General features: G+C 65.0%; 114 protein-coding genes (2 of these 114 running past the window's edge). 48 read left to right on the top strand and 66 right to left on the bottom strand.

Annotation, left to right across the window (positions count from 1 at the left end; genetic code table 11):
* A protein-coding gene (locus ABID97_RS13965) for an Lrp/AsnC family transcriptional regulator (protein WP_354399063.1) crosses the window boundary here: on the top strand, window positions 1-336 show its 3' portion. Its footprint begins 162 nt before the window's first position; only the last 336 of its 498 coding nucleotides appear in the window; the start codon falls outside the window, past its left edge; it ends in the stop codon at window positions 334-336.
* On the opposite strand, the gene ABID97_RS13960 is transcribed toward ABID97_RS13965, so the two are convergent.
* Genes ABID97_RS13960 through scpA form a run of 7 tightly spaced genes read right to left on the bottom strand, consistent with a single transcriptional unit; the run spans window position 326 to window position 9,178 of the window.
* The gene (locus tag ABID97_RS13960) at window positions 326-814 is read right to left on the bottom strand and encodes a VOC family protein (RefSeq protein WP_354399062.1); all 489 of its coding nucleotides are present in this window, start codon (window positions 812-814) and stop codon (window positions 326-328) included. The two genes, ABID97_RS13965 and ABID97_RS13960, sit on opposite strands and share 11 nt — an antisense overlap.
* Window positions 811-1,836, bottom strand: coding sequence for a biotin synthase BioB (gene bioB, locus ABID97_RS13955; protein WP_354399061.1), 1,026 nt, complete (start codon window positions 1,834-1,836; stop codon window positions 811-813). Before bioB ends, ABID97_RS13960 begins: the two co-directional genes overlap by 4 nt.
* Window positions 1,836-3,884 carry an acetyl-CoA carboxylase biotin carboxylase subunit gene (gene accC, locus ABID97_RS13950; protein ID WP_354399060.1) on the bottom strand — a complete coding sequence of 683 codons (2,049 nt, stop codon included), beginning with the start codon at window positions 3,882-3,884 and terminating at the stop codon, window positions 1,836-1,838. Before accC ends, bioB begins: the two co-directional genes overlap by 1 nt.
* A gap of 21 nt (window positions 3,885-3,905) precedes the next feature.
* Window positions 3,906-5,450, bottom strand: a complete 1,545-nt coding sequence (locus ABID97_RS13945; protein ID WP_354399059.1) for an acyl-CoA carboxylase subunit beta — start codon at window positions 5,448-5,450, stop codon at window positions 3,906-3,908.
* Window positions 5,451-5,490: 40 nt separating this feature from the next.
* Window positions 5,491-6,540 carry a methylmalonyl Co-A mutase-associated GTPase MeaB gene (meaB, locus tag ABID97_RS13940; RefSeq protein ID WP_354401764.1) on the bottom strand — a complete coding sequence of 350 codons (1,050 nt, stop codon included), beginning with the start codon at window positions 6,538-6,540 and terminating at the stop codon, window positions 5,491-5,493.
* Complete coding sequence (locus ABID97_RS13935) at window positions 6,534-7,007, bottom strand: GNAT family N-acetyltransferase (RefSeq protein WP_354399058.1); 474 nt, start codon at window positions 7,005-7,007, stop codon at window positions 6,534-6,536. The genes meaB and ABID97_RS13935 overlap by 7 nt, the downstream gene beginning before the upstream one ends.
* A gap of 8 nt (window positions 7,008-7,015) precedes the next feature.
* Window positions 7,016-9,178, bottom strand: coding sequence for a methylmalonyl-CoA mutase (gene scpA, locus ABID97_RS13930; RefSeq protein WP_354399057.1), 2,163 nt, complete (start codon window positions 9,176-9,178; stop codon window positions 7,016-7,018).
* Window positions 9,179-9,304: 126 nt separating this feature from the next.
* On the opposite strand from scpA, the gene ABID97_RS13925 reads away from it, so the two are divergent.
* Window positions 9,305-9,952 (top strand): GntR family transcriptional regulator, encoded by a 648-nt coding sequence (locus tag ABID97_RS13925; protein ID WP_354399056.1) that lies wholly within the window; start codon window positions 9,305-9,307, stop codon window positions 9,950-9,952.
* 5 nt (window positions 9,953-9,957) lie between these two features.
* Here ABID97_RS13925 and ABID97_RS13920 read toward each other — a convergent pair whose 3' ends face one another.
* Window positions 9,958-10,743 (bottom strand): IclR family transcriptional regulator, encoded by a 786-nt coding sequence (locus ABID97_RS13920; protein ID WP_354399055.1) that lies wholly within the window; start codon window positions 10,741-10,743, stop codon window positions 9,958-9,960.
* A 145-nt stretch (window positions 10,744-10,888) separates the two neighbouring features.
* Window positions 10,889-11,929, bottom strand: coding sequence for a tRNA dihydrouridine(20/20a) synthase DusA (dusA, locus tag ABID97_RS13915; RefSeq protein WP_354399054.1), 1,041 nt, complete (start codon window positions 11,927-11,929; stop codon window positions 10,889-10,891).
* 83 nt (window positions 11,930-12,012) lie between these two features.
* Here dusA and ABID97_RS13910 point away from each other — a divergent pair, with 83 nt between their 5' ends.
* The 3 genes from ABID97_RS13910 (at window position 12,013) to ABID97_RS13900 (ending at window position 16,932) form a co-directional block, all read left to right on the top strand.
* A complete protein-coding gene (locus ABID97_RS13910) occupies window positions 12,013-13,113 on the top strand; it encodes a tyrosine-type recombinase/integrase (RefSeq protein ID WP_354399053.1) in 1,101 nt (366 codons plus the stop codon).
* Window positions 13,114-13,582: 469 nt separating this feature from the next.
* Window positions 13,583-15,784 carry a DNA cytosine methyltransferase gene (locus tag ABID97_RS13905; protein WP_354399052.1) on the top strand — a complete coding sequence of 734 codons (2,202 nt, stop codon included), beginning with the start codon at window positions 13,583-13,585 and terminating at the stop codon, window positions 15,782-15,784.
* Entirely contained in the window at window positions 15,781-16,932 is a 1,152-nt protein-coding gene (locus tag ABID97_RS13900) for a hypothetical protein (RefSeq protein WP_354399051.1), read from the top strand. The genes ABID97_RS13905 and ABID97_RS13900 overlap by 4 nt, the downstream gene beginning before the upstream one ends.
* Window positions 16,933-16,981: 49 nt before the next feature.
* Here the strand turns inward: ABID97_RS13900 and ABID97_RS13895 are convergent, their stop codons facing one another.
* From ABID97_RS13895 to ABID97_RS13805, 19 genes are all read right to left on the bottom strand, one after another.
* The gene (locus tag ABID97_RS13895; RefSeq protein ID WP_354399050.1) at window positions 16,982-17,260 is read right to left on the bottom strand and encodes a hypothetical protein; all 279 of its coding nucleotides are present in this window, start codon (window positions 17,258-17,260) and stop codon (window positions 16,982-16,984) included.
* On the bottom strand, window positions 17,257-17,610 hold the full coding sequence (locus ABID97_RS13890) for a hypothetical protein (RefSeq protein ID WP_354399049.1): 354 nt from the start codon (window positions 17,608-17,610) through the stop codon (window positions 17,257-17,259). Before ABID97_RS13890 ends, ABID97_RS13895 begins: the two co-directional genes overlap by 4 nt.
* The gene (locus ABID97_RS13885) at window positions 17,607-18,191 is read right to left on the bottom strand and encodes a glycoside hydrolase family 19 protein (RefSeq protein WP_354399048.1); all 585 of its coding nucleotides are present in this window, start codon (window positions 18,189-18,191) and stop codon (window positions 17,607-17,609) included. Before ABID97_RS13885 ends, ABID97_RS13890 begins: the two co-directional genes overlap by 4 nt.
* Entirely contained in the window at window positions 18,188-18,580 is a 393-nt protein-coding gene (locus tag ABID97_RS13880; protein ID WP_354399047.1) for a hypothetical protein, read from the bottom strand. The genes ABID97_RS13885 and ABID97_RS13880 overlap by 4 nt, the downstream gene beginning before the upstream one ends.
* Window positions 18,570-18,938 carry a hypothetical protein gene (locus ABID97_RS13875; protein WP_354399046.1) on the bottom strand — a complete coding sequence of 123 codons (369 nt, stop codon included), beginning with the start codon at window positions 18,936-18,938 and terminating at the stop codon, window positions 18,570-18,572. The genes ABID97_RS13880 and ABID97_RS13875 overlap by 11 nt, the downstream gene beginning before the upstream one ends.
* A 22-nt stretch (window positions 18,939-18,960) precedes the next feature.
* Window positions 18,961-19,194 (bottom strand): hypothetical protein, encoded by a 234-nt coding sequence (locus tag ABID97_RS13870; RefSeq protein WP_354399045.1) that lies wholly within the window; start codon window positions 19,192-19,194, stop codon window positions 18,961-18,963.
* Window positions 19,195-19,196: 2 nt separating this feature from the next.
* A complete protein-coding gene (locus tag ABID97_RS13865; protein ID WP_354399044.1) occupies window positions 19,197-21,086 on the bottom strand; it encodes a hypothetical protein in 1,890 nt (629 codons plus the stop codon).
* On the bottom strand, window positions 21,079-21,489 hold the full coding sequence (locus tag ABID97_RS13860; protein ID WP_354399043.1) for a hypothetical protein: 411 nt from the start codon (window positions 21,487-21,489) through the stop codon (window positions 21,079-21,081). Before ABID97_RS13860 ends, ABID97_RS13865 begins: the two co-directional genes overlap by 8 nt.
* A complete protein-coding gene (locus ABID97_RS13855) occupies window positions 21,486-22,901 on the bottom strand; it encodes a hypothetical protein (protein ID WP_354399042.1) in 1,416 nt (471 codons plus the stop codon). Before ABID97_RS13855 ends, ABID97_RS13860 begins: the two co-directional genes overlap by 4 nt.
* Before the next feature lie 3 nt (window positions 22,902-22,904).
* The gene (locus ABID97_RS13850; RefSeq protein ID WP_354399041.1) at window positions 22,905-24,089 is read right to left on the bottom strand and encodes a hypothetical protein; all 1,185 of its coding nucleotides are present in this window, start codon (window positions 24,087-24,089) and stop codon (window positions 22,905-22,907) included.
* Window positions 24,090-24,110: 21 nt separating this feature from the next.
* Window positions 24,111-27,692: a hypothetical protein gene (locus tag ABID97_RS13845; protein ID WP_354399040.1), complete on the bottom strand. Its 3,582-nt coding sequence runs from the start codon at window positions 27,690-27,692 to the stop codon at window positions 24,111-24,113.
* Window positions 27,693-27,694: 2 nt separating this feature from the next.
* Window positions 27,695-28,090 (bottom strand): hypothetical protein, encoded by a 396-nt coding sequence (locus ABID97_RS13840; protein WP_354399039.1) that lies wholly within the window; start codon window positions 28,088-28,090, stop codon window positions 27,695-27,697.
* A gap of 2 nt (window positions 28,091-28,092) precedes the next feature.
* Entirely contained in the window at window positions 28,093-30,813 is a 2,721-nt protein-coding gene (locus ABID97_RS13835) for a phage tail tape measure protein (protein WP_354399038.1), read from the bottom strand.
* 107 nt (window positions 30,814-30,920) lie between these two features.
* Window positions 30,921-31,706, bottom strand: a complete 786-nt coding sequence (locus ABID97_RS13830) for a phage tail tube protein (RefSeq protein ID WP_354399037.1) — start codon at window positions 31,704-31,706, stop codon at window positions 30,921-30,923.
* A gap of 10 nt (window positions 31,707-31,716) precedes the next feature.
* Window positions 31,717-32,130: a hypothetical protein gene (locus ABID97_RS13825; RefSeq protein ID WP_354399036.1), complete on the bottom strand. Its 414-nt coding sequence runs from the start codon at window positions 32,128-32,130 to the stop codon at window positions 31,717-31,719.
* Window positions 32,130-32,414 carry a head-tail joining protein gene (locus ABID97_RS13820; protein ID WP_354399035.1) on the bottom strand — a complete coding sequence of 95 codons (285 nt, stop codon included), beginning with the start codon at window positions 32,412-32,414 and terminating at the stop codon, window positions 32,130-32,132. Before ABID97_RS13820 ends, ABID97_RS13825 begins: the two co-directional genes overlap by 1 nt.
* 4 nt (window positions 32,415-32,418) lie before the next feature.
* Window positions 32,419-34,284: a phage major capsid protein gene (locus ABID97_RS13815; protein ID WP_354399034.1), complete on the bottom strand. Its 1,866-nt coding sequence runs from the start codon at window positions 34,282-34,284 to the stop codon at window positions 32,419-32,421.
* Between the two features lie 50 nt (window positions 34,285-34,334).
* The gene (locus ABID97_RS13810; protein ID WP_354399033.1) at window positions 34,335-35,882 is read right to left on the bottom strand and encodes a phage portal protein; all 1,548 of its coding nucleotides are present in this window, start codon (window positions 35,880-35,882) and stop codon (window positions 34,335-34,337) included.
* Window positions 35,879-36,424, bottom strand: coding sequence for a hypothetical protein (locus ABID97_RS13805; protein WP_354399032.1), 546 nt, complete (start codon window positions 36,422-36,424; stop codon window positions 35,879-35,881). The genes ABID97_RS13810 and ABID97_RS13805 overlap by 4 nt, the downstream gene beginning before the upstream one ends.
* Before the next feature lie 174 nt (window positions 36,425-36,598).
* Here ABID97_RS13805 and ABID97_RS13800 point away from each other — a divergent pair, with 174 nt between their 5' ends.
* Window positions 36,599-37,372, top strand: coding sequence for a hypothetical protein (locus tag ABID97_RS13800; protein WP_354399031.1), 774 nt, complete (start codon window positions 36,599-36,601; stop codon window positions 37,370-37,372).
* 52 nt (window positions 37,373-37,424) lie between these two features.
* Here ABID97_RS13800 and ABID97_RS13795 read toward each other — a convergent pair whose 3' ends face one another.
* The 7 genes from ABID97_RS13795 to ABID97_RS13765 form a co-directional block, all read right to left on the bottom strand.
* Window positions 37,425-37,808, bottom strand: coding sequence for a hypothetical protein (locus ABID97_RS13795; protein WP_354399030.1), 384 nt, complete (start codon window positions 37,806-37,808; stop codon window positions 37,425-37,427).
* 163 nt (window positions 37,809-37,971) lie between these two features.
* Window positions 37,972-38,274, bottom strand: coding sequence for a Mor transcription activator family protein (locus ABID97_RS13790; protein WP_354399029.1), 303 nt, complete (start codon window positions 38,272-38,274; stop codon window positions 37,972-37,974).
* The gene (locus ABID97_RS13785) at window positions 38,268-40,388 is read right to left on the bottom strand and encodes a phage terminase large subunit family protein (protein WP_354399028.1); all 2,121 of its coding nucleotides are present in this window, start codon (window positions 40,386-40,388) and stop codon (window positions 38,268-38,270) included. The genes ABID97_RS13790 and ABID97_RS13785 overlap by 7 nt, the downstream gene beginning before the upstream one ends.
* Complete coding sequence (locus ABID97_RS13780; RefSeq protein WP_354399027.1) at window positions 40,385-40,897, bottom strand: hypothetical protein; 513 nt, start codon at window positions 40,895-40,897, stop codon at window positions 40,385-40,387. Before ABID97_RS13780 ends, ABID97_RS13785 begins: the two co-directional genes overlap by 4 nt.
* A 112-nt stretch (window positions 40,898-41,009) precedes the next feature.
* Window positions 41,010-41,795 carry a hypothetical protein gene (locus ABID97_RS13775; protein ID WP_354399026.1) on the bottom strand — a complete coding sequence of 262 codons (786 nt, stop codon included), beginning with the start codon at window positions 41,793-41,795 and terminating at the stop codon, window positions 41,010-41,012.
* Entirely contained in the window at window positions 41,786-42,709 is a 924-nt protein-coding gene (locus tag ABID97_RS13770) for a MarR family transcriptional regulator (RefSeq protein WP_354399025.1), read from the bottom strand. Before ABID97_RS13770 ends, ABID97_RS13775 begins: the two co-directional genes overlap by 10 nt.
* Before the next feature lie 55 nt (window positions 42,710-42,764).
* A complete protein-coding gene (locus tag ABID97_RS13765; protein ID WP_354399024.1) occupies window positions 42,765-43,295 on the bottom strand; it encodes a phage regulatory CII family protein in 531 nt (176 codons plus the stop codon).
* On the opposite strand from ABID97_RS13765, the gene ABID97_RS13760 reads away from it, so the two are divergent.
* The 11 genes from ABID97_RS13760 to ABID97_RS13710 all read left to right on the top strand — a co-directional run bounded on the left by ABID97_RS13760 (window position 43,294) and on the right by ABID97_RS13710 (window position 48,117).
* Window positions 43,294-43,587: a hypothetical protein gene (locus ABID97_RS13760; protein ID WP_354399023.1), complete on the top strand. Its 294-nt coding sequence runs from the start codon at window positions 43,294-43,296 to the stop codon at window positions 43,585-43,587. The genes ABID97_RS13765 and ABID97_RS13760 overlap by 2 nt on opposite strands.
* Before the next feature lie 326 nt (window positions 43,588-43,913).
* Window positions 43,914-44,582, top strand: coding sequence for a S24 family peptidase (locus ABID97_RS13755; RefSeq protein WP_354399022.1), 669 nt, complete (start codon window positions 43,914-43,916; stop codon window positions 44,580-44,582).
* 146 nt (window positions 44,583-44,728) lie between these two features.
* Window positions 44,729-44,938 carry a hypothetical protein gene (locus ABID97_RS13750; protein ID WP_354399021.1) on the top strand — a complete coding sequence of 70 codons (210 nt, stop codon included), beginning with the start codon at window positions 44,729-44,731 and terminating at the stop codon, window positions 44,936-44,938.
* Between the two features lie 4 nt (window positions 44,939-44,942).
* Window positions 44,943-45,350 (top strand): hypothetical protein, encoded by a 408-nt coding sequence (locus ABID97_RS13745; protein ID WP_354399020.1) that lies wholly within the window; start codon window positions 44,943-44,945, stop codon window positions 45,348-45,350.
* On the top strand, window positions 45,347-45,619 hold the full coding sequence (locus tag ABID97_RS13740; protein WP_354399019.1) for a hypothetical protein: 273 nt from the start codon (window positions 45,347-45,349) through the stop codon (window positions 45,617-45,619). Before ABID97_RS13745 ends, ABID97_RS13740 begins: the two co-directional genes overlap by 4 nt.
* Before the next feature lie 48 nt (window positions 45,620-45,667).
* Window positions 45,668-45,790, top strand: coding sequence for a hypothetical protein (locus ABID97_RS13735; protein WP_354399018.1), 123 nt, complete (start codon window positions 45,668-45,670; stop codon window positions 45,788-45,790).
* Window positions 45,787-45,954, top strand: coding sequence for a hypothetical protein (locus ABID97_RS13730; RefSeq protein ID WP_354399017.1), 168 nt, complete (start codon window positions 45,787-45,789; stop codon window positions 45,952-45,954). The genes ABID97_RS13735 and ABID97_RS13730 overlap by 4 nt, the downstream gene beginning before the upstream one ends.
* Entirely contained in the window at window positions 45,951-46,292 is a 342-nt protein-coding gene (locus ABID97_RS13725; RefSeq protein ID WP_354399016.1) for a hypothetical protein, read from the top strand. The genes ABID97_RS13730 and ABID97_RS13725 overlap by 4 nt, the downstream gene beginning before the upstream one ends.
* 22 nt (window positions 46,293-46,314) lie before the next feature.
* Window positions 46,315-47,070: a deoxynucleotide monophosphate kinase family protein gene (locus tag ABID97_RS13720; protein ID WP_354399015.1), complete on the top strand. Its 756-nt coding sequence runs from the start codon at window positions 46,315-46,317 to the stop codon at window positions 47,068-47,070.
* Window positions 47,051-47,809, top strand: coding sequence for a DNA cytosine methyltransferase (locus ABID97_RS13715; RefSeq protein ID WP_354399014.1), 759 nt, complete (start codon window positions 47,051-47,053; stop codon window positions 47,807-47,809). The genes ABID97_RS13720 and ABID97_RS13715 overlap by 20 nt, the downstream gene beginning before the upstream one ends.
* Before the next feature lie 32 nt (window positions 47,810-47,841).
* Entirely contained in the window at window positions 47,842-48,117 is a 276-nt protein-coding gene (locus ABID97_RS13710) for a pyocin activator PrtN family protein (RefSeq protein WP_354399013.1), read from the top strand.
* 84 nt (window positions 48,118-48,201) lie between these two features.
* Here ABID97_RS13710 and ABID97_RS13705 read toward each other — a convergent pair whose 3' ends face one another.
* From ABID97_RS13705 to ABID97_RS13690, 4 genes are all read right to left on the bottom strand, one after another.
* The gene (locus ABID97_RS13705) at window positions 48,202-49,812 is read right to left on the bottom strand and encodes an ORC-CDC6 family AAA ATPase (RefSeq protein ID WP_354399012.1); all 1,611 of its coding nucleotides are present in this window, start codon (window positions 49,810-49,812) and stop codon (window positions 48,202-48,204) included.
* A complete protein-coding gene (locus ABID97_RS13700) occupies window positions 49,813-50,535 on the bottom strand; it encodes a hypothetical protein (RefSeq protein ID WP_354399011.1) in 723 nt (240 codons plus the stop codon).
* Window positions 50,536-51,397: 862 nt separating this feature from the next.
* On the bottom strand, window positions 51,398-51,715 hold the full coding sequence (locus tag ABID97_RS13695) for a hypothetical protein (RefSeq protein WP_354399010.1): 318 nt from the start codon (window positions 51,713-51,715) through the stop codon (window positions 51,398-51,400).
* 18 nt (window positions 51,716-51,733) lie between these two features.
* Window positions 51,734-51,952: a hypothetical protein gene (locus tag ABID97_RS13690; protein WP_354399009.1), complete on the bottom strand. Its 219-nt coding sequence runs from the start codon at window positions 51,950-51,952 to the stop codon at window positions 51,734-51,736.
* 322 nt (window positions 51,953-52,274) lie between these two features.
* Here ABID97_RS13690 and ABID97_RS13685 point away from each other — a divergent pair, with 322 nt between their 5' ends.
* The 23 genes from ABID97_RS13685 to ABID97_RS13575 are packed head-to-tail and all read left to right on the top strand — an operon-like array spanning window position 52,275 to window position 73,259.
* Complete coding sequence (locus ABID97_RS13685; RefSeq protein WP_354399008.1) at window positions 52,275-53,366, top strand: hydrogenase small subunit; 1,092 nt, start codon at window positions 52,275-52,277, stop codon at window positions 53,364-53,366.
* Window positions 53,367-53,398: 32 nt separating this feature from the next.
* Window positions 53,399-55,255, top strand: a complete 1,857-nt coding sequence (locus ABID97_RS13680; RefSeq protein ID WP_354399007.1) for a nickel-dependent hydrogenase large subunit — start codon at window positions 53,399-53,401, stop codon at window positions 55,253-55,255.
* 28 nt (window positions 55,256-55,283) lie between these two features.
* Window positions 55,284-55,901 (top strand): HupE/UreJ family protein, encoded by a 618-nt coding sequence (locus tag ABID97_RS13675; RefSeq protein WP_354399006.1) that lies wholly within the window; start codon window positions 55,284-55,286, stop codon window positions 55,899-55,901.
* A gap of 30 nt (window positions 55,902-55,931) precedes the next feature.
* The gene (cybH, locus tag ABID97_RS13670; protein WP_354399005.1) at window positions 55,932-56,660 is read left to right on the top strand and encodes a Ni/Fe-hydrogenase, b-type cytochrome subunit; all 729 of its coding nucleotides are present in this window, start codon (window positions 55,932-55,934) and stop codon (window positions 56,658-56,660) included.
* 4 nt (window positions 56,661-56,664) lie between these two features.
* A complete protein-coding gene (locus ABID97_RS13665) occupies window positions 56,665-57,300 on the top strand; it encodes a HyaD/HybD family hydrogenase maturation endopeptidase (protein ID WP_354399004.1) in 636 nt (211 codons plus the stop codon).
* A 7-nt stretch (window positions 57,301-57,307) separates the two neighbouring features.
* Window positions 57,308-57,652 carry a HypC/HybG/HupF family hydrogenase formation chaperone gene (locus ABID97_RS13660; RefSeq protein WP_354399003.1) on the top strand — a complete coding sequence of 115 codons (345 nt, stop codon included), beginning with the start codon at window positions 57,308-57,310 and terminating at the stop codon, window positions 57,650-57,652.
* Window positions 57,649-58,152 (top strand): thioredoxin domain-containing protein, encoded by a 504-nt coding sequence (locus tag ABID97_RS13655; protein WP_354399002.1) that lies wholly within the window; start codon window positions 57,649-57,651, stop codon window positions 58,150-58,152. Before ABID97_RS13660 ends, ABID97_RS13655 begins: the two co-directional genes overlap by 4 nt.
* Before the next feature lie 10 nt (window positions 58,153-58,162).
* Window positions 58,163-59,029, top strand: a complete 867-nt coding sequence (locus tag ABID97_RS13650; RefSeq protein WP_354401763.1) for a hydrogenase expression/formation protein — start codon at window positions 58,163-58,165, stop codon at window positions 59,027-59,029.
* Window positions 59,026-59,268, top strand: coding sequence for a rubredoxin (locus tag ABID97_RS13645; protein ID WP_354399001.1), 243 nt, complete (start codon window positions 59,026-59,028; stop codon window positions 59,266-59,268). Before ABID97_RS13650 ends, ABID97_RS13645 begins: the two co-directional genes overlap by 4 nt.
* The gene (hybE, locus tag ABID97_RS13640) at window positions 59,265-59,810 is read left to right on the top strand and encodes a [NiFe]-hydrogenase assembly chaperone HybE (protein WP_354399000.1); all 546 of its coding nucleotides are present in this window, start codon (window positions 59,265-59,267) and stop codon (window positions 59,808-59,810) included. Before ABID97_RS13645 ends, hybE begins: the two co-directional genes overlap by 4 nt.
* Complete coding sequence (locus ABID97_RS13635) at window positions 59,807-60,946, top strand: hypothetical protein (RefSeq protein ID WP_354398999.1); 1,140 nt, start codon at window positions 59,807-59,809, stop codon at window positions 60,944-60,946. The genes hybE and ABID97_RS13635 overlap by 4 nt, the downstream gene beginning before the upstream one ends.
* Window positions 60,939-61,286 carry a hydrogenase maturation nickel metallochaperone HypA gene (hypA, locus tag ABID97_RS13630; protein WP_354398998.1) on the top strand — a complete coding sequence of 116 codons (348 nt, stop codon included), beginning with the start codon at window positions 60,939-60,941 and terminating at the stop codon, window positions 61,284-61,286. Before ABID97_RS13635 ends, hypA begins: the two co-directional genes overlap by 8 nt.
* A gap of 12 nt (window positions 61,287-61,298) precedes the next feature.
* Window positions 61,299-62,144 carry a hydrogenase nickel incorporation protein HypB gene (gene hypB, locus ABID97_RS13625; RefSeq protein ID WP_354398997.1) on the top strand — a complete coding sequence of 282 codons (846 nt, stop codon included), beginning with the start codon at window positions 61,299-61,301 and terminating at the stop codon, window positions 62,142-62,144.
* Window positions 62,145-62,149: 5 nt separating this feature from the next.
* Window positions 62,150-63,298 (top strand): Kae1-like domain-containing protein, encoded by a 1,149-nt coding sequence (locus ABID97_RS13620; protein WP_354398996.1) that lies wholly within the window; start codon window positions 62,150-62,152, stop codon window positions 63,296-63,298.
* On the top strand, window positions 63,289-63,534 hold the full coding sequence (locus ABID97_RS13615) for a HypC/HybG/HupF family hydrogenase formation chaperone (RefSeq protein ID WP_354398995.1): 246 nt from the start codon (window positions 63,289-63,291) through the stop codon (window positions 63,532-63,534). The genes ABID97_RS13620 and ABID97_RS13615 overlap by 10 nt, the downstream gene beginning before the upstream one ends.
* Window positions 63,531-64,679, top strand: a complete 1,149-nt coding sequence (gene hypD, locus ABID97_RS13610) for a hydrogenase formation protein HypD (RefSeq protein ID WP_354398994.1) — start codon at window positions 63,531-63,533, stop codon at window positions 64,677-64,679. Before ABID97_RS13615 ends, hypD begins: the two co-directional genes overlap by 4 nt.
* A complete protein-coding gene (hypE, locus tag ABID97_RS13605; RefSeq protein ID WP_354398993.1) occupies window positions 64,676-65,719 on the top strand; it encodes a hydrogenase expression/formation protein HypE in 1,044 nt (347 codons plus the stop codon). The genes hypD and hypE overlap by 4 nt, the downstream gene beginning before the upstream one ends.
* Window positions 65,720-65,744: 25 nt before the next feature.
* Window positions 65,745-66,224 carry a hypothetical protein gene (locus ABID97_RS13600; protein WP_354398992.1) on the top strand — a complete coding sequence of 160 codons (480 nt, stop codon included), beginning with the start codon at window positions 65,745-65,747 and terminating at the stop codon, window positions 66,222-66,224.
* A gap of 1 nt (window position 66,225) precedes the next feature.
* Entirely contained in the window at window positions 66,226-67,986 is a 1,761-nt protein-coding gene (locus tag ABID97_RS13595) for a hydrogenase maturation protein (RefSeq protein WP_354398991.1), read from the top strand.
* A complete protein-coding gene (locus tag ABID97_RS13590; RefSeq protein ID WP_354398990.1) occupies window positions 67,983-69,431 on the top strand; it encodes a sigma-54-dependent transcriptional regulator in 1,449 nt (482 codons plus the stop codon). The genes ABID97_RS13595 and ABID97_RS13590 overlap by 4 nt, the downstream gene beginning before the upstream one ends.
* A gap of 4 nt (window positions 69,432-69,435) precedes the next feature.
* Window positions 69,436-70,452 carry an NADH-quinone oxidoreductase subunit B family protein gene (locus tag ABID97_RS13585; RefSeq protein WP_354398989.1) on the top strand — a complete coding sequence of 339 codons (1,017 nt, stop codon included), beginning with the start codon at window positions 69,436-69,438 and terminating at the stop codon, window positions 70,450-70,452.
* A gap of 9 nt (window positions 70,453-70,461) precedes the next feature.
* Window positions 70,462-71,919: a nickel-dependent hydrogenase large subunit gene (locus ABID97_RS13580; RefSeq protein WP_354398988.1), complete on the top strand. Its 1,458-nt coding sequence runs from the start codon at window positions 70,462-70,464 to the stop codon at window positions 71,917-71,919.
* A complete protein-coding gene (locus ABID97_RS13575; RefSeq protein ID WP_354398987.1) occupies window positions 71,919-73,259 on the top strand; it encodes a PAS domain-containing sensor histidine kinase in 1,341 nt (446 codons plus the stop codon). The genes ABID97_RS13580 and ABID97_RS13575 overlap by 1 nt, the downstream gene beginning before the upstream one ends.
* Window positions 73,260-73,374: 115 nt before the next feature.
* On the opposite strand, the gene ABID97_RS13570 is transcribed toward ABID97_RS13575, so the two are convergent.
* The 10 genes from ABID97_RS13570 to ABID97_RS13525 form a co-directional block, all read right to left on the bottom strand.
* Window positions 73,375-74,088 (bottom strand): IclR family transcriptional regulator, encoded by a 714-nt coding sequence (locus tag ABID97_RS13570; RefSeq protein WP_354398986.1) that lies wholly within the window; start codon window positions 74,086-74,088, stop codon window positions 73,375-73,377.
* A 73-nt stretch (window positions 74,089-74,161) separates the two neighbouring features.
* Window positions 74,162-74,878: an ABC transporter ATP-binding protein gene (locus tag ABID97_RS13565; protein WP_354398985.1), complete on the bottom strand. Its 717-nt coding sequence runs from the start codon at window positions 74,876-74,878 to the stop codon at window positions 74,162-74,164.
* The gene (locus ABID97_RS13560; RefSeq protein ID WP_354398984.1) at window positions 74,875-75,636 is read right to left on the bottom strand and encodes an ABC transporter ATP-binding protein; all 762 of its coding nucleotides are present in this window, start codon (window positions 75,634-75,636) and stop codon (window positions 74,875-74,877) included. Before ABID97_RS13560 ends, ABID97_RS13565 begins: the two co-directional genes overlap by 4 nt.
* Window positions 75,633-76,595 carry a branched-chain amino acid ABC transporter permease gene (locus tag ABID97_RS13555; protein WP_354398983.1) on the bottom strand — a complete coding sequence of 321 codons (963 nt, stop codon included), beginning with the start codon at window positions 76,593-76,595 and terminating at the stop codon, window positions 75,633-75,635. Before ABID97_RS13555 ends, ABID97_RS13560 begins: the two co-directional genes overlap by 4 nt.
* The gene (locus tag ABID97_RS13550; protein ID WP_354398982.1) at window positions 76,588-77,445 is read right to left on the bottom strand and encodes a branched-chain amino acid ABC transporter permease; all 858 of its coding nucleotides are present in this window, start codon (window positions 77,443-77,445) and stop codon (window positions 76,588-76,590) included. Before ABID97_RS13550 ends, ABID97_RS13555 begins: the two co-directional genes overlap by 8 nt.
* 7 nt (window positions 77,446-77,452) lie before the next feature.
* On the bottom strand, window positions 77,453-78,652 hold the full coding sequence (locus ABID97_RS13545; protein ID WP_354398981.1) for an ABC transporter substrate-binding protein: 1,200 nt from the start codon (window positions 78,650-78,652) through the stop codon (window positions 77,453-77,455).
* Between the two features lie 52 nt (window positions 78,653-78,704).
* The gene (locus ABID97_RS13540; RefSeq protein ID WP_354398980.1) at window positions 78,705-80,168 is read right to left on the bottom strand and encodes an FAD-dependent oxidoreductase; all 1,464 of its coding nucleotides are present in this window, start codon (window positions 80,166-80,168) and stop codon (window positions 78,705-78,707) included.
* A 38-nt stretch (window positions 80,169-80,206) separates the two neighbouring features.
* Window positions 80,207-81,685, bottom strand: a complete 1,479-nt coding sequence (locus tag ABID97_RS13535) for an aldehyde dehydrogenase (protein WP_354398979.1) — start codon at window positions 81,683-81,685, stop codon at window positions 80,207-80,209.
* A gap of 804 nt (window positions 81,686-82,489) precedes the next feature.
* A complete protein-coding gene (locus ABID97_RS13530) occupies window positions 82,490-83,860 on the bottom strand; it encodes a DUF1329 domain-containing protein (protein WP_354398978.1) in 1,371 nt (456 codons plus the stop codon).
* A gap of 22 nt (window positions 83,861-83,882) precedes the next feature.
* Window positions 83,883-85,565 carry a DUF1302 domain-containing protein gene (locus ABID97_RS13525; RefSeq protein ID WP_354398977.1) on the bottom strand — a complete coding sequence of 561 codons (1,683 nt, stop codon included), beginning with the start codon at window positions 85,563-85,565 and terminating at the stop codon, window positions 83,883-83,885.
* Window positions 85,566-85,981: 416 nt separating this feature from the next.
* Between ABID97_RS13525 and ABID97_RS13520 the strand changes: the two genes are divergently transcribed.
* Both ABID97_RS13520 and ABID97_RS13515 read left to right on the top strand, forming a co-directional pair.
* The gene (locus ABID97_RS13520) at window positions 85,982-87,025 is read left to right on the top strand and encodes a WD40/YVTN/BNR-like repeat-containing protein (RefSeq protein WP_354398976.1); all 1,044 of its coding nucleotides are present in this window, start codon (window positions 85,982-85,984) and stop codon (window positions 87,023-87,025) included.
* 6 nt (window positions 87,026-87,031) lie between these two features.
* Complete coding sequence (locus tag ABID97_RS13515; protein WP_354398975.1) at window positions 87,032-89,440, top strand: efflux RND transporter permease subunit; 2,409 nt, start codon at window positions 87,032-87,034, stop codon at window positions 89,438-89,440.
* On the opposite strand, the gene ABID97_RS13510 is transcribed toward ABID97_RS13515, so the two are convergent.
* The 9 genes from ABID97_RS13510 to ABID97_RS13465 all read right to left on the bottom strand — a co-directional run bounded on the left by ABID97_RS13510 (window position 89,437) and on the right by ABID97_RS13465 (window position 98,705).
* Window positions 89,437-90,912 (bottom strand): NAD-dependent succinate-semialdehyde dehydrogenase, encoded by a 1,476-nt coding sequence (locus ABID97_RS13510; RefSeq protein ID WP_354398974.1) that lies wholly within the window; start codon window positions 90,910-90,912, stop codon window positions 89,437-89,439. The genes ABID97_RS13515 and ABID97_RS13510 overlap by 4 nt on opposite strands.
* Window positions 90,913-90,923: 11 nt before the next feature.
* Window positions 90,924-91,967, bottom strand: a complete 1,044-nt coding sequence (locus ABID97_RS13505; protein ID WP_354398973.1) for an ornithine cyclodeaminase family protein — start codon at window positions 91,965-91,967, stop codon at window positions 90,924-90,926.
* 48 nt (window positions 91,968-92,015) lie between these two features.
* The gene (locus ABID97_RS13495; RefSeq protein WP_503012771.1) at window positions 92,016-92,915 is read right to left on the bottom strand and encodes a Bug family tripartite tricarboxylate transporter substrate binding protein; all 900 of its coding nucleotides are present in this window, start codon (window positions 92,913-92,915) and stop codon (window positions 92,016-92,018) included.
* 44 nt (window positions 92,916-92,959) lie between these two features.
* Window positions 92,960-93,979, bottom strand: coding sequence for a dihydrodipicolinate synthase family protein (locus ABID97_RS13490; RefSeq protein ID WP_354398972.1), 1,020 nt, complete (start codon window positions 93,977-93,979; stop codon window positions 92,960-92,962).
* Between the two features lie 135 nt (window positions 93,980-94,114).
* Complete coding sequence (locus tag ABID97_RS13485) at window positions 94,115-95,032, bottom strand: LysR family transcriptional regulator (RefSeq protein ID WP_354398971.1); 918 nt, start codon at window positions 95,030-95,032, stop codon at window positions 94,115-94,117.
* A gap of 32 nt (window positions 95,033-95,064) precedes the next feature.
* Window positions 95,065-96,285 (bottom strand): FAD-dependent monooxygenase, encoded by a 1,221-nt coding sequence (locus ABID97_RS13480; protein ID WP_354398970.1) that lies wholly within the window; start codon window positions 96,283-96,285, stop codon window positions 95,065-95,067.
* Complete coding sequence (locus ABID97_RS13475) at window positions 96,197-97,375, bottom strand: MFS transporter (protein ID WP_354398969.1); 1,179 nt, start codon at window positions 97,373-97,375, stop codon at window positions 96,197-96,199. The genes ABID97_RS13480 and ABID97_RS13475 overlap by 89 nt, the downstream gene beginning before the upstream one ends.
* Before the next feature lie 22 nt (window positions 97,376-97,397).
* Window positions 97,398-97,745: a Rieske (2Fe-2S) protein gene (locus ABID97_RS13470; protein ID WP_354398968.1), complete on the bottom strand. Its 348-nt coding sequence runs from the start codon at window positions 97,743-97,745 to the stop codon at window positions 97,398-97,400.
* Window positions 97,746-97,754: 9 nt separating this feature from the next.
* Complete coding sequence (locus tag ABID97_RS13465; RefSeq protein WP_354398967.1) at window positions 97,755-98,705, bottom strand: VOC family protein; 951 nt, start codon at window positions 98,703-98,705, stop codon at window positions 97,755-97,757.
* A 277-nt stretch (window positions 98,706-98,982) separates the two neighbouring features.
* Between ABID97_RS13465 and ABID97_RS13460 the strand changes: the two genes are divergently transcribed.
* A complete protein-coding gene (locus ABID97_RS13460; RefSeq protein ID WP_354398966.1) occupies window positions 98,983-99,963 on the top strand; it encodes a Bug family tripartite tricarboxylate transporter substrate binding protein in 981 nt (326 codons plus the stop codon).
* A gap of 19 nt (window positions 99,964-99,982) precedes the next feature.
* Window positions 99,983-100,834, top strand: coding sequence for an ABC transporter substrate-binding protein (locus ABID97_RS13455; protein ID WP_354398965.1), 852 nt, complete (start codon window positions 99,983-99,985; stop codon window positions 100,832-100,834).
* Between the two features lie 18 nt (window positions 100,835-100,852).
* Here ABID97_RS13455 and ABID97_RS13450 read toward each other — a convergent pair whose 3' ends face one another.
* The 4 genes from ABID97_RS13450 to ABID97_RS13435 form a co-directional block, all read right to left on the bottom strand.
* The gene (locus ABID97_RS13450) at window positions 100,853-101,434 is read right to left on the bottom strand and encodes a TetR/AcrR family transcriptional regulator (protein WP_354398964.1); all 582 of its coding nucleotides are present in this window, start codon (window positions 101,432-101,434) and stop codon (window positions 100,853-100,855) included.
* A 284-nt stretch (window positions 101,435-101,718) separates the two neighbouring features.
* Window positions 101,719-102,312, bottom strand: coding sequence for a cupin domain-containing protein (locus ABID97_RS13445; RefSeq protein WP_354398963.1), 594 nt, complete (start codon window positions 102,310-102,312; stop codon window positions 101,719-101,721).
* A gap of 40 nt (window positions 102,313-102,352) precedes the next feature.
* A complete protein-coding gene (locus ABID97_RS13440) occupies window positions 102,353-103,363 on the bottom strand; it encodes a fumarylacetoacetate hydrolase family protein (protein ID WP_354398962.1) in 1,011 nt (336 codons plus the stop codon).
* A gap of 7 nt (window positions 103,364-103,370) precedes the next feature.
* On the bottom strand, window positions 103,371-104,369 hold the full coding sequence (locus tag ABID97_RS13435; RefSeq protein ID WP_354398961.1) for a fumarylacetoacetate hydrolase family protein: 999 nt from the start codon (window positions 104,367-104,369) through the stop codon (window positions 103,371-103,373).
* A gap of 229 nt (window positions 104,370-104,598) precedes the next feature.
* On the opposite strand from ABID97_RS13435, the gene ABID97_RS13430 reads away from it, so the two are divergent.
* From ABID97_RS13430 to ABID97_RS13415, 4 genes are all read left to right on the top strand, one after another.
* Window positions 104,599-105,483, top strand: coding sequence for a beta-keto acid cleavage family enzyme (locus ABID97_RS13430; protein WP_354398960.1), 885 nt, complete (start codon window positions 104,599-104,601; stop codon window positions 105,481-105,483).
* Window positions 105,484-105,500: 17 nt separating this feature from the next.
* Window positions 105,501-105,968 carry a PaaI family thioesterase gene (locus ABID97_RS13425; RefSeq protein WP_354398959.1) on the top strand — a complete coding sequence of 156 codons (468 nt, stop codon included), beginning with the start codon at window positions 105,501-105,503 and terminating at the stop codon, window positions 105,966-105,968.
* 80 nt (window positions 105,969-106,048) lie between these two features.
* Complete coding sequence (locus ABID97_RS13420) at window positions 106,049-107,131, top strand: aromatic ring-hydroxylating dioxygenase subunit alpha (protein ID WP_354398958.1); 1,083 nt, start codon at window positions 106,049-106,051, stop codon at window positions 107,129-107,131.
* The gene (locus ABID97_RS13415; protein WP_354398957.1) at window positions 107,128-108,078 is read left to right on the top strand and encodes a PDR/VanB family oxidoreductase; all 951 of its coding nucleotides are present in this window, start codon (window positions 107,128-107,130) and stop codon (window positions 108,076-108,078) included. The genes ABID97_RS13420 and ABID97_RS13415 overlap by 4 nt, the downstream gene beginning before the upstream one ends.
* Before the next feature lie 68 nt (window positions 108,079-108,146).
* On the opposite strand, the gene ABID97_RS13410 is transcribed toward ABID97_RS13415, so the two are convergent.
* The 4 genes in view from ABID97_RS13410 to ABID97_RS13395 are tightly spaced (at most 8 nt apart) and all read right to left on the bottom strand, a layout consistent with a single transcriptional unit that may run on beyond the window.
* Window positions 108,147-109,100, bottom strand: coding sequence for an NAD-dependent epimerase/dehydratase family protein (locus tag ABID97_RS13410; protein ID WP_354398956.1), 954 nt, complete (start codon window positions 109,098-109,100; stop codon window positions 108,147-108,149).
* A complete protein-coding gene (locus ABID97_RS13405) occupies window positions 109,097-110,086 on the bottom strand; it encodes a fumarylacetoacetate hydrolase family protein (RefSeq protein ID WP_354398955.1) in 990 nt (329 codons plus the stop codon). The genes ABID97_RS13410 and ABID97_RS13405 overlap by 4 nt, the downstream gene beginning before the upstream one ends.
* Before the next feature lie 4 nt (window positions 110,087-110,090).
* Window positions 110,091-110,672, bottom strand: coding sequence for a cupin domain-containing protein (locus ABID97_RS13400; protein ID WP_354398954.1), 582 nt, complete (start codon window positions 110,670-110,672; stop codon window positions 110,091-110,093).
* Window positions 110,673-110,680: 8 nt separating this feature from the next.
* On the bottom strand, window positions 110,681-111,089 hold the end of the coding sequence (locus ABID97_RS13395) for a Bug family tripartite tricarboxylate transporter substrate binding protein (RefSeq protein ID WP_354398953.1). The gene runs 560 nt beyond the window's last position; 409 of the gene's 969 nt are visible here — the last part of the coding sequence; its start codon lies off the right edge, out of view; the stop codon is at window positions 110,681-110,683.

Below are 111,089 nucleotides of genomic sequence, written 5' to 3'. Positions count from 1 at the left end.
ATCAGCGGCTACCGCGCCACGGTCAACCTCGGCAAGCTTGGCTACGGCATTCGCGCCATCATCCGCGTCGGCCGTGCCGACTACGCGCGTGTGGTCGAACTGGTTCAGCAAACGCCCGAGTGCGTCAATGCCTACAACGTGACCGGCGACGACAGCTGGATCCTGGAGATCGCGGTCATCGACGTGAGCCACCTCGATGCGGTGGTCACCAAGTTCTGCATCCTCACCGAAACGGCCACATCGATCATCCTGAATCCGGCGCGCGAGCACCAGCCGATGCTGCCGCCCCGGCGCTCCGATGTGAAGCCGCCGATCAGGAAGGTGCTCAACGCGTAGCGGCCAGCGCGCCGAAGGCCGCCACCACCTCGGGCGGCGCCTGCACCATCTCGATGAGCACGCCCTCGCCCGCGATCGGAAATTCGTCGTTCGCCTTCGGATGCAGGAAGCAGATGTCGAAGCCGGCCGCGCCCTTGCGGATGCCGCCGGGCGCAAAGCGCACGCCCTGCGCGGTGAGCCATTCGACGGCCTTTGGCAGGTCGTCGATCCACAGGCCCACGTGGTTGAGGGGCGTCGTGTGCACCGCCGGTTTCTTGTCCGGGTCCAGCGGCTGCATCAGGTCGACCTCGACCTTGAACGGGCCGCTGCCCATCGAACAGATGTCCTCGTCGACGTTCTCGCGTTCGCTCTTGAAGGTGCCCGTGACCTCGAGCCCCAGCATGTCGACCCAGAGCTTCTGCAGCCGCAGCTTGTCCGGCCCGCCGATGGCGATCTGCTGGATGCCCAGCACCTTGAAGGGGCGTGCCGTTGCCGTCATGCGCAGGGCTCCGCCTGTTCGGCTGTGCGGCGCGCCTCAAGCCCCAGCTTGCGCAGCAGCTGCACGTCGGCCTCGACATCGGGGTTGCCGGTGACCAGCAGCTTGTCGCCGTAGAAGATCGAGTTGGCGCCGGCCATGAAGCACAGGGCCTGCACCGCATCGCCCATCTGCTGGCGGCCCGCCGACAGGCGCACGCGCGCCGTCGGCATCGTGATGCGCGCGACCGCGATCATGCGCACGAAGTCGAAAGGATCGACCGGTTCCGAATCGGCCAGCGGCGTGCCGGGTACACGCACCAGGCTGTTGATCGGCACCGACTCCGGATACGGATTCAGATTGGCCAGTTGCGCGATGAGCCCTGCGCGGTGCACCGGCTGCTCGCCCATGCCGACGATGCCGCCGCAGCACACGCTGATGCCGGCACTGCGCACATGGGCCAGCGTATCGAGCCGGTCCTGGTAGGTGCGCGTGTCGACGACGTCGGTGTAGTACTCGGGGGCGGTGTCCAGGTTGTGGTTGTAGTAGTCCAGGCCCGCGGCCTTGAGCTGGTGCGCATGGTGCGGCTCCAGCATGCCGAGCGTGGCGCAGGTCTGCATCCCGAGGCCCTTCACCGCCTCGACCAGTACCGCCACCTTCTCGACGTCGCGGTCCTTCGGTGCGCGCCATGCGGCGCCCATGCAGAAGCGCGTGGCGCCGGCGTCCTTGGCGGCCTGCGCGGCACGCAGCACCTCGTCGACCTCCATGAGCTTCTGCGCCTTCACGCCGGTGTCGAACTCGGCCGATTGCGGGCAGTAGCCGCAGTTCTCGGGGCAGCCGCCGGTCTTGACCGAGAGCAGCGTCGCCAGCTCGATGTCGCCGTCGGGGAAGTGCGCGCGATGCACCGTCTGCGCTTCGAACAACAGCGCCATCAGCGGCTTGTCGAGCAGGGCCTGGATCGCCTCGATCGACCAGGGCCCTTGCGGCGCCGGCACCTTGGAAGGCTTGTGCAGCGTGATCGGCTGTTGCAGGTCGTTGGCACCCATCAGTTGAACTCCAGAATGATTTGATCGACGGCGAGCGACTCGCCCTTGCTGGCCGACACCTTGCCGACCACGCCGTCCTGCGTGGCAAACAGCACGTTTTCCATTTTCATGGCCTCGATGACGGCCAGCTTCTCGCCCGCACGCACCTGCTGGCCCGGCTGCACCGACACCTCGACCAGGAGGCCCGGCATCGGCGACATCAGGAACTTGCTCAGGTCCGGCGGCGCCTTATAGGGCATCAGTTCGAGCAGCCGCGCGCCGAGCGGCGACAGCACCATCGCGTCGATCTGCTTGCCGTCGTGCGACACGCGCAGCGCCAGCGGATTCCTGCCCGCGCCGCGCTCCACCTGCGCGGTGAAGGGCCGGTCATTGACCATGCCCTGCACGCGAACGGCCCCGAGCGCAAAGCCGCTGTCGATCTTGTAGCTCGTGTCGCCCACGGCCACGGCGCTGGCGCCGGTCTTGCCATGGAAGTCGGTGACCGAGACCGGATGGTGCACGTGCCTGCCCTCCGGCCCCAGCTCCACCACCACGAACTGCTCGCCCACCTTCACGCCATGGCCTTCGAGTTGGCCGCTGATGCCCGATGCGCGCGCGCGGTAGCGCCGGTGCACGTAGGCCGCGAGCGCGATGAGGAAAGCCGGGTCGGCGTGCGGCACGTCTTCCGCATGGAAGCCCTTGCCGTAGTGCTCGGCGATGAAACCGGTGTTGAAGTCGCCCGCCACGAACCTGGGATGCGCGAGCAGCGCCGCCTGGAACGGGATGTTGCTGCTGATGCCCCGGATCACGAAGCCGTTGAGCGCCTCGCGCATGCGTGCGATCGCATGCTGCCGGTCCTTGCCGTGCACGATGAGCTTGGCGATCATCGAGTCGTAGTACATCGGGATCTCGCCGCCGTCGTACACGCCGGTGTCCACGCGGACGCCGTTCAGGTGCTCGGTGTCGGCCGCGAACATGGTCTCGGCCGGCGGCTGGAACTTGACCAGGCGGCCCGTGGAGGGCAGGAAGTTGCGGAACGGATCCTCGGCATTGATGCGGCACTCGATGGCCCAGCCGTTGCGCTTCACCTCGGCCTGCGTGAGCGGCAAGGCTTCGCCCGCCGCCACGCGGATCATCAGCTCGACCAGGTCGAGGCCGGTGATGCACTCGGTCACCGGATGCTCCACCTGCAGCCGCGTGTTCATTTCCAGGAAGTAGAAGCTCTGGTCCTTGCCGACCACGAACTCCACGGTGCCCGCGCTCTGGTATTGCACCGCCTTGGCCAGTTGCACCGCCTGTTCGCCCATCGCCCTGCGCGTGGCGTCGCTGATGAACGGCGACGGCGCCTCCTCGATCACCTTCTGGTGCCGGCGCTGGATCGAGCATTCGCGCTCGTTCAGGTAGATGACGTTGCCGTGCGAATCGCCCAGTACCTGGATCTCGATGTGGCGCGGCTCCTCGACGAATTTCTCGATGAACACGCGGTCATCGCCGAAGCTGTTGCGCGCTTCGTTGCGGCACGAGGTGAAGCCCTCGAAGGCTTCCTTGTCGTCGTAGGCCACGCGCAGGCCCTTGCCGCCGCCGCCCGCCGAAGCCTTGATCATCACCGGGTAGCCGATGTCCTTGGCGATCTCGACCGCGCGCTCGGCCGTCTCGATGGCGTCGTTCCAGCCCGGAATGGTGTTGACCTTGGCTTCGTTCGCGAGCTTCTTCGAGGCGATCTTGTCGCCCATGGCCGCGATCGAATAGTGCTTGGGCCCGATGAAGGCAATGCCCTCTTCCTCGACCTTGCGCGCAAACGCTTCGTTCTCCGACAGGAAGCCGTAGCCCGGATGCACGGCTTCCGCGCCGGTCTGCTTGCAGGCCGCGATGATGCGGTCGGCCTGCAGGTAGCTCTCGCGGCTGGGCGCAGCGCCGATGTGCACCGCTTCGTCGGCCAGCTCGACATGGCGCGCTTCCTTGTCGGCGTCGGAGTAGACAGCGACCGTGAGGATCCCCATCTTCCTTGCGGTCTGGATGACGCGGCAGGCGATCTCTCCGCGGTTGGCGATCAGGATTTTCTTGAACATGTTCTTCTTCTCCGTAGCCGCTCAGAGCGGAATGTTCCCGTGCTTGCGCCACGGGTTCTCGAGCTTCTTCTCGCGCAGCATCACGAGCGAGCGGCAGATGCGCTTGCGCGTCTCGTGTGGCAGGATCACGTCGTCGATGTAGCCGCGCGCGCTCGCCACGTAGGGGTTGGCAAAGCGCGCCTTGTATTCGGCCTCGCGCGCAGCGAGCTTCTCGGGGTTGTTCTTGTCTTCACGGAAGATGATCTCCACCGCGCCCTTGGCACCCATCACCGCGATCTCTGCGCGCGGCCAGGCCAGGTTGACGTCGCCGCGCAGGTGCTTGGACGCCATCACGTCGTACGCGCCGCCGTAGGCCTTGCGCGTGATGACGGTGATCTTCGGCACCGTGCACTCCGCATAGGCGTACAGCAGCTTTGCGCCGTGCTTGATGATGCCGCCGTACTCCTGCCCGGTGCCGGGCATGAAGCCGGGCACGTCGACGAAGGTGACCACCGGGATGTTGAAGGCGTCGCAAAAACGCACGAAGCGCGCGGCCTTGATGCTGCTCTTGATGTCCAGGCAACCCGCGAGCACGAGCGGCTGGTTGGCCACGATGCCGACGGTCTGGCCTTCCATGCGCGCGAAGCCGATCACGATGTTCTTCGCGTAGTCGGGCTGCAGCTCGAAGAAGTCGCCGTCGTCCACCACCTTGAGGATCAGCTCCTTGATGTCGTAGGGCTTGTTCGGGTTGTCGGGCACCAAGGTGTCGAGCGAATAGTCGGGCCGGTCGGCCGGGTCGCCCTGGCCGTTGTTGCCCAGGCGCACCGGCGGCTTCTCGCGGTTGTTGAGCGGCAGGTAGTTGTACAGCCGGCGCAGCATCATCAGCGCCTCGACGTCGTTCTCGAACGCCATGTCGGCCACCCCGCTGCGCGTGGTGTGGGTGATGGCGCCGCCCAGCTCCTCGGCCGTGACGCTCTCGTGCGTCACGGTCTTCACCACCTCGGGGCCGGTGACGAACATGTAGCTCGAATCCTTCACCATGAAGATGAAGTCGGTCATGGCGGGCGAATACACCGCGCCGCCCGCGCAAGGGCCCATGATCATGCTGATCTGCGGCACCACGCCGCTGGCCATCACGTTGCGCTGGAACACATCGGCATAGCCGCCGAGCGAAGCCACGCCTTCCTGGATGCGCGCGCCGCCGGAGTCGTTGAGGCCGATGACCGGGGCGCCGACCTTCATGGCCTGGTCCATCACCTTGCAGATCTTCTCTGCGTGGGCTTCGCTGAGCGCGCCGCCGAAGACGGTGAAGTCCTGGCTGTAGACGAACACGAGGCGGCCGTTGATCATGCCGTAGCCGGTGACCACGCCGTCGCCCGGGATCTTCTGCTCGGCCATGCCGAAATCGACCGAGCGGTGCTCGACGAACATGTCCCACTCTTCGAAGGTGTTGTCGTCCAGCAGCAGCTCGATGCGCTCGCGCGCCGTGAGCTTGCCCTTGGCGTGCTGCGCATCGATGCGCTTCTGCCCGCCGCCAAGGCGCGCCTGGGCGCGGCGCGATTCGAGTTGTTCGATCAGTTCTTGCATGGTGTGCTTCCGAAGCTGTGGTCCTGGATTGTGTGGGCCGTCATGGCCGGGCGGTGATGGCCGCCGCCGCAAGCAGCTGGCGTGCCGCCGTCGATGCGGGCAGCGCACCTTGCGCCACCTGCCGTGTGAGTTGAGGCAGCAGTTCGCGCACCTGCGCATGCTGCCTGAAGGCCTGCTTGAGTCCGGCGTCGATGCGTTCCCACATCCACGCGGTGGCCTGTTTTTCGCGCCGCGTGGCGAGCTTGCCGTTGGCGGTCTGCAGTTGCCTGAACTGCGTCACGGCATCCCAGAAGGCATCGACGCCGGTGCCGGCCAGCGCGCTGAGCTGCAGCACCTTGGGCAGCCAGAAGCGCACCTGCATGCCGCTGTGCGCATCGTGCACGGCATGCGCGTGGTCCGGGTTGCCCTGGTGGCCGAACAGGCGCAGCGCCGAGGTGATCTGTGCCTGCGCGCGCGTGGCGGCATCCTTGTCGATGTCGGCCTTGTTGATGACGACGAGGTCGGCCAGCTCCATCACGCCCTTCTTGATGGCCTGCAGGTCGTCGCCCGCATTGGGCAGCTGCATCAGCACGAACATGTCGGTCATGCCGGCCACTGCGGTTTCGCTCTGGCCCACGCCGACGGTTTCGACGATCACGATGTCGTAGCCCGCGGCCTCGCACACGAGCATGGCTTCGCGCGTTTTCTCCGCCACGCCGCCGAGCGTGCCGCTCGACGGGCTCGGGCGGATGTAGGCGCGCTCGTGCACCGAGAGCCGCTCCATGCGCGTCTTGTCACCGAGGATCGAGCCGCCCGAGACGGTGGACGAGGGGTCGATGGTGAGCACCGCCACGCGGTGGCCCTTGCCGATGAGGAGCAGGCCCAGCGTTTCGATGAAGGTCGATTTGCCGACACCCGGCACGCCCGAGATGCCGAGGCGAAATGAGTTGCCGGTTCGCGGCAGCAGCGCGGTGAGCAATGCATCGGCCTGCGTGCGGTGGTCGGCGCGGGTCGATTCGAGCAGCGTGATGGCCTTGGCGATGGCGCGGCGCTGGACCATGCCTTCCGGCTCGGCAATCGCGCGCTCCAGTGCGTCGGCCGACTTCAGCACGCGCCCTCCGACGTCGCGCGCCACCGGTAGTGCAGGTCGACACCCTCCTCGCCTTTGAGCACGAAGCCGTGCCGCAGGTAGAAGCGGTTGGCATCGCTCTGCACGAGCGCGGTGAGCTTGATGTCCACTTGCTGTTCGCGCGCCTGCGCCTTGGCCCACTCCAGCACCCACTCGCCGATGCCCAGGCCCTGGAAGCCGGTGCGCAGGTAGAGATGGTCGAGCCGCAGCGCATCGGCGCCCTCCGGCTTGAGCGTGACGAAGCCGACGCGCTGGTCGCCGTCGAGCACGATGTGGTGCATGAACGGCACGATGAATCCGGCCTGCAGGCGCTCGCGCGAGCGTGCGGGATCGAAGCGCCCGACGCGCTCCAGGCTCGGGCGCATCGCATCGACGCGCAGGGCCAGCATGGCCTCGAAATCGCTGGAATCCACCGGCTGCAGCGACAGCCGCGACAAGAGATCGCCCACGTTGCTGCTCAGGCCGAGACCGCCGCGCGAATCTGTTCCAGCACGTCCTTGGCGCTGGCGGGAATCGGCGTGCCCGGGCCATAGATGCCCTTCACGCCGGCCTCGTAGAGAAAGTCGTAGTCCTGCCGCGGAATCACGCCGCCGACGAACACGATGATGTCGTCAGCGCCCTGCTTCTTGAGTTCCTCGATGATGGCAGGCACCAGCGTCTTGTGGCCGGCTGCAAGCGTGCTCACGCCGACGGCGTGCACGTCGTTCTCGATGGCCTGGCGCGCGCACTCTTCGGGCGTCTGGAACAGTGGCCCCATGTCCACGTCGAAGCCCAGGTCGGCAAACGCGGTGGCCACCACCTTGGCACCGCGGTCGTGCCCGTCCTGTCCCAGCTTGGAGATCATCACGCGCGGGCGGCGGCCCTGTTCTTCCGCGAAGGCATTGATCTCGGTCTTGAGGGCTTCCCAGCCTTCGGCGGAGTCATAGGCAGCAGCGTACACACCGGTCACCTTTTGCGTGTCGGCCCGATGGCGGCCGAATGATTTTTCGAGCGCGTCGGAAATCTCGCCCACCGTGGCCCGCAGGCGCACCGCGTCGATGCTGAGCGCAAGCAGGTTGCCGGTGCCGTTCTCGGCGGCTTCGGTCAGCGCATCGAGCGCGGCCTGCACCTTGGCCGTGTCGCGCGACGCACGGATGTTCTGCAACCGCGCCACCTGCTGGTCGCGCACCATCACGTTGTCGATGGACAGGCTGTCGATCGCGTCTTCGGTCTTGAGCTTGTACTTGTTGACGCCCACGATCACGTCCTTGCCCGAATCGATGCGCGCCTGCTTCTCGGCCGCGGCCGCCTCGATCTTGAGCTTGGCCCAGCCGCTGTCGACCGCCTTGGTCATGCCGCCCATCGCCTCGACCTCTTCGATGATGGCCCAGGCCGCATCGGCCATGTCCTGCGTGAGCTTCTCCATCATGTAGCTGCCGGCCCACGGGTCGACCACGTTCGGGATGTGCGTTTCTTCCTGGATGATGAGCTGCGTGTTGCGCGCGATGCGCGAGCTGAACTCGGTGGGAAGCGCAATGGCCTCGTCGAGCGCGTTGGTGTGCAGGCTCTGCGTGCCGCCGAACACCGCGGCCATGGCCTCGATGGTGGTGCGCACGATGTTGTTGTACGGGTCCTGCTCGGTGAGCGACCAGCCCGAGGTCTGGCAGTGCGTGCGCAGCATCAGGCTCTTGGGGTTCTTGGGGTTGAACTCCTTCATGATGCGGCACCACAGAAGGCGCGCAGCGCGCATCTTGGCCACTTCCAGGTAGAAGTTCATGCCGATGGCCCAGAAGAAGCTGAGCCGCCCGGCAAAGCCGTCCACGTCCAGGCCCTTGGCCAGCGCGGTCTTCACGTATTCCTTGCCGTCGGCCAGCGTGAAGGCGAGCTCCAGCGCCTGGTTGGCGCCGGCTTCCTGCATGTGGTAGCCGCTGATCGAGATCGAGTTGAACTTGGGCATGTGCTGCGCCGTGTACTCGATGATGTCGCCGATGATCCGCATGCTCGGCGCCGGCGGAAAGATGTAGGTGTTGCGGACCATGAACTCCTTGAGGATGTCGTTCTGGATGGTTCCGCTCAGCTGGTCCTGCGCCACGCCCTGCTCTTCGGCCGCGACCACGTAGCCTGCCAGCACCGGCAGCACGGCGCCGTTCATCGTCATGGAGACACTGACCTTGTCGAGCGGGATCTGGTCGAACAGGATCTTCATGTCCTCCACCGAATCGATGGCCACGCCGGCCTTGCCGACGTCGCCGGTCACGCGCGGATGGTCGCTGTCATAGCCGCGGTGGGTGGCCAGGTCGAAGGCCACGCTCACGCCCTGCCCGCCCGCGGCCAGCGCCTTGCGATAGAAGGCATTCGATTCCTCGGCGGTCGAGAAGCCGGCGTACTGGCGGATGGTCCACGGCCGCACCGCGTACATGGTGGCCTGCGGCCCGCGCAGGTAGGGCTCGAAGCCGGGCAGCGTGTCGGTGTACCTGAGCCCCTGCAGATCGGCCGCGGTATAGAGCGGCTTCACGGTGATGCCGTCCGGCGTGACCCAGTTCAGCGCGTTCAGGTCGCCGCCGGGCGCGGACTTGGCCGCGGCCTTGGCCCAGTCAGCGAGGTTGGCAGGCTTGAAGGTGGGTTCGGGTGTGCTGCTCATGAGGGGCCGTCTTGCAGTGTCGTGCAGGGTAGTCGCAAATTCGCCTGCAGGGATTTGCAGGCCGCAGCGAGTCTAACCGATCCATAATTATTAATTCAAACTCAATTTTTGCGGTACAGTCCGGCCATGTCCGCCCTCACCCTCACCCCGCGCGCCCTCTATGAAGAGGTGGCCGAGCTGCTGCGCCAGCGGATCTTCCGCCGAGAGCTCGAGCCGGGCAGCTGGATCGACGAACTCAAGCTGGCCGAGGAATACGGCATCAGCCGCACGCCCCTGCGCGAGGCGTTGAAGGTGCTGGCGGCCGAAGGCCTGGTGACGATGAAGGTGCGGCGCGGCGCCTACGTGACCGAAGTATCGGAACAGGACCTGGCCGATGTCTACCACCTGCTCTCGCTGCTGGAAAGCGACGCGGCGGGCGTGGTGGCCGAACGCGCCACCGATGCCGAGCGCGCGGAGCTGAAGGCATTGCACGCCGAGCTGGAGGCCGCCGCCGCCCCGGGCAAGGAAAACCGCGAGCACTTCTTCGCACTGAACGAGCGCTTCCACATGCGCCTGCTGGCCATTGCCAACAACAAGTGGCGCGACCAGATGGTGGCCGACCTGCGCAAGGTGATGAAGCTCAACCGGCACAACTCGCTGCTCAAGGAAGGGCGGATTGCCGAATCGCTGGCGGAGCACCGCGCCATGATGGCCGCGATCGAATCCGGCGACGCCGCGGCAGCCATGGCGCGCATGCGCGAGCATTTCCGCAATGGCCTCGAGGCCGCTGTGTAGGCTCGCTAGTCGGGGTTCACGGAGCCGGTCTCGGCCGAGATGCGCCGGGCCACGTCGAGCAGCCGGGGCGCGACCTGCGTGAGCATCATCTCCTTCGGCAGCAGGTAGGCCGGGCCGCCGCAGCTCACGCCATAGTGCTCGCCGTGCGGGCCTTTGAGCGCGAAGCCGAGCGCATGGATGTGCGGATGCCATTCGCCGAACGAGCTGCAATAGCCCAGGCGCGCATATTCGTCGAGCCCCTGCATCAGGCGCGGCTCGATGGAGGGCCACTCGTCGCCGCTTTCCTGGCGGATGCGCTCCAGCAGCGAGCCCTGCTCGGCGGCGGGCAACGCTGCAAGACAGGCCCTTCCGGCGGCCGAGGTGACGACGGTCAACCGGGTGCCGATCTCCAGGCGGGAACTGATCAGGGCCGAACGGGGACGCAGCGAATCGATGACCAGCATCTCGAGCTCGTCGCGCACCGCGACGTGGACACTGGCGCCGGCAAATTCAGACAACTCCGACAGGTGCGGCCTTGCCACAGCCCGGAGATCGAACTGGCGCAGGTAGCGGCTGCTCATGTCGAGCAACGCCGGCCCCAGGCTGAAACGCTCGCTGTCCTGCGATTGCCGCAGGTAGCCCGCGCCCACCAGCGTGGCCGTCAGGCGCGAAACCGTTGCCTTGGGGATGCCGGTGGTGTCCGCCAGCTCGCGGTTGCTCACCGGCGCGGACGACATCCCGATCACCTTGAGCAGGGCCAGGCCACGCCCGAGCGCAGTGACCTCTTCCTTGCCCCCGACCGCGTCAGCCATGAATCAAGATCCCTATTAATCAGCGTTCTTCATTCTTCAGCAGAAGAAATGAAAAATTGCGCCACTTCACAAATCATTATCATTTTGGAACACTATGTGTTGCGAAATGGCAAAAGCCTTGCCGCCGCAAACATAGCGTGAACGGCTAGGCAGCCTGCGTGACGGATTCGTGCGCCAACGCCATGACTTCATGCGGCGGGCGCGTCTTGAGGCGATGGTCGCTCCATACCTGGCGCCAGCGGCGCGCGCCCGGCAGGCCGTTGCGCAAGCCCAGCATGTGCCGGGCGATGGACGACCACTGCGTGCCGTGTTCGGCGGCCTCGCGGACCATGTAGTCGCACATCAGCGACTCCACCTCTTCGCGCGTGAGCGCCTGCGGCGCGGCGCCGAAGAACTCGGCGTCCCATTCGGCCAGCCACCAGGGGTTGTGATAGGCCTCCCGCCCGACCATCACGCCATCGAGCAGCCGCAGGTGGTCGTGCACCTGGGCATTGGCCGTGATCCCGCCGTTGATCGAAAAGCCAAGCGCCGGAAAGTCGTGCTTCAAGCGGTGCACGAGTTCATGGCGCAGCGGCGGAATCTCCCGGTTCTGCTTCGGGCTCAGGCCTTGCAGCCAGGCGTTGCGCGCATGGACGATGAACGTGCCGCAGCCCGCCTCGCTCACCGCACCGACGAAGTCGCGCACGAAGTCGTAGCTTTCGATCTTGTCGATGCCGATGCGATGCTTGACCGTCACCGGCACATCGACCGCGTCGACCATCGCCTTCACGCAGTCGGCCACCAGCGCCGGCTCGGCCATGAGGCACGCGCCGAAAGCGCCGCGCTGCACGCGCTCGCTCGGGCAGCCGCAATTGAGGTTGATCTCGTCGTAGCCCCATTCCTCGCCCAGCTTTGCGCAGTGCGCAAGCTCGGCCGGCTCGCTGCCGCCCAACTGCAGCGCGACGGGATGTTCTTCGCCGTTGAAGCGCAGGTGCCGCGGCACGTCGCCATGGACCAGCGCACCGGTGGTCACCATTTCGGTGTAGAGCAGCGCGTGGCGCGACATCAGGCGGTGGAAGTACCGGCAATGGCGGTCCGTCCAATCCATCATCGGGGCAACCGACACGCGCATGGCCTTTGCCTCACTGGTGTTCAGAGGGAAATCGGCTTGGAGCCTAGTGCTTTCGTGGTTCTCGTTCGGTGTCATTTGGTCTGATTGGGCCGCGTTTTTTCGGTCCCGGTGGTACATTCCGTGCCACAAAAAAGCATGTACCACCGAAAAGGCACCCCTTGGGCACCATCACGAAACGCAAGCGCGCAGACGGAAGCGTAGCGCACATGGCCCGCATCCGAATTAAGGATGGCGGCGTTGTCATGCACAGCGAGACGGAAACCTTCGACCGCGAGGCTGCAGCCAAGCTCTGGATCAAGAATCGGGAAACCGACCTGGCAAAGCCCGGGGCGCTGGAAAAGCTCAAGGCACCCGACCCCACGTTTGCCGAAGCGATCCGAAAGTACATCGCCGAATCTCGCAAGGCGATCGGCAAGACGAAGGCCCAGGTGCTCAACTCTGTGGCGGCAACCCCCCTAGCCAAGCGGCGCGGCTCCACGATCACCAGCGCCGACTGGGTGCAGTTCGCCAAAGATCTCGGCGTCCAACCTCAAACCGCGGGCAACTACCTCTCCCATATCTCCGCGATCTATCAGCTCGCCCGGCCAGCCTGGGGATATCAGCTCGACTCTCAGGTGATCGACGATGCGCGCAAAGTCTGTAAATCTCTCGGGCTGACTTCAAGATCAAACCAGCGCGAGCGACGCCCCACCCTGACCGAACTTGACAAGCTCATGGAGCACTTCGGCCGGGTTAAGCGCAAGGACGCCATCCCGATGCGCGAGATCATTTGCTATGCGATTTTCAGCACGCGGCGCCAGGAGGAGATCACAAGGCAGACCTTCGAGGACTTAGACGAGAGCCACCCTGATATCTGGGTGAGAGACATGAAGCACCCTGGCGAGAAGGTGGGCAACGATGTGCGGTGCGGGCTCACGCCGGAAGCGCTGGCGCTCATCGTGAATCGCCGCAAGTCTCTGGACCAAACTGGTCGAATTTTCCCGCACAACGGCGACTCGATCAGTCGCGCGTTTACAGACGCTTGTGCCCTGCTTGGCATTGAGGAACTACATTTCCATGACCTTCGCCACGACGGCATCAGCCGCCTGTTCGAGCTCGGCTGGAACATTCCCAACGTGGCCGGCATATCAGGTCATCGAACTTGGAACTCACTTCGCCGGTACACGCACATCCGCGAGCGCGGCGACAAATATCATGCGTGGCCATGGCTCTACAAACTTGGCGTCAAGCCAGCTGCTGCAGCAGCAGCACCTATCTGAGCTGCCGCCGCGAGCCCTGAAGCATCCGCCAGTGCTTGGCGGCACAAGCCGGGCAGGTTAGAGATGCGCTGCCCGCCCCTCCCATCTGAGATGCAGGCCTGCTTTTGAGGACCGGCTCCAACCCTCCAACAGAACCCGTTCGGCACTGTTATTATATACAGTACGCCGTACTGGAGTGCGATTGACGGCTCTTGGATGTGTGCCGACAATGAACACTTTGTACATCCAGAGGTTACACATGACCGAAGATACGGGTCTACGAATTCGCGTAGACGACTCTCTACGGCGCGACTTCATTGAGACGTGCAAGGGCCATGACACGACAGCTGCACAGGTGTTGCGCGGCTTTATGCGCTGGTACGTCGAACGACATGGAACGGGCGCGCGCCAACCATCGCTCTTTGACGAATACGAAGAACAAGACAGTGCGGTCGCTGGATAGCGGTCAAACGACGAACAACTGAAAAGTATGAAAAAACTGACCTCGATCTCGCTATTTGCTGGTGGCGGTGGAATGACTTTGGGTACTACCGCGGCAGGATTCGAGACTCTGTTTGCAACCGACGTTAAGCCGTCGGCGGAAGAGACTTTTCGCCACAATTTCCCAGACGTTCCTTTCTTTGCCGGAGACGTCCGCCGCCTTACGCGTGATTACCTAGAGAAGATCATTGATGGCCGCAAAGTCGACCTAATCGTTGGCGGACCACCATGCCAAGGCTTCTCGACAATCGGCGACCAAAATCCGGCCGATCCGCGTAACGGACTTTTCTGGTGCTTTGCCCGTATTGTGGAATGGATAAAGCCTTCGTGCGTGCTGATGGAGAATGTCAATTATCTTCGGACGCAATATGGCGGTCGCTTTGAACGAGAGATCATCGCCGCCTTCGAACGGCTGGGCTATCGCATGTGGGTCACAACTCTTAATTCTGCCGATTTCGGAGTACCTCAAATCCGGAAGAGAGTATTCTTTTTTGGAACTCGGTTGAAGACGGGATTCGCGTGGCCCAAAGTGACTCATGGCACTGAAACCAATCCTCACGTGCCGGTTTGGTCGGTGCTTTCCGACCTCTCAGGTCCGCGCGACGACATAGCGAACCATTCCTTCCTTCGCCATGGCGAAATTGTCGTGTCACGTTACCAACTCATTCCCGAGGGTGGGCGTATGCCGCCACCTTCAGAGCTTCCGGAGGCAATTCGAAGAAAGAATTTTGGCAATACTTACAAGCGTCTTCATCGCGAACGACCAGCACTCACAATGGTCCCGGGAAACAATGCTTTTCCGATTCACCCGGTGGAAAACCGTAGCTTGTCTCCGAGGGAGGCTGCACGAATACAGACCTTTCCTGATTCCTACGTTTTTTCAGGATCGCGCGCAGAGCAATGTCAACTGGTCGGCAATGCGGTTCCTGTTCTTCTTGCGAAGCAGCTCGGAGAGCAGATCAAACGCCATATTCAAGGGAAAATTACTGTGAGTGAACAGAAGCCGACGACAAAGCTGTCTGGCGAGGAAATCGCGCTCGCCGCTTTCAAGGAAGCAGAAGCGAAACCTGCAAGGAGAACGGGGCCAACGGCGGTCAGTTTTTTCTCGGGTGTCGGCGGCCTAATGTTGGGATTCCTAAATGCGGGTTGCAATGTGCTCGCCTCTTACGACAAAAAGAATAGCGTCGACAGGAATCAGAAATTGAATTTCCCCGATGTCCCGCACTTCGTATCGGATGCGGCTTTACTGACGGTGGAAGAAATCAGAAAGAACACGAAAAACAAGCAGATCGATATTGTCTTCGGCGGGCCGCCTTGCCAAGGTTTTTCGATCTTTGGCCGTCGCCGATTCATCAACACCCAAGATCACAAGCCAGAAGACGACGAGCGAAATGACCTCTCGATCAAATATATAGAGCTTGCTATCGGCCTCTCGCCAAAGGCGATTTTTCTGGAGAACGTAAAAGGATTTGTTTCAACTCAGCGTGGCAACTCGACCTACTTGGCTGAGGTCGAAAAGAAGCTTAAGCGAGCCGGTTATGAGGTTGCCCACAAGGTCGTGAATTGCGCTGATTACGGGGTACCCCAGCAACGAGAGCGATTCATCCTCGTCGCTTGGAAAAAGGGACTCATGTTCCAGTGGCCAGAACCAAAGTATTTCAGTGATCCCAAGTCTTGGCAGCGACCTTATGTCACGGTCGGAGATGTAATCTCAGACCTGATGGATCCTGCCACGTGTGGGGACGAGTTTAGTCATGCTCCAATGGCTCATAAAGAGCTGGTGGTCGCGAGATATAAGCTGATCCCTGAGGGCGGGCGGCTCCCAGAAAATGGCTTACCAGAGCACCTAAGAAAGGGATACCGTTCGGACAACGTGAAGAACTACAGCCATGTTTACAAGCGTCTATCAATGGGTTCGCCCGCGACGACCATGGTCCCAGGTCACAACGCCTTCCCAGTTCATCCAGTTTTGCATCGAACGCTGACCGTGCGAGAAGCGGCCCGCATCCAAACTTTTCCCGATTGGATGAGATTTATTGGCACTCGGCAGCAACAATGCACTTTGGTTGGCAATGCTGTCCCGCCAGTGCTTGCCGAAATATTCGCCTGCAACATCGTGAAGACCATTAAGGGAAATTATTCATCGCGAGGCTACAAGCGTGACGTCTACGACTTGGCGGCTTCCCCGTGAGCACTCATGATGTGCTCGCATATGCAATAGCAACGGAGGCAGTGGCACGTCTGAGGGCTGGAAGCGCGCCCTGGAATACGCTCTTTTCGTCCAACGCATATATTACGGCCTCACGGACTTGGCCAGTCCCTGATTTCGTGTTGGTCGACAGCATAAATAATCTCAACGTAGCGGCGGAATTCAAACCTCCCAAGCAGACCAAGCGCGAGTACCTCACTGGACTGGGACAAGCGGTTGCGTATTCGAGAGATTTTCACTACTCGCTCTTGGTTATCCCCGAGATAGCCGACGATGGCTATCGCATCGCTGATCATGTGGTCGACGTTATGCGGCAGGCTGCCTTTAACACCGCGCCTGTCGGCGTGCTGACGTACGATCCCGCTCTATTCACCCCGCTGGCACCTCGATTTCGCGAAGCACATTTCTTTTCGGCCCGTGCGACTCAACCTACTCAACTTGCATCTCTCGATAACAGCTTTTATGCGAAGTGGCGGGAGATGAGCCCGCAGGAAATTTTTTTGTTGCTGACGTACTGCTATAGCGAGATGCGGCCGATTGTTGCTTCGACTCGGAACATCCGTGACCGGGCCTTCGACAAGTTGTGGGAAGACATCCAAGCGGGGCGAGTGCAAAACTGGGCAAGAACTCCGCGCAATGCCGCACCGTCGACAAAGGAAGGCGTGAAAAAGAACTATCGCAACTTTCTTTTTCATATTGGTTGGACAGAGGCGGATGGAGCGCTGACCAAGGAAGGCTTAGATGCTCATCACGTCGGGACGCTCTACGGAGCTTGGTCTAGGCCGTTTTTGGATGCCATTGCAATCGCGACATTGACCGCAGGTAAGCACTTAATCCTCTTCAACGCGATCAGCGACTACCAAGACTCAATTAGAGGGTCTTTTCCCGATCAAGGGCTGTGGCTTGACAACCTTGAATTGTTTTTAGAATCGAAGGGACTACTGAAGCGAAACATTGCACGGGCTGCGGCTGCAACTCGCGGTGAAGAGCGCGGTTTTTTGAAAGCGGAAAAGCAACTGTGGAAGCAATTGGAGCTTGTCCAGCCAAAGGGGCGGTACGTCTTTCATCCAAATCGCGGGTTCATCTTCAATTGGTCAAGAATTACAGACCTTTTGCAAACTACACCCTAATCGATCTGCTCTTATCGCGATGGAAATTTAACTTAAGTACGAACCGACATCACTCGACACGCATGGGCTTTATGCATTCGGCAATCGCTGCCCGCAGTTCGCCTTCATAGCCCTCGCGCAGTTCAATCTCCGCCAGCGCCGATGCGCTGAAGCGGTCTAGATCCACGCCGGGCGAAAGCGCTTCGGTCGGCATAGCTGGCCGTGCCGGCACATCGACATTGCACGCGACCGGGATCGGCACCATCACCGTTTGGACCGGAAACATGCCGCACGCGGCAAGCGACCCGGCAAGGCCCACCATAGCGGCCAAGAGCGCGAAACGCTTCATGGCTGCGCCCTCCCCTTCAACCACGCATCGACGCGGAGTTGTGCGCTCGCGCAAGCGTCGCCCGGTATTGCCGGTGGCGTGCTCAGAATCGTATGGGCTGCTTGCTGCCGCCCAGTTGCCGCAGCACGTGCAACGGCCTGCGCCTTTTTCGCCTCGGCCGCACGTTTGTCGGCCAGGTCGCGAAGGTCTTCGGTCGCATCACTGCATGCAGAGGCCGCCGAACGCGCGTTGTCGCGCTCGACTACCGTCGTCGCGGCTTTTTCATGCGCACCCACCCACGCCCACCCAAGCGCGGCATTGACCGCGACGCTCAGCCCGAGCGCGACTAACAACGCTTGTATGAGGCTCATTGACTCAGCACCTTGTACGCACGCGCAGTGATCGCCTTGCGCTCCGCGAGCTTCAGGCGTGCCGGGCCGTTCACGCGCCCGGTCACCTCGTAGACATCGCCACGCTCGGCCGCCGGCAAGCAGTCCTTGAACACCGCGAAGAACCAGCACGCCGACTGCGCCGCGTACTGCGGCTGCAGCAGCAGCTCGGGATGTCGGCGGAAGTCCACGCCGAGCGAATGGCCCGCGGCGACGTAGGCGTCTTCCCAGGTGAGCTGAATCAAGCCGCGGCCGTGGAATCCCTTGTAGCGCAGCGTGCTCAGCCCCCGCGGGTTGCGCACGTACTCTTCGGCCCGATAGCCGCCCTTGACGAACAGGCTCGGGAAGATCTCGCGCAGCCGCGCCGGCGTCGTGTAGTTGAGGTTCTCTTCGACCTTCTGCAGCTCATCGGATTCGATGGCGAGCTGCCCGAGGAAGGCAGCCATCGCGTTGACGGAATGAATGCCGAAGCGATTCATCCCGTCTGCCAGGTGCAAGGTGTAGCGTTCGGCGTCGGCGCGTGCGGCGCCGGTGCAGTCGATGAGGGTTTGCGTGTCGATCATGGTTTCTTGAGTTCCTTCGCCGCGGTCTTCGCGGCCTGGTTGGCGGTCTGTGCGGCGGTCTGCGCCGTGCTGGCGGCCTCGCCCGCGGTCTGCGCGGCACTCGCCGCGGTGTCGGCCGCGCGGTTGACGCGGCCGGTGAGAGACGAAAGGCGGTCGCCGAAGGCCTCGCGCAGCCGGGCAATCTCGGCCAGGTGGTCTTCGCGCTGACGCGTGATCTGCGCCTCTGCGTTGCGCGCGGCCCAGAAGTAGCCCGAGCCGAAACCGCCGAGAAACAGGCTCCCGACGACGCCCACGGTCTCGAAGAACCGGCGCCACGGGCGCGGGGGGCGCACGCGCGGCAGGACATCGAGCGCCGCGCGGTCCGAATCGATGTGCGAATCACTGTGCATGCAGTTGCTCCTTCAGTTGGCGGACCTGGTCGCGCAGCAAGGCCAGCTCGGCGGTCTGCGCGGCGAGGGTTTCGTTCATGGCCTTGAGCTGTCCCTTCATCTCCCACAGCTCTTTCAATGCTTCGTTGCGCTCGGCCGCGAACTTGTCGGCCCGCTCTTCAGCCTTCACGCGCGCGGCGCGCTCGCCTTCGAGCAGCTCCTTCCACGTCCCGAGCGCGGCAATCTGCCCTTCGCTATCAGCGCGCTCCTTCGCATCGGTGGGCTGCTGCTTGCGCCACACCTGATAGCCGCCAGCGGCCGAGAGAATGAGGAACGCAAGTTGTGCGATCGGATTGCCGGCGATGTCGCCCATGTCCATGAGGTGCCTCTTCTCTTCCGTCTTAAATTTCGAACTGCACGGGCGGCATGTCGGCGGGCGCATCGCCCTCGATCACGCCATCGCGCACATACACCTCGGCGCCGACCACGCGCTGCCCCACGCCGCGCGCGGTCAGCACGCCGCCACCGGGCAGCACCAGCCGTGCGACATCGCCGTCGATGCCGGTCACGGTTGCGATCACCAGCCGCTTGGGCGGCAGCAGATCCAGAAAGACGCTGTAGGGATTGCGGCTCATGCTCAGGCCTCCACATGCGTTTCAACGGTGAGCGTCTGCCGCAGCGTCGGCCAGGCCTCATCGAGCGCGACACCGCGCACCAGACCCAGCCGCGTGGCATCGCCGCCGTCGTAGCGCACGAGCGAGCCGGGAAGAATCAGGCCCGTCTCCGCGAGCACCGGCATGCGCAGGCTGACGTGCGCCTGCCGGCCCGTGTTGCTCAGCTCCGCAACGCCGCGCTGCATGACGGCATCGGCGTGCGTCATGAGCGGATGCACGACCATGGGCGCGGCGTAGTCGCCGGCCGTGCCGCTGCGCGTGATATCGCCCCGCACGCCCGAGCCGGACGCGCCATAGACGAACGCGCGGTTGTAGGCGGGCCGCCGGACCCACTCGATGCCCTCGACCGACACGACATCGGCGGGCAGCACGTAGTCGGGCGTGAGCGTGTGCCACATCCACGGCGCAGCCGGATAGCGCGGAAGGATGCGCAGCGTCGGGTCGGTGTTGTGCGGCTGCACGATGGCGCCCGCTGCGGTCGCGATGTCGAGCACGGCCGCAATGGGCGTGCCCTGAAAGGCCCAGGTCTCCCCGGGCACGAACCAATCGCCGACTCCGTAGTCGATGGCCCAGCCGTTATTAACGCCATTAATAGTCATGGCGAGTGCCATGAGCTGCGCGGCCGTGCGCCCCGCCGCAGAGGCAAAGTGCTGCTCTGCCACATAGGGCCCGTCGAGCAGCGCCGCGCGGCCCTTGCCCCGCACACGCACCTCCGCGCGGGCAAAGCGACGCTCGCGAGCAGGGGCATCGGCCACGAGCCGATACGGCACACCGTTGACCATCGCGAGCAGCTCGGCTGGATCGCCGTTGCCGTCCTCCTGCACCAGCGGCAGCTCTGAGCCCGGCAGCGTCGCGCTCCATTGCCAGGTCCACGAGTCGGCATCGAGCGACATCGAGAAACCTCGGGCCTCGATGATGTCGCCACTGTCCACGCGCGTGAGCGCGATGCTGTTTTCCACGGAATAAACCTCCAAGACGGGCACGACCACGGTCTGCCCGGTGCCGGGCGGCGACCCATGCCGCTCGCAAACAAAAATGAGCGTCGTGCTGTACGTCTGCCGCCCCTTAAAAACGACCGTGGTCGAGGGCTCGTAGCAAGGGTTCTCGACCGGCGGCGCGATGACCGACCGGCCCGGCAGCGGCGCCATGGCCGCCTGCCAGCGCGACACGCGCCCGATGTCGAGCTGGGCCGCCACGCCGAAGCCCGTCCCGTGGTGCCGCTCGGCGTGCACGGCCTCCTGCCAGCGCGCGCGCACGCCGCGGCGCAACCGCTCGGCCTCCTGATGCCGGATGCCGACCGGCGCCGTCGCCACGCGCACGGCTTCCTGCCAGCGTGACGCGCCGCCGGCGCGCATCCGCACCGCCTCCTGATGGCGCAGCAGGGCCGCGGCGCCCAGTTGGCTGGCCGCCTGATACCGCAGCGCCGCCGCGTTGCTCGTGCGAAGCACGTCCTGCCAGGCCGTTGCGGCCCCCGAAGCCAGCGGCGCGGCCTTCTGCCAGGCGGTCGCGCGGTAGGCACGCGCGGGTGCAGCCACCTGGTGCCGCGCCAGCGCGCCGCTTTCGATCTGTCGCGCGATCTGCCAGCGGGCCGACGCCTTGCCCACGAGCGGGCGCGACACCGCACTCGAGTATTTCGCGCTGCCCCGCACCATGAACGCCGGCAGCGGGATCGCGCCGCGGGCCGTCGCATAGGGCGGCATCGTGGCCACCGCGGCGCCGGACACCATGAAGCCAGGCAGCGGGATGCGCCCGAGCGCATAGGCGGCGCTGGCCGGCTCCTGCGGCTCGCCGAAGACAAGGATGTTCGGCGGCCCGCCGCGCGGCGGCTTCCGGAAAACGAGGTCGTCAACCACCGAAGACCACCGCGCCGATGAAGAAGGTTCCGCCCTGATAGAGCTTCGCCTCGGGATCGCCCTCGGGCGGGCTCTGCACCACGAGCTTGACCTGACCCGCGCCCGAAGGCCCGCTCATGCTGAAGTCGGCCACCCAGGTGCCGTCCGCCAGCTCCACACGGCCCCACGTCGCGATGCCGGTCGCAAGCGCCAGGTCGCCCGCGCTGTCGGCCTGCGCGAGCGCGAGCTGCCCACCAGCCACCGCACCCGCCGGCAGCGCGAGCATGGCCGCGGCCAGCAGCGTGGTGGCCGCGCCGCCTTCCGCCGGCTGCAGCCCGCCAAAGACCAGAAAGCGCGCGCCCTCGCCCAGATAGGCCAGGAGGCCCGGTCCCTGCAGCATGGCGTTGATCGCGAGCACGTTCATGCCATCAGCTCCACCTTGCCATTGGCAAGGCTCAGGCCGTCCGCGATCTCCGCCTGCTTGCCGTGCGCGGCGTAGTAGGCGACGACGGAATAGCTCTGCGTCTCGTCGATGCGCTGGAAGTCATAGCTGCCATCGGCGCCCGACCACGCGGCGCGAATCACCTGCCCGTCGATTTCCCGCACGAGACGCACAAACGCCTGATACGGCTTGTTCACCGGGTTCACATAGTCGAGCGTGAATCCGCGCACCCGGCCCTTGCCGCCCCACTCGATGTCCTTGCGGTCGATGTCCGCATAGGTCGAGCGCACGCGGAATGCATCGACCGCCTGCACCGGCGGGATGAGGTCGAGCGCGAGCGACCGCACCGGCCGGGTCATCGGCAGCATGCTGCCGCCCGAGACGATCTGATAGACGCGCACGGCGTGCAAGCGGACCTTGCACGAGCGCAGGAAAATTCCGCCGGTCAGCATCGCCGTGCCATCGGTCTGCCCGTGCGTGAACGCCACGCCGGCGCCATCGACGCTCATCGTGTAGTCGCGCGTGCCGCTGCTGTTGGGCGCACTGGTCATCACGTAGGTGTGCAGCCCCGAGCTGGGCAGCGCGACCGGCAGCGAGTTCGTCGTGAAGTCCACGAAGGAAATGCCCAGCGTGGTGGCGCTGGGCGAGCGCGCCGAGGCGATGGCCTGCGGCGCCGCCGCGTGCTGGAACATGTTCTGCAGCAGTTGCGGCCCGCCCTTGAACACCGCGCCGAGCATGCCGTTGTTGCCGTAGTTGGCGGTGAGGATCTCGACATCGAGCTCGACCCGCAGCCCGTTGACGGCCGGGAACAGCCCGAACATCCACGCCGAATTGAAGCCGGTCGCATCCAGATCCACCGCTTGCGAGGCCGAGTCCCACACCGGCGTCAGCGTGGCGGCGTCGGTCAGAACACTGGCGAACCCCGAAGGAATGCCCGTCGCGAACGTCTCGGCGCCGAGCGCCTGCAGGGTCTGCGCCGGCGCAGGGTTCAGGGTGTTGACACCGGGCCACGGAAAGCGGCCGATGGGGACATTGCTGTCGTAGGTGATGCCATCGGTCGAGTTCTGCAGCACCAAGGACGCGACCATCTTGGCCTGCGCCGATCCACCGCCCGCGCGCACGGCATCCACATCCGCCGTGACACCCGGGCCGAGGTCGAAATAGATCGCGAAGCCCGGGCTCTTGACCGTTGCGGCATCCCATGCGACCGCCACCGCCGCGCTGCCGTCCTGCAGCGCCGCCAGGGCACCGCTCGCGGGCGCCATCGACGCCGTGATGGTGGCACCCACGTCCACGCGCACGCCGTTGTAGTAGAGCTGCAGCTCGCTGACTTCGAGACCGACGCTGCCGTAGGTCTCGAAGTTGATCGCGCGCCAGTAGCGTGAGGCCGCCATCGGTCAGTCTCTCCAGCCGCCGGTGATGTCGAAGAAGACCACGCCGGCCGCGGCGGTGGCGGGCGGGCCGACCCGCACGGCCAGCAGCCGGCGGCCGGCCAGTGCGCCGGTCCCGTCCACGATGTCTCCCGGCGCGAATGCATTGCTCGCGCCGGACTGCTGCAGGTGCAGGAGGCCCGGATAGGACCCGCGGAAGGCGCTGTTCACCGACTGGTACGACAGCAGCTTGTGGGTCATCAGCGAGTTGTCGGCCTGGTTCGGGTAGGTTCCGAGCCCATAACCGGTGCCGCCGCTGTACACGTCCGTCCCGAAGCCTGCAGACCCCACCGAGTAATTCAACTGGCCGCCGCCCACGCCGTTGGAGGCCCGTGCGACACCACCGGCCGTGGTGCCCCGGCTGCTGACGCCCACGCATCCGTTCACGGTGCTGCCCGTGGTGTGGGGCGTGAGTCCGGGGAAAGCGTTGAGGACACAGGCGAAGGCGTCGCCGCTCTTGTAGGCGTTCAGGTCGCCGAAGTAGAAGCACTGGCTGTTGAGCGCCTGATTGGCACTCGGCGCGATGCACAGATAGAAGCCGCGCGAGTCGCCGAAGGCCCACCAGTTGCGGGCCGCGGCACTGGCGGCATCCGACTTGCCCCAGGTCTGGCTCGTGACCAGTGCCACGGGCGGGAACTGCTTCAGGCCGGTGTTCACGTCCGACATCTGTTCGTAGCCGCGCACCTGTGCGTAGTTCGCCAGCGCGTCATCGACCCGCAGCGTGAAGCCGCTGGCCTGCGGCGAACTCGGCTTGAACGTCGCAAGGTTGACGCCGGTGAAGGTCTTCACGAAGCCCAGCGGCGCCATCTTGAAAGTGATCGCCCCGCCCGCTGCGCCGTCCGGCGCCGCTGTGGCGAATCGCACGATGCCGGCCTCGACCGCGGTCACCTTCTGTTCGCCGTTGAGCGCCGCGACACTGCTGCCTGCCACGACGATCACGGTGTCGAGCCGCGCACTGTGCGAGCCCGTGAAAGCCAGCGTCGCGACGCCGCCCGACACCACGAGGCTGGTCGCGTTCTTGAGGTCGAAGCCGTTGACCGCGAAAGCGTCGATGGCGGCGATCACCGAACCCGCCACGCCGTTGATGACGGGCGCAGCCGCGCCCATGAAGTTGCCGAAATGCTTGACGCTGGTGTCCACCACGGAGGCCATGAGAGTTTTTCCTTTTGCGAATCAGGGACGGTCCACGCCGATGAGGACCAGAATTTCGAAGCTGTCGTCGAGCACCGTCTCGGCGCCCATCTGCACGGTGCGGATGGGCACGAATGGGAACGTCGCAGCGATGGTGTTGAAGCGGATGAGCGCGCCGGCGGGCCAGCCATTGCCGAAGCCGGCCGCGGGGATCGTCATGTAGGGCACTCCCGAGGGGCCGAGCGGCGAGCAGTCCGCGCTCATGCTCTGGCCGGTCACGATCTGGCCGACGTGCTCACCGATGAGGTTGTAGGTCGTGCCGCCGTTGTTGATCTGCATGCGCCAGCGTTCGGTGACCGCGCCTTTGTTGGTGACCGTGATCGGGTGATCGATGTCATTGAAGGTGGCATCGGCGGCGCTGCCGATGAGGGTGTCCGACCACGCACCGCTCCACGACTGCTGATCGAACAACAGCGAGACACGCGCCTTCACGTCGCCCATGCGCAGGCCGCTGCTCACGTAGCTCTCGCCGGCGGTGTAGTCGTGCGAGATGCGGCCGGCGAACGCGAGGCGACCATCGATGCCCACATCCGACACGGTGAGCATGTCCTCGATGCGGTGCTCGTAGACCACCGGCTGCGCGTAGCTCGATACATCGGTGAAGGTCACCGTCCCCGCATCGGCGTTGCGCGTGTAGCCGGTTTCAATGGTCACCCCATCGGCGCCGATGATCCGCACGCGCGAGAGCCGCTCACGCCCCGCGCTCAGCGTCTGCCCGTTCGCGACCACGGCGGGCGGCAGGCGCCTGGTGTTGTGGATCACCGCGAGTTCGCCCTTGCGGAAGATGGGCACGCGGCCATCGGCCGGCAGGCGCACCGGATCGAGGCCCAGCAGCGTCGCATCCACCGGCAAGGTGATGAAGGCCACCGCGTTGTAGCGGATGGTGCTGGCGAAGACCGGGACCGGCTTCCAGATCTTGCCGTCCGAACCGATGGCGTCCGGGTCGTACCAGATCGCGCTCTCATTGCCCGCCGCGGTCACCCAATCGCCGAAGCGCACCTTGCCGACACCGGTCGCATGGTCGAAGGTGCCGTGCACGTTCGTGCCGTTGATGAAGCCTGCGGCATCGGCGGTCACGTTGATGGTGCCGCCGTTGAGCTTGGTGGCGAGCAGCTGCAGCGAGCCCGGGCTGATCGGCGCCACGGGCGTGCGGAACACCACGTATTCGACCGGCTGGCCGTCCAGGGTCGTGAGCAGGCTGTTCACCGTGACGGTGCTCGACGCCGCGGCCGGCCAGGCGTTCAGCGATGCGATGTTCGTCGCATAGTCGTAGGTGCCCGCCAGCGTGGCGGCGCCGGTCGCCGGGTCGAGGTCGGTGTAGAGCGCGCCGGCGCGGTCGAAGTAAGTCTTCCCGCCGAGCGTGAAGTTCACCGTGCCCGGCACGCCCGGCTCGCTGAAGTTCGGCAGCAGACGGATGGAGAGCTTCGGCTGGTTGAACACCTGCGTCTTGGTTGTGCCTGCCCCCACCACTCGGAAGCTCGCCGACACCAGCGCCGAGGCGTCGGTCGGCAGCGACGCGGCCAGCGGCGCATAGGTGTAGCCCGTGAGCGTGTTGCGGTAGGCGCCGGGCAGGTTCGGCGACAGCACGGTGCCCAGAATGCCGAGCTGGTTCACCGACCATTGCGGCACGGCCACCGTGACGATGGCCTCGGGAAACAGCGTCGCGACGCCGGCGGCATAGTCGAGCGTGCCGAACGAGACGCCGAGCCCGTCCTTCAGGCTGCCCGCGCCGTCGTCGGTCACTGTCTTGGTGGCCGCGAAGTTCTGTGGCACCCATTGGTCGGCCGGCACGCCGCCGGTGGACTGCAGCACGAGGTTCCAATCCAACGCGAGCGAACGCGGCGCGATGTTGGTCTGCCCGAGATTGAGCGTGATCGAACCATCGACATTGCGCGCCGGCGCCGCGAAGGTCTTCGTCGCCGGGTCGCCGTGGCTGTAGCCCACGGTGAACGCGACCGCCGAGCCCGGCAGCAAGTTGGGTTTGACCTCGATGGTGCTGCCCGCATAGGACACCGGGCCGGTGGCGTCGCCCGCGAGCGCGCCGCTGCCGTTGTCGGTCGCGTGCCGGGCGGTGCCGTCGTTCCAGTCCACCGACACCGTGCCGGCCTGCGCCGCCTGGTGGTCGAGCGCGAGCAGGATCGACAGCGCCGCGGTGAGGACGCCGCTGCGGTCCTTGTAGTTGACCTTGGCCGCCCAGGTGTAGACCACCTCGCTGCCCACATCGGGCAGCACGCCGAGCGTGGGCAGCGCCGTGCCGGTCGCATAGTCCACCGTGCCGCTGCCGATGCTGGAGCTGCTGCCCGCCAGGCGCCCGCCGCCGTCATCGGCCAGCTCGTACCAGTTGCCGCCGGCGCGGTAGGCCACGCGCAGCGAACCCGGCGCCGGCGGCGGCAGGATCGTGAGCGGATAGTTGATGCGCCGGCTCTCGACGGTCACCACGATGGAAGCGGAGTCGGCCAGCTGGATCGGCGCACCGGCGGGCCGGAAGCCGATGGTCTTGTTCCCGGTGATCGCGGGGGCATCGCTCGCGAAGCTCATCGACCCGCCGGCATAGTTCACGCTGCCGATGGTCAGCGCGCCGAGCTTCAGGCGCCCGCCGTCGTCGGTCAGCGTGCCGGCGGTCGTGCCGACCGACAGCGAGCCGGGATAGATCGGATTGCCCACGACGATGATCGAATTCGGGCCGAAGGCCACGCCCGTGGTCAGCGAGACGGTGCCGGTGCCCGAGGCCACCAGCGAGATGGCCGAACCCGCCGCGCTGGTGTCCACGATGGGAATCTCGGTCGTGGCGCTCGGCACGAGCTGGGTGTCGATGCGATCCACCACGGCCGAGAACGCGCCCTGCGGCACGTCGGCCGCGAGCGTTGCAATGCCGTAGAACTTCGAGGCGTTGGCGACCAGCATCTTGTTGATGGCCGCGGCGGTGCCGCTGCGCTCGAAGAGGCGGTTCGCCGGCGTGCCGCTGAAGTCGTTCTTCAGCCCGTCCACCAGCTCGCAGACGCACACCTGCGCCGGGAAGTCCACGAAGGAGCCGCCCGAGGTGTAGCTGTAGGTGCGCTGCTCGACATCGACCTTCGACACGCGCACGTACTCGGTCTTTCCGCCGCCACTGATCTGCAGCGTGCCGTTGATGTTCGGCGGCGTGGCGCCCGGGCGCTGGAAGATCTGCAGCGAGCGCTGGCCCTGCACATGGTTGGACAGCAGATAGCCGTTGAACTCTTCGCCCGGCGAGGTGTAGGCCTCGATGCGGTTCTGGATGCTCGCGCGGCGGTCGAAGAAGTCGCCGGTCGCGAACAGGGTCGCGCTCACCTTCGGGTCGGCCGGCGGGCGCGAGATGATGACGACGCCGCCGAGCGCGGTGTCGGTGTTCAGGGTCTGGATGACCGCGGCAATCTTCATGATCGACACGTCGCCCTGCGCGCGGTCCACGGCCGAGATGTCCTTGAAGATGGCATTGGCCGCGCCGTCTTCGATGACCTTGGAAGTCGGCGCGCCGCCGCCTTCGGGCACGTCATCCATCACCTGCGTGGCAACGATCTTGATATCGGATTCGAGAATGGTCATGGTCAGACGGTGATGAGCCGCACGGTGGCGACGTAGGGGTAGTTCTCGACGGGCAGCTCGGGCCGCGCGATGGGTTTGCCTTCGACCGGCAGGCCGGGCGCGAACTGCACGTTGAAGGTGCGGCCATCGGCCAGAACGAGCGCGTGCGCGCCGGTGGCATCGGACCCGGCGAGCGTCTGCAGTGCCGCGAGCGCGCCGCGCCTGATCCATCCGGCCTCGACCTCGCCCTGCAAGGTGATGGGCCGGCCGGCCAGGCGCACGCCGGCATCGATCAACGCCGCGCCGGTGAGCGAAAACTCGAGACTCTTCTCGATGCGGCTCCAGCCGAACTCATCGACCCAGACCATGCCGCGTGGAATCGGCAGGCCGGCGAGCGTGTGGAAAGCAGGTGCAGCCATGTCTATTTGCCCGGGCGGTTGGATGAGGCGCCGGCCGCGGCGCCGAGCTTGGCGAGCAGGCCCTCGATGGCATCGGCGCCTGCGGCGTCGGTGTTCACCGTGCCGTAGTCGCGGCCATTGAGGTTCAGGTGCAGGTTCACCGTGCGGTTGGACTGCGGCACCGGGATGGCGGTCGGCGTCTGGCCGTTGCCGAAGAAGGTTTCCTTCTCGGCGGCCTTCAGCAGCGCGTGGCTGAGGGTGCCGCCGTTCGCGTACTTCTTCTGGCCCGGGTTGTTGAAGAAAGGGATGTCGCCCTTCGCGTCGGCGAACTCCATCGCAATGGCGCGCGCCCGCTTCTCGTCGCTGACGCCGGCGGCCTTCAGGAACGCGGCGATGCCGGTCAGGGTGCCCAGGTCGCTGCCGGCGTTCACGGTCTTGCCGTTCTTGTCGGTCGAGAACCCGCTCGCATCGCGGCCAAGGCGCTTGTTCTCCAGCGCGTTCTCGCGTTCCTTCAGGGCGTTGGCCTTCTCGCGCGTCTCGATGTCGCGCTCGCGGGCGTTCGTGACTTCGCGCAGTGCGCCGGCTAGGCCGTGGGCCGACTGCATCGCGTCGTTCTGTGCGTCGCGCAGCTTGACCGTGGAGCGTCCCGCACTGTCGAGCACGACCTCGAAGCCGCGCATCGCGGCCTGCGCCTGCACCCAGCCGGGCGCCACGCCGTTGCCGGCCTCGATGGCCGCCTCGGCCGCCTTCTTCCATGCCTCGCCCAAACCGATGGCGGTCGCCTGCCCGCTGTCGCGAATCAGCTCGAAGTCGCGCAAGGCGGTCTTCGCCATCGTCTCCAGCTCGGTCTTGGTCTGCACGCCGGCACGCTGGAACGCAGCGGCAATCTCGGCCGCGGCTTCGGCCTGCGCCCGCTTGTTGGTGACCGCTGCATCGGCCGCCGCAAGGGTCGCCTTCTTCAGCTCGTCGAGCTTCAGCGCCGCCAGGTCTAGATTCTTCGTTTCGATGGCCTGCGCATATTCGGCCCGCAGGCGCTCGACCGTGGCCCGGGCTTCCTCCGCCTTCACCCGCTGCGTTTCGGCGCCGCTGGCGGCCTTCTGGCCGGCTTCCTGCGCCGTGTCGCCGGCCGCCTTCATCTCGGCCGCCATGCCCGTGAAGGCGGCGGCGCCGCTGGTGGCCGCAGCCGTGGTGGCCGCGGCGCTGCCGGTCAGGCCCGCCCAGCCGGCCTGCGCCTGCTCGGCGCCCTCGGTTGCGCGCTCGAAGGCTTCGCCGGCTTTCTCGCCGAACGCTTGGGCGACCGCGCCCGTGGCCTCGGCCGAGAGCCGCACCTCATCGGCCGCCGCCTTGAACGTCGCCGAGAGTTCGCCGAAGCTGATCTTCGCCAGGCCGCCGATGATGGCGGCCAGCCCGGATTGCACCGCGCTGACCACGTTCGCCATGGACTCGGCCATCTTGAACATGGCCGCGATGACCACGTTCACGCCGGCGGACATCGCGCCCCAGACCGCCTGCACGATGCTGCCCGTGGTCTGCGCCTTCTGGCCGAAGCTGTCGAGCAGCGCGCCGGCGCGGTCGGCCAGCGCCTGCGCCTTCGCCACGAGCGCCGGCACATCGACGCTCGCGACGAAGGCCTGCACCCACTTGATGCCGTTCTGGAACGCGGAAGCCAGCGCATTGCCGAACCGCCCCACGGTGCCATCGGCCACGGCGCTGCGCAGCGCGCCCGACAGCTGCTCGACGCCTTGCTTCAGCACCGGCAGGATCGGCGTGGTGAGCGCATTGATGGTCGAATCCCACGCGGTGCGCAAGCCGTTGAGCGCCCCGTTGAGGTTCGACTGCATGATCGCTGCCGTCTCGGCCGCGCTGCCCTTGGCGTTTTCGAGCTTCTTCGTCAGCGCATCGAGCGAATCGACACCCTGATTCAGCAGCGCACGCAATGCCGGGCCGGCTTCCTGCCCCACCGCCGCAATGGCGCGCTGCCCCGCCGGGCCGGCCGCGGCCAGCTCGTGAAGCGCCTTCTCGAAATTGGTCGACGTGATGCCGGCCGCCGCCAGCTCCGTGCGGAACTTGCTGGCCGGGTCGGAGAACTGCGAAAAGATGCTGTTCAGGGCCGTGCCGGCGCGGCTCGCGTCGATGCCGGCATCGGCGAACTTGCCGACGATGGCGACCGTCGTTTCGAGGCTCAGGCCGAGCGTGTTCGCGAGCGGCGCCGCATAGCTCAGCGCCTGCGCCAGGCCGTTGACGCTGGTGTTCGTGGCGTTCGCGCCGAGCGCGAGCACGTCGGCCACGCGGCCGGCATCGGCGAAGGACAGGCCCAGCCCGTTGACGATCTTCGTCAGGTATTCGGCCGAGGTCCCGAGTTCGACATCGCCGGCACGCGCGAGCTGCATGGCCGCGGGCAGCGTCGCGATGGCGTCGCGCACATTGAGGCCGGCTTTGGCGAGGTTCTCCAGCGCGCCGGCGGCCTGCAGTTCGGTGAAGCCATAGCGGGCATCGGCGGCGGCCTCCTGCGCCGCCTTGCGCAGCATGCGCATCTCGGCCGCCGTGGCGCCGGTGGCCGCCTGCACGCGGCTGAGCGCCTGCTCCAAGTCGGCGCCGCCCTTGATCCAGCCGGCAAAGGCCTGAATGCCGAAGTAGCCGGCCACCAGCGCAGCGAACGCGATCACGCGCTGCTGCAGGCGGTCGAACACCTTGGACGCATCGTCCTTGGCGTTGATAACGATCTGGATCGGCTTGAAGGCCATGGAGCGGAAAGTTCAGGTGAAGGAGAGATGGCGGCGCATGAGGCCTCGGTGCGAAGCCGCATGCGTCGCCACGCCCCCGCGGCCAGGCGCGGGGACGGGCGCAAAGGTCAGGCGACCGGGCGGCCTCCGACGTAGATCGCTTCCGCGTTGGCGGACTTGAGGATGTCCACATCGAACTCGACGGTGACGAACTCGACTTCGTTCGACACGATGGGCAGGTCACCGGATGGCGTCAGGCTGCAGCGCGGCATGTACCAATCCTTGTTACTGCCCGCGGCGTTGTCGGCCATGACGCGGATGGCCGAGAGGAACGACGTGTTACCGCCGGTCTTCAGGCGCGTGTACGAACCCGCCACGGGCGTGTAGCCGAACGCCACATTGCCCGCCACGATGTCGCCGCCGGCGAGGATCTGCACCGCGCCGGTTTCGGGATCGACGTTGAAGTCTTCGCCTGCCACGTAGGGCGTGGTGCCGTCTTCGGTCTTGACGGTCACCGCGGTGACGTTGCGCACGCCAATGGGATTGGCCGCGGTCTGCCCGAGCTGATAGATCTTGCCGGGCACGACCTTGCGGATTTCGCCCGTGACCGCCACGGCCGACTGCTCCACGACCTCGCTGGTCGCAGCGAGGAAGCGCTGGTAAGTCGCCATGCTCATGTTGTTGCAGGTGATCTTCGCGGTGCGCTTGACCTTGCCGGTCAGGGTGCCGATGAGTTCGCTCGCGGCCGTCTCGGCCGAGAATTCCTCGGCCTTCTCCGAATCGACGGTGACGACGAAGCTCGGGCAGTTGCCCATCTCTTCCTCGCCGGTCAGTTCTTCGAGGGCGTTCAGGATGTCGAGGCGCAGGCGGCCACGCGGGGCCGACAGTTCGGTTTTGGTGTGCACGATAGGCATGGGGATTCCTTCAGGGTTGCCCGTCGAAGCGGGCGGATGTGGAAAAAACGAGTTCGATGCCGACGAGGCCGGCCTCGGGATAGGGCGGCGGCTTGACGCTCGCAAGCTGGAGGCGCTCCCAGCGCCGGCCCGCGATCCGCCCGGGCGTCCAGCCCTGCAGCGCCTCGATGACGCGCGAGAAAGCGCTGTCGAGATGGACAGGTGCGTCCGCGTCGCTGCGCTTCGCCATCAGCGTGATGGCCCAGTACGGCCGCACGAGCGCGCCAGGCGCATCGCTGGCCGGCACGTTGCCGTCAATGAACAGCACCGAAGCGAACAGCTCCGCATCGCGCCGGCCGCTGTCGGAAAACATGCCCTTGACGGTCCATGTCTCGGGCAGCTCGGCGCGCAGGCGGGCGACGATGGCAGGTTCCAGTGCGAGCATCAGCGACCCCTCAGCACGAGGTTCGTCACGCCGGTGCCGTCCGCTTCCGCTCGGTCGATCTCGAAGGTCTTCCCATCGACGGTGATCGCGTCATCGCGCTGCAGCCCGGCGAGGTCGGCCGTCGCGCCTTGGCACGACGGTGACTCTGCATCGGCCTGCATCCCGAAGGGCGCCGCATAGGGACGGTCGAAAATGACGCGCGCGGTCTTCTGCACGCCTTCGACGGTGAACGAGGCGCTCACCGCGAAGTCGCTGAAGAAAACGGACAGGTCTTCGGCGAACATGGGCTTACGCGGTGAGCGCGTCTTCCATGGTGGCGAAGCTCTCGACGTTGCGCACGCCGACATCCACGTCCTGCAGCGCCGTCACGCGCACGGTGCCCGTGGTGCTGTGCGTGTAGGGATCGACCATCAGGTCGAGGCCGCCCCACATGCCGATCACGAGGTCGGCGAAGTTGCCGAAGATGAGCGCCGACAGATTGGTGCCGGTGCCCTTGGCGATGTTGCTCGGCACGGCATTGGTGACCGCGGCACGGTAGCCGTTCAGCGGCTCGCTGCCCTTCTGCCACACGCGCTCGCCGGTGCCGGGACCATCGACGAAGGTCTTCTTCAGCTTGCCGCGCACCTTGGCGTTAGTGAGGTAGGCCAGCGTGCCCACGTCGGCATTCGCGACCGACACGGCCGTCTCCAGATCCACGACGTGATCCCAGTCCGGTGCGCCGCCGTTGGCGCCGCCGATCACGCCGGCGGCAATCTTCGCGAGGATGCCGCTTGGCTCATTCGCCACGCTGCCGCCGGCGATGGCGGCGCGCTGGATCGCCAGGCCGAGGACCATCGCCAGGTCGGACGACACGAAGCTCTCCACATCGATGCTCGACTGCAGCAGCAGCTTGCGGCTGATGTCGGTGAAGGCACCGACCGTCTTCGGCGACATCGCCACCTGACCGATGGCCGCACCGCTCTCGTCCGGCGGCTGGCCTTCGGCTACCCAATAGGCACTGCCCGAGCCGGTTTGCTTCGGAATCGCGATGTTGCCCACCAGACCCGACAGGAAGCGCACGCCCAGGGTGTTGAGCACCATCGCATCGCGCAGGATGGTGATGAAGTCGCCCGACATCAGGTCGGTGGCCACGAGGTTGCCGCCGGCCGCCGCGCTGCCCACGTTCATGTCGCGCTTCTGCACTTCGAACGGAATCAGGATGCCGCGCGAGGTCTTGCCGAGCTTGGTCGCGGTCGCGTTGGAGCACTCGAATTCGAAGGCCGCTGCATTGCGCGCGCCGACATCGCCGGGATTGGCAAGCGCGTTGAGCGCACGCACCATGCTGAAGCGGCGCGTTTCCTTCGGGGTCAGCCCGATGTCGGCCGTGGGCACGGGCTTCGATGCGAGCGTGCGAATCGCTTCGGCCTGGAACTGCTCGACCGTATGGCCGGCTTGAATCGAGCGCATCGCCAGCTCGGCACCGCCGGGCATGGCCGCGGCGATCTTGCTGATTTCGCTCGCGTGGTTGCGCTGCACGGGCGTTTCGATGGTGGGTGCCGGGTTGGCGGGGGGCGTGTTTGCAGGCGTCGTCATGGCGCGGTTCTCCGTGGAAGATGGGGAAAGGGAAGGAAGGGAAGGAACGGCCGGCAACTCGGCGGGGAGACTGCGGCCGACACCGACAGTCGCGTCCGCTGGCACGCTGACCAGAGACAACTCGAAGGGCTCCCAGTCGGTCACGCGGTAGGTGTCAGACCCGTCGCGCGTGCCGTCCAGAATGGCTTCGTGGATGATGTAGCCCACCGAAACGTTGACGCGGATGCCGTCGATCACGTCGCGGAAGACTTCCTCTGCGCGCACGCTTCGACCGAAGCGCACCACGGCACGGGCTACCTTGTCCGAACCGATTTCCACAGACTCGACGACCGCGACGACATCTCGTGTGTCGTGGTCACAAAGGAGGTTGGCGCCGGCGGTGAGACGGCCGGTGCGCATCGACTTGCGGCTGAGGTCCAGGACCTCGATGAACCAGCCGCGATTGACGGGCGTCTCGCTCGCGAAGGCGAGCTTCACGGTGCGCGCCTCTTCGTCGATGGAGGCCCGCTCCACCACGAAAGCGCGATTGAGTTGCCCGGTGGGCAGATGCTCGCGAAGAGCTTGAGGAAGACTTGAAGTCATGCCGCTATTGCAACTTCGCGGCACTGACATTCATAAGGCGCGCGATGTCACTAGGTCGCGGCTTCTTCTTCCTCTTCGTCTTCTTCATCGGCCGCTGCGGGTCGGCCCTTCGGCGCAGGCTTCGCCGCCGGCGCTGCGACCTTCGTCGCATAGGCGGGCAGCACGATGCCGAGCTGCTGCGCCAAGTCCTGCGCTTCCTTGATCTTCACCATCGTGTCGTAGAAGTCGCGGCCCATCTGCGCACTCAGATCCTGCGGCGCGACGAGGCCCGCGCCCACGCCGGCGATGCGCGCGTTCATGTCTTTCAGCGGGTCCACCCATTCCCAACGACGGCCGAGCCAGTCGTGGGCGGCGAACTTCGCGACCTTCGCCGCGGGCAGCGGACTGCCGTTTGGCATGGTTATCGCGTTCGACAGCAGGGACATCACCATCCATTCGGCCCGTACGCGCCTGAGCAGGATGTCGATGAACCACTGTTGATCCGATGCCCATCGGTCGCGCTCGTCGAGCGTCCCGCTACGGATGCTCGAGAAGTTGACGCCTTCGAGGTCGTTCGCGAGCGCGTGATACGACACGCGCCAGCCGCTCGCCACGCGCTGCAGCGCGGTCTTCACGAACGGGCCGAAGACCTCGTTCGGGTATTTGCTCTCGTGCGGCTTGAAGTCGTAGCCAGGCGGCAGGGTGTCGTACACGCCAGGCTGGCTCGTGGTGATCGCGTCGCCGCCGTCGTCGCGCTCGCCAATGGGCAAGGTGCCCGGTGCGGCGTCCTGGTTCTGCGTGAAGAAACCGAAGTGGTTCGCGCCGTGCTCGGCGGCCAGCACTGCGGCCAGCATGAAGCCGCCCAGGTGATGCAGGCTCAGCATGCCCGGCGCCATCCAAGGAATGCCGCGCACCTGTTCGGCGCGCTCGACCTTGAACCCGTGGATGATGTCCTCGGCCGGCAGGCGCACGCGCTGCCGCGATGTGCGCGGACCATCGTTCGGATGCGCCTCGAAGATGTGGACAGCCACCGTCCGGCGATACGCGTCCACTTCCACGCCCATGATGACGGTGTTCCCCGTCGAGTGCTCCACGCCGTTGAATGTGGTGTCGATCCGGTCCACGTCGATGAGCTGCAGCGCGAAGTTGAATTCGTTGCGCGCATCGGGGCCGCGCACCAGCCGCACCAGAAACTCGCCATCGCTCGGCAGGCCACCGACGAGCGTCTCGCACATATCGCGCAACGACTGGCGACCGGTGACATCGCACACCGCCTGCCAGCGCACGAACGCCGCTTCGATGGCATCGTTCGCGAGCTTGTCGGCCTTGCCCGGCGCGTTCTCGACGCGCGCCTGCATGACGAAGCCGGCCGGGCCCACCATGTTGGTTTCGACCATGCCGCAGAACTTGCGCGCATAGTCGTTGTTGTTGCGCAGCTCGCGCCCCCGCGCGCGCAGCCGGTCGAGGTCACCGCGAAGTTCTTCGTTGATGCTCGAATAGGTCGCGATCCAGTCGGCCGAGAGGCGGTCGATCCGGGCCGCCTGGAAGCGGCGAACCTGCGTTCTCTTCGGTGCAGGACCGCTGCGGAAGAGGCGGCGAAGGAATGCGGGCGCCTTCATGCGCCGAACCTCACCACGATGCGGCCCGACACGCCCCGCGGCCCGCTCTTGCCCTCTTCTGCGGCGACCTCTCGCTGATACTTCGAGCGCATCGCGTGCAGCTCGTTGAGCGGGATGTACTTCAGGCGCCGGCCGTTGATTTCGTATTCGGCCGTCGCGCTGGTTGCCCGGCCTTCGAGCACGGCCTCGATGGCATCGAGGGTGCGCCGCGCATGCGAGCGGACATCACTCGCTGCGCCAAACGACGGCGAGATCGTCAACCGCCCGGTCGCGATGGTGTAGACCTCATCCGCGTTGGTAATGCGGGCTCGCCAATCGTAGGCACCGGGCGCGTAGTTCTGCGTGGTCTGCGGGGAGATCACGACGTGATGCGCGTTGCCGTCAGCCGACGCGGCGATTTGATAACGGTGCTGTGCGTTGAGCAGTTCGTAGCTCAGCGCCCAGCCGGCAGAGGCTGGATAGTCCGCAAGTGTTCGCTTCCACTTGACGGTATCGCCAGGAATGATGGAGATGGGTTCGGTGTTGGAAGTGTCGATAGCCATGGTCGGACCGTTGGTCAGTGTCGACAGGACTATCGAAGCGGTGACCTGACATCAACAAGGCGAGACGTGTCACTTGGAGGCACTGCTACATTCCGTAGAGTCATCACTGAGGGCAAGGGTTGAACCAACCCGTTCTTCAGGGGTGGTACTCACAGATGCACCAACGGAGGCCACTTGGGCAACACCTTTTATAAAGTATTGGGGCAAATGGTTGATGACGCTCTCGTAGCGCTTCAAACCTTCGAAGCGACGGGAGCGAATCACGGCTTGAACAAGCTCAAGGCAGTTGCGGCAGCCTGCCTGGACGGAAGTAAGCTCGAATCCTCAATTCGGGAGGATTTGGGCCCGCGTCGCTTGTACGAGTTTCAGGAAGCGGTTAGCAGGCTGGCACGCACAACGAGTTTCACGAGCGGACTGGGCAGGAATACCGACGCCCACAATGCCCTCCTAAATGTCAAGACCATAGCTTCGGCTCTGGAAGCAGAAAAGCTGCAGGAAGAGGCCGCCCCTCAAATAAGCGAGGCGCGCGACGCGAACCAAGGTGGTCACTCGACGGAGTACGTGCACCGGTCTCGCATAGAGGCGCTGCGTGCCATGTCCGGCTTGAACTGGGACTTGAAGAGACTGATTCGGTTGCTTGAAGAGTTGAACCTCGTGCACGCTGCTGAGTGCCACATGGCGACCGCGATGCTCGTCAGAGCGATTGCCGATCACATACCGCCGGTGTTTAACGTGGATACCTTCGAGAAGGTCGCCAACAACTATTCCGGCGCCAAGTCATTCAAGGCCTCTATGAAGAATTTGCAGAATTCATTGCGGCATATCGCGGACTCGCATCTTCACGCTCAGATTCGCAACAGGGAGGTTCTGCCCACAGAGCGCCAAGTCGATTTTCGAGCCGACTTGGATGTTCTTCTTGGTGAGATCGTGCGGATCCTGTCTCCCTGAGAGGGAGGCGGACACCCGAATTGCACCGACTCGGCCATTCTGCGCTTCACCACTACGAAGCTTCGCCCTCGTCCTCGTCCTCGCTCTCGTCTTGGTCACGCAACGCAAGTAGCCGTTTCAGCTCCTCAGGGGTTAGGCCGTTCATAAACGCCTGACCCTCGGCGAGGATGCGCTCCGTATCGTCCGAGCGCGCTAGCACATCAAGGAAATCTTCCCGAATGTGCGGCAGTGAGTCCATCCAGTCCGGTAGTAGTTCAGCTAATTCCAAGCTTTTTTCGAATTTTTTCTGAATCGCTTCACGCTTATAGATACTGCGGTCTGGGTCGAGCTTTGCCTCAGCCGCCAAGACGAACTGTGCGATCGCATGGGAAAGGTTTCTCTCTGTCCGCTTGAATCTTCGGTGAATGGCGGCCGACTCTTTTTTCTCGTTATCCATTTCTATTGACTCCTAAGGAATGTACGCAGCACGATCAAGCAGACTGGGCAGGTGGGATACTAGCTGGTGAATGAACCTGACGCCGGGATCCCTGGGAATTTCCAACGTCCTGTCAACAAGCCCACCCGCAGCAGCGAAGCCATTCGAACTCGGACAGTTTTTCTCAACTCGCGGGAGTTTTGATGATCCGCAGCACCTGACGCTCAGAAAGCTCGTAGCGCCGCGAGAGCAGCTTCACGCGCTCGCCCGCCAGGTAGTCGCGGAAGATGCGGCTGTTTCGGTTGCTATGGCCCTCACCGCGCCGCTTCGCGATGAACACGCGGTCCCCGCCCCAGTCGGCACGAACGCCCGCCTCCACGCTCTTCACAAGCTCAGGCGTCAGTCCGCCTTTGGCTCCGGCGAGCGCTTCCTGCACGCGGCCGAGGATGTCGAGAACGATGTCGTTTCGGTTGTTGGTGTTCACCATGATCTAGCGGAATTGGATTGACGGGATGGGCGTTGGATGGTTCGGCGTGGCGGCGGCGGCCTCTGGGGCATGGGCGGCGGCGGCGCTGTGGCTGCAGCCGGCGGCGAGCTTGGCGACGACACGGCGGGCGCGACGCTGGTCTGCGCCGGCGATTCGTCCGACTGCGTTTCGCGTGGAACATCGGAAGCCGCCGCCTGCGGTTGTTCCACACGGAACAGATCGCCGTTCGGCGGTTGCACGATCGACTCCAAGCGCTCCCACATCTTCCCGGTGTACAGGTGCAGCCCGAGCATGTGCGTACAGAAGATCGCGTAGACGGTGCAGTCCAGCGCTTCATTGCGAGCACCGGGCGACTTCATCCACCGGTAGGCCTCGCCACCGGCCACGCGCTGCGGCACGCGCGCCTCGGAGGTCAGTTGCGTGTAGAACTCGGGCGGCAGATCCTTGCTGAAGTGGACGAAGCCGGCGCCCTTGCGCTCGACGCACAAGCGCCCGTACATCAGATCCTTCGCGGTATCGGTGCCGACATACCAAAGGCGCACGCCGCGCTTGATGATCTTGCCGCCCCAGTTCACGTCTTGAACCGTGGCCTTGCTCTTGACCATCTTGCTTGGCTGCGGGTCGCCCCGCACTGCGAACACCCGTTCGCGCTCGCGCTGGCGGCAGTAGTTATAGGCCTGGTGCGTGAAGTGACCGCCGGTGTCCACGGCCATGGCTTCGATCTTCATCGCCTGCCCGCTCTCGTGCTGGAAGATTGTCTTGCGGTAGGCGTCGAGGTGCGACCAGTCGCGCTCGTCGGCAGGATTCGCCCAGATGACGCTGTAGTCGATGCACCACATCTCTTCGCCGCGACCGATGGCCCAGGTCACCAGCTCGAATCGGTTGTCCTGCACGTCCACGCCCGTGACCAGCACGAGCCCTCCATACGGCACCGTGAAGCGCCGGTAGTCCTCCGCGCGGCGCGAGAGCGCGTGCTCGTCGGCGCGCTCGACGACTGCCTCCCAATACTGCGCGAGCGTTTCGTTCACGAAGCCTTCGAGCGGCGCCGTGTCCCCTGCTTTCGCCTTGATGGTGGCTTCGAGGAACTCCCGCACGATGTCGGACCACGCGCGCTGTGGGCTGTAGGCGCTCCACATCTCGACGAAGGCCACATGCCGCGGCGCCCGGATGACGACGCCCTGTGCATCGGTCCAGACGTGCAGATCGTGGTCGTAGCGATACCGGCCGCACTCGCTGACCCACATCGCACGGGTGTCCCAGATCCGCAGGTAGTCGGCTTGCGTGATGGACTCGTGACAGTGCGGGCAGACATGCCGCACGGTGTTGTAGTCGGCGCCGTCCCACTTGAAGCCGTGCCGCAGTTTCTTGCTGCCCCAGATGAGCGGATGCTCGGCATCGCAGTGCGGGCAGACGACGTGGTAGCGCATGCGCGCATCGGCGTTCTTCTCGCGCGTCTCGATGTGGTCGAAGTCCTTGATCCGCACGGTGCTGCCGGCGACCAGCTTCGGGAATGGCGCTCCTTCGAGCCGGCCGCGCGCGAGCGTGATGGGGTCCGCCGACTTCTCGATCTTCTGATCGAAGGCCGAGGCTTCGTCGAGCACCGCGACAGCAACCGTGATGCGGCGGTAGGCGCGCGCGGCCTTGCCGCCGAGCAGGTGCAGCACCGAGCCGAAGAAGCTCTTGAGCTTCATCGTGTCTTCCTTGCCCGGCACCATGACCGCTTTCAGGGCGCCCACGTCGCGCAGCATCGGCTCGATTTCCGATTTCACGAAGCTGTCGCGATCATCGTCGGTCGGCATCCACAGCGCCTGCTTGCGCCGGCGGTGCGCCGCGTTGTAGGCGATGAAAGCGAGCAGCGTCTTCGTGTAGCCGACGCGCTTCGCCTTGCGCACCGTCACCTCTTCGATGTCGTCATTGCTGAAGGCATCCATCCAGCCTTTCTGGAACGGGTAAGCCTTCCAATCGCCTTGCGTGTGGCTGGCCTCGGGCGACAGATAGAAGTTGTCTTCGGCCCAGGTGCTCAGCGGCTGCGGGCGCTCCATCTTCAGCGGCACAAGGCCCGACACCACGGCATTGACCACCGCACGCAATGTTTCGTTGGGTGCCAGGCTCACAGCGGTTCACCCTCTTCCTCGGCTTCTTCCTCGGGCTGCACGACGGCCTCCGTCACGAGCCGGGCCGTCGCGCGCACCCATTGGTTACGCGCATCGGCGATGGCCGACATCAGCTTGTCGCGCGCCGTGTCGGGCAGCTCCGGGCACACCTTGCGCAGCAGTCCGGGCAGCTGCTCGAAGCGTTCGGACACGGACTGGCTCGCAGTCGCGAGCACTTCGGCCAGGAGCGTGATGGGCGCGTATTCGCCGCGGGCGACAGCGTTCTTGATTGCAATGCCGAGACGCTGCTCGCGCGCGAGTGCCGCGCGCTCTTGCACGAGGTCGAGGCCACCCGTCTCCGACGACGCACGGCCGGCGGCGATGTCGCGCATGCGCTCGCAGTAGGCCATCAGCCATTCGTGACCCGACTCCCCGCGCGTCAGCACGCCCTCGGCCATGAGCTGGCTCACGCGCGCTTCGCTGATGCCGACCCACGCGCCGAACTCGGCTTGCGAAATTGCCTGCCTCATTCCTTCGATGGCCTTCACTTAACCCCCTTAGCAGCACCGCCGAACAGTCCGAAGTCGGGGTTCGAATTACCCGTAACCCAAGCTTCTGCGGAAGGACCCGTGACGTTGTTCTTCATTGGCCTGCGAGCTTTCGGATGTGGTAGCGGATGCGCCGCTCGATGAAGGGCGCGAGGTCGGCACGCTCGGCCACGCGCTCGCGGCTGATGCGCGACTCGTACAGGCCATCAGGCACGAACATCAGCACAGGTCGCACGATGAACCCGTCTTGTCCGGTCGCCGCCCAGATGCCGGGCGCGAGGTGCCGTGTCGCGCCACCGCGCAGATGCCCATAGGCCACGAAGAAGCGCATGCCCTCGCGGTCCTTGGTGCCCTTGTGCAGACGGGCCTTGCGCCTGTCCGTCATGTTGGCCCTGTAGCCCTGCTCGCCCATGGCTTGGAAGTAGGACAGCAGGCGGACCAGGAAGCCACCGCGCACATTGCCGCGCCCGTCGTCACTGCCGGGGAAGGGCGTCGCCGGGATGGCCGATTGATATCCGGCAGGCAGGATGCCGATGCGGCGCAGTGCGGCCTCGCTGCGCTTGTCCCGACGTGCGCCGCCGAACTCTTGCGCCTGGAGGATCTTCTGCGGGTCCACACCCTTGCCGCCGAAGTAGGTCGGCTCGATGTCCACGCTCAGCCGCTCGGGCGTGGCCTTGCGCACATACACGCTCTTGAGGATGTAGGAGGTGGGGCGGTCGAACTGCTCGCGCATCTCGCGCTGCCACTCACGCCGGGCACGGAAGCCGCCATCGCTCAGGCCATCGGCATAGGCCTGCTTGGCCTGCTGACCCGACAGCTTGGCGAGCTGCGCCTGCACGCTGGCGAGGCCGGCACCATGGAAGCCTACCGTCACGCGCATACCGCCTCCCCTGCTCGTTCCGCGGCACGCATCACACGCGCAGTGAACGTGGGATAGTTCTCGCCGCGACCCACCGAAAAGGCCGCTTCATCCCACGGTGCGAGGCCCAACGCACGGGCCTTCGCGTCGATGCCGCTGCGCGTCTCGTGCCATGCGCCGGCTACGACACTCGGGGCGCCATGCGCACGAGGCACGTCCCGCCACCGTTCATTGCGAAGCCAGGTCGCGAATTCGAGCACGAACTCACCGCCGTCCTTTGTCCACCTTTTGCTAAGCCTTTGGGCCTCGATGGCCGAGCGCATCGTCTGCTGCAGCGCGGCGTTCGGCGCCATCCGCCGGTATCGACGCTCGGCCTTCAGCCGGTTGTCGTGGTTCGGGTAGATCGCCCAAAGCTCATCAAAACCCGTCGCCCCCCCACCGGGGGGTAGGGGGGTATTACGGTTCCTGACGGTTCCTGAAGATTCGGATGACATAGCTGTGTCACCCCCCCGCGACATAGCTGTGTCACCCCTCGCGTCACCCGTGTCACCCCTCCCCGCTTCATCGAGGGGTGTCAATCTGTCACCCGTGTGGATAACTCCCTCTCCAGCGTGCATAACTTCGCCCGCTTCATGGGGTGTCACTTTGTCACCCCTCGGCGCGAGGTGTGCACCGGCCACCCATGCAGCGGTCACGCGATATTCATTGGTCGAGCCGCGGCGCCCAGTCGCAGTGCTGACCATCTCCAGCCAACCGGACGCAACCATCTTTTGCAGCTGCCGCTGTACCGTGCGCGTGCTCTGCCGCGTCTTGCGTGCCAGCTCACCGACCGAAGGCCAGATGCGCGTCCCATCGTCGTGGGCGTGATCCGCCAGTGCCAGCGCGAGCAGCATCTCGCTGCCGCCCTCGGGATAGCGGTCGAAGACCATCGTCATTAGCCGGATGCTCATGGCGTCGCGCGCCCTCCCCGGCCAGGTCGAACCGCTGCGCTCATGCCTTCGGTTCCTCCCGCATCAGGCCGCGCAGCATTGCAAGCGAGTGGCCGATATTGGCGACTGCTTCGGCTGCGTGGTGCTCGGCCTTGCGCATCTGGTTGCGCGACACGCCATCCTTGCGGCGCGTCAACGCCTCACCAAGCGCCTGCACGTAGTCGGCGAAGGCCATCTGCAGTTGCACCAAGGTGTCGATGGGGTCGCCCTCAGAATGCGCCGGCGTGGCACGGATGCAGACGTGCTGCAGCTCGCCGGCCATCGCGTGCAGGATGCGGTAATCCCGGCTCTGCCACTGCAGCTCGATGGCATCGCGCAACGTGAGGTGATGGGTTGCGTTCTGCAGGTTGACCTTATGCGTCAACGTGTTGGCGTTGTGGCCCATGCGCTTGGCAAGAGCAGCTATGCCGCCGTCGTAGCCATGCGCGGTGTCATAGGCCGCTACTGCAGCATCGTGGCCGCGCAGCTTGTCGGGCACAGGCTCATCGGCGCCATAGCCGTGCGCTTCGTCAATTGAGATATTCGTTCTCATGCAGACCTCAGAGAAAAACAGCCAATGCCTCGCGGAAGCGAGTCCTGCTCCGACGCTGGCGGAGCGCATCGACGCCATCGAGCAATTCCTGCAGCAGCTCGTGCAACTGCTGGAAGTCGAACCAGACCTGAACCGCGAGAGCATTGCGGCGTGGATAGAGATAACGACGGCAAGCGCAAGCGCCCGAGGGCTGCAGGCGCTGCGTGAGCGCACAGCGATGGCGCAACTGTGCGAGCGCGTGCTTTCGCCCGCCGTAGACGTGCTACGGCCGGCGAGCGGATGGCTTTCGTAGTGCGAGTGCCCTTCCGTCGCGCGCTATGCATGCACACCCCGGGCTTGCTGACCGTCAACCGAAAGCGTGCTCGCCTCGCCGATCATTTCGGGAGGCAGATACTTCCGAGCGAGTGCTGCGAGCACCCTGTCCTCGATTCGTGGCGGCAGTTCCTCGGGCCATTGCGAGATAGCGGCCGAAGAGATTCGGCCAATGGACTTGGCCGCCGCGCCAACGGACCCGCCCAACAACTCAAGCGCCCGAGATTTCTTCATCTCGTTATGTTAGCACGCTTACCGAAATAGCAAAAGTTTGCTAACTTACTCTTAAGCTGTAATTACACTTACATGAGCACCCTTCAAGAACGCATGCAGGAACTCGTCCGCGAGACGGGTTGGACCGTGGGCGAAATCAGCGGAAAAGCGGGTGTCTCCCACTCCGCTGTTTCGCAATGGCTAAGCGGCGAAACACAGAGCCTGAAAATCGAGCCCGCAGTGCTGCTGGAGCGCTACACGGGTTTCAGCGCCTTGTGGCTCGCGAAAGGCAAAGGGCAAAAGAAGGTCGATGCTCCGGGATCGCATGACGATGCCGAGTTCGCCGGCCGTGCAAGGCAGGCCAGGTTCGTCCCAGTCGTCGGCACGGCCAAGATGGGAGACGATGGCTACTATGAAGAAATCAGCTCCGTCGTGGGCGCAGGAGATGGGCACATCGAGATAGCGACAGAAGACCCGAACGCATATGGACTGCGCGTCCGCGGGCAAAGCATGTTCCCTGCCATCAGGGATGGATGGTATGTCCTAGTCGAACCGAACGGCACTCCGCAGACCGGAGAGTACGTGCTGCTGAAGCTCCGCGACGGCAGGAAGATGGTGAAAGAACTGCTGGTGCGTCGCACCACATCGATCGAAGTCTTGAGCGTAAATACCCAAGAGCGGCTGACGTTCGACACTGCAGAAATCGACGCGATCCATGCCGTCGCTGCCGTTGTTTCTTCCAGCAAATGGCGACCCGATTAAGACCGTCGCGCGCGACAACGAACCCGCTTCGAGCGGGTTTTTTTGCGCCCGGTTTGTTAGCTCACTTAAATTCGTCGTTAGCTTACTTGCCAATATGAGTTAGTACGCTTACAGTCGCTGCGTCAGTTCACTTACTGGAGTACGACTTGAAGCAATCCACCCGAGCCCGCACAACCTCTTCGCGGCGCTACCGCTGCACCTACACGCCGCGCGACGCCTTCGGGCATCTGAATCCCTCGGACACCGGTGCCGCACCGTTCGTGCAGTTTCGCGCCGCCAATGCGGAGCAGGCCCTCGACATCGCTCAGCACGTCACCGGATGCCCGGTGATTGAAGCGACGCGCATCGAGGGCTGACAGCATGGCTCGCGCTCAAATCAACCACGCTGACGGCCGCGGCGTATCGCGCCACTTGGTCACCAGCTCGGCACGCGTAGACATCTGGATTCGCACGATCGGCCGCCGCCGCCAGGCGTTCTACCGGTGCGCCGCCGCGGGCGTTGCGAACTGGCAGGCCATGGGTGTGCCGCTCGCCAACAAAGCGTTGAAGCTCGGCAGCATCAGCCTGCCCGGCATCGCTGACGCAACGGTCAAGGCCTACACCGAAAGCGCACCCGCGCACCCGATGGCAGTCGAATTCGCCGAGCGCGCCCGCGCCCTCAATGGCGAGATTGACTCTCTCAACCTCGCAGCGTCTGGTGAGGCGAAGAGCGCGACGACACGCAGCGACCTACGGGACGGCCTGAAACAGACCAGCGTGGCCGCATGAGCTTCCTTTTCCGCTGCCCCGAATGCCGCACGCGGCGCCGCAGCCATGGCCTGTTCACGCTACACCTGCGCGATACCGGCCATAGCCTGTGCCGGTGTGGCGGATACCACTACGAGCACCGCCCGGGTTCGCCGTTCTGCGAGCGCAACCCCATGAGCGCGGCGCTACTCGCGAGCCGTTACGGGGCCACTGACGAAGAGGTGACCGACATCGCGCTCGAAATCGTCTTGACCACACGCGGGCGCCCTGCCCTGCGCTGCCCTTTCTGAAAGGCCGACATGCGCTCGACCTCGTTCCAAGAAACCGGCGTTGGCCTCATGAGGACATCGCCTGTCAGGCCCGTCTTGGGCTTCCTCGCGACCGCCGCCGCGTTGGCGGTCTTCATCGTCCTGCCCATCGTGCTCGCCGCGATGTGCGTCTATGGCTGGAGCACGCCATGATCGTGATTACGTCCCCTCGCCCGCGGCGCTCCAAGCAGCCGCAACGCACCGGCCCCATCGGCGGTCTCATCGACAGCCGGTTTCAGTACACGCCGAGCCTCGCCACCGACATCCGCAAGACCTTCAAGCGCATCCGCGCCGAACAGCGAGGTGCGCGGCCATGACGACCACGACAACCGGCATTTTCTTCGTCGGCAAGGACCGCCCTGGACGCCCGGCGGTCAGTGAACACAAGTCCGATGCCGGCGAGTTCGTTCTGAAGATGCGCCTCATCGACAACCAAGGGCCTCGCGCGGTCGAGGTCTACGTGGCCCGCTGGGTTGGCCCGACCGCCGCAGCGTGGCGCGCGAAGCACAACGACCTAAAGGCCGGTGACGCCCTGCGCCTGGTGCTCACCAACCCCCGCGCGATGCCCGGCGCCATATCGCCAGAAACGCATGCCGTCATCACATCGTGCGAGCTGCTGCCCGCACGCGCCTCCGCGGTCGCACAAACCGCCTAGCCATGCCCCCACGACCGCAACCATGACCCTTATCACGCCCACGGTGAAGCGCCCCGCCCTTCACCATCTCATCGCACTCACCGGCCATGCCGGTGTCGGCAAAGACACCGTTGCCGACCTTCTCGTCGCGCACGCCCGCTTTCGCAAGCTCGCCTACGCCGACGCGCTGCGCGGCGAAATCTCTCACGCCTTCGAGCTCTCGCTCGACGACCTCACCAACCCGAACCTGAAGAACGTTCCGACCGTCGCGCTCCGCATGCGGCTTGCGCCACGCGACTTTCTCGCGGCCGTGGTCCTGTCGCTGTCCGCAGCCGCACCCGACCATCGCACGCCGCTCAGCGATGCATGGCTCGACGAGCCGCGCAGCCCTCGGCAGATCATGCAATGGTGGGGCACAGAGTACCGTCGATCGCAGTCGCCGCGCTACTGGACCGAACAGCTCATGAAGCGGCTCACCTACTACCGCCGGGAAGGCGAAACGCGCTTTGCTATCACCGATGTGCGCTTCGACAACGAGGCACACACGCTGCGCATGGCGGGCGCCGTGCTTTGGCAAGTCACCCGCCCAGGACACACCGGCTCCGCAGAGGGCCAGCACATCAGCGCCACTGACGGAAGCCGCTTCAATCCTGAGGTCGTCGTCACGAACGCAGGTGACGTGCGCCAGCTGCAAGTCGAAGTGCTTTCGCAATTCATTGCCCGCGAACTCGGCCTTGACCGGAAACACATGATGTTCGGTTTAAAGGCAGCTACGCGCGATGGAGGGGGGATTGAATGAGCTGGCTCTTTTCGCAGGCGCTGGTGGAGGAATTCTCGCCAACGAACTGTGCGGCGACCGGACCGTTTGCGCAGTTGAACGTGATGCCTACGCCGCAGCCGTTCTGGCGCAAAGACAGAACGATGGAACCCTCCCGGTTTTCCCGATTTGGTCTGACGTATGCACTTTTGACGGTCGAGCTTGGCGAGGCATTGTTGACGTCATTTCAGGCGGCTTTCCGTGCCAAGACATCAGCGCTTCCGGAAGCGGCGAAGGCATCGAAGGAGAGCGCTCCGGCCTATGGAAGCAAATGGGCCGAATCATCGGTGAGGTTCGACCGCAGTTCGTCCGAGTGGAGAACTCACCGCTGCTTGTGGGACGAGGCCTTGCAGTGGTCCTCGGTGACCTTGCCGCAATGGGGTTCGATGCTCGATGGGGTTGTCTATCAGCTGGAAACCTCGGAGCACCCCACGAGCGGGATCGCGCCTGGGTGGTGGGGCGAAACATTACCGACGCCTTCAGTGGCTATGTCGAAGGGCTCGTCGGAGAACGCGCTGACTCGCGTGAATGGCAAGTCCAGGCTTCGGAACCGACTCGACTATTGGGTCGAGCGGGATGGCAAGGCTGGCCGGCTGAACCCCGAATTCGTCGAGTGGGTCATGGGCTGGCCCATCGGGTGGACAGATGTCGCGCCCTTGGCAACGGACAAGTTCCACGAGTGGCGGCAGCAGCATGGTCCATGCTCTCGCTCAGCTTTTAATGAGCAGGCATCAAGGCAAGAGAGATGAAAGAATGAAGACCATATTTCTTCTCATGGCTCAGTACGACGCGCAGCCCATCATTCCACTTGAATGGATTCGCCGCGACTTCTTTTCCCATCTTGACTTAAAAAAACTTGCCGCGAAGTGCATAACGGGCGAAATCCGTTTACCGTTGGTTCGGACAGATCCAAGCAGCCAGAAATCTCTCAAAGGCGTCGGCATCCAAGATCTCGCAGAGTATCTCGACGCCCGTCAAGAAGCTGCACGAAAAGAACTATCTCAGCTTGGATCACATCGCGCTGATTAGGACGGCCGCGATGCGCACTGCGAGGGCGCGAGCCGCTACTTTGGGAAATTCAATCGACATTTCTTAAGAGTCGGCTCGCTCCATCTATCCAGAGAGATATTCCAACACCGCCGCAATTGCGGCATTTCGCATGCGACGCGCTCTCACATCGCCGACATAGTTCGCCTCTTTAAGTTTCGCTTCTTTGGCATTCAATACATCACGCACAGTGTTGAGGCCAAGTTCGGTGAGCTTTTCCAATTGCCACTGAGTTAAGTCCAAGACACTCGCCGGTCTGTCCAGTTGGACGCTGAGCGCTAATGTCATGGCAGCGCCAGTGATCTGCGCTGCTTGATCCGTAAGTTTTTTGAAAGAGGGATAAGTAGCGCCGTACTCCGTCATGCGCTTCGGAGTTAAACCATGCGCAATTGTAACTGCCGAATTCGTAGGCGAAGATTCATGGACAAACAAACATCCAAGATTAATTACATAACGCTTACCAATTTCTCCTCGACTCGCCTTAATACCGCCGGCGTTTTCCACCACAATGCCCGTATATGCCAAAACTCTAAGCGCTTCCTTTACCAGCTCAGGTGCATCGCGATGAATCCAGAAAAAAGCCGAAGTAGCTTTATCCGAGGCGAGATAGGAATCATTCTTTCCTTTTATATCCGGAATTACCTGTCCCTCGATAAATTCCCTCCCCCAGTCAATCAGAGGCTTGTGCCCTACGTATTTGTCAGACAAGGTCGAATGCTCCGACCAAATCTCGGTCCGATAAAATTCTTTTATCGCATCGTTTACCGATTGCGAGTTCATTTTTGGACAGCGGGCAATTGTCTTGAGCAAAAGACGAGGATTACCTGTCGCAGCGAATGCCAAAGTTGCAAAGTTCTGACCATACTGCGCAATTTGTGCAAGCAAACTGGCGTCAGCTTGTTTTTGGACAATCTCCCTCATATTCTCGACATAGTCCGAGGAGAGAATATCCCTGTCTATGCTTAGCATCGTTGCATCATGGACCGGCTGAAATGTCTCACCAAATGCAGTTACACCCGGGTACACAGCAGCATTGCAAGTAATACAATGCGAACGCAAATCCCTAAACATCGTAAAAAATTGCCGCTGCTGCTCGGGGAGGAATATATGTGCCGCCTCATCGAATAGTAGCGCAAATCTGGAAATATCAAGTTCGTCACTTAGATCCTCCAGCGCCTCTTTAAAGTCGTCCAGACTCGGAATCCCGTCCGCACTCACGGCAGCATTCGGCTGTTTCCAAGATGCCTCATATGCATCCGCAATTTTTTCAACTTTTGTAGACTCAATCGTAGCGGGGGTTGATCCGCCGGCGAGCAACCCGATACTCTTTGGGATGCCGCCCAATAAACCTTCTCGCGTCAATGCCCTCAACACCGACGAGCAAATCTTTGCAAGCATCCAATGCTTGAATTGATCAGGATCAGACGATTGAAGCAATGAGCTTCGTACAAAGCTAATATAAACCGGGAAAACCCGTTCAGACTTGAAAGAATCCGCGAGCTCTTTCTGGGCCACCCTGAGCAAAAATGACTTTCCTACCCCTCTGCTACCAACAAGCACGACAGGGTTTCTATTTTTTAATGCGTCGACTAGCTGTCTGTCGCGGGTGTTTTCGACGAAATAGTCAAGTACTTCCTCTGGCCTGATGTCCTCAGTTCGAAAGAAAAAGTCTGCCATCTATTTCACCTTAGCTGGTTGCGAGAACAATGCTTGGATCGGCTGTAGATTTCCGAGGACATCTATGAGGATAGGTTCGATCAAGTCGGTGGATTTTTTGTCAATGTAGTTGATATAGCGAGCCGCGTACGCAAAGGTGAACGCTAGGCGCATTATGGATGCTTTTTGGTGCCAGGAGGCAGAAGCTTCATTTTGAAAATTAATTTCGGAAGGCAACATTGCGTGCGTGCCTGCATTTCCATGTACAAATTCGGAGCACTCACGATAAACAGCTTCAGCAATAGCGGAGTATTGCTTCCCGTGTTCGGCAAACGCCGGGTTGAATGCACGGATGAAGTTTATTGAAAAAACTCCGTTCTGCGCATCCTTTAACGAGTTCCAGTTGATATCCTTCGAATCGCTTGCCCATTGCCGATAATCAATTTCATGAGCGGAAAATTGAAGCGTAGCGAGTCTGAGCTCAAAACTTAACCTGAGCCCTCCAAAAGCGTGCCGATATTGCCCAGTTGCCAACGCAAAAAGCGCAAATTGATATTCTTTCGCAGCAGAATCGAGGACGACAACCTCCGGCCTTTCTGCTATGGCTGTTCTTAACGCGTCAAATTCGAGGATGTAATTGTGAGATGCCACGAAGGCTCCGCAAGCGTCTTTGTCGCTGCATAAAGTCTCAAAAACATCTGCAGAATTCTTAATAAGCGCGCGATAGTGCTCCAAGATTTTCATGCTCCTCCTTTAGTATTTTGACAACGGCAGCGATATACATCGCTCAGATCAATGCTCGGAACCCGGAACTATTGGATGTCTCAGACGCCCAATCTGGCTTATTCTTGGCGAATTAAGAGTCTATAGGCGTCGCCATCGAAGTGTTCGAGTGCGCCGACCCAATCCGGGCGTACAGAAAAGGATTTTTTGATCACGCTTTCGTCTTGGACAGCCCCAACCAAGTGCATCTGAGTTGGATGAGGGTGAGCAAGGACTATGTAAATAGGCGCGCTGCGCTCCTCAACGTCTAGAAGCAGCCTTCTGAATTCGTTCCGGCCTAACTCGTTGCCCTTCCAGTTCGAGAATGTGTCTGCATAAGTCAGTGTACGTGGCTGCTCACCCTTTTTGAACCAATTCGCATACAGGCTAACGACTAGGGCGCCGTTGGGCGCTAGTGCTGCCATCGACCACTGACGATTGCGCAACTTGGCACCATACTTCGCGAATGCCTCTGTCAAAGTCATTTAGGGCCTATGGAGGTTGTGCGAGAAGTCGTCGTAGCGATTCGTCCTCGACTTAGGGACAGCTGAACTCTACAGACTAGTCCCACACGGCGCGAAGCCACATTCGTGCCACACGAGGGCACAACGCCTTCGATAACTTGTTGTCAGAGAAGGTGTTTTTGGCGCTAGCCCGTCCAATCCATCATCGGGGCCACGGAGACGATTTTCTCTTTTAAATTCAATGTTTTAGCGATTTCACTCATACAGTTAAAAACCCCGCGAATGCCCACCTTCGAGCAGCTTCCGTCAGGCAACTGGCGCGCGCAAGTCTGTCGCAAGGGTGTCCACGCGAGCGAAACGCGACCTGATCGATCTGCATGTCACCGACGTGAAGGAATTGCTGCGAGCGGCTCATCCATTTCGGCAAGGACCGCGCCACGGAAGGCGCCGGTCCCGTCACCATCAGCATGGACATCGGCTAGATCAAGCTGGTAGTTTCTCACGCGGCGGCTGTCCACGGGGTTCACGTTCTTGCGCCTGAGCAGCCCCAGCAGCTTTTCGACACCTGCGTAGATCGAGCATTCGGCAAACGGCAAGCCCAGCGTCATCGCGTCGAAATTGCGGCGCACGCGAGCTGACAACCATGCTGTGTCGATCTCCTGCAAGTCGATCGCGCGCAACGCCCGCTCGACGAGCATATCGGGTCCATCGCCGATTCAGCTGCGCACACGCTGCAGATTGAAGCAAGGCAGGTCGGCATCGTGCAGCGCCGTGTCGAGTGCCAGCACAACGCCGCCGGCGCTGTCCACCAGCGTCCCATCCTGATCGAACGCCATCGCCTGGAGCATCAGGGCATTGGCCTTGCGAGCCACGACGGCGCGACGTAGACCGTGGACGCTCCCCTTGCTCGAAGGAGGCCTGGCGTCCTCAGCCATGGCAGTCAACGAAGAATCTCTTCATCTGCTTCCTGTCCGGGCCGCCATCCGGATCGCAGGCGCCGGTGGAAGCAGCGCTTCCACTTTGGCGACCGGACTGGAAGCGCTGCATCGACATGCAGCCCGGACGCGGCGCCGCGCCCGCCGAGTCGGCCCAATCAAATCAAGCAGTTGCCGCGCCCCTTCAGGGTATTCCCCTGGTGGTCCGGGAACGGGCCCGCAAGTTGCGCTTAGGACGGGGCAGCAGGCATTGACCGGGTCGCCGGCCCGTCGCAAGCCCGCTGTCCACGACATCGCCGCACAGGCAAGGAGACAGCACACGATGGAAACGTTCTACGAGGTGATGCGCCGCCAGGGCATCTCGCGCCGCAGTCTGCTCAAGTACTGCTCGCTCACTGCCACATCGCTTGGGCTCGGGCCGGCCTTCGTGCCGCAGATCGCCCACGCGATGGAAACCAAGCCGCGCACACCGGTGCTCTGGCTCCACGGCCTCGAATGCACCTGCTGTTCGGAGTCGTTCATCCGCTCGGCGCATCCGCTGGCCAAGGACGTGGTGCTGTCGATGATCTCGCTGGACTACGACGACACGCTGATGGCTGCCGCCGGACACCAGGCCGAGGCGATCCTCGAAGAGATCATGAAGAAGTACAAGGGCAACTACATCCTGGCCGTGGAAGGCAACCCGCCGCTCAACCAGGACGGCATGAGTTGCATCATCGGCGGCAAGCCCTTCATCGACCAGCTCAAGCACGTTGCCAAGGATGCCAAGGCGATCATCTCGTGGGGCTCTTGCGCCTCGTGGGGTTGCGTGCAGGCCGCCAAGCCGAACCCGACACAGGCCACCCCTATCCACAAGGTGATCTTCGACAAGCCGATCATCAAGGTGCCGGGCTGCCCGCCGATCGCCGAAGTCATGACCGGCGTCATCACCTACATGCTGACCTTCGACCGGATTCCCGAGCTCGACCGCCAGGGCCGGCCGAAGATGTTCTACAGCCAGCGCATCCACGACAAGTGCTACCGCCGGCCGCACTTCGATGCCGGTCAGTTCGTCGAGGCCTGGGACGATGAATCCGCGCGCAAGGGCTACTGCCTCTACAAGGTCGGCTGCAAGGGCCCGACCACCTACAACGCCTGCTCGACCGTGCAATGGAACGAAGGCACCAGCTTCCCCATCAAGGCGGGCCACGGCTGCATCGGCTGCTCGGAAGACGGCTTCTGGGACAAGGGCTCGTTCTACAACCGCTTGACGGACATCCACCAGTTCGGCGTCGAGGCCAACGCGGACCAGGTCGGCGCGACCGCCGCCGGCGTGGTCGGCGCGGCCGCCGTCGCGCACGCCGCCGCATCGGCGATCAAGCGCGCTGCGCAGGCAAAGGCCGACACCCAGGCACCGGCCAACGCCGGGCACTGACCCCCACGCTCCCACGGCAAGGAAAAGTACCAATGAGTGCATACGAGACACAAGGCTTCAAGATGGATGACACGGGCCGCCGCATCGTGGTGGACCCGGTGACGCGCATCGAGGGCCACATGCGCTGCGAGGTCAACGTCGACAGCAACAACGTGATCCGCAACGCCGTATCCACCGGCACGATGTGGCGCGGCCTGGAAGTGATCCTCAAGGGCCGCGACCCGCGGGACGCCTGGGCCTTTGTCGAGCGCATCTGCGGCGTGTGCACAGGCTGCCATGCGCTGGCCTCGGTGCGCGCGGTGGAAGATGCGCTGGGCATCGCCATTCCGAAGAACGCCTACCTGATCCGCGAGATCATGGCCAAGACGCTGCAGGAGCACGACCATGCCGTGCACTTCTACCACCTGCATGCGCTCGACTGGGTCGACGTGGTGTCCGCGCTCAAGGCCGATCCGAAGAAGACGTCGGAGCTGCAGCAGACGGTGTCGCCTTCGCATCCGATGTCGTCGCCGGGCTACTTCCGCGACATCCAGAACCGGCTCAAGAAGTTCGTCGAGAGCGGGCAACTCGGCCCTTTCATGAACGGCTACTGGGGCAACAAGGCCTACGTGCTGCCGCCGGAGGCCAACCTGATGGCGGTGACGCACTACCTGGAGGCCCTCGACCTGCAGAAGGAGTGGGTCAAGGTCCACACCATCTTCGGCGGAAAGAACCCGCATCCGAACTACCTGGTGGGAGGCGTTCCGTGCGCCATCAACATCGACAAGGACGGCGCGGCGGGCGCACCGGTCAACATGGAGCGGCTGAACTTCATCGAGGCGCGCATCCGCGAAATGATCGAGTTCAACAACAACGTGTACATCCCCGACGTACTCGCCATCGGCACCATCTACAAGCAGGCCGGATGGCTCTACGGCGGCGGCCTGTCCGCCACCAACGTGATGGACTACGGCACCTATGAAAAGGTGATGGGCGACCGCAGGACCCAGCAGCTGCCCGGCGGCGCGATCCTGGGCGGCAACTGGAACGAGATCCTGCCGGTCGACCCGCGCGATCCCGAGCAGGTGCAGGAGTTCGTCAACCACAGCTGGTACAAGTACGCGGACGAATCGAAGGGCCTGCATCCATGGGACGGCGTGACCGAGCCCAACTATGAGCTCGGCGCGAAGACCAAGGGCACGCGGACCAACATCGAGCGGCTGGACGAGAGCGCCAAGTATTCGTGGATCAAGTCCCCGCGCTGGCGCGGCCATGCGATGGAGGTGGGGCCGCTGTCGCGCTACATCCTCGGCTATGCGCACGCGGCAAAGGGCAATCCGCACTGCCAGCGGGTGAAGGAACAGGTCGATCTCTCCGCCGCGGTCATCAACAAGGTGTTTCCGAAGGCGCTGGGCATGCCGGAGACCCAGTACACGGTGAAGCAGCTGCTGCCTACGACCATCGGCCGGACGCTCGCGCGCGCCCTCGAAGCGCAGTACTGCGCCGAGATGATGCTCGAAGACTTCCAGGAACTGGTTGCGAACATCAAGGCCGGCGACACCAGCACCGCCAACGTCGAGAAGTGGGACCCGGCCACCTGGCCCAAGGAGGCCAAGGGCGTGGGCACGGTCGCCGCGCCGCGCGGCGCGCTCGGCCACTGGATTCGCATCAAGGATGGCCGCATCGAGAACTACCAGTGCGTGGTGCCGACGACCTGGAACGGCAGCCCGCGCGACACCAAGGGCCAGATCGGCGCGTTCGAGGCCAGCCTGATGAATACGCCCATGGCCGATCCGGAGCAGCCTGTCGAGATCCTGCGCACGCTGCATTCGTTCGACCCGTGCCTCGCGTGCTCGACGCACGTCATGAGCCCCGACGGCCAGGAACTCGCCAGCGTCACGGTGCGCTGAAAAAAACTCAAGGAACGGAGACAAGCACATGCAGAACCAGACAACACGCAACGCCCGCGTTCGGGTGTCCGTCGCCAAGAGCCTGGCCGTTGTGGCCGCACTCGCGATGGCCTCGTCGGCGCAAGCCCATCCCGGCCACGGCGCGGAAAGCTTCGCGGCCGGACTCGCCCACCCTTTCGGCGGCCTCGACCACCTGCTTGCCATGGTGGCGGTGGGCATGTGGTCGGTGGTCGCACTGCCGAAGGCATGGCGAGCCGCCGGCCCGGCGGTTTTCCTTGCGACGCTGCTGCCCGGCGCCGCCTTGGCCGCGGGCGGCATCGGCCTGCCATGGGTCGAGGCCGGCATCGCGCTGAGCGTGGTCGTGCTCGCGCTCTTGATGCTGAATGCCAGGCGCATCGCGCCGGCCACCGGCTTCGCGCTCGTCGCGATGGCCGGTGTGCTCCACGGGCAAGCCCATGGCGCCGAGCTGGCCGGGGGCCACTCGTTCGTGGCCTATGCAGCCGGCTTCATGGCCGCCTCGACGCTGCTGCACCTCGTGGGCCTGTGGGCCGGCGCCTCGCTGCAGCGCCTGCCGGGCTGGGCTTGGCGCACCGCAACCGCGCTGATCGCCGGCAGCGGGCTCCTCATGCTCGCCGCGCGCTTCTGAGGCCGGTGCGCACCACCGCAGGAACACGCCATGAACACGACTTCATCCCCCCCGGTCCCGGCGCGCAGCGCCGACGACAGCAGCGTGGCGCACGGCCAGTCGATCAAATCGGTCTATGTGTACGAGGCACCGGTCAGGATCTGGCACTGGATCAATGCGCTCGCGATCACCGTGCTGGCCCTCACCGGGTATTTCATCGGCTCCCCGCTGCCGACCCAGCCCGGCGAGGCCAGTGCGAACTTCCTGATGGGCTACATCCGCTTCGCGCATTTCGCGGCGGGCTATGTGCTCGCGGTCGGCCTGCTCGGGCGCATCTACTGGGCCGTTGTCGGCAACCACCATGCGCGCGAGCTGTTCTGGGTTCCGGTCTTCCAGCGCATCTACTGGCAGGAGATCTGGGGCATGGCGAAGTGGTATGCGTTCGTCAGCGCACGGCCGGGCCGCTATGTGGGCCACAACCCGCTGGCGCGCTTCGCGATGTTCTTCGGCTTCCTGCTGCTGTGCATCTTCATGATCGTCACCGGCTTTGCGCTCTATGCGGAAGGCGCCCAGCGCGGCTCATGGCAGGACCGGCTGTTCGGCTGGGTCGTCCCGCTCTTCGGGCAGTCGCAGGACGTACACACCTGGCACCACCTCGGCATGTGGGGGCTGATCGTCTTCGTGATCGTGCATGTGTATGCCGCCATCCGCGAAGACATCATGGGCCGCTCCAGCGTGGTCAGCACGATGATCTCCGGCCACCGCACGTTCAAGGACTGAGCACATGGCCCCGGATGAAACGATCTGCGTGCTCGGCATCGGCAATGTGCTGTGGGCCGACGAGGGCTTCGGTGTGCGCTGTGTCGAGGCGCTGCAGCGGCGCTACGAGTTCGCGCCGCATGTGGCGCTGATCGATGGCGGCACGCAGGGGCTCTACCTGATCCAGCACGTCCAGCAGGCCACCCGGCTGCTGATCTTCGACGCGATCGACTACGGCCTGCCCGCCGGCACGCTCAAGCTGATCGAGGACGACGAAGTGCCGCGCTTCATGGGTGCCAAGAAGATGAGCCTGCACCAGACCGGCTTCCAGGAGGTTCTCATGCTGGCGCAACTCACCGAGCGCTATCCGCAGCGCGTGCTGCTCGTCGGTTGCCAGCCGGAAGAACTCGATGACTACGGCGGCAGCCTGCGCCCCTGCGTGAAGCTTGCGATGGAGGACGCGCTCGCGCTCGGCGTCGACGAACTGCGCCGCTGGGGCGCCGTGCCGCGTCCGCGCCGCCATCCGCTGGCCAGCCCAGAGGCCGTGACCTTCCGCCAGCTCGATCTCGATCGCTACGAGGCCGAACGGCCCGACGAGGACGCCGCCTGCCGGCTCGGCGACGAACGCTTTCTGCCCGCTCTCGCCGGGCAGCCGGCCTGAGCGAATCATGTGCATCGGCATTCCCATGCAGATCGTCGCTGTCGAGCCGGGGCACGCCATCTGCCGCGGGCGGGGCGAACAGCGCCGCGTCCGGACCTTGCTGGTGGCCGAACCCGCGGTCGGGGACTGGGTGCTGGTCTTCCTCGACAGCGTTCGCGAGCGCATCGACTCGCGGCGTGCTGCCGAGATCGACGCCACGCTCGACCTGCTCGCGGCAGCGCAGGCCGGTGCCGTAGGAGACACCGCGGTTGCGTTCGCCCTCCCTTCCGCCGCGAGCACGCAGGAACTTCTCGCGCTGTGCGGCCACCCGCCGACGCGCCTTGCCCACGAACCCACCGAAAGCCCTTCATGACACTCGAAACCACCGGCACCGAGACGCTCGTGCGTCTTCCGGTCCAGCAGCCCGAACCCCGCCGCGAAGGCTCAGCGCTCATCGCGCGGCTGGTCGAGGGCTTTGGCGCGACCTGGGTTGACGACCAGAGCATCGATGCCTGGTCCGCGCTGGGCGGCGACCGCGTGGTGCTGTTCGCGGGAGATCCGGTGCGCTTTCCCGAAGGGCAGGACGTGGCCGCGGTGCTGCCCGAGCTGATGCGCAGCTTCCCGGGTCGCTTTGCGGTGGCCGTCGTGCCGCGCGACCTGGAGGACAAGGTTGCGCGCCGCTTCGGTTCGCAGCGCTGGCCCACGCTGCTGTTCCTGCGCGATGGCGGCTATGTCGGCACCGTGTCGGGCATGCACGATTGGGACGTGTTCGTGCAACGGGTCGAATCCGCCTTGGCGAGCCCGGTGGGTCGCGCCCCGACCATCGGCATTCCGGTGGTGAGCGCCACCGGCGCCGCTGACGCCTGCCACTGAGGGCCGCATGATGAAAGACTTTCCGATTCCTGTGCGTACCATCGGCCCCGGCTCGCAGCCCGAGGAAGAAGAGCTTGCCTACATGGCCATGCCGCAGGGCATGGAAACCTTCCGCGCGCCGGCCCTGCCGGAGCCCGAGGAGCTCGCCGCTCACCACTTGGCGTGCGCGGCGCTGCGAGATGCGCTTTCGAAGCTGGAAACCGTCTGCCGCGAAGGCGGCAACCGCCGTACCGCGCTGGACGGCCTCGATCCGGGCGATCTTGCCCTTGTCAACCAGGTCCTCGGTGAGGGCGAAGTCAGCGCCCTGGTGCTGCACGAGGGCACGCCGCCGCGCGAGCTGCGTGTGCAGGAGTCTGTCTTCGCCGGCGTCTGGCGGGTCGTCGGATCGCTCGACGGCGTCGTCGCGAGCGACAGCATCGAACTCGGCGCCATCCCCGATGCACTGAAAGCCGTCGCGCGCGAGGACGTTGCGCCCGAGGTGCCGAGGTGGTCCGGTCCGCTGCCGCCCAACGTCCAGAACGCGCCCGCCCTGCTGGCCGAAATCGAGGACCATTGGCGCGCCTGGGCGCCGGGCTGCCCCGCGCAGGTCATCAACCTCACGCTGCTGCCGATGTCGGTGGAGGACATCGGCTTTCTCGACCATCACCTGGGCACCGGCCGCGTGCTCATCCTGTCGCGCGGCTATGGCAATTGCCGCATCTCGAACACCCGCATGCCGAACTGCTGGCGCGTTGTCTACTACAACTCGCAGGACGTTGTGATCCTGAACACGGTCGAGGTGGGCGACCTGCCGGCCGTCGCGCAGGCCGCGCGCGAGGACCTGGAGGATTCCCATGAGCGGCTGGCCGAGGTGCTCCAGTGGATCGAGAGCACGTGACCACGGCCGGCCCTGGGCGCTTCGAGGGGAGCTATCTGGGCGACCGCGCGAAGCTGGGCGCGTCGGCGCGGCTCGAATGCAAGATCTGCTGGTGGGTGTACGACCCGGCAGCGGGCGACGAGACCTGGCAGATCGCTGCCGGCACGGCCTTCACCGATTTGCCGGCCTACTGGCGCTGCCCCCAATGCGATGGCGACGCCGACCAGTTCATGGTGCTCGACAACGTGGACGGCCCATGACCCACACCCACGGCGACGGACACGACGAACTGACGCTGCGCACGCGCGCCTTCGAAGCATTGTTCGATGGCATTGCGCGTGCCCGCATGGCCGGCCTGCCCTTCATGAACAACGCACTGCGCGTCGAGGCTGTCGACTTCAGGCTCGAACCCTCGCGCGGGCCCGATGCGGTGCAGGGCACTCCGGAATCCGCCCATGCGGCCGGCGTGCTGGTGACGCCCTGGTTCATGAACCTCGTGCGGTTCCCGCTCGTGCGCCACGACATGCCGGCACGGGTGGGGACGAGCCGGCTGCGCCACGTCGGACAGGAGCAGTTCGCCTTCACCGGCGCGCACGAAGACGCCTTCGGATCGTTCGAGGCCTGCTCGCTGTTCTCGCCCGTGTTCGAGTTTGGCACCCAGGCCGATGCGATCGCCACCGCCTCGACGATGCTGGCGCAGCTGCGCCGGCCCCTCGTCGCCCGAATGGAGCCAGGGGTGGCCGCGCCGGCGCGGCGCAGCTTCCTGCTCGGCCGTGGTGCCACGCAAAGGCAGGCGCCGTGACCACGCTCCAGTCCCTTGCCGGCACGCTGCGGGTGAGGCCGGGCCTGCAGCGCCCGCACAACTTGGCGAGCAACCGCCGCGCGCTCGCCGGCGTGCTGCTCGCAGGGCGGTCCCCGGCCGAGGCGCCGCACCTTCTGGCCAGCCTGTTCACCCTGTGCGGCCATGCGCATCTCCTGTGCGCCACGCTGGCGCTGTCCGCGGCGCAAGGGCAGGAAGCCATTGCATCGCCTGCGCAGCGGCGCGCGCTGCGTCGGGAGACGGCACGCGACCACGCGCTGCGCATCGGCCTGGACTGGCCGGTCGAGCTGTACGTACCCGGCGCCATGCCCGCATGGGCCGACAGCAGCCGCACATCATTGCTGGGCTGTCCGTGGCTGGCGGACGGCGCGGGGTCGAAGGGTGACGCAGAAGGCGTTGCCTGGCTCGCGGATCTGCTGGGCGTCTCGCCGTCCGACTGGCTGGCACTGTGGGAACGCGAGCCCGCGGAATGGCTTGGGCAGTGGTGCGAGCGCGGGCGCGGTTGGCTGCCTGCGCTGCTGGATGCGTGCGCTCCTTTCGGGACGACCACCCTGCGGCCAGCCGCGCCGCTGCGTCCCCACGGCAACCCGGCGGACCTGCATGCCCTCGCGGCCGGACTGGGCACCGCCTTCGAAGCCGCCGCGCCTACCTGGCGGGGCCAGTGCGCCGAGACCGGAACCTGGACCCGCCTGCACGACCTGCGTGCCGAGCCGCCTGCGAGCGCATGGGAACGTTTGGGGGCTCGCATCGCCGATCTGGTGCGCCTGTCGCTGTCCGACACACCCGAGCGCGGTGGCGCCGCGTGGCTCGCGACCGGCGCGTTGCAGACGGCTACCGGTGAAGGCTTGGCGTGGGTCGAAACCGCCCGAGGCCTGCTGATCCATCGCGCCCGCATCGACGGGCGGCCCGCCGACCGGCGCGTGGCCGGCTACGACATCGTGGCCCCGACCGACTGGAACTTTCATTCCCTCGGTGCCGTGGCGCACGCCCTCGAGCGCATGCCGGCCGAGGGCCGCGAGGCCGGGCCATTGCTGCGCATCCTGATGGCCGCGTACGATCCGTGCGTGCGCTTCGCCGTCGAGTCGCGCACAGCCACCGCGGAGTTGCCCCATGCATGAAGCCAGCCTGGCCGGCGGAATCCTCAAGCTCGTCGAAGACGCGGCACGCCGCGAGGGATTCCGCCGCGTGACCGCCCTGCGGCTGGAAGCAGGACAACTCTCCGGCGTGGAGACGCGCGCCCTGCGCTTCGCGCTGGAGGCGATCGCACCGCGCACCTGCCTGGAAGGTGCGTCGATCGACATCCTCGAACCGCCCGGCACCGCATGGTGCATGCCTTGCGGCGCCAGCGTCGAGATCACGCGGCGCGGCGACGCCTGCCCCCGCTGCCGCAGCCACCAGCTTCAGGCCACGGGGGGCACCGAGCTGCGCGTGCTCGAACTGCAAGTCGAAGATTCATAAGGAGACTCCACCATGTGTGTCGTTTGCGGATGCGCCGAGATCGATCACGATCACGATCACGATCACGGCCATGATCATGGGCACGTTCACGCTCCCCCGGGCGACCTGCACTTCGGTGCCGGCGCCGCGCGCGTATCGGTGCCGGGCCTGAGCCAGGAGCGCACGATCCGGCTGGAGGCCGACATCCTGGGCGAGAACAACCGCATTGCCGCGCGCAACCGCAGCCACTTCGCCGCGCACCGCGTGAATGCGCTCAACCTGCTGTCCAGCCCCGGGTCGGGCAAGACCACCCTGCTGTGCGCCACCATCGATGCGTTGCGGGCGCGCCATCCGGCCCTGGCCATTTCGGTCATCGAAGGCGACCAGCAGACGAGCTTCGACGCCGAGCGCATCCGCGCGACCGGTGTCCCGGCCATCCAGGTGAACACCGGCAAGGGCTGCCATCTGGACGCCCCGATGATCGAACAGGCCTTCGCGCAGCTGCACCACCATGCACACGGTCCTTCACATGTGGACGAGCGCAGCCTGCTGTTCATCGAGAACGTCGGCAATCTCGTCTGTCCAGCCCTCTGGGACCTCGGCGAGGCCGCCAAGGTGGTGCTGCTGTCGGTCACCGAGGGCGAGGACAAGCCGCTCAAGTATCCGGACATGTTCGCGGCCGCCCAGCTGATGGTGCTCACCAAGACCGACCTGCTGCCGCACCTGCGCTTCGACGTGGCACGCTGCATCGAAGGCGCGCGCCGCGTGAACCCGGCCATCGAGGTCCTCCAGCTGTCCGCCACCAGCGGCGAAGGCATGGCCGCCTGGCTCGATTGGCTCGCCGGTGCGGGTGGCGACGCCCGCCACCTCGCGCACTGAAGCCGATGAAACAGCCGCTTCCCGCCATCTTGGCCAGCGGGGCCTGGCTCAAGAACACCGCATGCCTGTTCGAAGATGGGCAGGTGCGCTGGTCTTCATTGCATGGCGACCTGCAGGACCCCACGGCCTGCCGCCAGTTGGAGGCCTCACTGCGGACACTCGCGGGCGAAGCCCGGGCGCCGGTGGCGGCCGTGGCGCATGACCTGCATCCCGACTTCTACAGCACGCGCATCGCCATCGCGCTGGCGAACGAATGGGGCGTGCCGGCCATCGCGGTGCAACACCACCATGCGCACATCGCGGCGGTGATGGCCGAACACGGCCTGGACGAACCCGTCATCGGCCTGGCGCTCGACGGCGTCGGACTCGGCACCGACGGCACCGCCTGGGGCGGCGAACTGCTGCGGGTCAGCGGCCATGGCTGGGAGCGCCTGGGAAGCCTGTGGCCGCTGGCGCTGCCCGGCGGCGATGCCGCGGCACGCGAGCCGTGGCGCATGGCGGCGTCCGCCCTGCACGCGCTCGGTGCCGGTGACCGGATTGCTGCCCGCTTCTCGCCGAGCGTCGGGCCTGGGCTTGCGACCGGCGTGCAGCGCATGCTCGCCACGGGATTGAATTGCCCCACCACAAGCAGTGCCGGCCGCTGGTTCGATGCGGCGGCCGGTGCCCTGGGCTTGAGCATTCGGCAGGCCCACGAGGCCGAGGCCGCGGTGGCCCTCGAAGCGGCAGCCGCACGCTGGCTTGCCCGGCACGACATCGCGGAAACGGCCCTCTGGCCCGACACCCACCACCTGCGGTATCTCGATCCTCGCCCGCTGCTCGCGCAGCTGTTCGCCTGGCCGGAGCCGCAGCGCAATGCCGACGAGGCGGCCGCCTGGTTCCACATCCTGCTGGCGCAGGGCCTGGCGGGCTGGGCTGCCGCAGCAGCGCGCCAGACCGGATGCCGCACCGTCTGCCTGGGCGGCGGCTGCTTCTTCAATGCAATCTTGCGCAGCCGCGTGACGCAGGCGCTCCAGGCGCACGGCCTTCGGGCCGTGTCGGCCAAAGCCCTGGGCTGCGGCGACGCGGCCCTGGCGTTGGGCCAGGCCTGGGTCGCCGCCCATGGCCTGTGCCACGCCCCCTCCCCCACCTCACGAGAAGCCATGCCATGTGCCTAGCCATTCCCACCCAATTGATCGAACTGCGCCCAGGCGCGCTGGGGCTGGTCGAGCTCGGCGGCATCCGCAAGGAAATCTCGGTCGCACTGGTGCCCGACGCGGTGGTCGGCGACTACGTGATCGTGCACGTCGGCCACGCCATCGGCCGGATCGATCCCGAGGAGGCCCGCCGTACGCTGGCCATGTTCGGCACGCTGTCCGAGCTCGCCGCTGCCAATGAGGCGGCCCTGCCATGAAATACATCGACGAATTCCGCGACGGCGCCATCGCGAAGAAGATCCAGGCCCGTCTGCACGCGGAAGCGCAGCCCGCCCGGCAATACAGCTTCATGGAGTTCTGCGGCGGCCACACGCACGCGATCTCGCGCTACGGCATCGGCGAGCTGCTGCCGCACAACGTGCGCATGATCCACGGTCCGGGATGCCCGGTGTGCGTGCTGCCGATCGGGCGCATCGACCTGGCGATCCAGCTCGCGCTCGAGCGCGGCGCCATCGTCTGCACCTACGGCGACACGATGCGCGTGCCGGCCTCCGGCGGGCTCTCGCTCGTTCGCGCGAAGGCCCGCGGAGGCGACATCCGCATGGTCTATTCGGGCGCCGACGCGCTCGAGATCGCGCGCCGCGAGCCCGGCCGCGAAGTGGTGTTCTTCGCCATCGGTTTCGAGACCACCACGCCGCCGACCGCGCTGACGATACGCACCGCGCAGCAGGAAGGCTTGAAGAACTTCAGCGTGCTGTGCTGCCATGTGCTGACCCCCTCGGCCATCACGCACATTCTCGAATCGCCCGAGGTGCGCCAGTTCGGCACCGTGCCGATCGACGGCTTCGTCGGGCCGGCACACGTCAGCATCGTGATCGGATCGGCGCCCTACGAGCATTTCGCAGAGGAATATCGCAAACCCGTCGTGATCGCCGGTTTCGAGCCGCTGGACGTGATGCAGGCGGTGCTGATGCTGGTGCGGCAGGTCAACGAAGGCCGTGCCGAAGTCGAGAATGAATTCACCCGCGCGGTGAACCGTGACGGCAACCTGCATGCGCAGGCACTGGTCTCGCAGGTGTTCGAGCTACGCAACAGCTTCGAATGGCGCGGGCTGGGCGAAGTGCCGTACAGCGCGCTCAAGATCCGCCCGGCGTTCGCGGAATTCGACGCCGAGCGCCGCTTCGGCCTGGGCTACCAGCCGGTGCCGGACAACAAGGCCTGCGAGTGCGGCGCGATCCTGCGCGGCGTCAAGAAACCGACCGACTGCAAGATCTTCGGTACGGTCTGCACGCCGGAGAATCCGGTCGGCTCCTGCATGGTGTCGTCGGAGGGTGCATGCGCCGCGCACTACTCGTACGGGCGCTTCAAGGACATTGCGGTCAAAGTCGAGGTGGCCGCATGAAGAAGGACTACATCCGTCCGCTCGACATCCGCAGCGGATGCGTCGACATGGGCCACGGGGCCGGGGGGCGGGCCGCGGCGCAGCTGATCGAGGAGCTGTTCCTTGCCGCGTTCGACAACGAGTACCTTCGACAAGGCGACGACGGCGCGGCGCTGGCGATTCCGGTGGGTGCCAAGCTCGTGATGGCGACCGACGGCCACGTCGTATCGCCCTTGTTCTTTTCCGGTGGCGACGTCGGCTCGCTCTCGGTGCACGGCACGATCAACGACGTCGCCATGTGCGGCGCCGTGCCGCTCTACCTCGCCGCAAGCTTCATCCTCGAAGAAGGCTTCCCGCTCGCCGACCTGAAGCGCATCGTCGACTCGATGGCCGCGGCCTCGCGCGCGGCCGGCGTGCCGGTGGTGACCGGCGACACCAAGGTGGTCGAGAAGGGCAAGGGCGACGGCGTGTTCATCAGCACCACCGGCGTCGGCGTCGTCCCCGCCGGCGTCCACATTTCGGGTGCCAACGCGCGCCCGGGCGATGCGGTCCTGCTCTCGGGCACGATCGGCGAGCATGGCGTAGCCGTGCTTTCGAAGCGGCAATCGCTGGATTTCGAAACAACGGTCGTTTCCGACAGCGCCGCGCTGCATGGCCTCGTGGCGGCCATGCTCAGGGCCTCGGACGGTGTGCGTGTCCTGCGCGATCCGACGCGCGGCGGCCTCGCAACCACGCTGAACGAAATTGCGCGCCAGTCGAACGTGGGCATGCTGCTCGACGAAGCGACCATCCCGGTGCTGCCGCAGGTCGAGGCCGCTTGCGAACTGCTCGGGCTCGATCCGCTCTATGTCGCGAACGAAGGCAAGCTGGTCGCGATCTGCGCACCCGACGCCGCGGACGCGGTATTGGCGGCGATGCGCGCGCATCCGCTCGGCGCGAACGCCGTGCGCATCGGCAGCGTCACCGAGGACCCCCACCGCTTCGTGCAAATGGAAACCAGCTTCGGCGGCCGGCGCGTCGTCGATTGGCTGAGCGGCGAGCAGTTGCCGCGCATCTGCTGAATGGCCAGCTTGGCGCCGCCCAAACATGGACGACCACGCCTCCAAGCGCATCTTCGTCAAGACACAGGCCGGCCGTGCGGCGCTGGCCGAACGGTCGACGGCCGGCCGGGCGCGAACGGCGCTGATCCTCGTCAATGGCCAGGACACCATGCAGGCGCTGCGCGCGAAGCTTGGGCCAGACGCCGACGTCCTGATCCGCGAACTGCGCCAGCGCGGCCTGGTCGACCTCCTGCGGCCCGCGATCCAAGCCCCGGAGCCTCAGCCGGTGCCGGCGCCATCCGTCCCGCCGATGGACGAGTCCGATCGGCTCGAACCGTTGAAGCGCGAGGCCATCGCGAGGCTGGGGCCGCACTTCGGCCCCGATGCTCCCATCATCGCCGCAGCCCTCACGGCGGCCACTCAGGCCGCCGCCTACAACGCCGCGCTCGGCACGATCGAGGCACGGCTCGCGCTGTACCTGGGCAAGGCCGGTGCCGCGCAGGTGCTGGCCGGACTGCGTGGCTGAGATGACGCCGGCCCCCCTGCGCATCCTGCTGCTGTGCCACAGCTTCAACAGCCTGAGCCAGCGCCTGTTCTGCGCGTTGCGGGCGCTGGGCCACGAGGTCTCGGTCGAGCTCGACATTGCCGACGGCGTCACCGAAGAGGCGATCGAGCTGTTCCGCCCCGCGCTGGTGATCGCACCGTTCCTGAAACGGATGATCCAGCCTGCGGTGTGGCAGCGCCAGCCCTGCCTCGTCGTGCACCCCGGGCCGGTCGGCGACCGCGGGCCCGCGGCGCTCGATTGGGCCGTGCGCGACAGCGAGCCCGCCTGGGGCGTGACCGTGCTGCAGGCGAACGAGGCCTTTGATGCGGGCCCGGTGTGGACGCACGCAGCCTTCCCGATGCGGACGGCCGCCAAAGGCAGCCTGTACCGGCGCGAAGTGACCGAGGCGGCCGTGGAGGCGGTGCTGCGCGCCGTGGCGATCTTCGCGGCGGGCGGCACCTGCCGTGAGAGCCCGGCCTCGCCCACGGCTTCCAACTGGCGCGGCCCGCTGCCCCAAGCCGAACGCCGCATCGACTGGTCGAAGGACACGACAGCCACCGTGCTCGCGAAGATCCGTAGCGCCGACGGCCATCCCGGCGTGCAGGACGAGCTCTTCGCCCAGCCATGCCGCGTGTTCGACGCGCATGCCGCCACGCCGGATGCACTCGACGCTTCGCCGCCCGGCGCGTTGATCGGCCGCCGCGACGGGGCCGTGCTGCGGCGCACGATCGACGGCGCGGTCTGGATCGGCCACGCCAGCCTTGCCGGCGCCTGTGGCGGCAAGGCCTTCAAGCTGCCCTGCGATCTTGCCTTCGGCGCGGCCTTCGAGGCGCTACCCGCCATGAACGTTCCGTTGGAGCGTGCGAGCGACGAGTGGGGCGAGATTCGCTACCAGGAGTTCGGCGCGCCGGGCGCTCGTGTCGGCTCCCTGTCGTTCGAGTTCTACAACGGCGCGATGTCGACCGCGCAATGCCGGCGCCTCCTGGCCGCGTGGCGCGAGGCTGCGGCCCGCGACACGCGCGTGCTGCTGCTCGCCGGCGGCGTCGACTTCTTCAGCAACGGCATTCACCTGAACTGCATCGAGGCGGCTTCGTACCGCCAGGACGACAGCGCCGCCGACGAGTCGATGCGCAACATCGAGGCAATGGACGACCTCGCCGAGGCGATCATCCGCACCACCGACCGGCTGACGATTGCGCTGCTGCGCGGCAATGCCGGCGCCGGCGGGGCCTTTCTTGCGCTTGCCGCCGACGAAGTCTGGGCACACCGCGGCGTGGTGCTGAACCCTCACTACAGGAACATGGGCAATCTCCATGGCTCGGAGTACTGGACCTACCTCCTGCCGCGCCGCCTGGGGGAAGCGCGTGCGGCCGCACTGATGGCCGGCCGCCTTCCGCTGGGCGCGCCGCAGGCCCAATCGATCGGGCTCATCGACCGGTGCATGGATGCGGCGGCGGCGGAGTTCGAGGCACTGGCAATCACCCATGCGACGGAACTGGCCGCGGCGCACAATATCGAGCAACAGATCGCCGCAAAGGCGCGGCGGCGAGAAGCCGACGAGACCGCTCGCCCTCTCGCCGACTACCGCCTTCATGAGCTTTCACGCATGCATCGCAACTTCTACGGCTTCGACCCGAGCTTTCATGTCGCGCGGTATCACTTCGTCCACAAGCTGCCCATGGCGTGGACGCCGCGTCACCTGGCCCGGCACCGCGACGGCATGAACGCCGCAAGCGCCCGATGATGCCGGCCACGCCGGTGCCGACCGTCCTCGTCGTCGACGACGAGGTGCGGTCGCAGGACGCGATCCGCCGCACGCTCGACGAGGAGTTCACCGTGCTGACAGCCAGCGATGCGGACGAGGCCCGTCGCCAGCTCGAGCGCCAGCCGGTCAGCGTGATCCTGTGCGACCAGCGCATGCCGGGCGAAACCGGCGTCACCTTCCTGAAGGAGGTGCGCGAGCGCTGGCCCGACACGGTGCGCATCGTGATCTCGGGCTATACCGACTCCGAGGACATCATCGCGGGCATCAACGACGCCGGCATCTACCAGTACCTGCTCAAGCCGTGGATTCCCGACCACCTGCTGAACACCGTACGCGACGCGGCCGAAGCGCAGATGCTCCAGCGCGACATGAACCGGCTCGACCTCGAGCTGCGCACCAGCACGCCGGTGCTGCGGCGCCGTGCCTCCACCAAGCTGGAGCGGGCGCGCACTGCCTTCGACTTCGATCGCATCGAGCGCGCCGACGGCAGCCCGCTCGATGCGGTCTGCGAGCTGGCGGCACGCGTCGCGCGCTACGACCTCAGCCTGCTGGTGCTGGGAGAGTCGGGCTCCGGGAAGGAGCTGCTGGCACGCGCGGTGCATTACGCGAGCCCGCGCGCCGGCGGGCCGTTCGTCGTGGAGAACTGCGCCGCGATTCCGGACACGCTGCTCGAGTCGGAGCTTTTCGGACATAAGCGCGGCGCGTTCACCGGCGCGTTCGAAGACCACGTCGGACTGTTCCAGCGCGCCAATGGTGGCACCGTCTTCCTCGACGAGATCGGCGAGACCTCGGCCGCATTCCAGCTGCGCCTGCTGCGCGTGCTCCAGGAGGGCGAGGTGCGGCCTGTCGGGTCGCCGCGCACCGTGCCGGTCGACGTGCGCGTCATCGCGGCCACGCATCGCAACCTCGAGCAGCGGGTGCACGAGGGACATTTCCGCGAAGACCTGTTCTACCGCGTGGCCTGCGTGACGCTCACGGTGCCGCCGCTGCGCGAGCGCGGCGGAGACATCGGGCCGATCGCGCGGCGGCTGGTGAGCGAGGTGGGCGTGGCGCTGGGCCGGCCCGGCGCGGCGCTCTCGGACGAGGCGATGGCCTGCCTCATGACCTATCCCTGGCCCGGCAACATACGCGAGCTGCGAAACGAGATCTCGCGGGCCGTGGCGTTGAGCGCCGAAGACCTGATAGACGGCACCGCCTTCTCGACGCGCGTCCTGCAGGGCCAGGCGGGGCGCACCGCCACCGCGCAATCGCCGTCCCTGCCGGCCAGCGGCACGCTGGCGGAGCGGCTCGATGCGATCGAGGCCATGCTGCTGCGCGAGACACTGCTGCGCAACCGCTGGAACAAGACCCGCGCGGCCGAGGAACTGGGACTGTCCCGGGTCGGCCTGCGTGGCAAGATGGCCCGGTTCGGGCTGGAAGGCTGACCCGATGGACATCACGATGCCGAACTTCAACGTCCTGTGGCTGCAATCGGGCGGCTGCGGCGGCTGCAGCATGTCGCTTCTTTGCGCCGACACTGCGGACTTCCACGGCCAGCTGCGCGACGCCGGCATCAACCTGCTGTGGCATCCGTCGCTGTCGCTCGAAAGCGGCAGCGAGCTGATCGACCTGCTCGAGCGCGCCGCCGATGGCCGCCTGCGCGTCGATGCGCTGTGCATCGAAGGCTCGCTGCTGCGCGGCCCGAACAACACCGGCCGCTTCCATGTGCTCGCGGGCACCGGCATCCCGATGATCGACTGGGTCCGCCGGCTGGCTGCGACGGCGCGGCAGGTCGTGGCCATCGGCAGCTGCGCGGCCTGGGGCGGAATCACCGCGGGAGGGAGCAACCCGACCGATGCCTGCGGCCTCCAGTACGACGACGACCGTCCGGGCGGCCTGCTCGGCGCATCCTTCCGCAGCGGCAGCGGCCTGCCGGTCATCAACGTGGCTGGCTGCCCAACGCATCCCGGGTGGGTGATCGACAGTCTCATGGCGCTGGCCGCCGGGCAGTTCTCCGCGGCCGACCTGGACCCGCTGAACCGGCCGCGGTTCTATGCCGACCAGCTGGTGCACCACGGCTGCACCCGCAATGAATACTACGAGTTCAAGGCCAGCGCCGAGAAGCCGTCCGACCTGGGCTGCATGATGGAGCACATGGGCTGCAAGGGCACGCAGGTGCATGCCGACTGCAACACGCGGCTGTGGAACGGAGAGGGGTCTTGCACCCGCGGCGGTTACGCCTGCATCGCCTGTACCGAGCCGGGCTTCCAGGAGCCCGGACACCCGTTCCACGAGACGCCCAAGATCGCCGGCATTCCCATCGGCCTGCCGACGGACATGCCCAAGGCCTGGTTCGTCGCGCTGGCGTCGCTGTCGAAGTCGGCCACGCCCAAGCGCGTGAAGGCCAACGCGACGGCCGACCACCTCCAGGTGGCGCCCGCGGTGCGCAAGACCCGCCTGCGCTAGCCTGCCGCCATGACACGCCTGCTGGTCGGTCCTTTCAACCGCGTCGAGGGAGACCTGGAGGTCACGCTCGATATCGAGGATGGACGTGTGTCGTCCGCCCGCGTGAACTCGCCGATGTACCGGGGCTTCGAGCAGATCCTGCAGGGCAAGCGGCCGCACGATGCGCTGGTCTACGTGCCGCGCATCTGCGGCATCTGCTCGGTGTCGCAGTCGGTCGCCTCGGCGCGCGCGCTGGCCGACATGGGCGGCCTGTCCATCCCGCCCAACGGGCAGCACGTGACCAACGTGATCCTGGCCACCGAGAACATGGCCGACCACCTGACGCATTTCTACCTGTTCTTCATGCCCGACTTCACGCGGGCCGTGTACGCGGGACGGCCCTGGCATGCCGACGCCCAGCGCCGCTTCGACCCGGCCACGGGCGAGCAGGCGCGCCAGGCGATCGCGGCGCGGCAGCGCTGGTTCACGATGCTCGGCCTCCTGGCAGGCAAGTGGCCGCACACGCAGAGCATCGAACCCGGCGGTTCGACACGGGCGGTGGATAGCGCCGAGCGCACGCGGCTGCTGGCTCGCATGCGCGAGTTCAGGCGCTTTCTGGAGCAGCAGCTGTTTGCCGCGCCGCTGGAGCAGGTGCTCTCGCTCGCGAGCGCCGACGCGCTGTGGGACTGGGACGCCCGGGCGCCGCTTCGAGGGGATTTCAGGATGTTCCTGGCCATTGCGCGAGATGCCGGCCTGATGGGCCTGGGCAAGGGGCCGGGGCGCTACCTGAGCTACGGTGCCTACCCGCAACCCGGTGCCGCGTTCGTGTTCCCGCGCGGGGTCTGGCGCGCCGAGAGCAGCAGCCTCGGGCCTCTGGACGAGAGCGGCATCCGCGAGGACGCAACGCATGCATGGCTTGCGGACGACGGCGGTCCGCGTCATCCGCGCGACGGCCTGACGGTGCCCGCCGGCGACAAGCCGGGCGCCTACACCTGGAACAAGGCGCCCCGGCTCGCGGGCGAGGTGGTCGAAACCGGCGCAATCGCGCGGCAGCTCGCCGCCGGCCATCCCCTCGTGCGCGACATGGTGGAGCGCCACGGCGGCACCGTCTTCACACGCGTACTGGCACGCCTGCTGGAACTCGCCCGGGTGGTGCCGATGATGGAGCAATGGATGCTCGCACTGGAGCCCGGCGAGCCGTATTGCGCGAGCGGCGCGCTGCCCGACGAGGGCACCGGCATCGGGCTGAGCGAAGCGGCACGCGGCAGCCTGGGGCACTGGATCTCGGTGCGGCGCGGCCACATCGAGAACTACCAGATCGTTGCGCCGACCACCTGGAACTTCTCGCCGCGGGACGCCGCTGGCACTCCGGGTGCTCTTGAAAGCGCGCTCGAAGGCGCGCCGGTGCTCCAAGGCGAGACGACGCCCGTCTCGGTCCAGCACATCGTCCGATCCTTCGATCCGTGCATGGTCTGCACCGTCCACTGATGCCGCCGCGCCGCACCGAACGCCCGAGGGCAGCGCCGCATGGCGTGGACGACGCCACCTGGCTCGACGTGATCCAGAAGATGGACGAGGTCTACTCTCAGCTGGTCCAGGACGAGGTCGAGCTCGAAAAGAAGAACGAGGAACTCGAGCAATCGCAGCGGTTCATCTTCAGCGTGCTGTCCGCCATGTCGGACGTGCTGCTGGTCTGCACCGAAAAGGGCGAGATCGAGGAGACGAACGCGGCCTTGTGCGAACTGGTCGGCCGCAGCGACGCCGACCTGCGCGGCACCTCCCTCCTCGCCCTGCTGGCGGATGAAGGCAGCATCGCGCGGGCGCATGCGGTGCTCATGAACGCCAGCCCCACCCGGCGCGGCGAGACGATCGAACTGAACCTCCTGGCCGCCGATGGAAGCAGCGTGCCGGTCGACGCCAACTGCACCCCGCGCGCCACGCCTTCGGGCCGTCGAGTCGGCACGGTGTTCGTCGCGCGGCCCACGGCCGAACTGCGCCGCGCCTACCAGGAGCTGCGCTCGGCGCACGACGCGCTCAAGCAGACCCAGCAGCAGCTTCTGCATTCGGAAAAGATGGCGTCGCTGGGCCGGCTGGTGGCAGGCGTGGCGCACGAGCTCAACAACCCGATCAGCTTCGTGCTCGGCAACGTGCATGCGCTGAGCCGCTACAGCGACAAGCTGCGCACCTACATGGCGGCCGTTCACGAAGGCAAGGACACCCAGACCTTGCTCGCGCTGCGCACCCGGCTGCGCATCGAGCATCTGCTGGACGACCTGCCATCGCTCATCGAGGGCACGCTGGAGGGTGCGCAGCGCACCGCGGCCATCGTGAACGGATTGAAGCGTTTCTCGGCCATGGACCCGGAAGAACGGAAGCGGGTGGATCTCAACGACGTGGCCGAACGTGCCATTCTCTGGGTGTCCAAAGGCACGTCGCAGCCGCTGCAGGTCGATTGGCAGCCGGCTTCGCCATGCATGGTCGAAGGCAGCCTCGGGCAATTGCAGCAGGTCGTGATGAACCTGATCCAGAACGCCGTGGATGCGGCCAGCACGGCCCAGCCTCCGCGTGCGCCGCACCTGTGGATCCAGGCCTGCGCCCGCGCCACGAACAACCTGCTGTCCGTGCGCGACAACGGACCGGGCATCGCACCCGAGCTGCTCTCCCGGATCTTCGATCCGTTCTTCACCACGAAGCCGGTCGGCAAAGGCACCGGCCTCGGCCTGTCCATCAGCTACGGGATCATCGAGCAGCACGGCGGAACCTTGAGCGTTCGCAATCACCCGGAAGGCGGCGCGGAGTTCACGGTCGAGCTGCCTGCCGTGAAGTGAGGGCGCCGGGGGCTTTGTTCCAGCCGTGTGATGTGCCGGCTCACGACCGACTGCTGCACGCTAACGTAGCGCCCCGAGACCCCGCCGGCCTACGCGGACGCGCATCGCTGCACTGTTATGACGCGGTATCGAACCACTTGGCGTCGCCACCGAAAAGATCGGTCAGCTTGCGTGCGCCGGCGAAAAGCGCCTGCAACATCGGCGCCTGATCGACGTTCTCGAAACGATAGCGCGGACCCGAGATCGTGAGCGCGCCCACGAGCTGTCGATTCACGCTCAGCACCGGCACCGACAAGGCCGCGATCTCCGGGTCGTACTCGCCGAACGAGGCACAGGACATCTGGGCGCGGATACGGTCGTACTTCTTTCCGGTCTTTTTTTCACCAAAGGCCAAAAGCACCTGCGGAGCGGCGCCCTTGTCGATCGGGAGGCGATCGCCTTCGCGGATGGCATCGCGAATCATGCGGGCCGAGTCGACTCGATGAAGGCAGACCGCATGTTCGCCGTCCTGGATATAGAACGATGCGCACTCGTAGGTGGCCTCGACCACTTCGCGCAGGACCTCGGGGACGTGCTCCGAAGTGCGGCACTGCCGCTGGTAGATCGCGCCGAGCCGCAGCGGCGCGGCACCCAACTGAAAAGAGCCGTCGGCCAGGCGCTTGAGATAGCCCATGCGCTGCAAGGATTCGGCCAGCCGCAGGATCGTGCTCTTGTAGAGGCCCGTGCGCCGCGCAAGATCGGCGAGCGTCAACGCATAGTCCAGTTCGTTGAAAGCGTCGAGCAGGCTCAACGCGCGTTCCACCGCGCTCACCCCGGAATCATCAGCCATCGAATGCCATTCAGAAGAAGATCAATCGAGTTTAGCGCGACCCTCCTGGACACCACACGCACGTTGACCACCCTCAATGCGCGTCCACGTCCAGACCCAGGAAGCGTTCGAGCACCGAGGCTTCGGCATCGAGGTCTTCCGTGCGGCCCTCGTAGACGACGACACCCTCCTCGAGGATATAGTGTCGCCGGGCGAGCGTGCGGCAGACCGCAAAGCTCTGCTCCACCAGCACGATCGGGATGCCCGATGCGCCGACGCCGCGAATCAGCTCCGTGAGCTCGTCCACGATCACGGGTGCGAGGCCTTCCGTCGGTTCGTCGAGCAGCAGCAGCCTGGGCCCTTGCACCAGCGCCCGCGCGATGGCGAGCATCTGCTGCTCGCCGCCGGAAAGCGCACCGCCGAGGTTGCGGCGACGCTCACGCAGACGCGGAAACTCGTCATAGACGCGCTCCAGCGTCCATGGCGCGTGCTTTCTCTGGGCGATCTGCAGGTTCTCCTGCACCGACAGCAAGGTGAAGATGCCGCGATGTGCGGGCACCAGCGAGATGCCGCGGCGCGCGATGTCGTCGACCGCCATGCCCACGAGGTCGACGCCTTCGAAGCGCACCGAGCCGCCATGCGCGCGCAGCAACCCGACGACCGTGCGCATCGTCGTCGTCTTGCCCATGCCGTTGCGCCCGAGCACGCTCACGATCTCGCCCGCGTTCACGTGCATCGACACACCATGCAGCACATGGCTCTTGCCGTAGGACGCATTCACGTTCTCCAGCACCAAAACGGCCTCGCTCATGATTGGCTCCCCAAGTAGACCCGCCGCACCTGGGCGTTCTCGCGGATGGCTGCCGGGGCACCTTCCGCGATGACGTTGCCCTGGAACATGACGGTGATGCGATCGCTGATCCCCATGACCACGCGCATGTTGTGCTCGACCAGCAGCACCGCGTAGCGGGCCTTGAGCCGCTGCAACAGTTCGGTGATGCGAGGCACGTCCGCAAGGCCGAGGCCGGCCAGCGGCTCGTCCAGCAACAGCAGGCGCGGCCGGGCCGCAAGGCACATGCCGATCTCCACCACGCGCTGGACCCCGTGCGCGAGTGAAGCGACCGGCGTCGCGGCATGGCGGGTCAGCTCCAGTTCGCGCAAGACCTCCGTGGCGACGTCGAGCCTTTGCGTCTCGCGCGCCCAGTTGCTCCAGAACCTATAGGAGCGCGACGGGGCGGCGCCCATTGCCGCCATCTGCAGGTTGTGCAGCACGCTGCTTTCGCCGAACAGGCTTGTCACCTGGAAGCTTCGCGCCATGCCGAGCCGGGCTCGCCGATGCGCGCCGGAGCGCGTGATGTCTCTTCCCTCGAAGATCAAGCTGCCGCGGCTGGCCGGCAGGCGGCCGCTCACGATGTTGAAGAAGGATGTCTTGCCTGCGCCGTTCGGACCGATCAGCGAGTGCAGGCCGGTCGTGCCCAGTTCGATATCGACCTCGCCAACCGCGGTGAAGCGTCCGTAGTCGAGCCCAAGCCCGCGCGCACTGAGGAAGGGGTTGCCTGCTGTGGTCATGCGTGATCTCCTGCCGGCGCGCTGCGGCGGTCCCGCCAATGCGCCCAGGCACCGCCGAGTCCGCGGGGCGCGAACAGCACTACGGCAATCAACACAAAGCCGACGATCATCTGCCAGCGCGGCCACCACTGGGACAGCTGCTCGGCCATCAAGGTCATGGCGAGCGCGCCGAAGGCCGCGCCAAGAAGCGATCGGCGCCCGCCGAGGATTGCCATGATGAGAATGGTCTCGGACGTCATGAGGTCGATGTTGGACAGGGGCGCAGAGCGCAGCTGCAGCGCATAGAGCGCACCGGCCAGCGCGGTGATGCCCCCTGAAAGGCAGAAAGCCAGCAGCTTGAGCTTCTGGACGTCGTAGCCGGCGGTCTGCGCGCGCACCTCGTTCTCGCGCACCGCGTCGAGCGCGCGGCCGAAAGGCGAACGCACCACGAGACGCAAGAACGCAGTCGCAAGGACGAAAACCGCGGCGATCAACACGTACTGACCAGCGCCTTCGCCGACGATGCCCTCAAGGCCCGTGGCGGGGCGCGGAATGTCGAGCAATCCGTTCTCGCCGCCGGTGAGCTGCGGGAACGAAAGCGCGGCAAAGTAGGCGAGCTGCGCCATTGCGAGCGTGATCATCACGAAATAGATGCCTCGCTGGCGGATGCTCAGCATGCCGATGGCCAATGCCACGACCATCCCGGCCATGACGCACACGAGCAGCGCCGCCATACCCGCGCCCGGTGCCGCCTTCAGCACGATGCCGACGGCATAGGAGCCCACGCCGAAGAAGCTGCCCTGGGCGAAGCTCAGGAGGCCGGCGTAACCCAGCAACAGGTTGCAGGCGGCCGCCGCAATCGCAAACACCAGCACCACGCCGGCCGTGGCTGTCGAGCCCATCACCACCGGCATGGCCAACGCAAAGAACGCCAGAGCCAGGCAGAACAGCCCGGAAGAATGTTTGATCTTTTCAAGCACGGCCGAACAACCCCCTGGGCATGACGAGGAGGATGCCCGCCATGACGATGAAGATGGCCAGACGCGCGCCCTCGGGCCATATCGCGCTCATCATGCTTTGCGTGACGCCGATAATCAGACCGCCCACCAAAGGCCCGCTGAAGCTGCCGATGCCGCCGAGGACCACCACGACGAAAGCGATCACGATCGCCTCCGCGCCCATCGAGGGATCGGCACCCCGCAGCGGTGCGGCAAGGCCGCCCGCCAGACCCGCCAGTCCGGTTCCCAGCGCAAAGGTCAGGGCATAGACCGTGCTGACCCTGATGCCGAGAAGGTTGAGCATCTCGGACGATTCGTTGCCCGCGCGAACCCGAGCGCCGAACAGCGTGCGCTCGAAGAGAAACCACAGCCCAAGCCCCACCACTGCACAGACCCCGGAGATGAAGACGCGGTAGACCGGGACCGGATAGGCACCGAGCATGAACACGCCGGCGAGCATGTCGGGCATAGGCACCTGCCGCGACTCGGGCCCGAAGATCGTCACCACGCCCTCGGTCAGGATGAATGTCAGGCCGACGGTGATGAGGATCTGCGACTCGTGCGGCATGCGATAGGTGCGCCGCAGCAGCCAGCGCTCGGCCACCACGCCGATGACGGCCACAGCTGCGAACGAGGCGGCAAGCCCGAGCAGGAAGCTGCCGGTCTGTGCAGTCACGAACATCGCGGTGTAGGCCCCGATGAGGAACAGCGCACCATGCGCGAAGTTCACGAAGCCGAGCAGCCCGAAGATGATGCTCAGGCCTACGGACAGCAGGAAGTAGACCATGCCGACCCCGAGCCCATTGAGCGCCTGGAACAGGTAGATATTCATGGTTATCTCACGCCAGCTTGCAATCCGATTCGCCTTGGGGAACCAGCGCCCGCGACGAGGACAGGATGTCGGCGTAGTCGTCCGCGTCCTTCATCGTCGCTTTCTTCTTGCCGCGCACCAGCAGGTAGTTCTTGGACACCTGGTGGTCGAAGGGGCGGATCTGCTCGTCGCCGGTGAGGCCTTGGTAGCTGTGGCCTTCCAGCGCCTTCACGATCGCGGCAGGCTCGTCGCTGCCGGCCCGCTTGGCGGCGTCGAACATCAGCGTGGCGACCTGGTAGTCGGCGGCCGAGTAGAAACGCGGGTTCTCCTTGAACTCACCCTTGTAGAGGCGCACGAAGTCCTTGTTGGCCGGGGTGTCCAGCGTATGCCAGTACTGCAGTCCGAAGTACATGCCGTCGGTCACGTCGGCGCCGAGTGCCTGGAAGGTGTCGAGTCCCGAGAACCACACGACCACCACCGCCATGCGCTGCTTGAGGCCAAAGGTCGCGGCCTGGCGCAGCAGGTCGAGCGTGTTGGCGCCGAAGTTCAACACCACCAGCACGTCGGCGCCGGACCCCATGGCGTTGCCGAGGTAGCCCGAGAACTCCTTCTCGGCCAGCGAGTGGTAGCTGTTGCCCACGTGTTCCAGCTTCGTTTCCTGCATCACTGCCTTCGCGTTGCGCAGCAGCGCTTCGCCGAACACGTATTGGCCGGTGATGGTGTAGACCTTCTTCCACTTGGGGTTCTGCTGGATCAGGGGCCGCATCACCGTGTTGACTGCACCATAGGTTGGCAGGCCCCAGCGGAAGGTGGAGCGGTTGCAGTCCTTGCCGGTGACTTCGTCGGCACCGACATAGGTGATGTAGACGCCCTTGCTCTTGTCGATTTCCTTCATGATGGCCAGGGCCTCGTTCGACAGCGCGGCGCCGCCGAAGTGGCGCGCCTTGTCCTGGTCGATGGCCTGCTGCACCTTGCGTACCGCGATGGCGGGGTTGCCTTCGCTGTCGATCTTGCGGTACTCGATGGACCGGCCCAGCCCGTTGCCGAAGGCCGTGACAGCTGCGCGTACCCCAAGATCGCTGTACTTGCCGCTGGTGGCGAAGTTGCCCGAGAAGGCGTTGACGCTGTAGTAGCTGAAAGGCCTGGCCTGGGCAATGGCAAAGCGCGGAAGCATCAAAGAGCCGGTCGCGGCGCTGCCAGCGACGGTGAGGAAGGAACGACGGTCCATGGTTTGTCTCCGTTAAGCTTTTCTGTAAGGAATGTGCGTGCCGCTGCGCGGCTCAGGCCGGCTGCGTGGCCGCGGCATGCTGGCCCGCGCGGCGACCGAAGACCAACCCGCGCAGCACCGAGGTCGAGCCTGTGTAGACCTGGTGATAGATGCCCATGGTTTCGCCTGCGGCATACAGCCCCGCGATGACCCGGCCGTCCTGGTCGAGCACCTGCGCGTCGCTGTTGACCTTGAGGCCGCCGAAGGTGAAGCAGTTGGTGGAAATGATCGGGTAGGCCTGGAACGGACCCTTGTCGATCGGCCGCGACCAGTGGCTCTTGCGCACCGCCAGACCAGTGGTGGCGCGCTGGTCGACGTGCAGCGGATCGAAGTCGCCCTCGCCTTTCGGGCAGGCCGCATTGAACTCGTGCACGGTGCGCGCGAGGTTGTCCGCGGGCACGCCGATCTGGGCGGCCAGTGCCTCCAGCGTGGGAGCGCTGATGGAGGGCTGATCGGAACGGATGCTGGTTCGCCAGCGCGGGATGTCCTCGACCTTCGCATCGAAGATCACGTAGCTGATGCCGTCGGGTTGATCGGCAATGCAGCGCGAGATGTTGTCGTAGTGCGCGTCGACCGTGCCAGGGGCCTCATCTGTGAAACGGTGTCCGTGCTTGTCGACCAGAATGCCGTAGGGATAGATGAAGACCACCGCTTCGGCCATCTTCGAGCGTGGGTCCACCGGCTCTGCGTGGTACGAACCGTACTCGCCGGCGGGCGCCGCGCCGGCATCCAGCGCCATGCGAATGCCTTCGCCCTTGTTGTAATAGCCGCCGATGGCCACAGGGCGGATGTGCTTGCTGCGAAGGCCTACGTAACGGGTCATCATCTCGGGGTTGCCCTGGAAGCCGCCACTGGCGAGCAGCACCCTCTTGGCGCGCAGCACCTCGCGCACGCCTTCTGGGCGGATCGTGACGACGCCGTTCACTGCACCCTCCTCCCCACGCACCAGGTCGATCGCAGTGGTCCGATAGCGAATCTCGCCACCCAGCGCGAGTGCCTTCGCGCGCAAGGTTTCAATCAGCGCCAATCCTCCGCCCATGGCAGCGATGCGCGTGGTGTTCTGGGTCAACAGATAGATCGGCTGGGGGCCGAACTTCATTCCCAATCCTTTCAGCCATGCCAGCGTCGATGGCACCGACTGTGCAAAGGCCGAGATCACTTCCGGGTCGGGCAGCGAATGCGCCTTTGCGAATGCCGGCTGAAGCGCCGCCTCGTCCGTCAGTGCGACGAGCACGTTGGGATCGATGTTCCAGCCTGCGTTATGGGCGAAATGCTCTTCGAAGTCGTCCGAGACTTCCGAATCGTTCTTCATGCGCATGTAGGCTTCGGTCCAGCGCGAGTTGCCGCCGAAGTGCTCTTCCTCCGAGCGCTCGAGGTTGATGACCGTGAGGCCCGCTTCCAGGGCAGTGACCGCGGCCGAGAGGCCCGCGACGCCGCAGCCGACGATCAGCAGATCGGATTCCATCTTTGAATTCATGTTGTCTCCGGGGGTGGCGCGCAGGCGCCGGGTTGGGGTCAGCCGAGCACGAACGCGTTCGTGCGTGACGGTTGCGTGGTGATCCAGACGCTCTTGCTTTGCAGGTACTCCTTGATCGCGTCGACACCGCCCTCACGCCCGATGCCGCTGCGCTTGTAGCCTCCGAAGGGCGTGGTGAAACTGGTGGCGCGGTAGTTGTTGACCCACACCGTGCCGGCCTTCAACCGGTCCGACATATGGAACGCACGGTGCAGGCTCTGCGTCCATACGCCGGCCGCGAGACCGAACTGCGTGTCGTTGGCGATGCGCAGCGCGTCGGCCTCGTCGTCGAAAGGAATCACCGAAAGCACGGGCCCGAAGACTTCTTCCTGTGCAATGCGCATGTCGTTGGTGACGCCCGTGAAGATGGTGGGCGCCACGAACTGGCCTTGTCCATAGCCTTCGCCGGAGAGCGCATGGCCGCCGAGCACGCACTTGGCGCCGCCGTCCTTGGCGATCTCGATGTAGCCAAGGATCTTCTGGAACTGCGCCTTTGTAGCGATGGGCCCGACCTGCGTTTCCATCTTTGCCGGATCTCCCACGATGGCTTTGCTGGCGACATCGATGAGCATCGCAACGAAGCGGTCGTGAATGCCGCGCTGCACCAGCAGCCGCGAGCCGGCCATGCAGGTCTGCCCGGCCGCACCGAAGATGCCGGCCACCGCGCCCATCACGGCCTGGTCCAGGTCCGCGTCGTCGAACACGATATTGGCGGACTTGCCCCCGAGTTCGAGCGTGACTTTCTTGAAATCCTTCGCGGCAATCTCATTGATCTTCTGGCCGGCGGCGTCGCCGCCGGTGAAGGCCACCTTGGCCACCAGGGGGTGGCTCACGAGCGGCTCTCCGACTTCAGCGCCGAAGCCGGTGATCACGTTGAAGACGCCTGGCGGGAAACCCGCCAATTTGACCAAGGCAGCCAGTTCCAACAGCGAGCTCGACGTGTATTCCGAAGGCTTGATCACCATGGTGTTGCCCGCCGCAAGGGCCGGGGCGATCTTCCACACGGTCAGGGCAAGCGGAGAGTTCCAAGGAGTGATCGCCGCAACCACGCCCAGGGGTTCGTGCTTGACGTAGTTGAAGACGCCGGTCTTGTTGATCGGCACCACCGCGCCTTGGACCTTGTCTGCCAGGCCCGCGTAGTAGTGGAACCACTGCGCAACGTTCTGGACTTGCCCGCTGACCTCTGCGATGAGCTTGCCGTTGTCGCGCTGCTCGGTTTCTGCAAGAACGTTGATGTTCAGGCTCACCAGATCGGCAAGCTTGCGCAGCAAGGCGCCGCGCTGCGTGGCTGTCAGGTCGCGCCAAGCGGGTGCTTCAAGCGCGTCATGCGCAGCGCGCACCGCGAGTTCGACATCCGCCACCCCTCCCCTCGGGACCTCGGCCCAAGATTTTCCAGAGTAGGGCTCGGTCGATTCGAACCAGGCACCGGAGGCCGGGTTGATCCATTCGTTGTTGATGAACAGCTGGTATCGCTTCATGCCATGTCTCTCGTGTGTCGATGGCGCGAAGTCTAGGACAATTCTAAATTAACAGCAAGCATTCTTCCTGACAGAACGTTCAGACCGTAGCGGGTGCTGCTGGCCGCACCTTGGCGGCAACATTGATTGCGATGTATCGAGACGAATCCGGCCGGCAGCGGGAGCGGGTAATTCACCGCGCGAAGTGGCAGTAGTTCGATCCTTCGCGCGATCATGGGATGCCCGCGAGACAGCTGACGGCATGAACTGCCAGTCCTACCGAGCGGTCATGCTCGCGCGCGATCCAAGCCCTTGCCTGCAGACCGGGATGGGCAGCGTCCTTCCATTCCCACAGCGCGCTGTCATCAGTTTTGACCGGCGCACGCGAGCCGACCACCATGCTGTGTCGATGTCCTCCAAGTCAATCACGCGCAACGCCCGTCGATGAGTACATCGGGCCCATCGCCGATCGAACTGCGCATTCGCTGCAGATCGAATCAAGGCAGATCGAATCAAGGCAGATCGGCTTCGTGCAGCGCCGTGTTGAGTGCCAGCGCAACGCCGCCGGCGCTGTCCACCAGCGTCCCATCCAGATCGAAGGCGATCGCCTGGAACGTCATGGCGTTGGTCTCGCGAGGCACGACGGCGCGGCGGAGAACGAGGACGCTCCCCATGCTCGAAAGGAGGGTCTGGAGTCGTCAGCCACGTTCGCAATCACCCGGAAGGCGGCGCGGAGTTCACGGTCGAGCTGCCTGCGGTGAATTAAGGGCGCCGAGCCCTCGCCAGGCCAGTGACGCCGCTTCTGATGCGAGCTGTCGCTGGAACCTAACGCACGCTGTCCCCTGCCAAGGCGTCAGGAGAGAAATGTTTCTCCGGCAAGGGCTGGGGCAGGATGCGGTATTGCTCCTTGGAGGAATTCATCACTTCAGCGATGAAATAAGTTCCCGACAGCAGGTCATAGGTGCCCCAGGCGGTGCCTACGACCGCAGGAATATCGGGCATCACAACGGGAATGGAAAAAGGCATGCGCCAAAGTTGTCCGTTTGCGTCCCAGCGGTCGGCGAGAACCGGCCACCAGCTGTCCTCATCGATGTAGTAGCGGCTCTTCGTGGAAGTGTGGCGCTGGCCTGGCTTCAGCTCGGCCTCCACTACCCAGACGCGGTGCAGTTCCCAGCGGACATGCTCAGGCTGAAGATGGTGCGGACCCAGCACATCGGTGTCCTTCGTTGGCACGAGAAGCCGGTTCGAGTTGTATGGGATATACATCTCCTTCTTGCCCACCAACTTCCAATCGAAGCGATCCAGCCGGGTCGCAAAGGTCTCGATCTCATCGAATGTCACGATGCCCGCCGACGTGGGATGTGGCGTATCGCAACATGAGTTGGGCAGCTTGCGGACACGTCGCTGTCCCGTCAGGTAGACCCAGGTCGCGGTCTTGCTCTCATCGACGAGAAGGTGCCCGAGGATCGCTTCCCCAGCCCGCAGGGCCGGGGCCGAAGTGGCAACTCGCACCATCCAGTAGGCGCCATCGAAGTTCTCCGCCGAACCTTCGCGGTAGTAATAGGGTGCGACGTTATCGACATTCACCGTGTGCACCAGAACCGGACGGCCATCCGCAGTCACCTGGTAGCCACTGCTTTGCTGATTCCACGCCGCACCGCGCCAACGGACCTGGGTGTTCAACATCACTTCGGCCCCGGTCTTCGGAATCGGGAACGGGATGCCTCCATAAGCGCCCTTGGTTACCGGGCCGGCGGATGCTTCCTGGACAGTGGCACGTGTCGCATTCTGGAAGGTGTTGTCGTACACCCATTGCGGAGCCGCGGCAGTGCGGTGCGTGGGGTACACGTCCACCCGAAAAGTATCAGGATACTTTCGCAGCATGACCTTTGTGCCCTCCGTCAGCTTGTCGGCAAACTGATCCATGTTTTTGGCCGTGATTTGCAACGTCGCCTTCTCGGATGCAAAAGGATCAGTCCTGCGGCCGCCGTTGCGGAAATCCGGTGTCGCTGCCGTGAGGCCGCCGGTCCATGCCGGGATGGCGCCGTCGCGGTTGCCGGCTCGCTCGGCTCCCAAGGGAGTCAGCTCGCCTTTGAGCTTGGCAGCCTCGGCGGCGCTCACGCCGGCCTGGGCCGCCCCGACGAAGGAGAGCACGGCGAGAATGGCAGCGCTCCGTTTGATCGTGGTCAATGTCATGGAAATATCCTTGTGGAAGATGTCAGAAGGTCCGACTCACCGAGAGAGCGGCGAAATCTCGCCCGTGCAGGAACTGGCGATAGGAGAAGTTGTTCTTCGCGTCCAGCAACGTGCCCTTCGGGCCGAAGAACCGCGTGTAGGCAAGGCTGAACTTCCACACCCCGAGGTATGTGCCGTTCAGACCTACAGTGAGGTCGCCACCGTTCTCCGGCGGCATGGCGATACCCAGCGCGCGCGAGCGAGAGCCCTTGGGGCTATAGCCGATGCCGATGGGAACGCCGATATCCAGTCCGGATACGACCTGCCGGTACACAGGCTCGAATTGCATGCGTAGCGCGACGGCGTCGCGGGTGGAGTTGGCATCGATCGCGTCAGGGTTCTTGCTGACCGACAGGACACGGTTCCAGGCGATCTCTCCCAGGAACGTCGCCTCGTTGAAGAGCGACGTGCGTGGGACGGTCCACAGCACATTGAAGTTGACATGCGCCGTTTTCCCGACCGCATAGGCCGGGTTGTCACTGTTGTTGTTCGCCGGCCCGCCAAAGAAGGACTTGTTCACGGCACCGCTGCTGCTCGCGAGATCCTGGTTGTGGCGGATCGACCCTTCGACAGCCAGGTTGACATCTCCGAAGGTGCGTGAAGCGCTCGCGCCGAGCGCCGTGATGCCCTGCGGATACACCAGCCGATAACTGACCGGACCCGGGATGACGCCGCCGAAGCTGCTGGGCGCCATGCCAACGGAAATGACTTGCTGGAAGGTCTTTTCATGGAAGCGGATCAGGTACAGGCCATAGTCTGTTTCGTCGGACCGCAGCCGCAGCTGGATGCCACCTTGGCCACTGTTGCGTGCGCGCTGGTCATCGAGGCGCGGGGCATTTGCCGCGAAGGGGCTGCCCGGCCCTGCGAGGAGAAGTCGCTCGGCACCTTCGGGATTGGTATCCACTCCCGAAAAGTAGCTTCCGGCTGCCGGGAGACGATTGGGGCGCCACTTGAACTGGTAGTAAGCGCCGACCGAGAAGGACGGCGTGATCTGGAACTGAGCCGATACCTGCGGGACCGGACGAATCGCCTCCTTGAACTGCGTATTCGGGACGGAGATGAGCTTGGTTACGTCGACAGGGTTCATGCCGCCCGCGATGGCGTTGTTTCCGAAGAACAGGCTTTCACCCCAGACCAGGCTGTGCTGTCCGAGCCTCACAGTGCTCCGTACGGACCCGATATCGAAGCCGCCGAACACGAATCCGTCCAGCGCCTCGAGCTTGCGGCCATGCAACCGCCGCATCGTGTTCGTGAATGCGTTGAATGGTACTGAAGTCTGATTGGGAAATGCCCCGCCGGAGAACCCGGGGTTGTCGTTCGCCCGGTTGTAGACATCGTCGTACCAGCCCGCAGCGCTGAAGCGCAGACCGTAGCGTTTCGCGTACACGGCGTCGAACTCGGAAAGCAGGTCGAGCCGATTCGAGACCAGGCCCTTGTTGAAGTTGCGGTCCCCGTCATCGTTGTTCGGGCGGCCGAGCAAGTCTGCATCTTGCCCTCGCAGCCGGGCGGCGGCGCTGTACTTGACCGTGTTGTCCCATCGAACACTGAGATCGGGGTTCCCCGTATCGAAGTCGATGGCGAACGCATTGGCTCCGGCTACGCAGGCGGTTGCGCCCAGCGCAAGCCGCCGCAGTTTTGCGGACGACGGCAGACGGTTTCTTTTCACTTGGATCTCCTCGTTGGTGTACTGGAAGTGCTTGATGGCGTCGGTACTGGATGCCGCGTTCCGGCGCACCGCAGCAGGGTCTTTTTTGAAAGAACTATCAGGCGGCTCATGTAAGCCGAGCTAATTACAAAACTGTACGTATCGAATCATCAATGTCGATTCGGTGTTTACCCCGAGAGGGACGAAACAGACGCCGAGTGCATTCCCGATTGACGACCCAAACATCACCTCCTAATATCTTCTACGAGCCGTTCCGTATCGTATTGGTCGCAACGATTTCATGGCGCGGCTCCGAGTCGCTGCCCCCCCAAAAGCAATGGAGACGTTCAATTGAGTTCCAGACAATGTCCTGTGCCGCAACCGGCTTGCGGCTGTTCCCGGTTCGGAAGGCACTCGCACATTCACGAGATCGCGACATGAAGCGGCGCACCTTCGTTGTGTCCCTTTCAACCTGCGGTAGTGCCTGGGCCAGCCCGGTGAGTCCCGCCCTGGATCGACGCGCCTTGACGGTGCAAGCGCCCTCTCGCTCGGTGTTGCTTGGGGTCGCGCGCGCAGGAGGCCGCTTTGTGGCAGTCGGCGAGAGAGGCATTGCGGTGATTTCGGACGACGGCTGCCGCACGTGGCAGCAAGCACAGGTGCCGGTCAGCGTGTCGCTCACTGCCGTCGCGTTCGCGGATGATCGGCGAGGCTATGCGACGGGTCACGGTGGCACCGTCCTCGGCACCACGGATGGCGGTCTGACCTGGAAGCGCCTCCTGGACGGACGCGTGATCGCGGCGAAGATGCAGGAAACTGCCATGCGCGAGGGAGATGCAGCCCAGCGCCAGGCCGCCGATCGGATGGTGGCGGACGGCCCTGACAAGCCATTGCTGGACCTCGTCGTCTCCAGTCCCACCGATGTGTTCGTCGTGGGCGCCTACGGCATCGCACTGGCCACCGCAGATGGCGGCAACACGTGGTCGGTGCGTTCGAGCCTGCTGGACAATCCCAAGGGCCTGCATCTTTACGCCGTGCGACGCCGCGGCCAGATCATCGCAATCGCCGGGGAACAGGGCCTCCTCTTGCGCTCTGACGATGGTGGCCTGAGCTTCCGCAGGCTGAGCTTGCCCTACCAGGGCAGTTTTTTCACCCTTGAACTGCCTTCCGCACGTGAAGTCATCACTGCAGGCATGCGCGGAAATGTCTGGCGCTCCGCGGACGCAGGCAGCACCTGGCAGCAGCTTCCATCGCCTTCGGGGGCCGCCATCGTTGCTTCCGGCCTGCGCGCGGACGGCAGCGTCGTGCTTGCGAGCCAGGCGGGGCAGTTGATCTCCAGCACGGGCGCGTCTCTGGAGGTGATGAAGCTTCCGCCGCTTCCGCCTCTTACCGGGGTGCTGCCTCTTACCGGAGAAGCACTTCTCGCACTCAGCGTAGAGGGCGCGCATCTCCTCCCTCCCCTTGCCGGCAAGACAACCTCCTGATCCATCATGCATCCTTCCAAAGGCAGCGAATCCGATTCCGCGCTGCAACTCAATCCGGCTTCAGGCTCGTTTCTCGAGCGCGCGATCTTCAATCACCGGCGGGTCATCATGTGCCTGTGCGCACTGATTACCCTCGTGCTCGGCTGGCAGGCAACGCGGCTGCAGCTCAATGCGAGTTTCGAGAAAACGATCCCCGTCCATCATCCGTACGTTCAGAACTACCTGAAGCACCAGACGGACCTGAGCGGCCTCGGCAATGCCGTGCGGATCGCGGTAGCGAATCCCGGCGGCACGATCTACGAATCCGCATATCTCGATGCGCTGCGCCGGCTCAGCGACGAGGTCTTCCTCATCCCTGGTGTGGCACGCAACCAGATGAAGTCGTTGTGGACGCCCACGACCCGCTGGGTTGGCGTCACGGAAGACGGCCTCGAAGGTGGGCCGGTGATTCCCGACGGATACGACGGATCGGCCACAAGCCTCGCGAACCTGCAATCCAACATCGCTCGATCCGGAGAAATTGGACAGCTGGTGGCCTTGGACGCCCGTTCCAGCGTGATTTACGTCCCCTTGCTGGCAAAAGGCTCCGACGGACGGCCGCTCGACTACACCCAGCTGGCCACCCGCCTCGAGGAGCTTCGCACGAAGTACGAGACGCAAGGCCTGACCCTGCATATCGTCGGCTTCGCCAAGATCGTCGGCGATCTGATCGAAGGCGTGCGCTCCGTGGTGCTGTTCTTCGGCTTCGCCGTCGTGATCGCGGCGGGCATGGTTTTCTGGTACACGCGATGCCTCCGATCGACTGCGCTCGTACTGGTCGCATCGCTGACCGCCGTGGTGTGGGAGCTTGGACTGCTCCCGACGCTCGGATTCGCCCTCGACCCGTATTCGATACTCGTGCCGTTTCTCGTTTTTGCGATCGGCATGAGCCACGGCGCGCAAAAAATGAACGGCATCATGCAGGACGTCGGACGGGGAATGCACAAGCTGGTTGCGGCTCGGCTCACATTTCGCCGCCTCTTTCTCGCGGGCTTGACGGCGCTGCTCGCCGACGTCGTCGGGTTCGCCGTGCTGCTGGTGATCGACATCCAGTCGATCCGCGAACTGGCCATCGCGGCCAGTCTGGGCGTTGGCGCCTTGATCTTCACCAACCTGATCCTGCTGCCGGTGCTTCTAAGCTACACCGGTGTCAGCGCCAAGGCGGCGGAACGCAGCCTGAGATCGCAGCAACCCGGCACGGCAAAACACCCCGTCTGGGCCGTGCTCGATCTGTTCACGCACAAGCGATACGCCAGCCTGGCGGTGATCGCCGGCCTGATCATGGCGGTGGCAGGGATGTTTGCAAGCACGCACCTGAAGATCGGCGATCTCGATCCAGGGGCACCGGAGCTGCGCTCCCACAGCCGTTACAACCGCGACGTCGCGTTCATGAATGCCGCCTACGGCGCTTCGAGCGATGTGCTCGCCGTCATGGTGAAGGTGCCGGACGGCCAGTGTTCCAAGTTCGAGACACTCAACAAGGTCGACGCGCTGGAGTGGGAGTTGCGCCAGCTGGAAGGCGTCGAAAGCACCAATACGCTCGCACTGCTGAATCGACGCGTCCTCACCGGATTGAACGAGGGAAACCCGAAATGGTTCGAGTTTCTTTCGAATCAGGACATGCTGAACACGGTGACGGCCGGCGCTCCAAGGGGGCTCTACAACGAAGCGTGCAACCTGTTGACGATGTATGTATTCCTCAGGGATCACCGCGCCGACACGCTGACGCGCGTGCGAGAGCACGTGGAGCAATTCGCCCGAGAGAACGACACCACCGACGTTCGCTTTCTGCTGGCTGCTGGCAATGCCGGGATCGAGGCCACCACCAACATCGTCGTCAAGGACGCCTGGCGGCAGATGCTCTTCCTGGTCTACGGCGCTGTCATCGTCCTTTGCTTCGTCACGTTCCGGTCCTGGCGTGCGGTGGTGGTCGCCGTGCTGCCGCTGGTGCTGACCTCCTTCCTTGCGGAAGCCTTGATGGTCGCCCTGGGCATGGGGATCAAAGTGGCGACCCTGCCTGTCATTGCCCTGGGGGTCGGCATCGGGGTCGACTATGCGCTGTACATCCTCTCCGTGACGCTGGCGCAGCTGCGAGACGGCAAGTCCTTGTCGGAGGCCTATCACCAATCCCTGCTTTTCACCGGCAAGGTGGTCATGCTCACCGGGTTCACGCTTGCAGTGGGCGTCATCACGTGGGTTGCGAGCCCGATCAAGTTTCAGGCCGACATGGGTGTGCTCCTCGCGTTCATGTTCCTCTGGAACATGCTCGGAGCGCTGGTGCTGCTGCCGGCCCTCGCGTACTTCCTGCTGCCGACGGGTACCAAGTACCCTTCCACCGCTGCAGCCCTGCGTCCAGCGGAAAATCCGAGTCTTTAACTGAACACGGGCGCAAGCCCATCCCAGCACAGGTACTTGACCTCCAGGAACTCCTCGATGCCGTGGTGCGAGCCTTCGCGTCCCAGCCCGCTTTGCTTCAGGCCGCCGAACGGCGCCACTTCGTTCGAGATCAACCCGCAGTTGATGCCGATCATCCCGGACTCGATGGCCGCCGAAGCCCGCCAGATGCGCGCGGCGTCGCGGCTGTAGAGATAGGCGGCAAGCCCGAACTCGGTCGCGTTGGCAATCGCGAACGCCTCCTCGTCCTTCTCGAAGCGAAAGAGCGGTGCGAGAGGGCCGAAGGTCTCTTCGCGCGCCAGCGCCATGTCCGACGTCGCACCGGTCACGACGGTCGGCTCGAAGAAGCGGCCTCCCAGCGGATGGCGATGTCCGCCGTGCAGCACGATGGCACCCTGCGCGACGGCATCCGCGATGTGCTCCTCAACCTTCCGCACGGCCCCGTCGTCGATCAGCGGACCGAGTTGAACGTCCGGCTCCAGGCCGTTGCCGACGCGCAGCTTGCGGACGCGCTCGACCAGCTTGGCGGCAAACGCGTCGTACACGCCGCCCTGGACGAGCACCCTGTTGGCGCTGATGCACGCCTGGCCGGTGTTACGGAACTTGGCCGCGACCAGGCCGTCTGCGGCCGCATCGAGGTCCGCATCGTCGAAGACGATGAAGGGTGCGTTGCCTCCCAGTTCCATCGAGCACTTCTTGATCGTGCCCGCGGCTTGCGCCAGCAGCACGCGCCCCACTTCGGTCGAGCCGGTGAAGGTGATCTTGCGCACGAGAGGATGCGATGTGAGCTGGCTGCCGATGTCGCGCGTGTCATTGCCGGTCACCACATTGAACACACCCGCGGGGACGCCGGCGCGCCGCGCCAGCTCGGCCAGCGCGAGTGCGGTGAGCGGCGTCTGGCTCGCGGGCTTCACGACCATGCTGCAGCCCGCAGCCAACGCCGGCCCCGCCTTGCGCGTGATCATCGCCGCCGGAAAATTCCAGGGCGTGATGGCCGCGCAGACGCCGATCGGCTCCTTCAGCACCACGATGCGCTGGGTTTCCTTGGGCGCGGGAACCACGTCGCCGCGCACCCGCTTGGCTTCCTCGGAAAACCACTGGAGGAACGATGCCGCGTACTGAACCTCGGTCCTGGCTTCGGCCAGCGGCTTGCCCTCCTCCAGCGTGATCAAGGTTGCCAGGTCATCGCTGTGCGCGACCATGAGCTCGTACCAGCGGCGCAGCACCTCGGAGCGGTGCTTGGCCGTGGTCTTGCGCCAGCCGAGGAAGGCGCGGTGCGCCACCTCGATGGCCTGCGCCGTCTCGTCCTGCCTGAAGCGGGGCAACTCGACAAGCGGCTCATCGGTGGCAGGGTTGTGCAAGGTGTACTTGCCGTGCGGCGTGGCATCGATCCACTCGCCGTCCACGAAGGCGGCGGCGCGGAACAGTTCGGGATCTTTCAGCAGGTTCTTCATGGTTCTTTGCATCAGCCGATGCGCTTGGTTTCGAATCGGATCGGCAGCGGCGTCGCCAGGCCGGCGGCACGCGCGAGGTCGAGGATCATCCCGGCGACCACCACGTCCTGCAGTCCGGAGCCGACCGACTTGTACATGGCCACCTCGCCTTCGCGGCGGGTGTGGCTCGCCTTGCCGGACATCAGGTCGTTGAGGCTGACGCACTTGGCCTCCGGCTCGACACCGTCCCGCCGCGCGGCCAGCATGTCGCCGGATTCCTCGAGCACTTCCTCCACGTTGTCGCAGACGATGAGGCCGGCACGGGCCACCACGCTGCTGTCGACTTCGCGCTGGTCCGGCAGCGTCGATCCGATGGAGACCACCGTCGCATGGGGCGCGAGCCACTCGCCGTGCAGGATGGGTTTCTCGCCATAAGAGCGCGCAGCCGCCAGCACGATGTCTGCGCCGCCCACGGCTTCTGCGGGCGACTCGACGGCATGCGCGCGAACGCCCAGCTCGGCGCCCAGGGCTTTCGCGAAGGCCTCGCACTTGCGCGGTGTGGGGCTGTAGACCTTGATCTCGTGCAGCTCGCGCACCGCGGCGATGGCGAGCGTATGCATGCGCGCTTCCAGGCCGCTGCCAAGGACGGCGAGGCTCGCGGGGCGCTCCGGCGCGAGCCGGTCCAGGGCCGCGGCCGACGTGGCGGCCGTGCGGTAGGCCGTGACGAGGTTGCCATCGACGATCGCGGCCAGCGAGCCCGTGGTGGCATCGAACAGGACGACGGCGTACTCGAGCTGCCGACCCGCCGCACCGAAGGCCATGCCCATCAGCTTGGCGCCGTAGTAGCGCGATCCCGGCGGTACCGCGGTCATGGTTCGCAGCGACGCACGCTCCGCGGCGCCCGCGGCGATGGTGCGCCGAGGCACCGCGCTCGGACCCATCGGCCGCGCATAGGTTTGCTGCAAGGCGCGCACCGCCGGCAGCCACTGGAAAACGGCAGCCGCGGTTTCGGAGGAGACGAACACGGGCGCATCCGCTGCGGCGACTTCGGGGAGATGGAGGTTGATTGAGTTCATTCGAATTTCAGCTTGGCTTCGTGGATGACGCGCCTGTACAGATCGGTGTCATGGCGCACCTGGTCGATCAACAGGCTTGGCGGGCCGGCACGCGGGACCATGCCGAGTTCGCGGAAGGGCGCCTTCAGCGCCTCTTTCTGCAGGACGGTGTTCAGCGCCTGGTTCAACCGCTCGATCACCGGTGCGGGCGTGCCCGGCGGCGCAAAGATGCCGAGCCAGGAATTCGCTCTCCATGCCCTTGAGCCCGGCTTCCGCCACGGTGGGAATGTCCGGCAAGCGCGGATCGCGGTCGGTGCCCGACACCGCGAGGATCCTGACCTTGCCGGTCTTCGCCAGTTCGAGGGCCGTGCCGTCGAAGGTGAGATCGACCCGGCCCGCGGCCAGCTCGGTGAGCGCATTCGCGGTGGACCGGAACGGCACGTGGACCAGATCGGTGCCGGTCAAAGACTTGAACAGCTCACCCCCCAGGTGCGCCCCGCTGCCCGGGCCGGCGCTGCCATAGGTCAGCTTGCCCGGGTTCTTGCGTGCGTAGTCGACGAACTCCCGCAGCGTTTTCACCGGCAGTTGCGCATTGACGACCACGGCGATGGAATAGACCGAAGCAATGCCCACCGGCACAGCAGCCGTGGGCGCGTCGTACTTCACCGAAGGGTCGACCAGCGGAAGAATGCTGTAGGCGATGTTGGTCAGCAGCAGCGTGTTGCCGTCCGGCTTGGCGCCGAACACGGCGGAGGTCCCGATCCGCGTGCCGCCCCCGGGCCGGTTCTCGACGATCACGGGCTGCCCCAGCACCTGGCCCAGTTGCTCGCAGATGACCCGCCCGCCGATGTCGGTAAAGCCGCCCGCGGCATAGGGCACGATCACGCGGATCGCCTCGGCGGCGTGCACCGATGAAAGCAGCAGGCCGCCCATGCCGCCGATGAATGTGCGGCGTCTCAGGAGTGTCATGGTCTTGTCTCTTTTCTTTGTGAAGCGGCTGTCCGGCAACCGCGTCAGCAGGGATGCCGGCCAACCATGAAGGCGCTGTCCGGATCGGAGGTCACCGGCAGTCCCGAAGCCACCAGCCCCTGGCGAAGCACCTTCAGGAACCGGTCGGGGATGCGCATGGCCGGAGCCCGCAGCGGGCCGCCATTGAAGCCGGCGAGCCAGTCCTGGTACTTCCACATGGTCCTGTTCAGCACCGACGTGCCGCCGATGTAGGCCTGCGTGGCGGCGCCGTTCGCGCCGCGCGCCGGGTTGACCTGCCAGTACAGCTGCATCGCCTCTTCCCACTTTCCGGTGCGGGCCAGCTCGAAGGCGCGCGGATAGTAGTCGCCCATCCACTGCGTGTTGCTGGTGCCGGAGAACTGCATCTTCATCAGGCTCATGAGCGGGATGGCATCGCCCTCGATCGGGCAGCTGATGACCACCTCGTCGCGAAAGTGGTGGTACATCTCGCAGATGCCGGCCGGCAGCGGGAAGCCCTGCTCCGACTTGATCGCCACGATGTTCGGGCATGCGTCGAGCAGCCGCCGCACCAGCGCGACCGACATGCCTGCCGGATGGATGCGCTCGAAGCCCCAGGCCGGCAACGGAAACAGCATCACGCCCAGCTGGGTCGCGTCGCACATTTCCTTGGTGTAGTCGAAGACTTCCTGCTCCGTCGTCGGCCAGAACTGCGCGGGATAGGACAGCAGCACCATGGTGGCGCCGGCGGCCTCCGCGAGCTTCACAGCCTGGATGTTCTCCGCCAGCGTGTTGAAGGCCGCATGGAAGAACAGGCCGAAGTCCGGGCCCGCCGTGTCCGCCGCCCAGGCGGTGAACTGCGCGTTCTCCTCCGGCGAGATGGCCACTTCGGCGCACAGCAGCGTGTGCTTGAACCCGAGTTCCTTGGCCAGCGCCACGTCATGGCGGATGCCGCGTTCGTTCAGGCGCTTGAGATCGGCGGAATAGCTCGGGATGGTCACGGCGGAGCAGCCGGTCAGGTTGTCGCGGGCCCAGGCCCGCGCGTCTGCGCGCTTGTAGGTAAGCATGTTTGTCTCTCTCGGTTGTGGTGGCTGGAACGCTGTCCTCATCGAGGCACAGCAACGATGAAAGGCACTTTAGGTTTGCTGCGCGCGATGAGCGAGAGTGCGCACGCGATAGCAGCTATCCGCTCCGGCGAAAGCTCAGGCGCCGGAGCTTTCTTGCGAAAGGATCGCGGGGGACATCGATAGCAAGAGCGCGTGGATCTCCCGCGTCGCCAGCGTGTGCGGCCGGTGGCGGGCGACCGCGAGCACGATCGCGCGCGACAGCACCGGCTCCACGATCTTCAATGCGGCGAGCCGGCCCTGGTCGTGCGCAGCAATGGAAGGGGCGGTGATCGCATAGCCCGCGGCAGACGCCGCGATCTCGTGCTGCAACCGGATGGAATTCGCCTCGGCGACGACACGCAAGCTCTGCCCCATCTTGCGCGCCAGCACGACCAGCCGCTCGCGCAGCGGATGAGGTTCGGCGGGCAGCACCAGCGGCAGCCGGGTGACTTCCTCGAAGCGAATCTCCCGCCGACCTGCGAGCGGGTCGTTGCTGGCGGCCACGAGGCAAAGCGCGCCTTCCATCAAGACGGGCTCGTCCGCGCTCGCCTCACCACCGTCACGCAGCAGCAAGGAAAGATCCAGTCGTCCCTGGTCCAGCATCTCCTGCAGTTGTGAACTGGAGCCCTCCGTCAGGTGCAATCGCACCTGGGGAAACTGCTTGAGGACGCGCTGGTAAAGCGGACCCGCGAGCGATGGCACGGTGGAGGGCAGCAGCCCCAGGCGCACGTCGCCCACCGGCACGCCCCTGCTCGCGCGCACGTCGTCGGCAAAGCTCTCCGACTCGGCGATCAGCCGCTGTATCCGCGGGTACAGCTGCTCGCCGAGTTCGGTCAGGACCACCCCGCGTCCGGTGCGGCGAAACAGGGGGGAGCCCGCGTCGCGCTCGAGCTGGGCGATGCACCGGCTCACCACCGACTGCGGAACATCCGCCGCCACGGCCGCGCGCGACACCGACCCCAGCTCCGCCACCTTGACGAAGTGGTGCCAGGCCGCGTCGACGATGGACTTCATGCCCGTGATCTTCTTCGCGGCCGTGGGGACACTCACATGGGCTGGCCGAGATACTGGTACGTCTGCAGCAGGAGCGCGGCCGATCTTTGCGGATTCGGCACCGCTTCCTGCTCGTACTTGCACAGCTGCAGCGAGGCGTTCCACACCGTGGAGACGCGCTCGAACCGGCGGTTCGTATAGGCCGCCAGGGCCTCCGGAATGCTGCTTTCGGCCTGGAGGCAATTGGCAAGCACCACCGCGTCCTCGATGGCCATGCCGCCGCCGGAAGTCATCTGCGGAGTCGGCGAGTGCGCCGAATCGCCGATCAGAACCACCCGGCCGCGATGCCAGGGGGCCGGCACGAGCGTGACGTCGAAAGGACGAACCAGGACTTGCTGCGGGCTCGTGATCAACGCCAACGCGTCCTGGATCACCGGGGCGGAGAAGCCGGCGAGTCGCTCGCGGACCAGAACATCCAGCTGGTCGTCCGGCCAATGCAGGTGCTGGGCGCTGTTCTCCAGGAAGAACAGGTAGCACGTCTCCTTCGACGTCGGCAGCGCGCCGACGGCGCGCTTGCCATCGGGCGAGCGATAGAGACAGAAGCCATCGACCTCGGGCGGCCGCGGCGCATTGAAGCGCCAGGCGCTCTGGCCGGCAAAACACACGCGATGCTCGGCACCGAAGAATTGCTCGCGCAGTTTCGAGTAGGCGCCGTCCGCTGCAACCACGAGATCGTAGGCAGCCTCGCGCCCATCGGAAAACTCCACTTCCACATGGTCTCCGCGATCGGTCACGCTCCTGGCGGTGAGGCCGCGTTCCATCTTCGCTCCTGCTTCGCCAGCTGAAGTCTCGAGGATTCGCGCAAGTTCGGGACGGCGGATGCCGATGCCGGGCGGTGTGGGGTTGGACATGAGCAATTGCCCGGCCGCATCGTATTGCTTGAACACCTCGAAACGAAGGCCGCTATCGAGACAAGGCTCGGCCAGGCCGATCTCCGAAAGGGCGCGCATGGTGTTGTGAAGCAGGCAGATGCCTGAGCCGAGCGTGGATCTGGCCGGCTGGATGTCGATGCAGTGGGTCTCCAGGCCTGCCTTGGCCAGCGCATAGGCCGCCGTGGCGCCGCCGATGCCACTTCCGACCACCAGCACCCGCTGAGTCTTGTTCATGAGCGTGTCTCCTTTTCTGTCATGTTTGTGGTTGAGTCCTTGCCACCTGCGCATCGGGTTGCGCAGAGTGGTTTCGCAGTTGCAGATAGAAGCAGAAGGCCACGGCATCGATCGCGACTGCCGCCCAGCCGATGGCCCCATAACCGAAGTACTTCACCAGGGTGCCACCCAGGACCGGACCGATGGCGGAGCCGACCATCAGCATGGCGGGCGTCGCCGATACCGCGCGTCCGGACGGATCCAGCTTGGCCAGTGCCCCGAACGTGAAGATGTGCGTGAAGATGACCGCGGAGACGAAGAAGGCGCCGCTCGCGGCATAGGCGGGAAACGCGTTGCTCGACACAAGAACCACTGCCAGGATGGCTTGTGCCGTGGCGCCGCCAAGCACGACTTTGCGGGCATCGAGCTTGTGCTGCAGGAACGCGGCGACCGCGCCCGGCAGCAGATTGACGACGCCCACGGCGATCAGGACCAGATGCAGATCGGACGGTGTGAATCCGCGGTCTGCCCCCATCCGCTCCATGAAGGAGAACACCATGGCCTGCGTGACGTTCATCAGGCTGATGCCCGCCATCGCGCACCACGCCGCCTTCGGCAGCCGCGCCGGCCGCACGCCGGGCACGGCGGCTCCCGCCTGGGCGGGTCGCACCGTCGGGAATGCAAAGGCAGTGATGACGCTCGCCGCGATCATGATCGCGCCGAAGATCGCGAAGAGCCCTGCGCCTCCGACCTTCCCAATGATCTGCGGGGCAGCCGCCATGTAGGCAATGCCTAGGACGCCCACCGCAACCTGCATGAAGCCGAACAGCCGATGCGGATTGCCGGTGAGCGCGACGGTGCCATGCGTGATGCTCAACCCGATACCGGTTGCGATGCCGGCCAGCAGATGCAGGACCGCGAGTGTTTCGAACTGGCTGGTGCGCATGCAGGCCAGGAACGCAGCGGCCGACAGTGCGTAGCCCGCGGGTACGAGCCAGCGGCGGCCCCGCAGGCGATTGAAGCGCGGTGCCAGGCTCAAGCTCGCCATGACCCCGCCCGCCAGGAACAGCGTGGCCAGCGCGCCCGCCTGCTGTGGGTCGAAGCCGAACCGTGCGATGAGCGTTCCGACCCACACGGGCAGCGCGATGATGTCGATCATTCCCGCGCAGTGCGCGGCCATGAGCGCAACGCGCGCCCGCAAACCGGTTGTCGAATTCATTGGGAAGCCCTCGGGAAAGTTGTCAGCTCTCGGCGTGCGGCGATGCGATCCACAACGCCCCTTCATCGCATTCCAGCGCCACAGGCGTGAGTGCCTGCCCCAGGCATGGCCCCCTGGTGCAGATTCCGGTGTCGATGTCGAACACCGCGCCATGCCCATAGCAAACGATCGAATTCCTGTCGGCGCCCAGGTAGGCATCCTTGCGCCAGGCCAGCGGTGCGCCATCGACATGCGGGCAGGCGTCGAGCCAGCCTCTCACGCGGCCGCCGTGCCGGACCACGAACATCGCTTTTCGCGAGGTGCCGTCGGGAGCGAAGCCGCGAGCCGCCGGGTCAGGGAGTTCGTCGAGCCGGCACAGGTACGCGCGCATGCCAGCCCTTCAATGCGCCTCGCCGCCAGGCGGCGGTGGGCCGCCCGGTGCCCACTTGTCGCGGTGCTGAAAAAGGAAGATCTGCGATTCATCGACCTGCATGGGTGCTTCGCGCGCGACCCAGCTGTCGTCGTGCAGGTCCATGTCCGCGTCGTACTCCACGTGGCAGCCCACCGGACTGTTGAAGTACCAGAACCAGTTGGAGCCGAACTTGTGCCGGCCGGGCCCCCAATAGCTCTGGTAGCCCTTGGCTACGAACGCGGTGCCGCGTTGAAGCACCGCGGTGGGACCCGAGAGATGGAATGTGAAATGCTCGACGCCCTTCATGAAGGCCGGCGTCTGGATCAGGAAAAGCGTGTGGTGGTCCAGCGTTCCTGCCGGCTGAAGGAAACTGCCGGCATCGATGAATCGATCGGTGCATCGGAAGCCGAGCCGGTCCACGTAGAACCTGGAAGCCCTGGCCTGGTCGGGCACGAAGTACACGACGTGCGAGAGAGTCAGAGGCCGGTGCTCTGCGTTCGGGCTTGCGCCCAGGACGTTCGGACCGCGAGCCGGCTTGCTGCCCGGCGAATTCACCGCTTCGCCAGGCAAGTCGATCTTGCGCCGGACCGAGACCTGGAACCCGAGCACGAAGCCCATGTCGTCACTGGCTTCGATGGAACCATCGGCCAGGCGTTTCACTTCGCGGTCGCGACCCAGCTCATCGGCGATGGCGTCCAGCGACTGGCGATCCGCGACGCCATAGATCGTCTTGCGCAGCATCGTTCCAGTCTCCATGGGTGCAGGCAAGGACGCATCGTCCCGGCGCGCGATGACGATGGAGGTGCCGTCGACAGCCTCGAAGCGGCCACCGGCATCACTGACGTCGACGGGCGTCAGGCCATAGTCGGTGAAGTACTGAATGCAGGCTGCGACGTCATCGACGCCAAAGACCAGAGAGTCAGGTCCGAGGATGTTCATCCTTGCTCCTTTGGAATTTTGAAAACTCGGTCGGAAGTTGACCGCATCGACTTAGATACTAGACGCATCGTCTCGCTATTGAGCTAGGGCAAACCCTTGCGACTGGACGCGGTGTTGGTCTGGGGAAGCCCTACCACGTCCGCTACGGAGGGCATTCGATGCCGGCAAGCACGCCTAGGTGGTTTCCCCATATTTGCAATACGCTCCGTATTGCAATAATCGCCGCAAGTACCTGGCGCAATCCACTCAGTGCGTCACAACCTCCGGAGAAAAACCCATGACGATCTCGAGACGGCAGGTGCTAGGCACTGGCGCCGCGATGCTGATGACCCCTTTTGCAGGCCCTTCGGCAGCGCAGGACTATCCCAACAAGCCCGTGCGCATCGTGGTCGCGAACCCACCCGGGTCGGGACTCGACGCGGATTCGCGCTTCTGGGCCGCAGGGCTGACATCCCTGCTCGGGCAGTCTGTGCTCGTCGACAACCGACCGGGTGGCGCGACGACCATAGGCACTTCACTGGTCGCGAAGTCACCTCCGGATGGCTACACCCTGCTTGTCGGCATCCCGAGTTCGCTTTGCTACATGTCGGAGCTGTACACGAAGCTTCCGTACAAGCCTGACGATTTCGAAGCCATCAGCCAGCTCACCACCTTGCGCAGCGTGATGGTTGCCAATCCCAACCTTCCTGCCTCCACGGCGTCCGAGCTCGTGGCGTTGGCCAAAGCCAAGCCAGGTGCCATTTCTGCTGGAACCCTCGGTATCGGCACGTTCCAGCATTTGCTGGGCGAGTGGTTTGGAGCGATCACGGGAACCCGCTACCAATTTGTCCCATACAACACGACCAGTCCGTACACGGCGCTTCTGGGCGGCGAGACGCAAGTGATGTTCGACGCGCTTGCCGCCTCGATGAGCAACATCCAGGCAGGCAGGCTGAAGGCGCTGGCCGTCACGGGCAAGGGGCGGCATCCGCTGCTTCCAAACGTACCGACTTTCGAGGAGTTGGGCATGGGGGAGTACGACGCATCGACCTGGTTCGGCCTTCTTGCACCCTCGGGCACGCCGAAACCCATCTTGGAAAAACTCGCGACCGCGTGCGCTACCTTGGCCCGCAAGCCGGAGGTCATCAGCAGGTACCGCGACTACGGTGGAGAACCCGTGGGGAGCGCGCCGGCCGAGTTCTCCACCTTCATTCGCTCCGAACGCGCGAAGTGGATTCCGGTCGTCAAGCGCTCCGGAATCAAGCTCGAGTTGACCTGATACCGAACCGGACAAACCCATGACACCCACACTGCGAGTTCTTTGGTTCGTTCCGCCGCCGGTGGCCGTCGTCGCGGAGGGATTGGCGATGGTTGCCGAAGTGACCCTCCTCTCCCGGCGCAACACGTCTTCCGATGAACAGTTCGAAGCACTGGCCTCCGGTGAAACGGATGCCGTGGTAACGGCCATCGACAACGTCATGGACTGGAATCTGCGCGGTGGGCCGCAGGACTTCCGCGTTGTGGCGCAGCTTGAACGCACGACGCCCTTGACCGTTGTCGGGCAGCGGGATCGCACGTCACTGGAAGATCTTCGGGGTGCCACGATCCTGGTCGATGCGCCTCGCAACGGATTCATCGTGGCTCTGCGCGCAATGCTCGCCGATGCTGACGTCGGCCCTGAAGCGTATGTGCTGGAGCCGGTGGGCGGCGTCAAGGAAAGACACGATGCCATCGTCTCCGGGCGTGGCCACGCCACGCTGCTGGGCCCCCCATTCGACGCAATGGCCATTGCGGCAGGTCTTGCGCGGCTCGCGACGGTGCAGGGACGCTACCCGGCATTTCCGGGACAGGGCCTTGTGGTGAGCTCGGCGGCTTTGGAACGGATGCGACCTGCTCTTTCTGCCTGGCTTCGCAATCTCGAGAATGCTCGTCAGAGCATGGGGATCGCACCTGAGGCCGCACGACAAGCACTGACATTGGCAGGTTTCCCCGCGCCTGCGGTGGACGCCATGCTGGGTGCTACACCTGCCTCTCTGGTTCCAGATCGGGCCGGCATCGAGCTGCTCATCGAGCAGCGCCGCCGCGCGGGCCTGCCGGGAGCCGATACGACCTACGAGGGGCTGGTGGAAAGCTCGCTGCTTGGACGCTGACGCGCACGCCCCGAATCCTTAGGCGAGCTTGCGCTTCTTCGATTGCGTTGCGGCAGCAACCTTGCCGATGGGCGTCAGCATCTGCATGATGGCGGCGCAGTGCTGGTCCGCGAATTTCTTGTCCAGTGGCAAGTGCCTCATGAGGAGCCGGAAATAGATTGGCGCATACAGGATGTCCATCTGCAATTCCGTGTCCAGGTCGTCGCGTATTTCACCCAGGCGGCGCGCATCTTCAAGTACCTCGCGAACAACCGCTCGCCGCCCGTACCAGAAACGTTCACGGAACTCACGCAGTACATCCGGGTCGCTCTGCCCCTCGGCCATGATCTGCGAAACGATGCGCCCGGACCAGCCGCTGTACTCCTCGACCAGCAGATGCACGTGGCGCGTGAGGGCCTCGCGCGGGCTCTCGACTTTCGGCATGGGGGTGTGACTCAGGTGAGTGTGCAGGAATGCCTCGATGACCACTGCAGCCTTCGAGTTCCACCACCTGTAGATGGTCGCTTTGCCCACCCCTGCCTCGCGTGCGATCGATTCGATCGAGATCTGCTGCACGGGGGTTGCCTCCAGAAGCTTGAGCGTGGCTTCCAGAATGGCCATGCGCGAAGAATCACTGCGAGCCCGCCCGGGCGAACGTGTTCGCGTCGCGGCGGGACCCGGGGCGGCGGCCAGCTTGACTGCGGGTGAGCGGCCGCGAGCCTTGGCTGCGGTCCCTTGGGAAGTTGGTTTGGTAGGCAAGGAATTCCCGATGGCTATTTGGTAGGCATCATTATCTGGCCCCGGGCCCCGTCCTAAAAGCCATGAGTCGCAGCCGGGCGCGGCCGCGGCGACGCACGCGAGCGCCGGGAACAGCGCAGCGACCGCCGAGCACCGAGGTCAGCTTTTCATTTCGAGCCAGCTTTCGCGTCGGCATCCAGGTCGAGCAGCACGAATGCCATGCGGCAAAGCTTGCCTGATCGGTTCGCCCAACTGTGGTTGGTCGCTCTCTGGATCAGGATGTCACCGGCACGCATCAGCGTTTCCCCCTCGTCCATGAGGGCGTGGATCTCGCCCTCCAACACGATGGCATAGTCCAGCGACTGCGTCTTGTGGAACCAGAAGTGACGGGCGTCGCCCTTGTCCCGGACCCCGTGCTCGTCCAGGAACCGCGCCAGTTTCGCCGGCTCGTAGGCCTCGTCGGGCGGGAAGTCGACCACGCGAAGGAGGGAGCCCCCCTTGGAGTGAAAGCCGAAGGCTTGTCCGGCGGGTGCCGGATCGGGCCCTGGTGCGGACGCCTCGCCCGTTGCCCACAACACGTGGGCAACGGGGGTGTTCGGATCCGTGGTGTGGTTCGGGGCCGGCCCATCCGAAACGAAGACGGATTTGCCTTTCTCGTTCTCGCCGGTGACGATGCGGCGGACCGGCCGTACGTGCGCGGAGACCTTGTCGCGCAGTTGCTCGATCGTTGCTTCAGTATTCACGCCCAGTTCCCTTTTCATTAGCGGTATTTCGAGTTGTTTGGTTGCGCGAACTGCGCGATCAGGCCGTCTGCGGCGTCGAGGGCCCGATACATCTGTTGCGCTGGCTCCCAAGCCCTTCGATGGACGACTCCATCAGGTCTCCCTCCCGGAGGAATCGGTTGTAGTGCGTACCGTTCCCCGCAGGCGAACCGGTCGCGACGAGATCGCCGGGCCACAGTTGGACATGCGCGGTGATGTATTCGATCTGCCGGGCCACGTCGAACAGCATGTCGGCCGTGGACTCGTCCTGCATGGTCTGTCCGTTCAGCTTCAGCGTGATGCGCAGATCCTGCGCATCGGGCACGAAGCAGGCGGGCACAAGTACGGGGCCGAAGGGCATGAAAGTCGGCGCAGACTTGGACCTGAGCCAGTCGGTTCCCAACATCTTGTAGTCCGTGCGTGCGATCAGGTCGCGCGCAGACACGTCGTTCACGATCGCGTAGCCCGCGACGTAGTCGAGCGCGCGCTCACGGCTCACGTTGCGTGCGGGGCGCCCCATGATGACCGCGAGCTCCAGTTCCCAGTCGGGCTTGAGGGTGGTGGCAGGAAGCACGACGGAGTCGAACGCTCCCGTGATGGCTGAAGGCAGTTTCGGAAAGACGTAGGGCTCGCCGTGCGCCTTGCGTTCATCCATCATGTCTTCGGCCCACTTGCGCAGTGCCGGCCCCTCGAGCCCTTGCGGTCCCACGCCCATGTCCAGCGTCAGGTCGACCACGTGCTTGCGGTAGTTGGCTCCGGTGCAAAGCACCTGCCGCGGCAGATCGACCGGAGGATGCACCCGCAGCTTCGACATGGGCACCTCGCCGGTGTGCTGCGCAGGGATGCGCTCCCGCAGCGCGCGCAGCACCATCAAGTTGCGATCCCATTCCTGCAGCAGGTCGAGCACAGATGAATTCGCAGGCCACTCGGCTCCGCAATCCAGCGCGACGGTGTGCAGCGCATGCAGGGGCAGGACACGATCGCCGATGCACATGCCGGCAAATCGATCGCCCCCTTCGTGAGAGAAGGTACCAAGGGAAAAAGTCATCATCGGCTGCTCACATGAAAGGCTTGCGCGGGGTTGGCCACCAGGTGTCGTGCTCCCGTGGTCCCATGCGGTTGCGCAGCACGCCCACCCCCGAGACCTCCAGTTCGACCACGTCGCCAGGACTGAGGCTGCGGCCGAGCTCGAGAGCAGAACCGTTGCCCATCGTGCCGGAACCGATCACGTCGCCCGGCTGCACATGGTCCCCCAGTGACACATAGGCGATCAGCTCTTCGACGCTCCAGAGCATCTCCGAACTGTCGCCCTCGCCCCATGTCTCGCCGTTCACTCGAACGGACATGCCGATACGGTTGAGGTCAGCGAATTCATCGATCGTGGTGACCCAGGGACCGATGCCATAGGCAAAGTCCTTGCTCTTCGTCGGCCCCATTCCAATCGCAAACTCGTTGGCCTGCAGGTCGCGAGCCGAGAAGTCGTTGAAGATCGTGACGCCGAACAGGTGCGAGCGTGCTGTGTCGGGGGTGATGTTGTGGGCGGTGCGTCCGATGACCCACCCGATTTCCAACTCGTAATCCATCTTCTCGGCGCGCGCCGGCCAGGGCACTTCCGCCTCGTGCCCGATCACCGTCCAGGGCGAGCCCTTGAAATACCCGGGCACTTGCAGCAACGCAGGCGCAGGTGTGAGCTTCATTCGCTCGTGAAACTGCCGGATGTGCTTCACGAACGTGAGGCCGTCGCGCACCACGGATGGGTCACAAGCCGCGGCCCATTGCAGGCCTTCGATCGACTTCGAGGCATCGTTGCCGAACCGGGTGGCGGCTTCGTGGGCCGTCTCGAGGAACTCCTCGCCAAGAGCAATGGCAGCCGACATGCTCCCTGGGAACACGGCCGAGGCGTAGCGCAGCGCGGCATCGCGGCTTGCCCCGCGCGACTGCTGCCTCAGAACCTCCGCGGCGCGCAGGTCGATGACGCGAGATTGCTCCGGCTGCACCAGGCAAATGCGTTGAACGGGGCCGTCGACCCCCTGCATCACAAATCTTCCGAGTTTCACTGCGACTCCAGTAGTTGAACTATTACGATACTGTACGTCTCGTTTTCTACATGACATTTCAGTGTTTACCCCTATGAAGACTATTGGGATTTTTGAACATTCCCCAGTTGACTCGGTCGCAGATGGCCCATATAGTCATTTCGATACGATTCGTCTCGTACACGACCTGAGCCGCGCAACCACGGCGCCGCTCCAGGCACTTACTCCTATCAACACCTGGCAGCCATACATGAGCAAGCGCTCCCCCGTCATCATTTCTTGCGCCCTGACCGGCGCCGCAGACACCCGGGCAAAAAACCCCGCCGTCCCCGCGTCGCCGGAGGAGATTGCGGACCAGGCGATCGATGCCGCGAAAGCCGGTGCGTCGATCGTCCACATCCACGTCAGAGACCCGAAGACCGGCAAGTCCTCCACCAGGTTCGCCTACTACGAGGAGGTCGTGCAGCGCATTCGCGCCTCACGATGCGACGTGCTGATCAACCTGACGACCGGTCCGGGCACGATGCTGACGGTGCCTACCGATGCACCGTTTCGAGTGGCACCAATTGCCGACGCGGAACTCATGACGCCAACCGAACGGGTCGCGCACGTCGTCAAGCTCAAGCCGGACATCTGCAGCCTCGACGTCGCCACCATGAGCTTTGGTGACGCGGTCTTCGTCAATCCCGCCAATCACCTGCGCGAAATGGCTGCGCAAATTCACGCGTGCGGCGTCACCATGGAATTGGAAGTCTTCGACTTCGGCCATGCGCGCCTGGCGAGTCACCTGATTGCGACTGGCGCCATCCCGAAGAGCGCGTACTTCCAGCTTTGCATGTCGGTCCCCTGGGGCGCGCCCGCCACGCCGACGGTCCTGGCCGAGATGCAGCGCCTGCTTCCTGCGGGAGCGCATTGGAGCGCGTTCGGTGTGGGCCCGGAGCAGTTCCCGATGGTGGCGGTGGCGGCCATCCTGGGCGGGCATGTGCGCGTCGGCCTGGAGGACAACCTGTACGTCGCGCCGGGCATGCTCGCGCGCGACAATGCGGAGCTCGTCACCAAGGCCGCAAGAATCGTCGAGGATCTCGGCTTTGAGGTCGCCACACCCGACAACGCGCGCTCGACCCTCTTGGGCTGAGCCGGGAGTGCAGCGAGATGTCGGAAACCCAGTTGGCAGCAGACAATCCAACCCGTTCCTGCATAGCAAATGCGGTTGCCTCTGGAGGGCGAAACATTCCCCTGGAGATCAATCCCGCACTGGCCGGCTTGTCTGCCCTGCTGGTCGAGAGCGGGGAAAGCGAACTCGTGATCAGGTTCACTGCGCCGCACAGTGCCACGCAGGGCAATGGCGTGGTGGGCGGCGGCACGCTGGCGAACATGCTGGACCTTGCCATGGCCATGGCCGTGCTGTCACGGCTGAAGCCCGGCTACACCTGTGCCACTGTCAGCCTGACCATCAACATGCAGAGCGCCGGCCACCAAGGCAATTTCTTTGCGGTGGCGGGTGTGGACAGGGTCGGGCGGCAAATCGCCTTTGCGCACGCGAAGCTCTTTGATGCGGATCGCTCTCGCCTGATCGCCAGCGGGACCTCATCGCTCGTCGTGATGCCCGTTCAGGCATGAAGCGTCGCGGCGCCTTGGAGATTGATCCGATCGCATCGTTATTGCCCGCCTGCGCAAGTCGGGCACCTTAGGAGACAAGCATGTTTATCAAGAACACCTGGTACGTCGCAGCCTGGGATCACGAAGTCGAAACGGAAGGCCTGTTTGCACGGACGATCATCGGCGTGCCCATCCTCATGTTCCGCACGTCCGACGGCAAGCTGACCGCGCTGGAGGATCGTTGCTGCCATCGTGGCGCTCCGCTTTCGATGGGAAAGCGCGAGGGCGACTGCGTGCGGTGCATGTATCACGGCCTCAAATTCGACGCGTCCGGTCAATGCATCGAAGCGCCCGCCCAGCCGCGAATTCCTCCGCAGGCAAAAGTCCGGACATTGCCCGTGGTGCAGCAACACCGATGGATCTGGATATGGATGGGTGACCCCGCAAAGGCTGATCCCGCGTTGATTCCCGAGACTCCTTGGCTCGACCATCCGGATTGGCGCGGGCTCGACGGGTACATCCACTACGACGTCAACTACCTCCTGATCTGCGACAACCTTCTGGACTTTTCGCATCTGCCTTTCGTGCACCCGACCACTCTCGGGGGCGGCGCAGACTATGCCGAGCATCCGCCCAAGGTCGAGCGGCTCGAAGACGGTGTCCGCATCACGCGTTGGGTGTTGAATACCGAGCCGCCTCCATTCGTGAAGGCAGTGAAGGACTGGAACGGCAAGGTAGACCGCTGGAACATCTACAACTTCACCATTCCCGCCATCCTGTTGATGGACTCTGGAAATGCGCCGGCCGGCACCGGCGCACCGGAAGGCCGCCGCGTTGACGCAGCGGAGTTTCGCGGCTGCCAAGCGATCACTCCCGAGACGGAAAACTCGACTCACTATTTCTTCTCTCACCCGCACAATTTCTCGATCGACAAACCGGATGTGACGAAGTCGATTCACCAGAATGTGGTCACCGCCTTCGAGGAAGACCGAGCCATCATCAGCGCCCAGCAGAAGAATCTTTCGCTGGACCCGGCATTCAAGATGATGCCGTTTGCGATGGATGCCGCCTTGTCCCAGTTCCGCTGGGCCGTCCAACGTCGCTTGGAGCAAGAAGCCGCCGAGGCCTCATCGACTGCGGGCGCAGCCGAGCAGTCTATCGCCCTGCACCGCCGGGGCACATGATGATGCTGGACGTGGTCGTGTCACGCCTCACACATGAGGCCGAGGGAGTGGTGGGGGTCGAATTGCGTTCCGCCGATGGCGGACTGCTTCCCGCCTTCTCCGCAGGCTCACATGTGGACGTGCATCTGCCTGGTGGACTGTGCCGGCAATACTCACTCACCAATGCTCCCCACGAGCGGGAGCGATACTGCATCGGCGTCGGCCTTGCGCATGATTCCCGCGGCGGGTCCCGGCATGTTCATGAACGGCTGCGCGAAGGCGACCGGCTGGAAATCAGTGCGCCCCGCTCCCTGTTCGGTCTCCATCTCCAAGCCGAGGAGCATGTGTTCATCGCCGGGGGCATCGGCATCACGCCGATCATGAGCATGATTGAAGCCTGCAAAGCCAATGGTCAGCGCTGGCGCCTCCTCTACTCCGTACGCACGCTCGCCCGGGCAGCCTACCTTTGGCGCCTGGCGGAGCACCACGACCAAGTCCACCTGCACGTCGACGAAGAGAAAGGGGAGCCTGCCAATCTTGCTCACCTCTTGTCTTCCGTGCCGCATGCTGCTCACATCTATTGTTGTGGCCCGGGGCCCTTGATGGATGCAGTCGAGGCCGCAGCCGCAGACCGTCCGTCCGGCTCCCTCCATTTCGAACGATTCTCGGCGCAGGGCGCAAAGGTCGATGCCGCTGCCGATGGCGCGTTCCGGATCACGCTGAACCGCAAAGGCGCCACATTCGTGGTGCCAGCTGGCCGCTCGATCCTTCAAACACTCGAAGACAACGGGATCGAGCTGCCGTGCTCATGCCGTGAAGGCTTGTGCCGCACGTGCGAGACCCCGTTGCTGGCGGGCAAGGCAGACCATCGCGACTTCGTGTTGAGTGAGGAGGAGCGCAGCGCAAACACGTCCATCATTCTTTGCGTGTCTCGCGCGCTCGACGCCGAGCTGGTACTGGATCTCTGAACGCACCGCACATTGCCTCTTCCCACCGCCACTCCGCAGCCCGGCTCGTGTCGAAGCGCGGGCCAGTATCAGTCGATTTCACCCAATGCCCGGCGCACCAACTCTTCCGCCGAACCGTCGTCACGCAGGCCCAGCGCACGCGCTGACGCATCGTCCAGGCGCGGATAGCGCCCGAACACCGCTTCCACCCCGGGATCGGCCTGGTACGTCACCATAGCGCGACGGTTCTCGCCGTAGTGCGCCGAGCACGTGTCGACGATTTCCTGGATCGAGAGCCGCAGCACAGGCAGTGGCCAAGCCCGCCCAGTATCCGCAGGCGCGACATCCATCACGGCCGCGTGGGCGAGGTTCTCGGCACAGCGCCGCGCCGACATCCACCATGCGGTGGCCTCGGGACCGACCGGGCAGGTGTAGGCGACACCTGCCTTCAACGCATGCAGGATGTCGCTCATGAATGCGGAGGTGAGCCCGGCGCTGCTTTTGGCGCGGGCCACGATTCCGGGGAGCCGGACCGACCGGCCGTCCAGGAGCCCGCGACGCGTGAAGTCCGCCAGCAGGATCTCGCACACCCGCTTGTGGGCACCGTAGGTGAGCGGCGGCCGCAGCGGCATCGCCGGCGTGACAAGTTCCGGTAGGTCGGTGCCGTACACCGCGATGCTGCTGGCATAGACGACTGTCGGCCTCGTGCCGCTCCCGGCCAGTGCCTCGAACAGCGACAGCGATGCGTCGAGGTTGACGCGCCGCCCGAGCGCGTAGTTCTGCTCGGATGCCCCTCCCGGGATGGCCGCGAGATGAAAGACCACATCCGGCCGGAACGCCGCGATCTTGGCCATCACGCCAGGGTCCGCGAGGTCGCCGCGAATGGCAATCTCCTCCGGCGTATCCGGCAAGCTCTGGTCGGCAAGCGCCAATGCGTCGATGCGCCTGCCGCCGATTTCCCCGCGCTCGCGCAGCAGGCCGGCAAGGTGGGCGCCAATGAAGCCGGCAGCGCCGGTGATCAGGACTCGCATCGTGTCGCTCATGCCTGAGGCGCCATCGGAGCGCGGACGATGCGCTGGTCGATGGCGCCGAACACGGCCTGGCCGTCCCGGCGCGCCTCCATCCGGACGCGGTCGCCGAAGCGCATGAATGGCGTCTTCGGTGCACCATGTTCGATGGTCTCGATGGCACGGCGCTCCGCGATGCAGGCCGAGCCCTTCTGCCCCCCTGCGTTCGAGACCGTGCCGCTGCCGATGATCGTGCCTGCGGACAGGCGGCGCGTCGCAGCCGCATGCGCGACCAGGTCATCGAAGCCGAAGTTCATCTCTGCCCCATTCGGGTTGCCGAACCATGCACCGTTGCATTCCACGTGGAGGTCAAGATGCACGCGGGCGTCCTGCCAATGTTCACCGATTTCGTCGGGCGTCACCGCCACCGGCGCGAAGCTGGAGGACGGCTTCGCCTGGAAGAATCCGAAGCCGGTCTTCATTTCGCGCGGGCCGAAGGCACGCAGGCTCACGTCGTTGACCTGCACCAGCAGCGCGATGCGGCTGCGCGCCAGCCGCGGCGAAGCGCCCAGGGGTACGTCTTGAAGAATCACGCCGTACTCGCCTTCGAAATCGATGCCATGTGCCTCGTCCGGCAGCGGTACGTCATCCGTGGCGCCAAGGAAGTCGTCGGAGCCGCCCTGGTAGATCAACGGGATCGTCTCCATGTCCGCAATGGGCGCGAGCTTGAACGCAGTTTCCATCAAGCGGCCGTGATTCAGGAAGGCGGAACCGTCGCACCATTGCGGCGCCCTCGGCAGCGGCGCTGCAGCCTGGCGCGGATCGAATGCAGATGCGCCCTCCTCCTGCCCCGCATTGAGCCGTGCATAGAGTTGCTGCAACCGCGGCTCGCACTCGGCCCAGCGTTCCAGTGCGTCGAGCAGGGTCGGCGCGATCGCCTGCGCGCTCACCGATTGCCGCAGGTCGCGCGACACCACGACGAGATGGCCGTCCTTGCCGCCCTTCAGGGATGCGAGTTTCATCGCCTCAGCCCCGCCCGGCCAGCGCCTGGCCGATGGTGGCGTCGTACGCACCGTCGATCAGGACGAAGAGCATCCGGCATGGCGCACCGGAACGGTTGGCCCAGGCATGGTTGGTGCCGCGCTGCACGACGACGCTGCCGGCGCGCAGTGGCACCTCGCCCTGGTCGAGCACCAGCGTGATCTCGCCCTCCATCACGACGCCGTAGTCGACGCTTTCCGTGCGGTGCATCAGCGGATGCGGCGCGCCACGGTCGGCCGTGGAGGCCGCCATGTCCCCGATCTCGCTGAATCCTGCGCGCAGCTGGTCGGCGCTGCGGCTGAACAGCTCGTCGCTGTCCGGCGGAATGTCGACGAAGCGGAAGCGCGTTCCAAGCGCCGGCGGCGGCAGCGTCAGCGCTCCGGTGGTCGGGTCCGGGCCGTTGTCGACGCGCACCGGCGCGCCCGTGGTCGCCCAGACCTCGTGGAAGACCGTGCCCGGAATGGCCTTGATCTCCGCCACGACGGGCAGCGGTCCATTGCTGGTGATGACGGCATTGCCGAGCGCGTCGTGGCCGGTGACCACGCGATGGATGGCTGGAAGATTCATGATGTTTCTCATTCGAATTGGAGCTTGGACTCTTTGGCGATCCCGCGATAGAGCACGAGGTCGTCGCGTATCGCGTCGGCAAAGCGGGCGGAGCTGCCGCCCTCGGGCCGCAGCCCGAGTTCTGCGAACCGCTTCTGCACCGCGGGGTCGGCCAAAGCCGCAGCGGCCGCCTTGTTCAGCTTCTCGCGTACCGGCTGAGGGGTGGTTGCAGGCGCCAGCAAGCCCACCCAGGATTCGAGCACGAAGGACTTGACCCCGGCCTCGCTTGCCGTTGGCGTGCCGGGAAAGCGCGGATCGCGCTGCCTGCTGGTGACCGCCAGCAGCTTGACATGCCCTGCGTCGACCAGCGGCTTGGCCGACGCATCGAACGCCATGTCCAGCTGGCCACCCGCGACATCGTTCAGCGCCCCTGCCGTG

It is taken from the genome of Variovorax sp. OAS795 (assembly GCF_040546685.1).
Taxonomy (GTDB): domain Bacteria; phylum Pseudomonadota; class Gammaproteobacteria; order Burkholderiales; family Burkholderiaceae_C; genus Variovorax.
The sequence above is the reverse complement of the archived record's forward strand: the minus strand, read 5'-3'. Positions and strand labels throughout refer to the sequence as shown.

Excerpts from the sequence above, each read along its gene's own strand:
- ABID97_RS13710 (WP_354399013.1), top strand. The coding sequence starts at position 47,842 with ATGAAGACCATATTTCTTCTCATGGCTCAGTACGACGCGCAGCCCATC.
- ABID97_RS13590 (WP_354398990.1), top strand. The coding sequence starts at position 67,983 with ATGATGCCGGCCACGCCGGTGCCGACCGTCCTCGTCGTCGACGACGAG.
- ABID97_RS13810 (WP_354399033.1), bottom strand. The coding sequence starts at position 35,882 with ATGAAGGCGCCCGCATTCCTTCGCCGCCTCTTCCGCAGCGGTCCTGCA.
- ABID97_RS13755 (WP_354399022.1), top strand. The coding sequence starts at position 43,914 with ATGAGCACCCTTCAAGAACGCATGCAGGAACTCGTCCGCGAGACGGGT.
- ABID97_RS13765 (WP_354399024.1), bottom strand. The coding sequence starts at position 43,295 with ATGAGAACGAATATCTCAATTGACGAAGCGCACGGCTATGGCGCCGAT.
- ABID97_RS13790 (WP_354399029.1), bottom strand. The coding sequence starts at position 38,274 with ATGGTGAACACCAACAACCGAAACGACATCGTTCTCGACATCCTCGGC.
- ABID97_RS13505 (WP_354398973.1), bottom strand. The coding sequence starts at position 91,967 with ATGAACTCAATCAACCTCCATCTCCCCGAAGTCGCCGCAGCGGATGCG.
- ABID97_RS13875 (WP_354399046.1), bottom strand. The coding sequence starts at position 18,938 with ATGGACATGGGCGACATCGCCGGCAATCCGATCGCACAACTTGCGTTC.
- ABID97_RS13730 (WP_354399017.1), top strand. The coding sequence starts at position 45,787 with ATGATCGTGATTACGTCCCCTCGCCCGCGGCGCTCCAAGCAGCCGCAA.
- ABID97_RS13550 (WP_354398982.1), bottom strand. The coding sequence starts at position 77,445 with ATGAATATCTACCTGTTCCAGGCGCTCAATGGGCTCGGGGTCGGCATG.
- ABID97_RS13795 (WP_354399030.1), bottom strand. The coding sequence starts at position 37,808 with ATGGATAACGAGAAAAAAGAGTCGGCCGCCATTCACCGAAGATTCAAG.
- ABID97_RS13920 (WP_354399055.1), bottom strand. The coding sequence starts at position 10,743 with ATGGCTGACGCGGTCGGGGGCAAGGAAGAGGTCACTGCGCTCGGGCGT.
- ABID97_RS13510 (WP_354398974.1), bottom strand. The coding sequence starts at position 90,912 with ATGAAGAACCTGCTGAAAGATCCCGAACTGTTCCGCGCCGCCGCCTTC.
- ABID97_RS13770 (WP_354399025.1), bottom strand. The coding sequence starts at position 42,709 with ATGACGATGGTCTTCGACCGCTATCCCGAGGGCGGCAGCGAGATGCTG.
- ABID97_RS13690 (WP_354399009.1), bottom strand. The coding sequence starts at position 51,952 with ATGGCTGAGGACGCCAGGCCTCCTTCGAGCAAGGGGAGCGTCCACGGT.
- scpA (WP_354399057.1), bottom strand. The coding sequence starts at position 9,178 with ATGAGCAGCACACCCGAACCCACCTTCAAGCCTGCCAACCTCGCTGAC.
- ABID97_RS13535 (WP_354398979.1), bottom strand. The coding sequence starts at position 81,685 with ATGAAGCGATACCAGCTGTTCATCAACAACGAATGGATCAACCCGGCC.
- ABID97_RS13890 (WP_354399049.1), bottom strand. The coding sequence starts at position 17,610 with ATGAGCCTCATACAAGCGTTGTTAGTCGCGCTCGGGCTGAGCGTCGCG.
- ABID97_RS13465 (WP_354398967.1), bottom strand. The coding sequence starts at position 98,705 with ATGAACATCCTCGGACCTGACTCTCTGGTCTTTGGCGTCGATGACGTC.
- ABID97_RS13830 (WP_354399037.1), bottom strand. The coding sequence starts at position 31,706 with ATGCCTATCGTGCACACCAAAACCGAACTGTCGGCCCCGCGTGGCCGC.
- ABID97_RS13820 (WP_354399035.1), bottom strand. The coding sequence starts at position 32,414 with ATGTTCGCCGAAGACCTGTCCGTTTTCTTCAGCGACTTCGCGGTGAGC.
- ABID97_RS13470 (WP_354398968.1), bottom strand. The coding sequence starts at position 97,745 with ATGCGCGCGTACCTGTGCCGGCTCGACGAACTCCCTGACCCGGCGGCT.
- ABID97_RS13405 (WP_354398955.1), bottom strand. The coding sequence starts at position 110,086 with ATGAAACTCGCATCCCTGAAGGGCGGCAAGGACGGCCATCTCGTCGTG.
- ABID97_RS13775 (WP_354399026.1), bottom strand. The coding sequence starts at position 41,795 with ATGCGCGTGACGGTAGGCTTCCATGGTGCCGGCCTCGCCAGCGTGCAG.
- ABID97_RS13960 (WP_354399062.1), bottom strand. The coding sequence starts at position 814 with ATGACGGCAACGGCACGCCCCTTCAAGGTGCTGGGCATCCAGCAGATC.
- ABID97_RS13660 (WP_354399003.1), top strand. The coding sequence starts at position 57,308 with ATGTGCATCGGCATTCCCATGCAGATCGTCGCTGTCGAGCCGGGGCAC.
- hypA (WP_354398998.1), top strand. The coding sequence starts at position 60,939 with ATGCATGAAGCCAGCCTGGCCGGCGGAATCCTCAAGCTCGTCGAAGAC.
- ABID97_RS13650 (WP_354401763.1), top strand. The coding sequence starts at position 58,163 with ATGAAAGACTTTCCGATTCCTGTGCGTACCATCGGCCCCGGCTCGCAG.
- ABID97_RS13415 (WP_354398957.1), top strand. The coding sequence starts at position 107,128 with ATGATGATGCTGGACGTGGTCGTGTCACGCCTCACACATGAGGCCGAG.
- ABID97_RS13455 (WP_354398965.1), top strand. The coding sequence starts at position 99,983 with ATGACACCCACACTGCGAGTTCTTTGGTTCGTTCCGCCGCCGGTGGCC.
- ABID97_RS13450 (WP_354398964.1), bottom strand. The coding sequence starts at position 101,434 with ATGGCCATTCTGGAAGCCACGCTCAAGCTTCTGGAGGCAACCCCCGTG.
- ABID97_RS13870 (WP_354399045.1), bottom strand. The coding sequence starts at position 19,194 with ATGAGCCGCAATCCCTACAGCGTCTTTCTGGATCTGCTGCCGCCCAAG.
- ABID97_RS13925 (WP_354399056.1), top strand. The coding sequence starts at position 9,305 with ATGTCCGCCCTCACCCTCACCCCGCGCGCCCTCTATGAAGAGGTGGCC.
- ABID97_RS13860 (WP_354399043.1), bottom strand. The coding sequence starts at position 21,489 with ATGAACGTGCTCGCGATCAACGCCATGCTGCAGGGACCGGGCCTCCTG.
- ABID97_RS13430 (WP_354398960.1), top strand. The coding sequence starts at position 104,599 with ATGAGCAAGCGCTCCCCCGTCATCATTTCTTGCGCCCTGACCGGCGCC.
- ABID97_RS13665 (WP_354399004.1), top strand. The coding sequence starts at position 56,665 with ATGGCCCCGGATGAAACGATCTGCGTGCTCGGCATCGGCAATGTGCTG.
- ABID97_RS13585 (WP_354398989.1), top strand. The coding sequence starts at position 69,436 with ATGGACATCACGATGCCGAACTTCAACGTCCTGTGGCTGCAATCGGGC.
- hypE (WP_354398993.1), top strand. The coding sequence starts at position 64,676 with ATGAAGAAGGACTACATCCGTCCGCTCGACATCCGCAGCGGATGCGTC.
- ABID97_RS13530 (WP_354398978.1), bottom strand. The coding sequence starts at position 83,860 with ATGACATTGACCACGATCAAACGGAGCGCTGCCATTCTCGCCGTGCTC.
- ABID97_RS13735 (WP_354399018.1), top strand. The coding sequence starts at position 45,668 with ATGAGGACATCGCCTGTCAGGCCCGTCTTGGGCTTCCTCGCGACCGCC.
- ABID97_RS13575 (WP_354398987.1), top strand. The coding sequence starts at position 71,919 with ATGCCGCCGCGCCGCACCGAACGCCCGAGGGCAGCGCCGCATGGCGTG.
- ABID97_RS13700 (WP_354399011.1), bottom strand. The coding sequence starts at position 50,535 with ATGAAAATCTTGGAGCACTATCGCGCGCTTATTAAGAATTCTGCAGAT.
- ABID97_RS13895 (WP_354399050.1), bottom strand. The coding sequence starts at position 17,260 with ATGAAGCGTTTCGCGCTCTTGGCCGCTATGGTGGGCCTTGCCGGGTCG.
- ABID97_RS13565 (WP_354398985.1), bottom strand. The coding sequence starts at position 74,878 with ATGAGCGAGGCCGTTTTGGTGCTGGAGAACGTGAATGCGTCCTACGGC.
- ABID97_RS13655 (WP_354399002.1), top strand. The coding sequence starts at position 57,649 with ATGACACTCGAAACCACCGGCACCGAGACGCTCGTGCGTCTTCCGGTC.
- ABID97_RS13615 (WP_354398995.1), top strand. The coding sequence starts at position 63,289 with ATGTGCCTAGCCATTCCCACCCAATTGATCGAACTGCGCCCAGGCGCG.
- ABID97_RS13495 (WP_503012771.1), bottom strand. The coding sequence starts at position 92,915 with ATGACACTCCTGAGACGCCGCACATTCATCGGCGGCATGGGCGGCCTG.
- ABID97_RS13835 (WP_354399038.1), bottom strand. The coding sequence starts at position 30,813 with ATGGCCTTCAAGCCGATCCAGATCGTTATCAACGCCAAGGACGATGCG.
- ABID97_RS13560 (WP_354398984.1), bottom strand. The coding sequence starts at position 75,636 with ATGACCACAGCAGGCAACCCCTTCCTCAGTGCGCGCGGGCTTGGGCTC.
- ABID97_RS13595 (WP_354398991.1), top strand. The coding sequence starts at position 66,226 with ATGACGCCGGCCCCCCTGCGCATCCTGCTGCTGTGCCACAGCTTCAAC.
- ABID97_RS13725 (WP_354399016.1), top strand. The coding sequence starts at position 45,951 with ATGACGACCACGACAACCGGCATTTTCTTCGTCGGCAAGGACCGCCCT.
- hypD (WP_354398994.1), top strand. The coding sequence starts at position 63,531 with ATGAAATACATCGACGAATTCCGCGACGGCGCCATCGCGAAGAAGATC.
- ABID97_RS13425 (WP_354398959.1), top strand. The coding sequence starts at position 105,501 with ATGTCGGAAACCCAGTTGGCAGCAGACAATCCAACCCGTTCCTGCATA.
- ABID97_RS13880 (WP_354399047.1), bottom strand. The coding sequence starts at position 18,580 with ATGCACAGTGATTCGCACATCGATTCGGACCGCGCGGCGCTCGATGTC.
- cybH (WP_354399005.1), top strand. The coding sequence starts at position 55,932 with ATGAACACGACTTCATCCCCCCCGGTCCCGGCGCGCAGCGCCGACGAC.
- ABID97_RS13840 (WP_354399039.1), bottom strand. The coding sequence starts at position 28,090 with ATGGCTGCACCTGCTTTCCACACGCTCGCCGGCCTGCCGATTCCACGC.
- bioB (WP_354399061.1), bottom strand. The coding sequence starts at position 1,836 with ATGGGTGCCAACGACCTGCAACAGCCGATCACGCTGCACAAGCCTTCC.
- ABID97_RS13680 (WP_354399007.1), top strand. The coding sequence starts at position 53,399 with ATGAGTGCATACGAGACACAAGGCTTCAAGATGGATGACACGGGCCGC.
- ABID97_RS13460 (WP_354398966.1), top strand. The coding sequence starts at position 98,983 with ATGACGATCTCGAGACGGCAGGTGCTAGGCACTGGCGCCGCGATGCTG.
- ABID97_RS13620 (WP_354398996.1), top strand. The coding sequence starts at position 62,150 with ATGAAACAGCCGCTTCCCGCCATCTTGGCCAGCGGGGCCTGGCTCAAG.
- ABID97_RS13515 (WP_354398975.1), top strand. The coding sequence starts at position 87,032 with ATGCATCCTTCCAAAGGCAGCGAATCCGATTCCGCGCTGCAACTCAAT.
- ABID97_RS13685 (WP_354399008.1), top strand. The coding sequence starts at position 52,275 with ATGGAAACGTTCTACGAGGTGATGCGCCGCCAGGGCATCTCGCGCCGC.
- ABID97_RS13420 (WP_354398958.1), top strand. The coding sequence starts at position 106,049 with ATGTTTATCAAGAACACCTGGTACGTCGCAGCCTGGGATCACGAAGTC.
- ABID97_RS13740 (WP_354399019.1), top strand. The coding sequence starts at position 45,347 with ATGAGCTTCCTTTTCCGCTGCCCCGAATGCCGCACGCGGCGCCGCAGC.
- accC (WP_354399060.1), bottom strand. The coding sequence starts at position 3,884 with ATGTTCAAGAAAATCCTGATCGCCAACCGCGGAGAGATCGCCTGCCGC.
- ABID97_RS13440 (WP_354398962.1), bottom strand. The coding sequence starts at position 103,363 with ATGATGACTTTTTCCCTTGGTACCTTCTCTCACGAAGGGGGCGATCGA.
- ABID97_RS13600 (WP_354398992.1), top strand. The coding sequence starts at position 65,745 with ATGGACGACCACGCCTCCAAGCGCATCTTCGTCAAGACACAGGCCGGC.
- ABID97_RS13400 (WP_354398954.1), bottom strand. The coding sequence starts at position 110,672 with ATGAATCTTCCAGCCATCCATCGCGTGGTCACCGGCCACGACGCGCTC.
- hybE (WP_354399000.1), top strand. The coding sequence starts at position 59,265 with ATGACCCACACCCACGGCGACGGACACGACGAACTGACGCTGCGCACG.
- ABID97_RS13520 (WP_354398976.1), top strand. The coding sequence starts at position 85,982 with ATGAAGCGGCGCACCTTCGTTGTGTCCCTTTCAACCTGCGGTAGTGCC.
- ABID97_RS13745 (WP_354399020.1), top strand. The coding sequence starts at position 44,943 with ATGGCTCGCGCTCAAATCAACCACGCTGACGGCCGCGGCGTATCGCGC.
- ABID97_RS13445 (WP_354398963.1), bottom strand. The coding sequence starts at position 102,312 with ATGAAAAGGGAACTGGGCGTGAATACTGAAGCAACGATCGAGCAACTG.
- ABID97_RS13720 (WP_354399015.1), top strand. The coding sequence starts at position 46,315 with ATGACCCTTATCACGCCCACGGTGAAGCGCCCCGCCCTTCACCATCTC.
- ABID97_RS13815 (WP_354399034.1), bottom strand. The coding sequence starts at position 34,284 with ATGACTTCAAGTCTTCCTCAAGCTCTTCGCGAGCATCTGCCCACCGGG.
- dusA (WP_354399054.1), bottom strand. The coding sequence starts at position 11,929 with ATGACACCGAACGAGAACCACGAAAGCACTAGGCTCCAAGCCGATTTC.
- hypB (WP_354398997.1), top strand. The coding sequence starts at position 61,299 with ATGTGTGTCGTTTGCGGATGCGCCGAGATCGATCACGATCACGATCAC.
- ABID97_RS13490 (WP_354398972.1), bottom strand. The coding sequence starts at position 93,979 with ATGCTTACCTACAAGCGCGCAGACGCGCGGGCCTGGGCCCGCGACAAC.
- ABID97_RS13805 (WP_354399032.1), bottom strand. The coding sequence starts at position 36,424 with ATGGCTATCGACACTTCCAACACCGAACCCATCTCCATCATTCCTGGC.
- ABID97_RS13545 (WP_354398981.1), bottom strand. The coding sequence starts at position 78,652 with ATGGACCGTCGTTCCTTCCTCACCGTCGCTGGCAGCGCCGCGACCGGC.
- ABID97_RS13675 (WP_354399006.1), top strand. The coding sequence starts at position 55,284 with ATGCAGAACCAGACAACACGCAACGCCCGCGTTCGGGTGTCCGTCGCC.
- ABID97_RS13845 (WP_354399040.1), bottom strand. The coding sequence starts at position 27,692 with ATGACCATTCTCGAATCCGATATCAAGATCGTTGCCACGCAGGTGATG.
- ABID97_RS13695 (WP_354399010.1), bottom strand. The coding sequence starts at position 51,715 with ATGCTCGTCGAGCGGGCGTTGCGCGCGATCGACTTGCAGGAGATCGAC.
- ABID97_RS13760 (WP_354399023.1), top strand. The coding sequence starts at position 43,294 with ATGCAGACCTCAGAGAAAAACAGCCAATGCCTCGCGGAAGCGAGTCCT.
- ABID97_RS13480 (WP_354398970.1), bottom strand. The coding sequence starts at position 96,285 with ATGCCGTGGCCTTCTGCTTCTATCTGCAACTGCGAAACCACTCTGCGC.
- ABID97_RS13945 (WP_354399059.1), bottom strand. The coding sequence starts at position 5,450 with ATGCAAGAACTGATCGAACAACTCGAATCGCGCCGCGCCCAGGCGCGC.
- ABID97_RS13825 (WP_354399036.1), bottom strand. The coding sequence starts at position 32,130 with ATGCTCGCACTGGAACCTGCCATCGTCGCCCGCCTGCGCGCCGAGCTG.
- ABID97_RS13580 (WP_354398988.1), top strand. The coding sequence starts at position 70,462 with ATGACACGCCTGCTGGTCGGTCCTTTCAACCGCGTCGAGGGAGACCTG.
- ABID97_RS13905 (WP_354399052.1), top strand. The coding sequence starts at position 13,583 with ATGAAAAAACTGACCTCGATCTCGCTATTTGCTGGTGGCGGTGGAATG.
- ABID97_RS13485 (WP_354398971.1), bottom strand. The coding sequence starts at position 95,032 with ATGAAGTCCATCGTCGACGCGGCCTGGCACCACTTCGTCAAGGTGGCG.
- ABID97_RS13540 (WP_354398980.1), bottom strand. The coding sequence starts at position 80,168 with ATGAATTCAAAGATGGAATCCGATCTGCTGATCGTCGGCTGCGGCGTC.
- ABID97_RS13885 (WP_354399048.1), bottom strand. The coding sequence starts at position 18,191 with ATGATCGACACGCAAACCCTCATCGACTGCACCGGCGCCGCACGCGCC.
- ABID97_RS13855 (WP_354399042.1), bottom strand. The coding sequence starts at position 22,901 with ATGGCGGCCTCACGCTACTGGCGCGCGATCAACTTCGAGACCTACGGC.
- ABID97_RS13780 (WP_354399027.1), bottom strand. The coding sequence starts at position 40,897 with ATGAGGCAGGCAATTTCGCAAGCCGAGTTCGGCGCGTGGGTCGGCATC.
- ABID97_RS13570 (WP_354398986.1), bottom strand. The coding sequence starts at position 74,088 with ATGGCTGATGATTCCGGGGTGAGCGCGGTGGAACGCGCGTTGAGCCTG.
- ABID97_RS13475 (WP_354398969.1), bottom strand. The coding sequence starts at position 97,375 with ATGAATTCGACAACCGGTTTGCGGGCGCGCGTTGCGCTCATGGCCGCG.
- ABID97_RS13715 (WP_354399014.1), top strand. The coding sequence starts at position 47,051 with ATGGAGGGGGGATTGAATGAGCTGGCTCTTTTCGCAGGCGCTGGTGGA.
- ABID97_RS13850 (WP_354399041.1), bottom strand. The coding sequence starts at position 24,089 with ATGGCCTCCGTGGTGGACACCAGCGTCAAGCATTTCGGCAACTTCATG.
- ABID97_RS13705 (WP_354399012.1), bottom strand. The coding sequence starts at position 49,812 with ATGGCAGACTTTTTCTTTCGAACTGAGGACATCAGGCCAGAGGAAGTA.
- ABID97_RS13410 (WP_354398956.1), bottom strand. The coding sequence starts at position 109,100 with ATGAGCGACACGATGCGAGTCCTGATCACCGGCGCTGCCGGCTTCATT.